The organism is Rhodococcus sp. P4_E4 (assembly GCF_056401575.1).
The window spans coordinates 1-115,343 of record NZ_JBFUJB010000015.1 but is presented as its reverse complement, the minus strand read 5'-3'; the positions used below and the strand labels follow the sequence as shown (position 1 = coordinate 115,343).

Below are 115,343 nucleotides of genomic sequence, written 5' to 3'. Positions count from 1 at the left end.
GGCCACACCGCAACCGTGCATTGATCAGCCTCTCCCGCGGCGGGGCAGACGCGGCGGTCGTTCGCGAGTTCGACATCGACAAGCGCGAGTTCCTCGCTCCCGAGGGCGAGAATCCCGGCTTCTACCTTCCCGAGGCCAAGACCGACATCGACTGGATCGACATCGATACCGTCTACGTCGGAACGGATATCGGACCAGGGTCGCTCACCGATTCCGGATATCCCCGTCTGGCCCAGCGGTGGAAGCGCGGCACTCCCCTCTCCAGCGCCGAGACCGTCTACGAGGGCCAGGCCACGGACGTGGCCATCTCGGCTTCGCACGATCCGACGCCCGGGTTCGAACGAGACTTCGTCACTCGCTCGGTCGATTTCTACAACTCTCAGCATTTCGAAGTTCGCCCCGACGGTGAATTGGTGCTCGTGGACGTCCCCGAGGACGCCGGGATCTCGATTCACCACGAGTGGTTGTTGATCCGCACCAAGTCCGTGTGGGCCGTCGAGGACACCGAATATCCGACCGGCGCACTGCTTGCCATCCGTTACGACGATTTCCTTGTCGGCTCACGAGCACTGACATCGATCTTCGAACCCGACGCGCATTCGTCGCTCGAGCACTACACCTGGACACGCGATCATCTGATTCTGGTGGTCCTGACCGACGTGCGCACGACGCTGCGAATCCTGACGCCGGGCGAAAACGGCTGGGAGGACCGGCCTTTCGAAGGGCTCCCAGAACTGACCAGTATCGAAATTCTCGACACCGACCCCGATGTCAGCAATGAATACTTCGTCAACTCGAGTGGATACACCTCCCCTGCAACTCTTTTGCACGGCGTGATCGGCGAAACCGAACCCACTGCCCTCAAGCAGGCTCCCTCGTTCTTCGATGCCGAGGGCATCACCACAGAGCAGTTCTTCGCCACCTCTGCCGACGGCACCCAAGTTCCGTACTTCGTGGTGCGCAGTCCGCGTAACGAGCCCGGCCCCACCCTGCTCTACGGGTACGGCGGATTCGAGATCTCGCTGACACCGTCGTACAGCGGTTCTCTGGGCCGTGCCTGGCTGACGCAGGGCGGCACCTATGTGGTTGCGAACATTCGTGGTGGCGGCGAGTACGGACCCGGTTGGCACACACAAGTTCTCAAGGCCGGTCGCCACAAGGTGCACGAAGACTTCGCTGCCGTCGCGAGAGACCTCGTCGATCGCGGAATCACGACCCCGGATCTTCTGGCAGCTCAGGGCGGAAGCAACGGCGGCCTGCTGATGGGCATCATGCTGACCAAGTACCCCGAACTCTTCGGCGCCATCGTCTGCCAGGTCCCGCTGCTGGACATGCGCCGATTCCATCTCCTCCTGGCCGGCGCTTCGTGGATGGCCGAATACGGTGACCCCGATGTCCCGGAGGAGTGGGCATTCATCTCGGAGTACTCGCCGTATCAGAACATCGACGCCGCCGCGTCGTACCCACCGATCCTGATCGCGACGTCCACCCGCGACGACCGCGTCCACCCCGCGCATGCCCGCAAGATGGCCGCACGGCTGGAAGAGCTGGGCAAGCCGGTGCTGTATTTCGAGAACATCGAGGGTGGCCACGGCGGCGCCGCGGACAATGCTCAGCTGGCCTTCAAAACTGCGCTGACCTACGAGTTCCTCTGGCAGAAACTCGGCTGATCTTTCAGCGGTCGCGCAACCACGCGACGACGCGCTCGCTCACAGCGGTGGGATTGCGTATCCAACCGTTGTGACCGAGTGGTTCGCCGATGTGCGTCATCGTCACTTGGGCCCCGGAGAGCTTGTCCACCAGGTTCTTTGCCGACCGGCGTGGAGCGAGATCGTCCCCTTCGATCGTGATCGACAGAACCGGCAAGGTCAGGCGAGCGATCCGCTCCTCGTAGTCGATATCCGCACCGACGGGTTCCATGCGACCGGTCCTGGCGAACCGGGCCCAATCGGTGATCAGTACTTTCGACTGTCGACCGAAGCCGCCGACGTTGACCCGGTCTCCAGGCCAGAAGCCGGCGATGTTGGCTGTCACCGACATCGCGGACGAACCCAGATAGAGTCCGGGCGCACGGATTCCGGGGAATCCGCGGTGATACGGCGATCCGGAGGCAACCAGGATCAGTCCGCCGAGCCGGCCCCGAATCCTGGACGCGTACATGACCCCGATCTGGCCGCCCATGCTGTGCCCCATCAGAAATGGTGTGCTGGCCGGAAACCGCTCACGCACCACCTCGAACGTCGCCGGACAATCGATCGAGACCAGTTCCTGATATCCGAAAACACTCGACGCGCTCGGGCGCGGTTTGCTGTCACCTTGGCCACGCAGTTCACCGATGGCCGCATTGAAGCCGGCTTCGACCAGGGCCTGCGCCACCGGATCGTAGAACCCGGCGGGAACTCCGAGCCCGGGCAACATCACCACCACGGGTGCGTCGTCGTTCGGTCCGGGAAACAGACGGATCGGGGTCACGGTGCCGTCGGGGAGTTGGATCGGTACGGTCTCCATTCAACTCACACTAACCACCCACGCCGCGGATGGGCAGAGCCCACGCGCCGACTATTCGAGGCTTCCCACGATCAGCGGATCCGGAGTACCCACGATCTCGTAATCCTTGTTGTCGTAATCGAACTGACTGAGCACGTGACGCATCGCGTTTATCCGCGCGCGTTTCTTGTCATTGCTCTTGATGACGGTCCACGGAGCGGTGTCGGTATCGGTGAACCGAATCATCTCTTCCTTCGCCGCCGTGTACGCATCCCACTTGTCCAGAGAAGCGATGTCCATCGGCGAAAGCTTCCACTGCCGAACGGGATCGACCTGTCTGATCGCGAACCGCGTGCGCTGCTCCAGCGGTGAAACCGAGAACCAGAACTTGATCAAGCTGATGCCGTCGTCGACGAGCATCTGCTCGAACAACGGCACCTGGCGCAGAAAACGCTCGTGCTCCTCGTCGGTGCAGAAGCCCATGACCCGCTCGACCCCGGCCCGGTTGTACCAAGACCGATCGAACATCACCAGTTCCCCGGCTGCGGGAAGGTGCTGCACGTAGCGCTGGAAGTACCACTGCGTCGACTCGCGAGCCGACGGCTTCTCCAATGCGACGACCCGTGCGCCGCGAGGATTGAGGTGCTCCATGAATCGTTTGATCGTTCCGCCCTTGCCGGCGGCGTCGCGTCCTTCGAACACTATGGCGTGCCGTGCGCCGGTTTCTTTCGACCAGTTCTGCAGCTTGAGGAGTTCGATCTGCAGCAGACGCTTGGACATTTCGTACTCGTCCCGAGGCATCCGTGCGTCGTACGGGTAGCCCTCCCGCCAGGTGTCGACCTCGAAACCGTCCGGCGACGTCAGCAGCACCGGATCGTCGTCGTCATTGTCGTCGACGGTGAAGGCGGCGGTGTCGGCCAGATCGACGGCGGTCGAGAGATCCGCGAAGGCGCTGAGAAACGGTCGGCGTTCTGCTAAATCGGTCACCGCCGACAAGTTAGTCTCCCGCAGCAACTGTTCGGTGAAGCTGGGATGAACTACCGGGGTATGACACGGCGGCCTCAAAAGATCAGGGTGCAGATGGGGGTCGTCCCCGATGGTGCGCGGCGCCATCTCGCTTCAGAATTGAAGCATGACATTCGAAAGCAACACACCTCGCCCCTTCACCCGTTCCAACGACAAGAAAATGTTCGCCGGAGTGTGCGGCGGAATTGCAGATTACTTCGGCGCCGACGTAAATCTTGTCCGTCTACTCGCGGTTATCGCCGCTATTTGCACGGGTGGAACCGCGGCTTTGGTATATCTCGCCGCCTGGATGCTCATGCCGTTAGGTTGAGATTTCCGGCAATTTACATGGCGAGAATTACGCGGCGACAAAAGGTATTTCGGGGCCTACGCGCCAACACGAGCAGGCCCGAAATCAACAATCTACTTGGCGGCCTTCAACTCTCCACCGCTGAGCGCAGCGAGGGCCTCGAGACCCTTGACGGCCAGGCCACTGACGCTGCCCAACCAAGATGTTCAGAAAACTCGGGGACGACGGGCGGCGTAAAGCTGAGGGTGTCGAGAGATTATCGTTCGACGAACTCACGATTTTGGTCGGAAACTGCCTGCAGAAGCGCCGTGAACCCAACCCTCAATAGTTCGACGTAGTGCTCGATATCCGGCATCGTCTCTCGCGAGACGATGACATTGAGCGTCAGAGAACCTCCACGCGCGGCAATGAGGAAGTGGCGCAGAATGTCTCCGTCGACCGGCGCCTGCCCGCCGAGAACTGCCACCGCCGGCGCACCTTCGAAGACATTGCCGTCGACCGATACCGGGACATTGCTGATCGTCGTGTTCTGAATGACCTTGTGCGAAGGGTCCAGCTTGTTGAGCCGACGCGAGAGACCGGTGAGTCTGAGCAGAGCCGCAGGCGAGGTTTCGATGCGCGTGCCGTAACGACGGACGGCTGGGTGTGAACTCCGCCCTTTGGCCCTCAGCGCCGAATCTCTGATTCGTGTCAGCCGCTCGACCGGATCTTCGACGTCTGTGTGCAGATCGACCGTCAACAGCGCCAGTTGGTTGGCCGACTCCCATTCGGCTATCTTCCGCATCGATCGGGGAACCATCGCCGCCAACCCACTGGCCGATTTCTCGCCCTTCTCCGACAGGTATGCGTCGAGAGCACCGGCGACGACGGTCAGGAAGATGTCGTTGACCGTCACGCCCGGAACGGCCGCTCGGATCGCCTTGATGTCTAGGCCGTCCAGCGTCAGGAAATCGATCGTGATGTCTCCGCCCAACACGCCGTTGAATCGGGTCGGTAGGCGGTCGGCCGAGTACGTAGGTAGCTCTCCGGCCTCTTCCGCCTCCCGAACCGTCTCGGCCGCAACCTTTGTCACGGACAGACCCCGGCCGAAGCGGATCGCCTGGCCGGGCAAACCGACGACCGTGCGCCCGATCAAATCCAGCGACGAAAGCCCCGAACCGGCACGCTTCGTCTCCGGCTTCGGCGGACCGGAGAACAGAAGGTTGGTCAGATCGCGGATCGCCAGACCGTCACCGGCTCCGTGGTGGGTCTTGAGCATGATCAGCGTCAGATTGCCCGGCAGCTCGTCGATCCCGTGCACTCCGGTCATGACGTGCAACTCCCAGGGCGGCCGGGACAGGTCCATCGGCTCCCCGAGCGAGCGCCCGAGCAATTCACGAACCGGCGCCCACCCGGCAACAGGGGCACGATGGACGTGCACGTGATCATCGACGTCGAAATCGGCCGGGACCCAATATGGATAGTCCAGATCCAGCGGAACTCGCTGGAGGCGACTCGTGAACAGTGGCCAGTACCCGAATCTTTCGGTGATCCACCGAACCGCGTCGTCGTGCGTCATCTCTGCGAGCGGATGGCCCGTAGTGTCGAAGAAGTAGGCGCAGACCATGTGGCTCAGATGTCCGCCGGACTCGTTGTAGACGAACTCCGCGTCTCGCGGTCCCATCTGAGATACCGCGGCTGGCAACGAGTTCCGAAAGATCATGCATGCCCCTCAATTCCGACGCTGAACGAATGTCCGAATTGTAGCGAGCTGACATGCAGATCCTCTGGGTTCTGCTCGGAATCGTTGGGTATCACCAAATCCAGCAATCGGAAAAGGTGCCTGCGATTCCGATCGATCAGGAGGCAACCTCTTGGTCAGGTGAATCCGCAGTCTGCATCGCGGCTGCCGCCGCCAAATCATCGAAACTTGCTCGCAGTAGTTCGATGTAATGGTGGAGATCGGGCATGGTCGCGGTATCCGCGATGACGTTGAGGGTCAGTCCCCCACCTGCTGCGGCGACCATGAAATGCCGTAGCCCGTCCCCGTCGATAGGCGCTTGCACTGCAAGCACAGCCGCGCCCGGGGCGCCGGCAAGCGTCAACCCTTCGACCGAGAGAGGAATGTTACTCACCATGGTGTGCTGGTAACGCGGTCGATCGAGGCTGTGATCGTTCTGCTTGCGCGCATACGCCATCAATCTCATCAACGGCGCCGGCGTGGTCTCGACTGCGGCCCCGGCACGCCTGACCGCGGGATGGGACGTGCGCGCCTTCTCCGACCGTGCCGAACTCGAAATGAGCGCCAACCTCTCCAACGGGGACTTGACCTGGGTGTGCATATCCACCAGCAGAGCCACCAACTGATTCGCCGACTCCCACGCTTCGACCTTGCGTACCGAGCGAGGAACCATCGCGATCAAGGAATCTCGTGGCCGTTCGTCCTTTTCCGTGAGGTAGCGCGTCAGAGCACCTCCGACGACGGCGAGCAGAACGTCGTTGACAGTGGCACCGGGCACCGAATCCTTGATCGCACGGACCTGCTCCCCGGACATTGTCATCGGTTCCAGAGAGGCCACTCCACTCACCTTGCCGTTGAATCGAACTGCAGGCCTCTCGTTGAGGCTCTCCACCCATTCTCCTGCCCTCTTCGCAGCGTCAGCATCTCTCTGAGCGCGTCGGTTGCCTGGTACCTGCCTTGCGAAGCGATATATTCGGCCGGGAAACCCCAGTAGCGACTTGGTAAATATCCTCGCTCGCACAAACGGCACAGGCGGTTCGGACCCAGCCTGCTGCACCTTGCCCGAAAAGATAGTTTCGCCCAACGTCCTGATGGCGATACCGTCAGCTGCGCTGTGGTGAGACTTGAGCACCACCGCCGTCAGTCGGCCCGGCAATTCTTCAAGTCCCTCCAAACCTACGAAGAAGTGCAGTTCCCACGGCGGACGACGCAGGTCCATCTTCGTCGTCAACAACGCGCTCAACGGCTTTTGCAGTGCTGCCCATCCTGTGTCATCGATCTTGTTGACGTACACGTGCTTTCGCACGTCGAAGTCAGGGTCTGTCACCCAGTAGGGATGGTCCAGTCCCAACGGAGTCCGTTGGACTCGTTGAGTGAACATACGATCACATCCAAGGCGTGCGGTAACCCAGTCCACTGCCTGTTCTGCCGTGAATTCCGCGCTTGGGTGCAACGATGTCTCGAAGAAGTACACAGCGATCAGATGGTTCAGGTGACCAGCGCCCTCGTGATAGATGAATTCGGCATCGCGTGGGTTCAGCTGCGCCATCCTTACGCCTGACGTGTTGGACGCGCCCATTGAACTCCTTGTATCGCGGCTGGTTGCCCGCACATTCGCCTGAGTGCAAAGCTTGTGACTATAAATCCGGTGATTGCAAAACCAATGGTCCCCGAAGCCACAGGGCTACGGGGACCATAGTTTCAAGCAAGTGCAGGTTCGCCTGACTGCTCCGCTACGATGCTGTCCTCGACAACCGAACAATATGATGCAGTCGCTGGAGTGATCACGGCTTTTGTGGAGGATCCTTGATGATCTTGCTTCCAGTGGAAGTTAGACCAAGCATGCTCGATACCCACGTGATCATTCCGGTTAAATAAGTTTGCAGCATGACCGATTCCGTTCTTCTATGGCGTGGGGGAGGACGACAGCGCGTTCAAATACTTCACAAACGTGCCTACGAGATCGATCGATCCGAAATCGACGATCTTGGACAGGTAGTCCAGGAAGAGATCGAACATCTTTTCTCCTTCTCCTTTTACAGGCCGGCTACGGAACCGAGGACCGATTGGACGCTGCCCGCCGCAGCCTCACCGAGCGCACCGCCCATGTTGAGGCTTCCGGTGATCGACAAGAAGATTCCGTCAACGACCTTGACCAAGTAGAACAGTGGATCCACCAGGGATCCGACGTCAACGCTTGCGAGCGCACCTATCAAACTAGCTGTGTCCACCGTATTTCACACTCCTTGAGATTGATTTCGTTCACTGGGTAAAGAAATTCACTTCTCAGTCGACGTTCGGGAACCACCCGAAGTCAACCGAAGCCATAAACGGGGTAAACAAAGCCACCCCGAGAATGTTTTTGATCAACCCCCCGGCCTCGCCTTCGAGAACATCCGCAATCGATCCCAGATCCATCATTCACTCCTGTCATCAAGAAACATTGGAAGAAGAACTTGCAGGTGCCGTCAACTGAGGTCGATTGCCGAAACCAACGATCCGGTGACCCCGTCGATTCCCGGCATGAGCGAACCGGACCAGACGTTACCCAGCAGGTCGGTGAACAATGCCGCCGTTGTCTGCAGGAACATGACGATCATATTGAATCCCACGCTTTCGATTGGCCGCGAATACTCACGGAACATTTACATTGGAATGCTTGATGCAGCCCACAAAGAACCGGTCCAAGTAGCAATTAAAGAATCTCTGTCGAACGATGTAACCGAGATCCTCCGGGGTTGGTGCCCACTTTCCGCGGCTGTGACTGACATCAAGGTAGTGCAATAGGATCCGGTTTGGGTGCCTTTTGCCCAAGAATTTCAGATGGATCTGAAACCTGTTCCATATTCGCAGGTCTAGCGTCCAAGACGCCTGAAAATCGAGAAAAATGGAATAGCAACCGGAATGCACGTCGTCCGAAAGGCTTAGTACTTGAGGGTATTCAGAACAGAATTATCCACCAAAAGAACTAGAGGTATCCGCACTTCACAGGTTAGCGGAGGCGAACAATCGGGACGGAAAATATCAAACATCCTTCAACATTCGGATAGGTGAAGCTTCTCGTTCCCCACCTTCTCGATACACCTGTTACGCCATGAGGTTGTCCACACACACGCGGCCATCCACAAAGTGGCTTCTGAATCCGCGTCGTCAGGCCCTTGCCGCCACAGTGCATACGTGGAAGTTGTCACGAGAAACCAGTTGCTCGAGCAGGGCACCTCGAGCAGTTCGATCTCCCGATCCACGCGGTCAGGGCGACTCCATCGAATCCTGCCGTCGGTGTACTCCACCGAAGAACCTGGATACTTCGAGCGTTGCGTCGCGGTCACACTGTGGAAGCCCGAGGCCGTCCTCAGCCATACCAGCGCGGCCTGGCTGTGGGATCTCCTGCCGGAGGAACCACGCTTCGTCGAGGCCACCGTGGCTCCCAGCGTCCGAGCAGGCAGTCCGCAGTGGGTACGGCTTCACCGACGAACAGGAGTCTCGACGGATGAGTGGATGGGTTTACCGATCGTGCCGATCGAGCAGTGCTTCATCGACGTCGCGACCACTTTGCCACGCCCGGAACTCGAGGCCTTCTTCGACGCGGCGGTATCGACCCGAGTGCCGTGGAAGTCGATAGCCCAACTGTGTGATGCGAGCCGCGGCAGGCACGGGATCCCCGCCGTACGCGAACAACTCCGCACCTGTTGCCCGCTCACTCGTTCGGAACCGGAGCGAGCAGTCGCCCGTGCGCTGACTGCGCGCAACGTCCACCTGGAGATCAACGCTCGGGTCGGACCCTACTTCGGCGACCTGGTCGACACGCGAGCCCGGGTGATCGTGGAGATCGACGGGCGCGAATTCCATACCGACCCCGCAACTTTCAACAACGATCGACGGCGTCAGAACGCACTCGTTCTCGACGGATGGATGGTGTTGCGTTACTCCGCCGCCACCGCGATGGCCCATCTCGACGCTGTGGCGGACGAAATCATCACAGTGGTCCGAAGACGCCGACACAACCGGACGTAAGCGCGGGCGTAAACGCACACAGCATCGAGCGTGCAACGGGAAACCGCGATCGCGTCGCAGTAGTGGACAAAAATGCCCGCATTTATCTCCAGACAAGCAAAAGCCCGGCCCACCGAATGGTGGGCCGGGCTCTAGGAGCTAGGTGGAGATGGACTCAGAAGTCCATGCCGCCCATGCCGCCGGTCGGATCGCCTGCAGGCGCTCCGGCCTTCTCGGGCTTGTCAGCGACAACGGCTTCGGTCGTCAGGAACAGAGCCGCGATGGACGCTGCGTTCTGCAGTGCCGAGCGGGTGACCTTGACCGGGTCGTTGATGCCTGCAGCGAGCAGGTCGCCGTACTCGTTGGTCGCAGCGTTGAGGCCGTGACCTGCGGGCAGGTTGGAGACCTTGTCCGCAACAACGCCGGGCTCGAGGCCTGCGTTGAATGCGATCTGCTTGAGCGGAGCGGACAGTGCAACGCGAACGATGTTCGCGCCGGTTGCCTCGTCACCTTCGAGCTTGAGGTCGTCCAGTGCGGGAGCTGCCTGGAGAAGTGCAACGCCACCGCCGGCGACGATGCCCTCTTCGACGGCTGCCTTTGCGTTACGCACTGCATCTTCGATGCGGTGCTTGCGCTCCTTGAGCTCGACCTCGGTAGCAGCGCCGGCCTTGATGACTGCAACGCCGCCGGCCAGCTTGGCCAGACGTTCCTGCAGCTTCTCACGGTCGTAATCCGAGTCGCTGTTCTCGATCTCGGCGCGGATCTGGCTGACACGACCGGCGATTGCGTCGGCGTCGCCGGCACCCTCGACGATGGTGGTCTCGTCCTTGGTGATGACGACCTTGCGTGCCTGGCCGAGGAGCTCGAGGCCTGCGGTCTCCAAGGAGAGTCCGACCTCTTCGCTGATGACCTCGCCACCGGTGAGGATGGCGATGTCGGCGAGCTGAGCCTTACGACGGTCACCGAAGCCGGGAGCCTTGACGGCAACAGACTTGAAGGTGCCACGGATCTTGTTGACCACGAGGGTGGAGAGAGCTTCGCCCTCGACGTCCTCGGCGATGATCAGGAGCGGCTTGCCGGACTGGATGACCTTCTCCAGCAGGGGCAGCAGGTCCTTGACCGTGGAGATCTTGGAGCTGACGAGCAGGATGTACGCGTCTTCGAGGACGGCTTCCTGACGCTCTGCATCGGTGGCGAAGTACGCCGAGATGTAGCCCTTGTCGAAGCGCATGCCCTCGGTGAGCTCGAGCTGCAGGCCGAAGGTGTTGGACTCCTCGACCGTGATGACGCCTTCCTTGCCGACCTTGTCCATAGCCTCGGCGATGAGCTCACCGATGGACGGGTCGCCGGCGGAAATACCGGCGGTAGCAGCGATCTGCTCCTTGGTGTCGATCTCCTTGGCGGTCTCGAGCAGGCGAGCTGTGACAGCCTCGACAGCCTTCTCGATGCCGCGCTTGAGGCCGAGCGGGTTCGCGCCGGCTGCGACGTTGCGCAGGCCTTCACGGACCAGAGCCTGTGCGAGAACGGTAGCGGTGGTGGTGCCGTCGCCAGCGACGTCGTCAGTCTTCTTGGCGACCTCCTTGACGAGCTCGGCGCCGATCTTCTCGTACGGGTCGTCGAGTTCGATCTCCTTGGCGATGGAAACACCATCGTTGGTGATCGTGGGGGCGCCCCACTTCTTTTCGAGAACGACGTTGCGACCCTTGGGGCCCAACGTCACCTTGACAGCGTCGGCGAGGGCGTTGAGGCCTCGCTCGAGGCCACGACGTGCCTCTTCGTCGAACGCGATGATCTTTGCCATTGCGAAGTGATCCTCCGGATAGGGGGTGACACACAAGGTGACCGCTCGTCGGGTCACCTCATCGGCACAAGGCGACCGTTTGACCAGTCACCTCATTACACGGGCGACCGATTTGCCTGGTCACCCATCTACGCCTGTGGTCTAGTCAGTGCCCGCGACGGACGACCGGGGGTGTCTATGGTTCCCGGTCTCACTGCCTCGACCTGGCACTCACGGTTCGCGAGTGCCAACTGCATTTTTAGCACTCGAGCGTGCCGAGTGCAAGGTTGAGCCTCAGCCCGCGATGCAGAACTGTCCGTTACTCAAATTGACCGCAAACGAGAGCACTCCGACGCAGTCGACGCCGTTGGCATCGGCCGTAGCGCCCGCTCCGTAACCGGCGATGGCGAAGGTGACGTTGCCGTCAGCCGCCCCGGCCCGCGCGATACCGCCGCCGAGCGCAAATGCCTGCGCCTGACCGTTACCGCGAGAAGCCCCCAGCGCGGTTCCGAAGCCGTTTGCATATGAATTGGAGTAGCCGTTGTCGGCGGCGACGCTCACAGCGGTACCGCTCTCGGCAGCACCGGCCTGCGAACGGCCGGCTCCGACGGACTGCGCGCCGCAGCTCGCGGTCTCTGAGACCTGGATGTCATTGGCCGACGGCGGCGAGACACACGTGACGGGGGCTGCCGAAGCAGCTCCCGCACCGGTCAGCGCCAGCCCGGCGGCGAGCCCCATACCTACAGTCATCACAGCCCCTGTTCTCGCCAGGCGGCCCCCCAACCGACTACTGGAAATTCCGCTGACTCGAGAGGATGAGCGACGGAACCAGACTGACGAGATCAAGGGCATAGAAAACTCCTTCGTGGAACAGGTTCATTGGATTCGGGCGCGAGAGTACCCGCTCGAGTGAAGTCCGTCACCCCCGCCTGGTCAAGCCTCGAGGACGACCCCGAGAAGGGCCGGAAGATCCGCGACCGAATCGATGACATGATCAGGCTTCTGAACCGACAGGTCGAGCACTGTTTGCCGAAACTTGCCTGTGCGCACCAGAACTCCGGTCAGGCCGACCCGCTGTGAGGAGAGGACGTCCCCGATCAGGTCGTCGCCGACCATCACCGTCGCCTCAGGTTCGACATGCATCAGCTCCGTGGCTGTCAGGAACCCCGTGAGAGACGGTTTACCCACTGCGGCGATATTTACACCTGCCACTTCCTCGAAGCCCGGCAAGTACGTTCCGGTGTCGATCCGAAGGCCGTCTACGGTCTCCCACATCATCCCGCGGTGCATCGCGACGACGGGCACACCGGCGAGCAGAAGTTCGAGCACTCGGCTCAGCGCCTCGTGGCTGAACTCCGGGCCGGCGCCGCCGAGAATCACGACCTCCGGATCGGCGTCGTCGAATTCGATTCCCTCGAGATCGGCAGACACGTCACCGTGATTGAGGACCCACGCCCGCGCGTCCGGATACGTCGCCCGCACGTACTCCCCTGTGAGCCTGGCGGCAGTAACTATCTGGCTCGCCTCGACCTCGATACCGGCGTCGCACAACCCCTGCGCGATGAGCGTCGAACTGCGCGAGGTTGTGTTGGTCAGAAATCCACAGGCCAATCCGCGCCGCCGAACTTCGCGTACCGCTTCCCCTGCTCCCTCGATCGGCTGCCAGGACGTGAGCAGGACTCCGTCGATATCGAACAGAACACCTTCGATGTCGGCCATTGCACCAGCCTATATTCGCCATCGAGGTCCTGCCGAGGCGTCGTAACCCGAAATCCGTCGATCGCTCAGTAGGCTCCCACCCATGGACCTGCGCGACGACGACCTCTTCTCCGTTGCCGGTTCTCTGGCCGAATTGCTCGGCGCTCCCGTCACGATCGAGGACGAGAACTCGACTGTCCTCGCGTACTCCGGCGGCGAGCAGGCCGTGGACGAAGCTCGCATCGGCACGATCCTCGGCCGGCAAGTACCCAGCCGATTCCGCCAATTACTCTCCGATGCAGGAGTATTCGATCGCCTCCACCGAGAGAGCGACCCAATCTACGTCGACCTCGAAGACCCTGCGATCACTCCGCGCCTGGTAATCGCAGTTCGCGAGAACGATCACCCCGTCGGCTCGATCTGGGTTGCACTCGCCGGAACACCGACGCCCACACAGGAATCGATACTTCGATCCGCGGTATCTGTCGTGGCCGAGAGAATCGCCTCGGAGCGTGACCGGGTCGACAGCACACGCCGTCGCCAATCCCAGCGCGTCCAAGCTCTGATCGGCGGTGGCGAACCCGCATTCCGCGCCGCAGACGACTTGCGGTTGGCAGGCCCGCTCACCGTCGTCGCCGTCGGAACCGTTGCGGGACCACTGCCGGCGGGACTGGTCGCCTCTTTGAGCTTGTACCTCGACACTCTGGCCGTCGACGCCGTTGCCGCTCAACTGTCCGAGACCATCTACCTTGTCATCGCGACAGACGAGACCAACGCTCGCCGATTGTCCGCCGACTTCCTCACGCGCGCCCGTGGTCGCGAATTCCTGGCAGTGGCCGTCGGCCGGACCGTGAAGTCTGCAAGCGAATCACATCTTTCGCGCTCGGACACCGACCATGTTCTCGGAGCGCTTCGTCATGGCCGGTCCGGCGGAACCGTCGCGGGAATGAGGGACACGTTGGCCTCCGTTCTCGCCCTGCACGTCGCCGACATCATCGACGGACTCGGCGACTCCACACCACTCGGAAGCCTCGAACGTCACGACTCTCAGCACGGCAGCGATCTGGTCGCGACGGCAAAGGCCTTTCTCGAGCACGGCGGTGACGTGGCGAATTCTTCTGCCGCACTGCATGTTCACCCCAACACGCTCCGCAACCGTCTGCGTCGAGGCAAGGAGATGTGCGGCGTCGACCTGACCGACGCCGACACCCGCTTGATTCTGATGCTGCAGTTCAAACTCGGTCGCTGATCAGGCGCGGCGGTGCGTTGTGCGAATCCACAACGAGGTAGCTCCGACGATGGCCGAACGGCCAGTCCTTTTGCCGCCCCCGCGATTCATGCTTGAGAGAAGAGCCGGATGTGACCGGCGTCTCGGTTCGAGCAGAGTCTGTAGAAGGAGTGCGTCATGGGAACTCGTCAGAGCCCCGATCGTGTGGTCGTGGTCGGTGCGGGTGTTGTCGGATTGTCGACGGCCTGGTTCTTGCAGGAACGTGGAGTCGAGGTCACCGTCGTCGATCGCGACGGCGTCGCAGCCGACGCGAGCTGGGGCAACGCCGGTTGGCTTGCCCCCGCATTGACGCTTCCGCTGCCCGAACCCGCAGTGCTCCAATACGGCTTGCGCGCGATGCTCAGCCCGTCGTCCCCGGTGTACGTGCCACTGACCACCGATCTGAAGCTGATTCGGTTCCTGGTCGGGTTCGCGCGCCACTGCACGCCGTCGAAGTGGCAGGAAGCGATGTCGGTCTACACCGAGGTCAACCGAACAGCCTTGGGCGCGTACGACGAACTCGCCGACGGTGGCGTCAAAGAGCTGACCCGTCTGGCCGATCCTTTCCTCGCCGCGTTTGCGTCCGAGAAGGACCGACAGACTTTGGTGGACGAGTTCCATCACGTCGAAGCCGCGGGCGGCGAGGTCGACTTCGACCTCCTCGACTACGACGCGATTCACTCGCTCGAGCCTTCACTCGGCCAGGGTGTGAAAGCCGGTTTGCGCCTGCGCAATCAGCGTTTCATCGATCCCCCGTTGTTCGTGAACTCGTTGGCGGACGCGGTTCGTGAACGCGGTGGAGAAATCGTCAGCGGTTTCGACGTCACGCAGATCGACGATCGGGTCGGCGGAGTCACTGTTCGAAGTGCACACGGTGATTCACGCGACGGCGACGCCGTGGTCATCTCGAGCGGTGCCCGCTTGAACAAGCTCGCAGCACCGTTCGGTGTGCGCAAACTGGTGCAGGCCGGACGCGGATACAGCTTCAGTGTCAAGCCCGAGCACCTCCCCAAGAACCCTGTGTATTTCCCCACCCAGCGCGTCGCATGCACTCCGTTGCACGATCGCTTCCGAGTGGCCGGAATGATGGAATTCCGCAGCCCTGACGCGCCGCTGGATCCACGCCGCGTGCAGGCGATCATCGATGCGGCCAAGCCGATGCTCAGCGGCATCGACTGGACTGCGCGGGAAGAGGAATGGGTGGGATCACGACCGTGCACTACCGACGGCTTGCCGTTGATCGGAGCCACGAAGTCGCCGCGGGTGCACGTCGCCGGTGGTCACGGGATGTGGGGAATCGCCCTGGGTCCGTTGACCGGAAAGATGGTGGCCGACTCGATGACCGGCGCTCAGACGCCGACCGTCATGCGCCACTTCGATCCGCTGCGCTGACAGCCGGTTTCACCCACTTGTAGTACGCGCCCGTCAGCAGAACCAGCCATCCGGCACCGACGAGCAGCGCAACTCGGGTATCGGCGATGACGCCGAGCAACACGATGACAAAAGCCAGGAACACGATCGCGAAGATCTGACCGTACGGCCACAGCGGCACTGGAAACTTCAGTGCCGCTGTTTCGTCTGCACTCATCTGAGCGCGGGAACGGAACTGCGAGAGCAGGATCATGATCCAGACGAAAATGGTGGCGAAGGTCGCCAGCGAGGCGATAACGAGGAACACCTGGTCCGGGATCAGGTAGTTGAGCAGTACTCCCACCAACAGGGCACCGGTCATGATGACAACAGTCATCCACGGAACACCGTTGGCGGAGACTCTCTTCATCACCTGCGGGGCCTGACCGGCATGCGACATTCCGAACATCATGCGACCCGCACCGAAAACGTCGCTGTTGATCGCGGACAGGGCCGCGGTGATGACAACGATGTTGAGGATCGATGCGGCCGTTCCCAATCCGAGGTTCTCGAAGATCTGGACGAACGGGCTGTTGTCGGAGTTGATGGTCTGCCACGGAATGATCGCCATGATGACGGCGAGGGTGCAGATGTAGAAGAGAATGATGCGCACCGGGACCGTGTTGACGGCTTTCCTGATGGTCTGCGCCGGATCCTCGGCTTCGCCCGCGGTGATACCGATGATCTCGGTGCCGCCGAACGCGAACATGACGATCGCGAAACACGCGACGAATCCGCCGAAGCCCGTCGCGAAGAACCCGCCGTCCGACCAGAGGTGGCTGATTCCGGCATCGGTGTCGTGAACGCCGAATCCGAACACGATGATCGCGATGCCGCCGGCGATCATCGCGATGATGGCGGTGATCTTCACGAGCGTGAACCAGAATTCCAGTTCGCCGAACACCTTGACGCTCAACAGGTTTATCGCGCCGATGAAGAAGACGACAGCCAGAACCCAGATCCATCTCGGTACGTCCGGGAACCAGAACTGCATGTACAGGCCGAAGGCAGTGACGTCGGCAAGGCACACGATCACCATCTCGAACGTGTACGTCCACCCGGTCATGAAACCGGCGAGTGGTCCGAGGTGCTTGTTCGCGTACTCGCTGAACGAACCGGAAACCGGGTTACGGACCGCCATCTCGCCGAGCGCTCGCAACACCAGGTAGACCGCGATACCGCCGATCAGGTAGGCCAGGAGCACCGACGGGCCGGCTCGTTTGATGGCCTCGGCGCTGCCGTAGAACAGTCCGGTTCCGATGGCTGATCCGAGGGCGATGAAGCGGATATGGCGCGCTGTCAGCCCTCGCTTGAGGCCATCCTGCGTCGCGGCGTCGCTGTTCACTTCTCGGTACTCCAGTCGGATGGATCGTCATACGTGCGCGAACCATTGTCCGCTACCACCGCGCGTGTTCCCGCACGACCCTGTTGGACGGCCGTACAGTGACCTGACACACATGGTCCATTGACGGATCGCTTACGATCGACAAAAGTGTTTGTAACTTTACGTAGCATCAACTCGACTGGAGAGACTGTGTCCAACACCCTCGAAGCAAGCATCGACATCGACGCATCACCGCAGGACGTGTGGGCAATCGTCGCCGACCTGCAGCGCATGGGCGAATGGAGCCCCCAGTGCAAGGTGATGAAGGTAATCGGCGGGACCGTGCGTGAGGGCGCCAAGACGATCAACGTCAACCGCAAGGGCCTGCTGGTCTGGCCGACGTCGTCGAAGGTCGTTCGCTTCGAGCCCAACAAGTCGGTGGCGTTCCGCATCGCGGAGAACCGCACGATCTGGTCCTACGAACTCGAGCCGACCGCTACCGGCACCAAAGTGACCGAGCGTCGCGAGGCTCCCACCGGAACGTCGAAGGTCTCGCAGTTCCTCGTCAAGACCGTCCTGGGCGGAAACGCCGACTTCGAGGTCGAGCTCGTCGAAGGCATGAATGCCACATTGAAGCGTGTGAAGAGCGAGGCCGAGGCGGCTGCACGCACCTCTGCTTGACCCTCGACCTGGTCGAGGCATCAGGATCCGTTCCATGGATCCGGTGATGACACAGATAGCGCAGGCACAAGAATTGGCGAGCTCCGGCGATCGAGCCGGGGCTCGCTCTGCGTTCGAGAAGATGTGGGAAGAGATCAGCGCCGCCCCCGATGCGCTCCACATCGTCTCCCTCGCGCACTACATGGCCGACGTTCAAGACGATCCGGCTCAGGAGCTCTGCTGGGACCTGCGCGCCCTCGACGCTGCCGATTCGTTGACCGACGCGCGAGCCCAGGAACACCACGCATCGCTGCAGGTCGCCGGTTTCTATCCATCGCTGCACCTCAACCTGGCTGCCGACTACCGCAAACTCGGACGCGACACCGAGGCCGTCGAACATCTGACGAAGGCCGAGGCGTCGGTCGGCACACTCGCCGACGACGGTTACGGCCGGATGATCAGGGGCGCCATCGAGCGACTGCGGGCAGAATTGATCCGTGACCACTAGTTCCGCCCTCTTGACGATCGGCGAGATGTCCCGGGCGTCAGCGCTCCCGATCAGCGCTCTGCGGTTCTACGACAAGGAAGGCGTGCTCGTCCCGCATTCCGTCGATCCGCACACCGGTTACCGCTGGTACACCGACGATCAGCTCCGCGACGCCCGCATGATCGCCGGTATGCGACGCGTCGGTGTTCCGATCCGCGACATGATGGCCGTCCTGACCGGGCCGGAACCGCATTCGTGCCTGGACGCCCATCTGCGCAACCTCGAGGACGGTCTCGCCGACGCCCGCGCCGAACTGGGGCGAATTCACCGGCTGATCGATTCGCTACCTGCCTCCGGCGGCGTGGACATCGACTCGTGGGATCTACGACGCGCACTCGACGCCGTGCTGTTCGCCGTGAACGAGGAATCGGAGTTCCCGATACTTCGCGGCGTCCACCTCGACATTCACGACGGCGTCGCTGCGTTTGTCACCACTGATCAGTTCCGGCTCGCGGTCGCAGAGGTGAAAGTTCACTCTGCTCTGACGGTGTCCGCTGTCGTTCCCGTGGCCTTCGCGCGATTGTTGCGCGATGTCGCCGGCGTCGTGACGCTGACTTTCTCCCCGCGCACGGTGACTGCGTCGTATCCGGGGGGTGAGGTGTCCAGCCCGCTGATCGAGGACGGAGAGTTCCCTGATCACCGAATCCTGCGCGAGCACAACGACGCCGTCGAACTGAGCGGCGACCACCTTGCCGCCCTGCTCAACGGCACCGAGGACAGTGCCGTCGTCAGCGTCGGCGAAGACGGTGGTGCCCGGGTGGATCCGGGCGGAACAGATCCCCGTGAGAGGTTCCGAGTACTGGTCGACCGGCAGCGACTGCGCGACGCCGCCGCAGCCCAACCGGGGCGGCAACTGGTGATCCGAGTAAGCGGTGCGACGCTCCCGCTGGCGATACGCACGGGCGACTGTGTCGGGTACTACTCGTACTTGATGCCACTACAGCCCGTAGGAGAGAAGGCATTCACGTAATCTATGGATGCTCTACCACCCCGTACTGTCAGTGCGACCAGCAGAAGACCTACCGAGTAGTTAGAGGAGCCTGTGGCACGCCGACCCACACCCCCCGGAACCCCGCAACCCACCGGGATCGGACATATCGTCGATCTGGTTCGCCATGCGATTCCGCCACTTCATCCCGCCGGCCTGCCGTTCGTGCTGGCCCCGCTGGGAGTTGCAGCTCTGGGCCGCAACCGTAAGTGGGTGCGCCGAGCCGGTCTGACCACCGCCGCCGCATGCGCCACGTTCTTCCGTCACCCGCACCGGGTGCCGCCCAACCGCATCGGCGTCGTCGTCGCACCCGCCGACGGCGAGGTGGCGCTGGTCGACAACGCCGTTCCGCCCGCCGAGCTCAATCTCGGAAGCGAGCCGCGCCCGCGCGTCAGCATCTTCCTCTCGGTTCTCGACGTGCATGTCCAGCGCAGCCCTGTCGGTGGAACGGTCAAAGAGGTCGTTCACCAGGCAGGCAAGTTCCTCTCCGCAGATCTCGCCGACGCCAGCGAGGTCAACGAGCGCAACAGCATGCTGATCGAAACCGCCGATGGTCACGACGTTGCGGTTGTCCAGATCGCGGGACTGCTCGCGCGCCGCATCGTCTGCTACGCCGGTGTCGGTGACGTCCTGCCGATCGGCGACACGTACGGACTGATCCGTTTCGGCTCACGCGTCGACACGTATTTCCCCGCCGGAACCACACTCCTGGTCGAGCCGGGACAACGCACGATCGGTGCTGAAACAGTTATCGCGCAACTGCCGTGAAGACGCCGAAGATGAAGTCAGCCGTGAAGAAGCCGGGAGCAGCCCAACCCGGCGCGAAGATGCCCAAACGCACCCAGGCGGTGCGGTTGCTGCCGTCCGTCATCACCATCCTGGCGCTGTGCGCCGGGCTGTCCGCCGTCAAATTCGCTCTCGATGGACAACCCGGCACCTCGCTCGCGATGATCGGCGCCGCTGCCGTCCTCGATTCACTCGACGGCCGCATCGCGCGACTGCTCGACGCCACCAGCAAGATCGGCGCCGAACTCGACTCACTGGCCGACTCCATCTCCTTCGGCGTCGCCCCGGCCCTGGTCCTGTACGTGACCTTGCTGGACGGCACCAGCATCGGCTGGATCATCGCGTTGATCTACGCGGTCAGCATCGTGTTGCGACTCGCACGTTTCAACACTCTGCTCGACGACGACGACGTCCCCGCGTATGCACGTGAGTACTTCGTCGGCGTTCCGGCTCCGGCCGGCGCACTCATCGCCCTCACTCCCCTGGCCGCGACGGCTCAGTGGGGTGACGGCTGGTGGTCTTCGCACTTCGTCGTCATCGTGTGGACGCTCTTCTCGGCTGCACTGATCGTCAGCCGCATCCCGACGCTGGCGATGAAGTCGGTATCCGTGCCGCCGCACATGGCGGCCGGCCTGCTCGTCCTGGTGACGTTGGCTGCGGCCGCACTCATCACCTACCCGTACATCCTGCTGATCGTTCTCATCGCGATCTACCTGGTGCACATCCCGTTTGCCGTGCACTCGAAGCGGTGGGTGGCAGCACGTCCCGAAACCTGGGACATCAAGCCTTCCGAACGCCGCGCGATCCGACGCCAACCCAACGTCGGTGGCCGCCGCTCGGCCGCTCGTCTCGGATTGCGGCGACCCCGCTAGTCCACGACGTACTCTCGAGAGGTGACTTCGCCGGAACTCGCCCTCACCGTTCGACTCAACACCTCTGCCGCCGACCTACGCCGCGGGGTAGTGCGCTTGCACCCCGAAGCGTTGGCGGCGTTGGGCATCCGCGAATGGGATGCCATCGCACTCATGGGAGCCCGCGGCACCGCGACCGTCGCGGGCCGTGCGCCCACCGGAACCCCGGCAGGCACGATCCTTCTCGACGACGTCACCATGTCGAACGTCGGCCTGACCGAGAACTCTTCCGTCGTGGTCGGTCCGGTGACGGTGTACGGAGCGCGATCCGTCTCCGTCACCGGCTCGTCCATGGCGACAAATTCGATCAGCTCGACGGTTCTGCGACAAGCCCTTCTGGGCAAGGTCGTCAGCGTCGGCGACACGGTCTCGCTCCTCCCCCGCGATCTCGGTCCGGGTACGAGCACTTCCGAAGCCACCCAAGCGCTTTCCCGTACCTTCGGCGTCGCGTGGACATCCGAACTGCTCACCGTCACGGCCGTCGAACCTGCCGGTGGTCCGGTCAGCGTCCAGCCGAATTCGGCGGTCAACTGGGGTTCCGGCTCGGCGGGTGCGCTGACACCGAGTGCGCTTGTCTCCAGTCCCGCTGCCGTCGCGATCGAGCCTGCACCGTCGGTTCCGCTGGATCACCTCGTCGGCGCGCAAGCGCAGGCAGCCAAGCTGACCGAGTGGCTCGGCCTGGCACTCGACGAACCAGAACTGCTCCGTACGCTCGGCGCCTCACCGCACCTCGGCGTCCTCATCACGGGCCCCGCCGGCGTGGGCAAAGCCACGTTGGCCCGCTCGGTCCTGTCCTCACGCAAACTTGTCGAACTCGACGGCCCGGGAGTCGGTGCCACCGAGGCAAATACCCGCCTGCAGCGAATCGTCGACGCCGTTGCTGCCGTGCGCGGCGGTGGTGTACTGCTGATCAGTGACATCGACGCTCTGCTTCCAGCCACCGCGGAACCGGTGTCCGCACTGATCCTCGAACAACTGCGCAGCGCCGTCGCAACCCCGGGCGTGGCATTCGTCGCGACCTCCGCCCATCCGGAGACCGTCGACGCGCGCCTTCGCGGCCAGGATCTCTGCGATCGAGAACTCGCACTTACCCTGCCGGACGGCGCAACTCGCAAGGCGTTGCTCGAACTCCTGCTCCGCCGCGTGCCCACCGGAACCCTCGAACTCGACGCCATCGCCTCGCGCGCACCCGGATTCGTGGTCGCCGACCTCGCGGCGCTCTGCCGTGAAGCTGCCTTGCGAGCGGCGACGCGGGCGTCCAAATCCGGTGATTCTCCGGAGATCACGCAGGAAGATCTTGTCGGTGCCCTCGAAGTGATTCGGCCACTGTCCCGTTCGAGTACCGAAGAACTGTCGATCGGCAGCGTCACCCTCGACGACGTCGGCGACATGGTCGAAACCAAACAGGCCCTCACCGAAGCGGTGCTGTGGCCGCTGCAGCACCCCGACTCCTTCGCGCGCCTCGGTGTCGACCCGCCCCGCGGCGTGCTCCTCTACGGCCCTCCTGGCTGCGGCAAGACGTATCTCGTTCGCGCCCTTGCCAGCTCGGGGCACCTCAGCGTTCATGCCGTGAAAGGCGCAGAGCTGATGGACAAGTGGGTCGGCGCCTCCGAAAAGGCCGTAAGAGAGTTGTTCCAGCGCGCACGCGATTCGGCGCCCTCGTTGATCTTCCTCGACGAAATCGACGCCCTTGCCCCGCGTCGTGGTCAAAGTTCCGACTCCGGGGTGTCAGATCGCGTCGTAGCCGCGTTGTTGACCGAACTCGACGGCGTCGAACCGCTACGCGACGTCGTGGTGTTGGGCGCCACCAATCGACCGGATCTGATCGACCCGGCTCTCCTGCGCCCCGGCAGACTCGAACGTCTCGTATTCGTACCGCCGCCGGATGCGGAGGCTCGCAAAGCGATTCTGCGTGCTTCCGGCAAGTCGGTACCGCTCGCCGAAGATGTCGATTTGGACATTCTGGCCGTCGATCTCGAGGGATACTCGGCAGCAGACTGCTCGGCTCTCCTGCGTGAGGCTGCACTCGCCGCCATGCGTCGGAGCATGGACGCGGCCGACGTGACGGCCGCGGACGTGGCAACCGCCCGTGAGAAGGTACGTCCCTCACTCGATCCCGAGCAGGTGGCACACCTACAGGCGTACGCGGACAACCGATAAGGACTGACCATGGCTGCTGATCTGGTTCTGTACGGCGACATCGTGACCATGCACGAGGACTCACCACGCGCCCAGGCGCTCGCCGTGACGGGAGGCCGGATCACGGCCGTCGGCGCGCGCACGGACGTCGAGGAACTGGTGGGGCCGGATACCCGCGTCGTCGACGTCGGAGGTGCCGCTGTTCTGCCGGGGTTCATCGAGCCGCACGGTCACCCCCTGGAAGAAGCCATCGTTCTCGGGCCTGACGTCGTCGACATCCGGCCTGTCACGATCGCCGAGGCGGATGCCGTAGTCGCTGCCGTCGTCGACACTGTTCGTTCGCGAGGTGCTGCCGGTGCTTCTCTGAACGGTTGGGACCCGTTGCTGCAGAAGGGCCTACCCGATCCGACCATCGCCTGGCTGGACTCCGTAGCGCCGGAGTACCCGCTCGTGATCATGCACAACTCGGGTCACGTCGCGTATTTCAACACGGCGGCAGCAGTACAGGCCGGCATCACCCGCGATACCCCCGATCCGATCGGCGGATCGTACGGCCACGACGCGACGGGCGCACTCGACGGAGCCGCGTACGAAATGCCTGCGGTGTTCGCAGTCGCGGGCCACGCAGTCACCATCGGTGACGACTTCCCCGCACTGGTGGCGGCCGAATGCGCCCGGCTGAACGCCGCGGGAATCACCACCATCGCCGAATTGTCGTTCGACCCCAAGATGCGGCCCGCCCTGGCCGCGATAGCCGACGCCGGACTGCTCACCACCCGCCTGCGGCTCTACGAGATGTCCAACGACGGACGCACTACCGAGGCGTCACCGGGCGACGGAAACGACCTGGTGCGCCAGATCGGCATCAAGGTCTGGTCCGACGGTTCACCGTGGGTCGGCAACATCGCCACCAGCTTCCCGTATCTCGATACCGAAGCCACCCGCGCGCTCGGGATCGCCTGCACGCACGGGCACGCCAACTACACCGGCGAACAGATCCACGACATCAGTTCCGCCTACTTCGCCAAAGGGTGGCAGATGGCGTGCCACGCGCACGGCGACGACGCGATCACCATGGTTCTCGACGCGTGGGAACAGCTACTGAAAGAGCATCCCCGGCCCGATCACCGGTTGCGCCTCGAACATGTCGGCGCGATGCGTCCGGATCAGTTCGTCCGCGCAGCGGAACTGGGCGTCACGGTCAGCATCTTCATCGACCACTTGCACTACTGGGGTGACGTTCTGGTGGATGACCTGTTCGGCCCCGAATACGGATCCGTCTGGGCCGCAGCAGGATCTGCACTCGCGGCCGGGCAACGGTTCACCTTCCACAACGACGGTCCCGTCACCCCCGCCAATCCGCTACGGAACATGCAGGACGCTGTCACCAGGCTTTCGCCCAGCGGCCGCGTCGTGGCACCCCAGGAACGGATCCCCGTGGACGCCGCCGTGCGCGCCCATACGGTCAACGCCGCGTGGCAGCTGTTCAGCGAAGATCACATCGGGTCCATCTATCCCAGTGCCTACGCGGATCTTGTTGTGCTGTCGGCGAATCCCCTCGACGTCGAGCCGACCAGGCTGGCCGACATCACGGTGCTCGCCACCATCCTGGAGGGTCGGACGGTGTACGGAGACCTGAGCGCGATCGGCTGATCTCGAACTCAAAGTAGTCCGTTTTGTCCCTGGCTCTCGAAAGTATGTTCGATTAAACTTTCGGTATGAACAGTCGGGAAGCATGGCAGCTGGATGGCGAGGACCTCAAGAGTGAGGTTCTGGATCTGGTGCGTGTCCGACACGAGTTGCAGTCGCGGATGGTGTTGTTGATCGTGGAAATGTTTTCCCGTGAGGTTCTCGGCGGGAAGGGTTTTCGGGCGATCGCACAGTGGTTGCATGGTTCGACGAATTTGGAGATCGGTGAGTGCAGTCTGCTGGTCGGGTTGGCGCGGTTGTTGATGCTCGAACCTGTTGTGGCGGATGCGTTTCATCGTGGTGATGTGGATGCGTTGAAGGCGCGTCAGGTGGCGTCGTTTTGTCAGCATCCGCCGAAGAACATGACCCTGGCGGATGTGGACAAGGCCCGGGGGATTCTGCTCGGGTTGGCGTCGAAGAATATTGCGGATTGTGATGCGGTGCGGGCGGCGATTCGGCGGATCGAGAAGCAGTACGGCAAGCGCGAGGATGGCGTCCCTGTCGGCGAGGATTCCGAACGTAACGAGTTCTACGCCTCGAAAGGCCTGTACGGCAGAGTAACTGTGAAGGGTGATCTGGATGCGGTCAACGGGGCCCGTCTGATCACGTTGTTGTCGAGTTTGTCGGCTCCGACGCCGGAGAAGGACGGTGTCAAGGACACCCGCACGCCTGCTTTACGACGGGCGGACGGGTTCTGCGAACTCCTGCGCCGGTATGAGCGGGCGGGGTTGGGTCCGATCGAAGGCGGAGTGAAACCACACATCACGGTCACCGCGTCCGCGAAAGACATGACGGACCTTAAAGTTCTGAAAGACCTCCTGCCGTCGACCGATGAACTGGGGTTCGCGTGGACGGATTGGGTGGGCCCGATCAGCATCGACACTGCCCGGATGCTGGCCTGCGACTGCACCGTGACGCGGATCTTGTTGGATGAGAATGGTGTTCCGCTCGACTGCGGTAAGGAAGTAAGAACAGCGACGGTGCCGCAGCGGCGGGCGTTAGCGGTTCGTGATGGTGGGTGTGCGTTCCCGGGGTGCGGGACACCGTCGGGGTGGTGCGATGCTCACCATATTGTTCACTGGAACGATGGYGGCCCAACAGATCTCGACAAYCTGATCTTGTTGTGCGGTCACCATCATCGGACRCTGCACCACACGGAGTGGCGGGTGGAGATCGGCCCGGATCGAAAGACGGTGTTCTATCCACCGATGTCGATCGATCCATATCAACAGCCGATCGGCGGGAACAGCCCACCGACAGCAGCCTGAACGGGCACAAATTGAAAACGCGAGCACCGGGGCACGATCATGCCCCGGTGCCCATGCTGCGTTCCGTCATCTTCGCGGAGATGTACGGCCTACCAGCGGTTCCGAACCTCCTCGGCAAATCCGAGGAGATCTCGAACGACCACGGAGGTACCGTCGTCGAGGATCACTGTGCCGGAGAACTTTCCGAACACCTGATGCTGAATCGAACGCAGTACCCCGACGTCGAAAGTCGCGGCACGGTCGATGATCGGCTCGAAAGTCATCTCGAAGCGACCATCGTTGCTCGAGAAGTTCCACGGAGCGCCGTCGTACGTTCCCTGCGGGATGCCGAAGTCGATCCTGTCCAGTTTGTGTGCCCGACCACCGACAAACACGATGTTCTCGCTGGCCGCCGTAGTGTCGCCGAAGCCGTAACCGATGTTGAATCCGAACCGCTCGCCGTTCACCAGTCCGGATGCAGAACCCCAGTACCAGGTGTTGTCGTAAGTCCAGACTCCCCTGCCCCAATCGAGAACGCCGAACGAGTCTTCCGAGCGAAATGTGAAGTCGTCGCTCCCGATTCGCACGGTCCCGGCAGCGGGCAGGCAGTTGATCTTCTGGTTGTAGTAAAACGAACGGGACGCCTTCGGAAACGGTGTGGCGATCACCATCCGGTCATCGGCAGGACTCGCCAGGAACAGATCGGCATGAAGACCTCGTCCACCGTCGAAAGCCGGGTAGTCGACAATCAAGTGGCGCCCACCGTCCACATGGCGAAACTCGAAGCGAGCTTTACCTTTCGACACCACCACATCACCGTCGTCCGCGCTTTCGGGCAGACCGAGTCTTCCCATCGGGAACGGCAGCATCACGTTTTCGGTGATCTCGTGTGGTGTTCGGAAATCGAGCCAGGAGACTCCGAGCAAGCCCATGTACCCGTTGTCGGCGACGGTCAACGCGATGCCGTAATCCGCAGTAAGAACGCAGTAGTAGTCCCACTCCTTGATCCGGAACTTGGGAGCGGTGATCGCAGAGCGTCGATACTTGCGAATTTCCGATGGGGCCCAACCCGTCTCGACCAAATGTCCACGATCGTCGAGAAGCGGGCCGGGCGACATCAGTGTCTGCATTCTTACTTCCAGCGTCCCAAGATCTCGTTCGCACGGTTGGCCAATGCCATCTGGAAGAACGGACCGAAGCTCACACGTGCCACTCCGAGCGGACCGAAACTTGCCGGATCGTCCTGGTCCGGGATTCCGATCGCATTGATCGGAAGTGGAAGTTCGGACGTCAGGCGGCGCTGGGTCGCGTCGTCATGCCGCCCGACGGGGTAAAGAACGTCGGCGCCGGCGTCGGCCGCCAGCTTGAGGCGTGCGATGGCGCGATCGACACGATCGGACTCGTCACCGACCTGCTTCACGAACAGGTCGGTGCGCGCGTTGACGACAACGTGAACTCCGGCTGCGTCGGCGGCCTGACGAAGCCCACCCACAAAGTCGGCGTGCTCCTGCGCCTCACGCAAGCGTCCGCCTTCACTGTGGACGGTGTCCTCGATGTTGAGTCCGACAGCGCCGGCATCGATCAACCCGTCGATGAGAACTGCCGGCTCGAGCCCGTAACCACCCTCGATGTCCACCGAGATCGGGGCGTCGACCGCACCGGTGATCTGCTTGATCCGGTGCAGAAGTTCGTCGAAGGTGATGCCCTCGTTGTCCGGCTTGCCGATGGAATCGGAAACCGGGTGGCTGCCCACCGTCAGGGCTGCAAAACCGGCAGCCACCGCAAGATTCGCCGACCACGCGTCCCAGACCGTCGGGAGAATGACCGGGTTACCTGGCTGGTGCAACGCCAATAGAGCAGTTGCCTTGTCGTTGATCGAAGTCATGCGGTGGCTCCTCGAGATCGTGGGGTGTACCTCTCACCTACCGACTCTAGTGAGCGACCGGGCAGCCTGTGCTCTTGTAATCGACCTGGAACTCCTTGATGCCGTTGATCCAACCCGAGCGCAGACGGCGCGGATCACCGATCTTGGTGATGTCCGGGACGTTGTCGGCAATCGCGTTGAACATCAAGTCGATCTCCATGCGAGCGAGGTTTGCACCGATGCAGAAGTGCGCGCCCGTTCCGCCGAAGCCCAAGTGCGGATTGGGGTTACGAGTGATGTCGAACGTCATCGGGTTATCGAACACGTCCTCGTCGAAGTTCGCGGAGCTGTACAGCATCACCACGCGCTGCCCCTTCTTGATCGACACTCCTGCCAGCTCGGTGTCCTCGAGCGCGGTGCGCTGGAAGGCGGTGACGGGTGTCGCCCACCGGACGATCTCGTCCGCCGTCGTCTTGGGACGTTCCTTCTTGTACAGCTCCCACTGCTCGGGGTTGTCCAGGAACGCGATCATTCCGTGCGTGATGGCGTTGCGGGTGGTCTCGTTCCCTGCGACCGCCAGGATGAGCACGAAGAACCCGAACTCCTCCGGGCTCAAAGCGTCGCCGTCGATGTCGGCCTGGACCAGAGTCGTGACGATGTCATCTGCCGGGCAGGTACGACGCGCGTCTGCCATTTGGTACGCGTATCCGAGGACCTCGGTGGACGCGACTGCCGGATCACCCTGGTATTCCGGGTCGTCGTAGCCCATCATCTCGTTGGACCACTTGAACAGCTTGTCCCGATCGTCCTGCGGTACACCGATCAGATCCGCGATCGCCTGGAGCGGCAGCTCGCTGGCAACCTGCTTCACGAAGTCGCCCGGGCCTTCGCTCACAGCGGTGTCGACGATGCTGCGCGCACGACGATCCAATTCGTCGCGCATGCCGTTGATCGCGCGCGGCGTGAACAGCTTCGAAATCAGCTTGCGGAGCTTGGTGTGCTCCGGCGCATCCTTGTTGAGCAGAAGATGCCGGAGCATCTCGACGGCCTCACGTGGCATGTCGTCGGCGAAACGCGCGATCGCGGTGTTCTCCCAGCTCGAGAACACATCGCTGCGCTGGCTGACCTCTTTGACGTCAGCGTGACGCGAGACCACCCAGTAGCCCTCGTCCTGGAATCCACCAACGGTCGGCGGCTGCTCACACCACCACACGGGCGCGCTTCGACGCAGTTCGGCGAATTCCTCGAAAGGGATCCGCTCCCCGAGGACAGCAGGATCGGTGACGTCGAATCCGGCCGGTAGGTCAGGCGTGCGAGTTGTGTCCGAGATGGTCATGGCGTCCTCTGATCGGTCGATTGTGCGCTACACCACAGAGTAGCTTTCACTAACAGACTGTCAAGTGAAAGACGGAGAGTCTCGTGCAACTGACCCGTGAGAGCCCCCGCGGCACTAGGATCCCGGTAATGACAGATACCTCCGGCAGACTGACGCTGCGAGAGAAGCAGAAGCAGCGAACCCGCGCAGACCTCGTGGATGCCGCCGGCGCGCTCTTCACCGAACGCGGATACGCAGCTGTCACCGTCGAGGACATCGCCGGCCGGGTCGGTTGCAGCCGCGCCACCTTCTACCTGCACTTCCCCGGCAAGATCGACATACTCAAGGCCCTCGGCTCGAACACGGTCGTATCCAGCACGCTCGCGATATTCCAGGATCTCGACCACGTACTCGATTCCGGTTCGCGCGAAGAATTCGCCGGCTGGATCAACCGCGCTCTCGACTGGTGCCGCGATCACCACCACATGATGCGGGCGTGGGACGAGGCCATGGTCCTCGAACCCGAATTCCGAACACTGGCACGCGAAGGCATCTCCGCACTGCCCAACGCGATGCCGTCGTACCTGGCACGCTGGCCGCAGAGCCGACACGACGAGGCGAAACTCCGGGTCGAGCTCCTGCTGACACAGATCGAGCGCTTCTTCATTCGGTGGGCGGAACAGGGCGCGATCACCGCGGGTGCGGACGTCGCAGCAGACGTTCTCACCGACATCTGGTTTCCGGCACTCACGCCGCCCACGACCGATGTTGCGGCGCCGCGATAGGTTGGCCCGATGCCACTCGACCTTCGAGCGATCCTCACCACCGTCGCTGCACTCCTGTCCGGGATACTCGCGGCGCTGGCCCTGACCAATCCCGTTCTTCGCGACTGGGCCATCGTGGCCTCCCCGTCGGAAGTAGATCGCTGGATCAGCAGCGGACCGACTGCTGTCGGCCTCGGCGCCGTGATCGCCGTGCTTGCCTGCGCCATCTCACAGCGTCGCGGGTCCCGTCGGGCGGCGTGGATCGCGATCGCCGCCGGCGTCGCCGTCATCGCGATCGTTCGGGCAGTCGTACCCGAAGTTGCGTCACTGGACCTGCTGATCGCATTGATCATCGTCAAAAGTGTTGCAGCCGGCACCATTCTGGGCTGCGTGGTTGCCGTCAGTTGGGACCGCACTGCCACGAAGAACGCGACACTCCTCGGCGTGCTCGCCACCTTCCTCGCGATCCGCACGTTCGCCGGTGGGACAGCCAGGATGACGACTTCTTCGGTGGGTGAGCCGTCGTGGTGGCTGATCGGCGCCACGGCCGCAGCAGCAATCGCCTGTGCAGTGACCGCGCAAGCCGGCTTCCGGATTCGCAAGCCGGACTCGGGTGAAATCCGCATCGCTCTCGTGGTGATCACCGCGCTGGCGATCGGGCATCGAGTGCTCGGCGCCGTGATCGACCGCCAGCAATACGCGTCCGAGGCGACCGCCTGGATCGTCATGGTTTTGGCGGCAGGCGCTGCGCTCGCCTTGACGTGGATCGCCGCTTACCGCCTCGGCGACGCCTCCGGTGCTGGTGGCAAGTTCCTCTGGGCGGCAACCGCACTGGCCGCTGCGTCGGCCCCGCTCTTCGTCGACATCGCGAAGGGTTCCGGCCACTGGGGAGACCTGAAGTCCCCTTGGGTACTGGTGCTTTTCGCGGCCCTGCCGGTTGCCGTCGGATTGAGACTGCACAAGCAGGTGCCAAACTTCGTGCCCATCGCCGTTCTCGTTGCGGTTCCACTGTCAGAACTACTGCCCTTCGACTCCGCGCACGGCGTCTGGTCAATCGCGCTGAAGATCGCCGCGCTGGGCCTCGCCGCCGGTTTGCTGTTCGGTTCCCTTGCTCCCGGCAGCCTGGTCGACGCCACACTCGGACTCGCCATTCCCTTTGCCGCGATGACCTTCTCGTCGATCGCCATTCTCACCGATCAGCTCACCGCGCCGCCAGAGTTGACAGCGGCAGACATTCAGCGATTGATGGAACTTCCCATCCCGGCGCACGTCAGCGCCAACGGAGGACTATTCGGACGCGGAATAGGCATCACCATCGACTACGTCACCCCTCAGACCGTCGGCACTGCAATCCTCTTCGCCCTGATCATCGGCTTCTGTGGTGCGGCGATCCTTCGACGATCCCACCCACCCGTCGAGGTATCGGAACCCACCGAGACCGCCTGATCGGGACAGACCGATGACCATCGACCTCCGGTCATGCACCGGCGCCCTCGCGGCCTTTCTCTCGGGAATCCTTGCCGCCCTGGCGCTGACGAACCCAGCGCGAATGAGATGGCCTGTTACCGAACCGCAGTCGAAGATCGACCAATGGATCAGCAGCCAATCCACCAGCGTCGTGGTGGGTGCCATCGTCGCCGTAGGGGCCTGCGCGTATCTCCAGCACCGCCGTTCTCGCAGGCGTGCGTGGGCGTTTGTGTACACGGGCGTCGTCGTGCTGATTCTGATCAGATTCCTCGTCGCCGAAGAAGTCGGTCTTGATCTGCTGAGCGTTCTGGGTTTCGCCAAAACCATTGCAGCCGGACTCATCCTGGGCGGCGCTGTCGCCGTATCGTGGGACAGCCGCCTCGGACGCAACCTGCTGATCATTGGCGTGGTGTCGACGTGGTTGGCCGCGCAATCGTCCACCGGCGATTTGGTACCCGTCAGCACGTCGTCCATCGGCGAACCTGCCTGGGCACTTCTGTTGCTGACCCTGATCTGCGCAGTGGCGTGCGCAGTGACAGACGACTCCGAATTGCGGATCAGCGAAAGCGAACCGGGCGTCGCCGCAGCCGCTCTGGCAGTTGTCACCGGCCTCGCCATCACCCAACGGATTCTGAGTTCGGTCGTCGACCGGCAAGAGAACCCACCGACGTTTTCGGGTTGGCTGGTCATGGTCGCGTCCACCGTCGCCGTCCTCACCCTGACCTGGTTCTGTGTGAGGAGACTGGACACAACTTCAGGCAGTGGCGGATTCCTTTGGGCTGCAACCGCTGTTGGAGCCGCCGCCACGACGGTGTTCGCGGATCTGACCGACCGCTTCTTTCTCGACGGTGACCGAACCTCGCCGTTGGTGATCGCTGCCCTCGCGATCATCGCGGTCGTCTTCGGCTTGTCGCGTTCCCGACACCGGGATCGCACGATCGCAGGTCTGGCTCTGCTGGCTGCGATCCCGTTGTCGGAGTGGATCTTCGACGGCGAACACGAACTGGCTCTGCTGCTCCGCATCGTCGCGCTGGGCGTCGGGTCGGGATTGCTGCTCGGATCCGTTCTGCCGTCGAATCCCGTCATCGGGGCGCTGGGGTTGACGGTTCCTTTCACTGCCCTGGTCTTCATGTCGATCGGGCAGCACGAGATCGAAACAGTGTCGTCAACGTACGTCAAGCACGATCCGTCATCGACGTACTTGCAGGACGAGTCCGGACTGCGAGCCTACGTCGACGCAACCGAGCCCGACGCAGCCTTCCGAGCCGACGCCGCGTTCGTTATCGTCGATGCAACTGAAGATCCGCCACGCTCCGACGGCGCGGCACTCCTGATGTGTGTAGTCGTCGTCGCCACCGGGATCGCGCTCCGCCGCCGCAGCCCCGTTGACACACCGTCACCGGACTGAGACCTCCTATTGCGGTGCAACTGGTACCGGATTGACTATTTTGGAGCAGTGCCCATCGCCCGCAGGACGCTGCTCGTCGCACTGAGTGGTGTGACGGCATTCGTCGTCACCGTCGTCGCTTTGGCACCGTTCGTGAACAGCCAGTCGACGTCGATTTCGACGGGCGACCGATTCTGGTCCATCTCGACCATCGGCGCAGGCGTCTTGGCTGTGGTCGCGGTCGGGACAGCCGCGATGATGGCCCGTTGCCGATTGCGGACCGCGGCCATGACGGTCTTCGGTGGGCTCCTCCTCGAACTGCCCGGGCTCTACGATCACAACTTCGAGGCACTCTCGCCCGTCGGTGCGGGAGTCGCTGTCGGCGCGGTGACGGTTGCTGCCGCTCCCCGGGTTCGAGCTGCCTCGGTCGCGGGAACGATTGTGGCTGTGCATGTCTCGGATTCACTCCTGGACGAAGACGCAATTCCTCGGCGGTACGCGGACTACATCGCCGACAACACCAACCAGTTTCAACCACCAGTGTTGGGGGCAACACTTCTCGCGCTCGCTTTGGCCGCCGCCTGCGTCGCCGCGTTCTGGTTCCACGATTTCGACAAGGACCACCCCAAGGAACGGATGGCCGTTCGGCCGGTGACTATCGCGGCGGTGCTCACTCTCTTCGGGGTCGCGGCGAATTGGTGGTTCGAGATCACCACCGTCACGGCGGCCGTACCCCTTCTACTCGTCGCGCTCGTAATCACGGTGATCTGCGCGCGGGTGCTGGGCGACGGCGGTCGAATCCTGCTGATGTGTACCGCCGCCGTCGCAACTCTGGCGGCGGTTTCGGCGAACCGTCCCGCAACCGAAGCTATGGAATGGTCGAAAACCCCCGCCTCGACCGCCGTCGTGATCGGCGTCGTCATCGTCGCTGCGGCAGCAATCGGCGCGATCGCTCCCTCGCGGGTCGTCGGCTACGGATTGCTCCTGACGGTGACGGTCGCCGGGATCGTCAGCTACGCCACGTCGCCGTCGCCGAAGATCGGTGACGTTCTCACGATCAGCGATCTTCTTGTCGCCTTCACCTCTGCGGTCGTCACGTACGCGATCGCCAGCGCGATGTACCGAGAGCCACCGCGGACCGGAGCGTCACGAGCCCTCGTCGGACTCGGTGTCATCTTCGGCCCGACGGCGCTGGCCCTGCTCGTCTATCCGCAGTTCGACTACGGATGGACCGCGTACACGCCGCTCGACGAGAACAAGCCGTTCAACGGCATCACGACGGTCGGCCCGTTCGAAATCTCGACCGACATCCTGATACTCGACGCCGTGGCACTGATCATCGTGGCCGTCTGCGCCTATGCAAGTCTGCGCTTGGGGCGAGTCAATCGATCCGTTCCTCCGCCGATCAGTCGATCAGATCCATCGACGCCAGGCGATGGAACACTTTGAGTGATCCCGGCGCCACCTCGTCCATCGCTGCGTACTCGGCGAGCGTGAAGTAGCGGAACTCGGCGATCTCGCTGGTCGGGCGCGGGTCTCCGGCCATCTCCGCCAGATAACAACTCAGGTGCAGGCCCGTGTCCGCGGAATGTCCGAAAGCGTGAGCCTCGAAGACGTCGAGGAACGTGACCGTCCCGTCGACCAGATCGACGTCGAGTTCCTCCCGAATTTCGCGGTGCAGTGCCTGCTCGGGCGTCTCACCCGGGTCGATCTTTCCGCCGGCCATGTAGAACGCGGTCTTGCCCACGGAGCGGGTCTGGATCAGCTTGCGGTCACGAATGTGCGCAAGGGCGGCGGTACGGATGATCGTGGTGGGAGTCGACGAATTCACGTCGCCCAACCTACGTGTATCAGCGAGTGCCGATGATGTCCGAATCGACTCGCTGCACATCGAAACTGCCACGCCCGGTAATATGTACGCAAAGACAACCTCTCCGACTAGGTGAATTGTCTCGTTAATCCGATAGGTTCGATTTTGTTCGGACACCCCGCCGCCCGCTGACAACACGACGGAGTGCCTTTTGCTCGCTATCTTGCTTGCCCATGCCGTTGCCGCCCTCTTGGCTCCGCTTGTGGTGCGCAGGTTAGGGCGAAACGGCTTCTTCCCCCTCGCGATAGTCCCCCTCGCCAGCCTCGGCTGGGTCATCGACAAATGGGGCACCGTCGAGACGCTGCACATCACCTGGGTTCCCGGCCTGTCGATGGACATCGACTTCAGATTCGACGCGCTTTCCGCCATCATGGCCGTGCTCGTCCTGGGCGTCGGCACGCTGATCCTGATCTACTGCGCCCGCTACTTCAACGACGACGAACCTCGACTCGGCATCTTCGCCGCCGAGATGGTCGCCTTCGCGGGTGCCATGTTCGGACTCGTGACCAGCGACAACATGCTGCTTCTCTACGTGTTCTGGGAACTGACGACCGTCTTGTCGTTCCTGCTCGTGGGTCACTACGCCGAACGCGCCACCAGTCGCCGCGCCGCGACCCAGGCACTGCTGGTCACCACCGCCGGTGGTCTGGCGATGTTGGTCGGCATGATCATCCTCGGCCAGGTCGGCGGCAGCTACAACCTGTCCGAACTGGTCGCGAACCCGCCGACGGGGTGGCTCCCGTCCGTCGCGATCGTCTTGATCCTGATCGGTGCGCTCTCCAAATCGGCAATCGTGCCCCTGCACTTCTGGCTGCCAGGTGCGATGGCCGCACCCACCCCTGTCAGCGGTTATCTTCACGCGGCAGCAATGGTCAAGGCCGGTATCTACCTCGTCGCACGCCTGGCTCCCGGGTACGCCGATTCGCCGCCGTGGCGCATCACCATCATCAGTTTGGGTCTGCTGTCGATGATCCTCGCCGGTTGGCGAGCCATGCGCGCGTACGACCTCAAACTCGTCCTCGCCTTCGGAACCGTCAGCCAACTCGGCTTCATGATGGTCCTGGTCGGCATCGGCACGCGTGACGCCGCCCTGGCCGGCATGACGATGGTCGTGGCGCACGCGATGTTCAAGGCCGCACTCTTCATGGTCGTTGGCATCATCGATCACACCACCGGCACCCGTGACCTGCGCAAACTTGCTCACCTGGGTAAAGCGGCACCCGCTCTCGCGATCATCGCGAGCCTCGCTGCCGCCAGCATGGCCGGTCTACCACCGCTACTCGGATTCGTCGGCAAGGAAGCCGCACTCGAATCAGTTCTCGAAACGAACGCGCTCGGCCACTGGTCGTCGATCGCCGTCGTCACGGTGATCGTGTTGGGCTCGATCCTGACCGTCGGCTACAGCGTCCGGTTCATCTGGGGAGCCTTCGGACGCAAGACCTTGAGCAAGCCGAGTCCGGCCGTGAGCAAGATGCACAAGCCGGGTTGGCTGTTCCTGTTCGCGCCCGGCCTACTCGCGGTTCTCGGTCTGGCCGCCGGCATTCTCTCGCCCCAACTCGAGAAGTTGCTGACGCCGTACTCGACCACACTGGCCCCCGGACCGCACGCCGACTACCACCTCGCACTGTGGCACGGATTCAACACTCCGCTGCTGCTCACCTGCATCGTCATCGCCGGCGGCATCGCGCTCTACATCGCGCAGCGTCAGATCAGCCGCCTGCATTTCGAGCACCCGCCGCTCGGCAACGCCGACCGTATCTACGACGCGACCCTGCGCGGCATGGACACCATCTCGATGCGCCTGACCGGTGCCACTCAGCGTGGTTCGCTCCCCCGCACGCAGTCGACGATTCTTGCGACGCTGGTCGTGGTGCCACTGTTCCTGCTGATCATCGACACCGATGGCGGCGGAGTCGACCTTCGGATGTGGGATTCACCCATCCAGTTCACTATCGCGCTGATGATGATTTCGGCCGCCATCGCCGCGACGCTGATGCGCAACCGACTCGCCAGTGTCATCCTCGTCGGACTCACCGGCTACGGCTGCGGCGTGTTGTTCGCGCTGCACGGCGCACCCGACCTCGCGCTGACCCAGTTCCTCGTCGAAACCTTGACCCTCGTGATCTTCGTGCTGGTACTGCGGAAGTTCCCCGCAGAGGTCGACGAGAGCAAGGCAATCGGCTTCAAGTGGCCGCGTGCCGCACTCGCCGTCGCCGTCGGTATCACCGTCACCACCATCGCGGCCTTCGCCACCAATGCGAGAAACACTCGTCCGATCTACGAACTGCTTCCCGACGCGGCCTACGACCTGGGCAACGGCAAGAACGTCGTCAACGTCCTACTCGTCGACATCCGCGCATGGGACACGCTCGGTGAGATCTCGGTGCTGCTGGTCGCGGCAACCGGCGTCGCCAGCCTCGTGTTCCGCAACCGCCGCTTCGGTATCGCGCCGCGAGTCGCGGACGCCCCCTCCGTCATCGTCGACAAGGCAGCCGCCAACTCGGACACGACGTGGTTGCGCGGCGGAGACCTCATCGATCCTCGACACCGTTCGCTGGTTCTCGAGGTCACCACGAGGTTGATCTTCCCGACCATCATGGTGTTGTCGATCTACTTCTTCTTCTCCGGTCACAATGCCCCCGGCGGCGGTTTCGCCGGAGGCCTGACGGCGGGCCTCGCCCTCGTGCTGCGTTACCTCGCTGGTGGCCGCTACGAACTCGGTGAAGCCGTACCCATCGACGCGGGCAAGATTCTCGGCCTCGGTTTGGCGCTGGCCGCGGGCACCGCCCTGGTGTCGCTGTTCCTCGGCGCTCCGGCGCTCTCGTCGGCTGTCTTCGAGTTCACGCTCCCACTCATCGGCCACGTCAAACTGGTCACCGCACTGTTCTTCGACCTGGGCGTCTACCTCATCGTGGTCGGCCTGGTCCTGGACGTACTCCGAAGTCTCGGCGCCCGCCTCGACGCAGAAATCGAGGTGAAAGCACCATGAGCGCAAATATCGGAATGCTGATCCTGATCGGCGTCCTCACGTCGGCCGGTGTCTACCTGCTGATCGAACGAAGCATCACCCGGATGCTCCTCGGTCTACTTCTATTCGGTAACGCCATCAACCTCTTGATCCTGACCGTAGGTGGATCGGACGGGAATCCGCCCATCGTCGGTCGAGATTCGGTCCACGAGGAGATAGCGGATCCGCTCGCCCAGGGCATGATCCTGACGGCCATCGTGATCACGATGGGTATCGCCGGCTTCGTTCTGGCACTGGCGTACCGGTCTTACAAGATCAACACCGCCGACGCCGTCGAGGACGATCCCGAGGACACCAAGATCCTCAAGCGTCGCCTGCCTGCCGACGCTCCCGACCACGACCGCTCCGACGACCCGGTCACCGGTGCCCCGAGCATCGGCGGCGACGCATTCGACAAGGACGGCAACCCTATTCCCCTCGAACAACTGGTCAACCTCGAGGACATCGAATGCTACGACGACCTCCACGACGGCGACTTCGAGGACGAACCGGTACCCGACTGGGCCACCGACCTTGCTCGTAAGAAGGAATCCGAGAAGCGGCGCAAAGACGCTCGCCAGACCAAGATCGAGGGAGGTGGCGGCGCATGACCATCTCGGACAACCTGATGGGAGCCCTTGCGCCCCTGCCCGTCCTGATCCCGATGCTGGCCGCAGCTGCGACGCTGGTTGTCGGCCGACGTCCGCGTTTCCAGCGTGTCATCACACTGATCGCGCTCATCGGCGTCGTCGCGGTGTCTGGCTTGCTGCTCTACCTCGCCGACCGCGACGGTACGACGGCCGTTCAGGTCGGCGGCTGGGACTCCCCCATCGGCATCACACTCGTCGTCGACCGTCTCTCGGCGATGATGCTCGTGGTCTCGTCGGTGGTGTTGCTCGCCGTCATGATCTACGCGATCGGTCAGGGTATTCGCGACGGCAGCGAGGCCCAGCCGGTCTCGATCTTCCTGCCGACCTATCTCGCATTGACCGCCGGTATCTCGAACGCGTTCCTCGCCGGTGACCTCTTCAACCTGTACGTCGGATTCGAGGTTCTGCTCGCCGCGAGTTTCGTGCTCCTGACGCTCGGTGCCAGCGCCGACCGCGTTCGGGCCGGTGTCTCGTACGTGATGGTCTCGATGGTGTCTTCGCTGATCTTCCTGGCGGGCATCGCCTTCGCCTACGCGGCGACCGGCACCCTCAACATGGCCGACATGGCCCTGCGCTTCGACAACATTCCGCCGGGCACACGAACCGCCATCTTCGCTGTCCTGCTCGTGGCGTTCGGCATCAAGGCTGCGGTCTTCCCGCTGTCGGCGTGGCTACCGGACTCGTATCCGACCGCGCCCGCACCGATCACCGCCGTCTTCGCCGGGTTGCTCACCAAGGTCGGTGTGTACGCGATCATCCGCGCGCACTCGTTGCTGTTCCCGCAAGGAGAACTCGACAACGTACTGATGGTGTGCGGTCTGCTCACGATGGTGGTCGGCATCATGGGTGCCATCGCGCAGAGCGACATCAAACGTCTGCTCTCGTTCACACTGGTCAGCCATATCGGCTACATGATCTTCGGTATCGCACTGTCCACGACGTCCGGGCTGTCCGGCGCGATCTACTACGTCGCCCACCACATCATCGTGCAGACGACGCTCTTCCTCGTCGTGGGTCTGATCGAACGACAAGCCGGGTCGTCGTCGCTGCGCCGACTCGGCGGTCTGGCTGCGGCCAGCCCGATCCTCGCGATCGTCTTCCTGATCCCGGCACTGAATCTCGGTGGTATCCCGCCGTTCTCGGGCTTCATCGGCAAGGTCGCGCTCCTGCAGGCCGGTGCGGCCGACGCCAGCGCGCTGGCCTGGATCCTCGTCGCCGGCGGCACGATCACCAGCTTGCTGACGCTCTACGCGGTCGCCCGCGTGTGGACCAAGGCCTTCTGGCGAGCCCGCGCCGACGCGCCCGAAGGTGACCTCGCCGACGTCAGCCCGTCAGCACTGATCGACGAGTCCGAAGAGGACATCGCGTTCGTCGACCGCGAGGACGTCGGCAAGATCCCGGTCTTCATGCTGATTCCGACGGTCGGGCTCGTCATCGTCGGTCTGGCACTGACGGTGTTCGCAGGCCGGATCATCGACATCAGCGACAGAGCGGCGAAGGATCTGCAAGACCGGTCCATCTACATCGACGCGGTTCTCGGCAACCACCGACCCGTGCCGGTCGACGAAGCTCCCGTCGCTGCAGACGACCCTGCTGTAGCTCCCAGTACCGACGCCCCGAACACCGAGGAGGCTCCGCGATGAAACGCGAACAGGTACTCCGCGTCGGGATCCTGCTGTGGCTGATGGTCGTATGGATCCTGTTGTGGGGCAACATCAGTTTCGGCAACATCTTCGGCGGACTCGCCGTCGGCCTGATCATCATGGTCCTGCTTCCCCTCCCTCGCGTACCGGTCGAGGGTCGGGTACATCTGTTGTCGATTCTGCGCCTGCTGTGGATGATCGTGTACTACGCGATCCAGTCGAGTATCCAGGTCGCGTGGCTGGCGATCCGTCCGTCGCCGCCGCCGGTCACCGGAGTTCTGCGTTACCAACTCGGGATCAAGTCCGACCTGGTTCTCACGCTGTGCATCGACGTACTGAACCTGATCCCGGGCACCATGGTTCTCGAGATCGACCAGAACCGGCGCATCGTCTACGTCCACGTGCTCGACGTCGGCTCGCAGAAAGCCGTCAGCGCGTTCTACCGCTCAGTGGAGGATCTCGAACGGTTGTTCATCGCGTCGTTCGAACGTGATTCGGACTGGCAACCCAGCCCGTGGCACCAGCGCGACTACGAATTCGATGCACCCCGGCAGGAGGACCAACCATGAACGGGTTCATCACCACCATCTTGATCATTTCCGGAGTGATTCTGCTGATCGCCGCCGTACTGACCACGTTCCGATTGCTCGACGGTCCGAGCTCACTCGACCGCCTCGTCGCTCTGGACACGATCATCGCGGTCTCGATGTGTGGACTCGCCGTCTGGGCCGCGTACAGCAAAGACACCACTATCGTTCCCGCGATCGTGGCGCTGGCACTGGTCGGCTTCATCGGTTCCGTGTCAGTCGCGCGCTTCCGGGTGAGTGACCAGTGATCGGCAACATCCTCGACACGATCGGGGCCATCTCCATCTTCCTCGGCGCGCTGCTCGCGCTGACCGCCGCGGTGGGAATCGTTCGCTTCCCCGACACCCTGCGTCGTATGCACGCGGCCACGAAACCTCAGGTGGTCGGACTTATCCTGGTTCTGATGGGCGCCGTGTTCCTGCTTCGTGGGAGCGTCGACATCTGGATGTTGGTCCTGGTGGGCATCTTCACGCTGCTGACCGCGCCCGTGATCGCGCACAGTGTCGGCCGAGTCGCCTACCGCGAACAGCGCGAAGAGGACGACCTCATGAAGATCAACGAGCTGGAAGACCCGGACTCTCTCCTGTAGCGGCATCCCACTCGCCGTCGCGCTCGCCCCACACCGCAAGAGCAGTGCCGGGGCGGGCGAAGAAGGTTGCGAAGTACGCCACCGACATGAGAACCAGGACAGCCATCAGCAGCGGCCCGAAGATCGCCGGGTACTCGGCCATCTGCACCGCAGCGAACCGGTACGAGAGCAACAACCCCGCAAGTAGTGCCGAGCCACCGATCAACAGACGCACTCGGAACCACCCCCAGCCTCGCTCCGGATCCCGTAGCGCCGCATCGAGGGTCAAGCACAGGACGGCACCGGCAATGAGGTCGACGCCGTAGTGGAATCCGAAACCGAGCGTCGCGGTCAGGGTCGCAACGAGCCAGAACGATCCCAGGCTGCGAATCCACCACGGCCCGCTGCGCGAGTGGATGAACAATGCGACCGCCCACGCGGTGTGCAGGCTCGGCATGCAGTTTCGCGGTGCGGCGTCGTCGAACGGCAGCGACGACGGTGATGCGAAGTCGAAGTTGGGCACGATGTTCGGCCAGTAGTCACCGATCTGGAATCCGAACCCACGCGGACCGAAGGCGAACACCGGGCCGACCACCGGGAACAGGACGTAGAAGATCGGGCCGATCAGCCCGATGAGCAGGAACGTGCGCAGCAGGTGATGCGACGGCCATCCCTTACGTGCTTGGTAGAGGGCAACCACGATCACTGCGACGGGCAGTTCGACGTAGATCCAGTCGAGGGCTGCTGCACCGACGGGGCCCATGGCGTCGACGATCTGGCCCATAACCCACGACGGATTCCCGAGAGCCTGGTCGGCGAGGAACACGTACTCGTCCCACACGTCGGTACCGACGAGAATGGTGATCTCCAGCCACGTCTCGGCAACCTTGGCGGCGATGATGAGCAACGCGCCGAGAGCGACGCCGTGCAGAACGCTGAGTCGACGCTCGCCGGACAACTTCCACACCGCGTACACCGCGATGGCTGTCAGTACCCAGGTGCCGCCGGTGCCCATAGTCAGCGGCCCACCCGAGAACCAGCGAATAGCGCCGACGACCACGTCGATGACAACGGCCGCGGATACCGCGTAGATGCGTTCTTTGTTGTTCAGTCCAACCAGCGCGAGAGCGAGACCCACCCAGGGCATGGTCGCCGAGCGAGGAACGAGGAAGTAGTCACCGAACAGGCTTTCCACCGGACCGAGATAGCCCTTGTACGACGCGAACGCCTGCACACCCAGGACCAGCACGGTCAATGCTGCTGTGCCGATCAGAAGGAGTCGATGAGAACTCGACCACGAACGATCCGACTGTCCGGGTACGCCCCCTCGTTGGGACCAACTGTCTATCAACACCGGACAATAGTAAACGCCGTGTGAACCGAATATGGACGCAGACTGGACAATCGGTCTGTATGCCCGTATTTCGACCCTACGAAACCATCGGCAACACGGAGTGCTCTAAGTACCCAACTCCGCGACCAATGCGTCGACTACCGCAACCAGATCGCCGCCCGTCGCTTCCGCGACACGGCGTTGACGCTGGTAGGAGGCACCGCGACGGGGAATGTCCGCCACCGACGCCAACTCGTCCGTGCAGCCGAGTGAGACCGCAATCGGCGCCAAGTCGTCGAGCAGGCGATCCAGATCGTCAGTGACGAGGCACTCGTTTGCGTCGGAGTCGAGGATGATCTCGGCGTCCAGTCCGTATCTCGCTGCGCGCCACTTGTTTTCCTTGACGTGCCACGGCTGCATGTTCGGCAGAGTCTCACCGGCACTCAGTCTGCGGTCCAGATCGACGATGAGGCAGTGGACCAGAGCAACGAGAGCACCCAGTTCGGCGCGTGTCGAGACGCCGTCGAAGACCCGGACCTCGATGGTTCCCCACTTCGGCGCGGGACGGATGTCCCAGTGCATGCCGCCGATCTTGGTGATCACACCGGTCTTCATCTGGTCGTCGATGAACGACTCGTATTCGGCCCAGTTCTCGAACTGGTACGGAAGGCCGGCGGTGGGCAGCTGCTGGAACATCAACGCGCGATTGGACGCATAGCCGGTGTCCACACCGGCCCACATCGGCGAGGACGCCGACAGCGCCAACAGGTGCGGATAGCGCTGCAGCAGTGCGTTGATGATCGGGAAAACGCGATCCGCGGACGAGACACCCACGTGAACGTGCACGCCCCAGATCAGCATCTGCCGACCCCACCACTGCGTGCGTTCGATGAGTTCGTCGTAGTCGGGTGTCCGGGTGACCAGCTGCGTCGACCATTGCGCGAACGGGTGCGTGCCCGCGCTGATGAGATCGACGCCGAGCGGATTCGCAGCGCGGCGAAGCAGATCCAGTGACCTGTCGAGATCACTCATCGCCTCGCCGACCGTCGAGTGAATACCCGTGACGAGTTCGACGGTATTTCGCAGTAGTTCCTTGGTGATGTGCGGGGTTTCCGAGCCGGCAAGCTCTTCGACCGCCGAAAACACCTCGGCTGCTGTGTTGGAGAGATCTCTGGTCTTGCGATCGACCAGCGCGATCTCCCACTCCACGCCCAGCGTCGGGCGCGGCGAACCTGGAAATGGAACTACCACGCAGAGAATCCAATCACAGTGTCGGTAAAAACACCGTGCTGGCTACTGCGTGGTAGTCGCCGGAAGTGATGCAAAACTCAGGTGAGTTTGTCAGCTCTTGGTGATGACACCGCAAGCGACGCGTCCGCCGGCGTCACCGGTGTCGAGCGTCTGCTGATCCGGTGTCGGCGCGTAACGCGTCGGGATGTTGCCGAAGTTGTCCGCACCGGCATGGATCATGACGGATGTTCCACCGTTTGCGACCAGTTCGTCGACGGTGAACGCGTCGGTCGTGGTGACCAGCGTGGCGGTGCCGTCTTCGAGGACCTGAACCGAAGTGAGGTCACCGCTCGCCGGGTGGCCCGAGTGCCCCTCGGCCTGGAAGTGTCCGCCTGCCGAGAGGAAGTTACCCGGCTCTCCGCCGCTGGGAGCTACGGAATTGGTCTCGCACTTGGCGACCTGGTGAACGTGGAATCCGTGGAAGCCGGGGGTCAGGCCCTTGGCGTCGAGGGTGACCTTGACGTCGCTACCTTCCTGCGCGAACGTGACCGTTCCGACCTTGGCGCCGTCGGTGCCGTTCAGCGTTGCGGTGACAGTCTCGGCAGAAGCGCCGGCGTGAGCCGTCTCGGAACCGTGGCCGCCCGCGCTTTCGTGCGCGCTGGGATCGGCTGCACCGGTCCACACCGGAGGAGTCGTGCCGGGGACGCTGCTGGGCTCTTCGCTGTTACTGCAAGCGGTCAAGCCGAAAGCGGCAATCGCGACTACAGGGGCAACGACGCGCCAGGACAAACGCCGGGTGCTGCTGGGGGCCATCGAACCGCTCCTTTGAGGTGGCGAGAAAGTGCTTCTGATCATAACGGCGCGTGTAGTAGCTGGAACCGACGGGTCAGTTCCACCTTCACGACCGGTCAGTTGGAGGTCACGATCACGATCACGCCAGGTGACGCGTTCGCGATGCCGGCGAATCGAGGTTCTGCGGTGACTCCGAGTTCAGCTGCGATCTTCTGCGCCGCTGCCTTCTCCGCCGCGGACGATCCGTAGTACACCGTCGTCGTACTGACGGTGCCCTCGCTGTAGTTACCCGTCTCCTCGACGTTCCAACCTGCAGCCGTCAATTCCTCGGCAGTGCCTGCTGCCAGACCCGAGACGGTGCTGTTGTTGAGAACTCGAACGCTGATATTCGACGTGTCGACGCCGCTCGCGGAGCTGGAAGTCGTGGTCGTCGCAGTTCCCGAGGGACGCGACGTAGTGGTGGTATCGCCCGAAGCGGGTTGCGTCGTCGCTGCCGGCTTGGAAGTGGCAGATGCCGGTGCGGGGGCGCTCGTCGTGGCAGACGCCGAGGATTCGGTCTGCTCTGCTGCGGTGTTCTCGTCGCCCGATCCACCGTCGCTCGATCCACCCAGTGAGGCTGCTCCGAGACCGATGAACACGATCGCCAACGCGATCAACACCATGGCGATTGCGCGAAGCGGAGGTCCGGACGGCTGCTCTTTCGGGGTACTCACGATGTCGACCTTATCGCCAGTGTGTGGACAGCCCGATCATATGTACGCGTGATTCAGGTGACCTCGAAGCCGAGGCGACGGGCGGCCCTGGCCTTCTGACGGCTGGCACGCAGACGACGCAGGCGCTTGACCAGCATGGGATCAGCCGCCAAGGATTCGGGGCGATCGACCAAGGCATTGAGAACCTGGTAGTAGCGGGTTGCCGACATGTCGAACAACTCCTTGATGGCTTCTTCCTTCGCACCGGCGTACTTCCACCACTGGCGCTCGAAGGAGAGGATGTCGTGCTCGCGGCGGGTGAGGCCGTCTTCGCCCACCTCGTGCATGCCTGCTGTATCTGCTACCGAATCGTCGGCGCCAGTGCCTTCGGACTGGTTCCGACTACGCGCGGTTGCGCCGTCCATGTCACTCCTCGACTGCTGTGCTCGGCGTCAGCGAGACTCGTATGCCCGGTGTTCTTTTCCGACCGATATTCTCGCGGCCGTGAGTTTCCCGGTCCCCTGGCCCGAAGGTAACTCACAATTTCCCCCGCGGCCCACGTTCCGACCGAGCAACGAATTACATCGCTGTTCTTCAGCAACCATTGAACCATGATCGAGTGTGCGGGCCGTGATAACTACGCGGGCGCGCCGCACTATCCTTGTCCGCATGGCTATCCTCCCCATCCGAATCGTCGGCGACCCGGTACTGCACAAGGCGACAGAGCCGGTCACTCAGTCTCCGGCCGAGATCGCCGAACTGATCGCAGACATGTACGAGACGATGGACGCCGCCAACGGCGTCGGTCTGGCGGCCAATCAGGTCGGCGTTTCACTCCGAGTCTTCGTCTACGACTGCCCCGGTGACGACCGCAGCAGCGAGCGTCGTCGCGGCGTCGTCGTGAACCCGGTACTCGAGACGTCCGAAATCCCCCAGACGATGCCCGACCCGGAAGAAGACTTCGAGGGTTGCCTTTCCGTTCCCGGCGAGCAGTTCCCGACGGGCCGCGCCGATTGGGCGAAGGTCACCGGCACCGACGCCGACGGCAACCCGATCGAGGTCGAGGGCACCGGATTCTTCGCACGGATGCTCCAGCACGAGACCGGGCATCTCGACGGTTTCCTCTACACGGACGTGCTGATCGGCCGCAACGCGCGCGCCGCCAAGAAGATCATCAAGCGTTCCGGTTGGGGCAAGCCCGGTCTGACCTGGACGCCGGGCACCGTCGACGATCCGTTCGGTCACGACGACGACGATTACGAAGACTGAGAATTCCGCTCTGAACGGCAACATTTCGATCGGTAGCCGGGTGGTTTTGCGATACAAGCTCCCACCCGGCTATTCGCATCCCATGACCGACGTCATCGGCATCCTCGAGGGCGCCGATCCCATCGCCGTCCGCAGCGGCGACGGTCGGCTGGTCCAGGTCTCCGCCGATCAGGTGATTGCACTCAAGACTCTCTCGGCCCGCCCGATTCGCATCGGCGAGATTCGAAACCTCGAAACGGCTGCTGCTGCGGCGTGGCCGGGGGTCGAGCAGGCGTGGATCGACGGTTGGTTGCTGCGCGCCGGTCACGGCTTCACCGGCCGCGCCAATTCGGCTTTGCCGCTCGGTGGTGCGGGGACGGTTGCCGGCTTCGACGCGAGCACCATCGAGCGGATACGCCAGTGGTTCGGTGACCGCGGCCTGCCGACCCTGCTGCTCCTCCCCGATCGACTCGGCACCGCTCCGGACGGGTGGACCAGCGAGAAGGAAACCATCGTGATGGCCGCCGATCTGGGCAGTGTCACGCTGCCGCTCGGTCCTCCGGTCACCTCGTTCGCCGACCGCCCCGACCACAACTGGCTGTCGACGTACGACGCCCACGGAGATCCGGCGTACGTCGAGGCGGTCCTCACGGCTGTCGTGGGCAGTGCAACTTTCGGCGCGATCGGAAACACCGACACGACGCTTGCCATCGGGCGCGCTGCGCTCACCGAGGCACCCGATGGCAAGCGCTGGGTAGGACTGACCGGCATTCACGTCGCCCCTGAACACCGTCGTCACGGAATCGGGTCGCTGATCTGCGGAGATCTACTCTCTCGGGGTCGTCAGAACGGTGCGACGCACGCGTACCTCCAGGTTTCGGCGGAGAACTCCGCGGCGATCGCGCTCTACGAGCGGCTCGGATTCGTCGAACACCACCGCTACCGATACGCCACCGATCCTGTCGGCGGCTGACGCTAGGCTTGCCCTCGTGCGCATCGCTACTTGGAACGTCAACTCCGTCCGTGCCCGTACCGACAGGATCATCGACTGGCTCGGTCGATCCGACGTCGACGTCCTGGCAATGCAGGAAACCAAGTGCAAGGACGAGCAGTTTCCGTACGAACGCTTCAAGGAAATCGGCTACGAGGTCGCCCACGTCGGGTTGAGCCAGTGGAACGGTGTCGCCATCGCTTCCCGCGTCGGCTTGGACGACGTGCAGATCGGATTCGAGGATCAGCCAGGGTTCGACAAGGATCCCGAGGCAGACCCGGTCCGTGAGGCCCGTGCGATCGGTGCCACCTGCGGTGGTGTGCGGGTGTGGAGCCTGTACGTCCCCAACGGCCGTGAGCTGGAAGACCCGCATTACGCCTACAAGCTGGATTGGCTGGCCAAACTGCGCGACGACGCGGAGGGCTGGCTCAAGCAGGATCCCGACGCGCAGATCGCCCTGGTCGGTGACTGGAACGTCGCTCCTACGGACGACGACGTGTGGGATCCCGCTTTCTTCGAGGGCAAGACCCACACGTCGGAGCCGGAACGAGCTGCGTTCACCGCCTTCGCCGAGTCCGGGTTCGCGGACGTCGTTCGCCCGTACACCCCCGGCCCCGGTGTGTACACGTACTGGGACTACACGCAGCTTCGCTTCCCGAAGAAGCAGGGCATGCGAATCGACTTCATCCTCGGCTCTCCGGCATTCGCAGCGCGCGTCGAGGCGGCCGAGATCGATCGAAACGAGCGAAAAGGCAAGGGCGCCAGCGATCACGCTCCGGTGATCGTGAATCTCGGGTAGTTGTAAAGCTCGGAGCCTGATCGTCTGTTTGCAACCTCCGGCGGCTAGTCCTCGACGAGCAGTTCCAGATACTCGGGATGCTCGCCGAGGTACCGCTGAACATAGGTGCACACAGGCCGCACCGACCATTCACGTTCACGGGCGCAGTCCATCGCGAACTGCACGAGTACGGCTGCCAGTCCCTGCCCGCCGTACTCCTCCTTGACGACGGTATGCATGTACGCAACCACGTCGCCCGCTTCGGCTCCGCTCCCCGAAATCTCGTCCTCGTCGCGGTATCCGAGGATGCCGACCAACTCGTCGTCGGAGAGCAGTTCGAATCGTTCGTGCGACGGATTGTCCACGAGCGTGACTTCCGGTGAGGTTCCGGTTCTCGAGTTTTCGATGTCGTTCATTGCGGCGACCTCCACGGCACGATCTGCAACTGCGCGATCTGCGACTGCTGCGTTCGCACGCTCTCCATAACTGTGATCCATGCCACTCATAGAATCAGCTACCGACGACGCTGTCCCGGGTTCGACCAATTTTTGCACCGCGAACGACTCCACCGCAATCGCAGTGAAACGCTTTTTCGGGGTTGAGATAGAGTCGCCCGGTGCCGCTGTGACAGCGGGCACAAATTTCATACAACCACCACGGGGGCTCGCACCAGCGGGCTGAGAGGACGGCTAGGGCCGTCGACCGGATGAACCTGACCGGATAATGCCGGCGTAGGGAGCGCACCATGCAGGAGAAGTCTGTCCGTACGGCTGTTCACGCGACTGTCCACACCGCTGTGACAACCGGCCCGATCGAGGGCAGTAGCAAGCATTACGTCGAATCGGATTCTCTCCGGATCCCACTTCGACGCGTCACTCTCACCAATGGTGAGCATCTGGACCTGTACGACACGTCAGGTCCTTACACCGACACGGACGCCGACATCGACCTCGATGCAGGGCTCCCGACGACCAGGGACACCTGGGAACGCCCGGAAAGCAATCGGACGCAACTGGAATGCGCCCGAGACGGTGTGATCACCCCGGAGATGCGCTATTGCGCTGCACGCGAGGGCGTTTCAGCCGAACTGGTGCGTTCCGAGGTGGCTCGCGGGCGGGCGGTAATTCCCGCGAACCATCGCCACGGCGAGCTGGAGCCGATGATCATCGGCAAGAAGTTCGCCGTCAAGATCAACGCGAATATCGGGAACTCGGCCGTAACCTCCTCTGTTGCAGAGGAAGTCGAAAAGATGGTGTGGGCGATCCGCTGGGGCGCCGACACCATCATGGACCTGTCCACCGGCAAGGACATCCACCTGACCCGTGAATGGATTCTGCGCAACTCACCCGTACCGGTCGGCACGGTACCGATCTACCAGGCACTCGAGAAAGTCAACGGAGATGCCACTGCTCTGACATGGGAAATCTACCGCGACACGGTAATCGAGCAGTGCGAGCAGGGCGTCGACTACATGACCGTGCATGCCGGTGTACGAATCGGTTACATCGCTCTGACTGCTGGTCGCGTCACGGGAATCGTCTCGCGCGGCGGCGCGATCATGGCCGCGTGGTGCATGCACCACAGGCAGGAATCGTTCCTCTACACCCACTTCGACGAACTGTGCGAGATCTTGCGCCGATACGACGTCACGTTCTCCCTCGGTGACGGGCTTCGACCGGGATCGATCGCCGACGCCAACGACGCCGCCCAATTCGCGGAGCTTCGCACTCTGGGAGAACTCACGCAGATTGCGAAATCCGCAGGAGTCCAGGTCATGATCGAGGGCCCCGGACACGTTCCCATGGACAAGATCGAGGAAAACGTCCGTCTGGAAGAAGAGCTCTGCGACGAGGCACCGTTCTACACCCTCGGACCGCTCGCTACCGATATCGCGCCGGCGTACGACCACATCACCTCCGCCATCGGTGCGGCGATGATCGCACGGGCGGGAACGGCGATGCTCTGTTACGTCACGCCCAAGGAACACCTCGGCCTGCCCAACCGAGACGACGTGAAAACCGGTGTGATCACCTACAAGATCGCTGCCCATGCAGCAGACCTGGCAAAAGGACACCCGAATGCACAGGCCCGCGACGACGCACTGTCCAAGGCGCGCTTCGAATTTCGCTGGTTGGACCAGTTCGCTTTGTCACTCGACCCGGACACCGCCAGGGAGTTCCACGACGAGACACTGCCGGCCGAGCCCGCCAAGACCGCACATTTCTGCTCGATGTGCGGGCCGAAGTTCTGCTCGATGCGGATCTCGGCGGACGTACGTCAGTACGCGGAAATCCTGGAAGCGGAAATTCCGGAAACCGAGTCCATCCGGACCGAGCTGCCGTTTCCCCAGGTCCGGTCGGTAGGCTCGTCGTCGTGAAGCTGCTGCCCCTGACCCCCGCCGGACAGACCCCGATTCGGGCATTGACCATCGCCGGAACCGACTCCGGCGGCGGAGCCGGCATTCAAGCCGATTCCCGCACGATGGCGATGTGCGGAGTACACGCCTGTGTGGCCGTCGCCGCTGTGACGGTCCAGAATTCGGTGGGCGTCAGCGGATTCCACGAGATTCCGCCGGAGATCGTCGCCGACCAGGTGCGCGTCGTGGTCTCGGACATCGGCGTCGGCGCAGCGAAGACGGGAATGCTGGCCTCGACGACGATCATAGAAGCGGTAGCCGCAGTTTCCGCCGAGGTGGGGATCGGCCGCGACCGACCGATCCCGCTGGTGGTCGACCCCGTGTGCGCGTCGATGCATGGCGATCCGCTGTTGCACGAAGAAGCTCTCGACGCGGTCCGCAACACCTTGATTCCGGCTGCCACGGTGGTCACTCCGAACCTCGACGAGGTTCGGTTGATCACCGGCATCGAGGTCGTCGACGACAAGAGCGCCCGCCAAGCGGCAGAAGCGTTGCATGCGCTCGGCGCTCAATGGTCCATCGTCAAGGGCGGCCACCTTCGTACTTCGGAGTTGTCCACCGATCTGTTGTTCGACGGCGACCGTTTCCTCGAATTCAGCAGTGCCCGGATCGACACCGGCAACGATCACGGCGGCGGAGACACGCTGGCCGCTGCGATCACTTGCGCTCTCGCACATGGCTATTCCGTTCCGGACGCGGTGGCGTTCGGCAAAGAGTGGGTGACCAAGTGTCTCGAGGCGTCGTACGACCTCGGCGCAGGACATGGTCCGGTGTCCCCGCTTTGGCGGCTCCAGGTCTAGTGCGCTAGTTCCGGCGTACGCGCCAGATTCCCAGGTCGACGGGAACTCCGTTGGGAGTGGTCGCGAAGAACCCTCGTCGCCATGGCCGGATCGTGAGATCGAGATCCTCCAGGGTGCCGGCTTCGAGTTCCTCGAGAGTTGTCGCCGACATCATGACGTTGCCGTCGCCGCCCAAGCCCATCATCCGGGCGGCGATGGTCACGTCGACGCCGAGCCAGTCGTCGCCGATCTGGCGCGGAGTACCCGTGTGGAGGCCGACGCGCATTCGTGGGGTGTATCCGTCGAGGTCGACTTCCGCGAGTGCGTCCTGCGCGGTGAACACCGCCTTCAAAGCCGCATCCGGGCGAATGAACACGGCCATCAGACCGTCGCCCATCCGTTTGACGACGTGTCCGCCGTTGTCGGTGATCGGGGTTTCCACGGCCTGCGCCACGGCACGCAGGAGCGTCAGCGTGGCGCCGTCACCGGCTTCGAGTGACCAGGTGGAGAAGCCAACCAGATCGGTGAAGACGATGGTCAGTTCTTGATCACCGCGGCCGCGGCCCATCTTTTCCAGCGCCGCCTGCCACACCTGCAGTGCTCCGAGGCTCACTTCGCGAGTGGCTGCCGGCTTCTGATCGAGCAATCTGTCAGCGACGCGGGCCACGGCACGAGCACCGCCAGGACCTGCCAGCGAGAGCGGGTCTCCGAACCCGGGATCACCGGGTAGTGCCCGCCTCAGCCGTCGTAGCGCGTCGATGAGCTGCTGCCGACGGTTCAGTTCTGCCGCAGAGTTCAAGACGACGTCGACGACGCCTCGAACCGAGGAGGAAGGAGCACCTGTCGTGTCGGTGCCCTCCGGGGACAGATCAGCCATAACTCAAGCGTAACTCAGAGTTACAGACAGTGTGCTGCCGCCGTTCTCGCACAGTGGCCTCCTGGTCGCTCGCACAGTCGATCATTCGGTCATTCGGTCAGTCGATCATTCGGTCAGTCGATCATTCGGTCAGTCGATCATTCGGTTCTGGCCTGCGTTCGAGCATCGCCGACGGGAACGCCGTTCGGCCCGCTCAAATCCTGGGCATACGTCGCAACTCCGAAGGCTACTGCAGAGGCGTTGGCCGCGAGCGCTTCGCGATCGATGTTCGCGAGGTTGTCCTGTGCACTGTGGTAGTTCGGGTCGAAGGTCTCGTCCGCTTCGCCGCCCCACTTCTCGGCCTGAGCCGGCGTCTTGCGTTCGTCCGCGCCGCTGAACACTCCGCCCGCCGGGATTCCGATCTCGATGAACGGGCCGTAGTCGGAACGCCCGTCGAAGTCAGTTCCGTCCGCCGCAATCCCTCGCCCGCCGAGAAAATCGACGAAGGTGCGCTCGATGCCCGCCGACCCCTCGGGCCCTGGCCCCTCCCCGACGGCATCCGAGTTGTCACCGTCGTAAGCCAGGTATCCGGCATTGGGCGAACCGAGCATGTCGAAATTCAGATACAGGGCGATGTCGGCCCGTTCCTGATCGCTCAGACCTTCCACGTAACGGGTGGAGCCGACCAATCCCACTTCTTCCGCTCCCCAGAAAGCGAAACGCACGGCATTCTCGATGCTCGGTGAGCTTCCCATCTGCAGCGCGGTTTCCAGCACGGCTGCGGTGCCGCTTCCGTTGTCGTTGATTCCGGGACCTTCCGGCACACTGTCCAGGTGGGCGCCCACGACAACCACGTTGTCGGTCGCGCCGGTCTTGGTCTGTGCAATCACGTTGCGCGACTTCGTCGTTTCCGTCGACGTGTCGAGAATCAGCGTGAGGTCTCCGGGCGCTACGGCAAGAGCCTCGCCCGACGCCTTGCTCACCCCGCCGGTCGGGATGCGGGCGTCTTCGGGTTCACCCAAGGTTGCCCCGCCCAGCATCGCGTCCTCGTTGTTGGCAACCAACAACGCTGCCGCGCCGCGGTCAGCGGCGATCTTCTGCTTGTCGCCGAACGGGCACACTCCGCGGGTGACCAGCACGATTGCACCATTCACGTCACGGCCGTCGTAGTCGGTGGCCTCGCAACCTGGTGTCTCGTCGGCGGGAATCACCACCAGGCGTGCCGTGATTCCGGTCGGTCCCGTGGAGGGGGAATATGTCAACGCCCGCACCGGAACATCGGAGCCGTCAGTAGCTTTCAGGGATTCGGTGCCGGGATCGAAGGAGCTGAAGTCGAATTCCGGGGTACTGACGTCGAAGCCCTTGTCTTCGAGCAGGTTTGCCACGTAGTCGACACTGGCGTCGTAGCCGGGGGTTCCGGCCGATCGATTGCCGTCGTTGTTACCGGCGATCTTCTCGAGTTGCTCCAGATGCCCGGTCACGGCGTCGACCGTAACGGTCTCGGAGAATGCCACCGGATCTGCCGGGACGGCTGCTTCACTTCCTGACGACGAGCATCCACTCACCACGAGTGCTCCAGCCATTCCGACCACAACCACACCGAAGAGTCTCATCTTCGGAGGATATCGGCCGGAGCACAGGAAAGGGACCCAGTACGAATGGTTTTTCGTACTGGGTCCCTACTCTGCTGTCACTCCGCGTTCTCGGTAGGTCTCCCGACAACACCTACCGAGGGAGCGACAAGATCAGGCGTCGCGACGATTCACGATGACAATACTTGCTCCGAAAATCACCAGAACGAAGGCCGCGAAGTAGATCAGGCTGCCCCAGGGTCCCCAGTGGAAATCAAGGCTTCCGCCGCCAGGGCTGAGGAAGTGGTTTGCATTCGCGAACGGCAGGAACGGGGTGATCTTCTCGCCGACACTGCCGAACAGTCCGAACAGGCTCTCGATGAGCAGCGGCCAGAGCAGGAGCAACGCAATAGCGCCCGCCGACTGGCGGATGATCGATCCGACGCCGACAGCAAGAATCACGCAGAGGAAGGCGTACACCGGGATGCCGTAAATCGCACGCCAGTCATCGCCGGTCGACAGCGTCAGGCCCGTGCTGGCCTCGGTACCGGCCATGGCTTTGGCCACCGCGTAGGACCCGAAGGCGAGGACAAACGTCAGCACCGCGCCGAAGGCGCCGATGAGGCCGGCTTTGGCGATGAGAACCGAGGCACGGTTCGGAACTGCCTGGAAGGTGGTGCGGATGGTCCCGAAGCGGTACTCACTGGTGACCGCGAGGGCCGCCATGATCATGAGAACCATGATTCCGAAACCCGAGATGCCGGCCGTGGCAACGGCGGTGTCGAGGTCAGGTGCTCCCTGGACGTCGGAGGACGTCAGAGCCGACTTGGCAACCGCGCCCATGATGGCCGCGAAGCCGAGAGCGAGCACGACGATGATGACCGAGCACCAGAGCGGCGACTTGGTCGTGGTGATCTTGATACGTTCAGCACTGAGAACAGCCATTACAGTGCACCTCCCATAGCCTGCTGTGTGTTTGCCTGCTGCGTATTTGCATGGTGTGCACCAGCACCCGGATCGATACCTGATGCGTGGTACTGGACATCGTCTCCGGTCAACTTCATGAACGCATCCTCGAGCGAACCCTGCTGGGACGCCAACTCGTACAACACGATTCCCTGCGAACCAGCCAGACCGCCGATCACATCAGTCGTCGAATCCACGACCACCAACGCCGGCGCAACACCGGAACCGTCCTCACGCACCGTCAACCCCTGCGAGAGCAACACACTGCGCAACGCATCGAGCTGAGGACTGCGCACCCGCACCGTCGACTCCGACGAACGATCCACGAACTCCGCGACCGTCGAATCCGAAATCAACCGACCCCGACCGATCACCACCAACTGCTCCGCCGTCAACGCCATCTCCGAGAGAAGGTGACTCGACACCARCACCGTGCGGCCCTCGGCSGCCAACCGCTGCATGAACTTACGAATCCAGACGATGCCCTCCGGATCGAGACCGTTGACCGGCTCGTCGAACAACAACACCTTCGGATCACCCAACAACGCACCCGCCAACCCGAGACGCTGCGACATACCGAGCGAGAACCCGCCGGCCTTCTTGCCCGCCACCTCGGACAACCCGACCAACCCGAGCACCTCGTCGACGCGGGACTTCGGGATCCCGTTCGAAGCGGCCATCCACTGCAGATGCGCCCGCGCACTGCGATTGGGATGCACCCACTTCGCATCCAACAACGCGCCCACCGTCCGCAACGGCGTCTTCAACTCCCGGTACGGCTTGCCGTCGATCAACGCCGCACCCGACGTCGGCTGATCCAAACCCAGAATCATCCGCATCGTCGTCGACTTACCCGCACCGTTGGGGCCCAGGAAGCCCGTCACGATGCCCGGCTTGACCGTGAACGACAAATCGTCCACCGCTTTCGTCGGTCCGTAAACCTTGGTCAATCCCCTCAGTTCAATCATGAGGAGAACTCTGCCCTACCGGCAATGACCAGCACATCGGCCACAGGTCTAGTTCCGAGTGGTACTCAGGTAGGACATGAGTCCGGGCAATTCGGGCAGAACCCCGAGAAATCACCCGGATCTCGTCCCTCAGGACGACGCTTGAGCCCAGAATCGCTTGGGGATCCGGCCGGCGTGCCGCGCCTCGAAACCTGCCACGACAGCGTGACGCATCGCCGACGCCATCAGCGCGGGATTCTTGGCCCGCGTCACCGCTGTCGCAAGTAGGACCGCGTCGCAGCCCAACTCCATGGCAAGGGTGGCGTCGCTGGCCGTTCCGATCCCGGCGTCGAGGATGACGGGTACGCCGGCGCGCTCGACGATCATCTCGATGTTGTGCGGATTCGCGATACCAAGCCCGGTGCCGATGGGTGAACCGAGCGGCATGACCGCGGCGCAACCAACCTCTTCGAGGCGAAGCGCCAGCACCGGATCGTCCGTCGTGTACGGCAGAACGGTGAATCCGTCGTCCACCAATTGTTCTGCGGCGGAGACGAGTTCGATTGCGTCGGGCAGCAGTGTCCGCTCGTCGGCTATGACTTCGAGTTTGACCCAGTTCGTCTCGAGCGCTTCGCGTGCCAACTGCGCCGTCAGCACTGCTTCGGCGGCGCCCCGACACCCGGCGGTGTTCGGCAACGGTTCGATTCCGAGGCGACGAAGCAGGTCCAGAACGCCGGTGCCGCCGGCCGCGTCGACTCGCCGCATCGCGACGGTGGTCAGTTCGGTGCCGGAGGCGACGAGCGCTTCCTCGAGCACCGCAAGGTTGGCGGCGCCGCCTGTTCCGGTGATGAGCCGGGAACCGAAGCTGCGGCCAGCGATAGTGAGAAGGTCCTGCTCAGCCACCCTGCACCGCCGTGAGGATCTCGATTTCCCAACCACGTCCGACGGATTCGTCCCAACGCCCGCGAGGAAAGAGCGCACCGTCGACGGCGACGGCGATACCCTTGCTCGGCAACTCGAGGTGCGTCAGTAGCTCGGTCACCGTGACTGCTCGATCGAACTCGAGATCTTCGCCGTTGACGGTGATCCCGATCGGGACCTGCTCACTCATGAATTTTCCTTAACTACTGCGAACCGCTCGGGTTCGGTTCCTTTTACCTCGACCAAAGATGTGCCGTTCAGCAACGCGACCGTCGCATCGGCGGTGACGGGCGTCAGCAGGACACCGTTGCGTCCGTGTCCGGTGGAGACGACAACACGATCGGACACGCGCCCGATCAAGGGCAGGTTGTCCGGCGTCATGGGACGCAGGCCTGCCGCGCATTCGTACAGTTCGTATTCGCCGATCGCCGGCATCAGTGCCTCGGCGTCGTTGATCAGGTCGCGTACTCCGGCCATCGTGACCTGTGTGTCCTCACCGGACTCGTATTGTGTTGCGCCGACGACGATTCCGTCACCGCGCGGGACGAGGTAGGCGGGCCGCCCGTGGACGCTTCCGCGGATGGTGCGGCTGGGCGCCGGGGTGACTCCAGGCCTACTCCGCAGGCGAAGGATTTCGCCCTTGACCGGGCGTACCGGTAACCCGGGCCACAGCTTGGGTGACGCGATACCGGCGGTGAGCACTATCTGGTCGGTATCGAGTTCGGCGAGGTCGTTGACGGCACGCGCGATCAATTCGACACCGGATTCCGCACAGGCCTTCTGCAACGCCTCCAGCAGAAGTCTGTTGTCGACGGCGGACTCACCGACAGCCATCAGTCCCGACCGGATGCCCCGGCCGAGCATCGGTTCGAGTTCGCGGATGCGGGCGCGACCGAGAACTTCGAGTTCATGGCCCTGCGCGGTCACCCACTCGGCGATGGTCTGCAGGTCCTGCGCGTCGGCCGCATCGAGTGCAACCGTCAGCGAACTGTCCGCGGTGAAGACCGATGGCCCGAACTTTCCGAGCTCCTCACCGAACGTCGGCCACCGTTCCAGGGACGCCGCACCAACCGTCAACGCTGTCTCTTCACCCGGCCAGCCTTCGGAAAGCGGGGCGAGCATTCCGCCCGCCACCCACGAAGCACCTGATCCAATGGACGGGTCGTACAACCGAACGGACCACCCGTCGCGGGCGGCTCGCCACGCAATGGCGAGACCGATGACACCGCCGCCGACAACCGACACCGTACGAGCGTGTGTACTCACGAAACTCCACCTCCACTTCCTGCGCCGGCATGATCCGGGTCAGGTCTGACGGTCGGGATCTGGTCGCGATCCCCTCTCAGCCCCACGAACCTCGCAGTCACGACAAAAAGTGACAACGACGTTTCAGGACTCCCGTGTCGAACCTTGCTCCCTAGAGGCTACCGTTTGCTCCGTGCACCCCACACATCCCAGTAACGTCATCGACCGGCGCGAGCGCCTGGCAGCAGCACGGCTGTACCTGTGCACCGACGCGCGCCGCGAGAAAGGCGACCTCGCGCAGTTCGCCGAGGCAGCATTGTCCGGCGGAGTCGACATCATCCAATTGCGTGACAAGGGCTCTGCCGGTGAGCGCGAGTTCGGCCCGCTCGAGGCCAAGGACGAATTGGTAGCGCTGGGCATTCTCGCGGTCGCAGCGCGACGCCACGGCGCATTGTTGGCCGTGAACGATCGCGCGGATCTCGCGATGGCTTCCGGTGCCGACATCCTCCACCTTGGCCAGAACGACATTCCCGTCCCCTACGCGCGAACCGTTGTCGGTGAAGACGTCGTCATCGGGCGTTCGACGAGTAGTCGCGCGCAGGCGAGTCTGGCCGCAATCGAAGAGGGCGTCGACTACTTCTGCACCGGGCCGGTCTGGGCGACACCGACCAAACCGAATCGAAGTGCGTCCGGTCTGGAACTGGTTCGATCGACCGCCGACGCCGCACCGCCGCGCCCCTGGTTCGCAATCGGCGGCATCGACGAGGAACGCCTGCCGGAGCTGCTCGATGCCGGTGCCACGCGCATAGTCGTCGTGCGTGCAATCACGCACGCGTCGGATCCCCAGGCGGCTGCGCAGCGCCTCGCCGCGGCCGTCACTGGACGCTGAAAACCGGTAACTGGCGACCGTCAACTGTTTGCCGGGCGATTTCTGCACAGTTACGGGTCAGCACGCCTGACTCGAAACATGAACGGAAGTTGTCCGATCAGACAACAAACCCCCAGTTCCTAGGTGCGATTGGATGTCCGAAAAGTCGGATTAGGTGATCTTGATCACAGTTATTTCGATTGCGTGTCGCATCCCATTCGGTTTGTTGTAGTTTACTCCCAGTTACTAACTGAAACCTAGGAGCACTAAATGGGATCCCTCGACACCGGCTCGCTCAGCACCGAATCGCTCGAAGACCTGAACCTCGGCAAGATCAGCCTCCTGAGGAGTCCGGCCCTTCTGCTGTATATGCCCTGTTAAGACTGCGTACTCGACGCCTCGGACAGGTTCTGGTCACTGCCTGACTGCTCACTGCCTTGGTGGGAACTGCCTTGGTGGGAACTGCCTTGGTGCGAGCTGCCCGACAACCATCCGAAGCCACCGTCTTCGAGTACGACGGTGTGTGGGTCGCCGCCCTGTAGGTCTTCGGTCTCGGCTGGTACAGGCGCAGTTCGGAGCTCGGGCCACGAGGAACCGAATCCCGGATGCAATGGCAGCGAATCGACGTCGGCTTCACGCACCCACCGCAACTCGGTGCTCTCACCGTTGGCAACCGTAGACAGTGGATGTGCCGCATCAGCCACAACGGTGGTGTAGGTCCACCCGCTCTCAGCATGCATCGTCACTACCTCACCGCGGACGCGAACGGCGTCTTCGGCGATTCCGGCTTCTTCGTGTGCCTCCCGGACAGCGGCGTGCGTCGTGCTTTCGTGTGAGTCCCGTGCTCCACCGGGCAATGCCCAGGTACCACCTTGATGGCTCCACGCCGCACGATGCTGCAGCAAGACCAGGGGCGATCCGTCCGAATCGGGGGCGCGCAGAAGCAGTCCAGCGGCTCCGTGTTTACCCCAATGCCGAGTACCGTCCGGTCCGATCGACCAACCGTCACCGTCACCACGCATCGACTACCTCGCTCCGCCTGCTCTCGCCGTTGTCCCACACTAACCGTTTCAAACTGCTCCAGGTGTAGGTGATGCTTATATGCTCGCGAAGATGCCCTGAATCATTTCTCGGCGGCGTCATTTCTCGGTAGCCCGCCTACAGCGAAGTGAGGTGCTCGATGGTCGACCGTGTCGTCCCGTCCATCGAACCCCGGTCGCTGCCGCCCGCCGAGGGCACTTCGGTATCGGCGGAGGACGAGCGAGCACTTCTGCGGCGCGAACTCCAGGCATTCATGTCCTCGACGCCTGGCCGGTTGACCGTCGTCGGAGTGATCTTGATTGCGATCACCTTGATCGCCGGACTCCTCGCCACCGCAGCGATCGAGAACCGACAGGCGAACCTCGACCTCCTCCTCGTCGAAACCGAACCTCTCGCCAACTCGGCCCAGAACCTCTACAGCGCGTTGTCTTTGGCAGACGCCGCCGCGGCCACCGCCTTCATCTCCGGCGGCCTCGAACCCGCCGAAGTACGCGACCGATACACGCAGTCGATCGGTGAGGCGTCGGCGGAGATCGTCCAGGCATCGGCCGGTCTCGACTCGACTGATCTTGCCGGGCACAGCGCGTTGACCACCATCTCGACCGACCTCTCCGTCTACACCGGGCTGGTCGAAACTGCACGGGCGAACAATCGCGTCGGAAACCCGGTCGGGGCAGCATATTTGAGCGAGGCCTCGCAGTTGATGCAGACCTCGCTGCTGCCGATGGCTCAGCAACTGCACGCCTCGCAGGAGACCCTGGTCTCGCAGGTACAGCGCGATTTCGAGACTCCACCGTGGTGGCCGATCGTGGCATTCGTCCTCGTGTTGTGCGCGCTGGTGGCAACACAGGTGTACTTCTCCCGCAAGAGTCGCCGACGCTTCAATCTCGGGTTGATCCTTGCCTCGCTCGCCGTCGCGGCTGCGCTGCTGTGGCTGCTCACCGTCGGACTGGTGTCCGCACTTGCCACCGGACGTGCACTCGACGCGGGCGCCGAGCCACTGCACGAACTGACCGAGGCCCGGATCATGGCACAGCAGGCACGTACCGTCGAAACCCTCACGTTGGCGAGACGGGATTCAACTGCCGAGGACAACGTGACGTTCACTCGCAAGGTCGACGCCCTGCGCGACATCCTCGAGGGCCTACGCAGCGACGAACGCGCCCGAGTGAACAACGAGGTGCTGACCGCCGCACTGGATTCGCGCGAGCAATGGGTGGCTGCGCACACGCGCATGTACGACCGTCTCGGGACCGGCGACTTCACTTCCGCTGCCGCCATCACCATCGGCTCCGGAGAACAGGATTCGGCCGCGGAATACGGAAAGCTCGATCACGAACTCTGGCAAGGAATCGTGGATTCGCGCACAAATCTTCGGTCCGACGTCTCGTACGCCTCACGTGTGTTGGCTGCCTCTGCACCGGGCATGACTGTATTGGCAGTTCTCGGAGTTGCCGGAATCTTCATCGGGTTCTGGCCCCGACTGCGGGAGTATCAGTGACGGGAGTACCGGAGATGCGGAGGAAGCTCCCGGCCGTGTGCGTCGCGGTTCTGGCAGCGTCCGTGCTGGCGCTCGCCGGTTGCGGTGCAGATCGAGCCGAAGACCTGAACAACGCGGCCGCCACGTCGTACACGGAACCGCCGCTGCCGGCCGAGGCCACCATCGCGCCCAGTCCGACACCGACGACCACCGCGTCGTGCACCAACCTCACTGCGAGCCTGCGCCCCACACCCGCAGACGCATCTCCGCAGCCACCCACGCCGAGCCTCGACGCCATCCGCGCCCGCGGGCGGCTGATCGTGGGCCTGGACACCGGTTCCAACCTCATGAGCTTTCGCGATCCGGCGACCGGACGCCTCGAAGGCTTCGACGTGGACATCGCCCGCGAGATCGCCCGCGATCTGCTCGGCGACCCGGAGAAGATCGAGTACCGAATCCTGACCTCGGACGATCGGATCGCCGCACTCCAGGAATCCATGGTCGACGTGGTCGTCAAAACCATGACCATCACGTGCGAGCGGCGCGAGAAGGTCGACTTCTCGACGCAGTACTTCTCCGCCGAGCAACGAATTCAGGTCCTGCAGGGTTCACCGGTACGCGGCATCGCCGATCTCGCAGGCAAGCGAGTCTGCGCTGCCCGGGGAACGACGTCGGCCACGCGAATCCAGGAGCTCCAACCCGAAGCCACCGTCGTGACCGTCCCGATGTGGTCCGACTGCCTCGTCGTCCTCCAGCAGGGGCAGGTGGACGCGATCAGCACCGACGACACGATCCTCGCCGGACTCGCCTCGCAAGACCCGTATCTCATGATGGTCGGTGGTTCGTTGGGCGTCGAACCCTACGGAATCGGAGTGAACAAGGACAACCCCGACTTGGTCCGATTCGTCAACGGAACCCTCGAGCGGATCCGGGGTGACGGGACCTGGAACCGTATCTACGACCGTTGGCTCAGCGTCCTCGGTCCGTCACCCGGTCCCCCGCCGGCCGTCTACCGGGATTGAGGCTGACATGACCGAAGAAACCGGCCCCGAGCCCGACGCCACGCAAGCCTCCGTACGCCCCGAGCCTGACTCCACGCAGGCGGTTCACCGCGAGCCTGACTCCACGCAGGCAGTTCACCGCGAGCCTGACTCCACGCAGGCATCCCTACGCTCCGAACCCGAAGCCACCGGTGCCTACGAGCGCCTCGAACCGACCTCGGCCCAGATACGAGGAACCACGCCGTCCGCATCCTCCTCCCCTACCGGCCGCTCCACTCGATCCCGCCGCAGCCGGTCGGGACGAAAGCTGCGCCTCGGCGGCGGCCTGGTCGAAGTTCCCCCCGTCCCACAGATCGACCCCGCATCTGCGGTGATGAGTGACCCGACGGTCCCCGAGCGCAAACGGTTCTGTTGGAAATGCAACGAACCGGTCGGCCGTAAGAGCGCAAGCACCAAGGCAACTCAGCACGGCACCTGCCCCAAGTGCGGTTCCACTTTCGACTTCCGCCCACTCCTCGAAGAGGGCGAATTGGTATCAGGTCAGTACGAGGTTCAAGGGCCCATCGCGCACGGCGGCCTCGGATGGATCTACCTCGCGATCGATCGTAATGTCAGCGACAGGTGGGTAGTTCTCAAGGGACTCCTGCATTTCGGTGATTCCGAAGCGCAAGCCGTTGCGGTGGCCGAGCGTCAGTTCCTCGCCGAGGTCGCCAACCCCAGCATCGTCAAGATCTTCAACTTCGTCGAGCATCCGCGCCCGGACGGGACACCCATGGGGTACATCGTCATGGAGTACGTGGGCGGACGATCATTGCGCGAGGTGCTGGCCGAATTCCCGGACGGCAAGCACATGCCGATCGAGCAGGCAATCGGCTACGTACTGGAAATCCTTCCGGCGCTGAGCTATCTGCATTCCACCGGCCTGGCGTACAACGACCTCAAACCCGAGAACGTGATGGTCACCGAGGACCAACTGAAGCTGATCGACCTCGGCGCCGTGTCCGGGATCGAAGACTACGGATACCTGTACGGCACTGCCGGCTATCAAGCGCCGGAGATCATCGAGACCGGCCCGACCATCGCCTCCGACATCTTCACCGTCGGAAGAACACTCGCGGTTCTCACCCTCGACATGCCCTCGAAGCACGGACGGTACCTCGACGGCCTTCCCGAACCCGAGGACGAGCCACTACTGCGCGACAACGAGTTCTTCCACCGCCTGCTGCTGCGCGCCACCGACCCGGATCCGAAGAAGCGTTTCCAGTCGGCCGAGGAGATCGCGGGCCAACTCACCGGCGTTCTGCGAGAAATCCTCGCGGAGCAGACCGGGCAGGAGAATCCCGGGCTCTCGCTCGTGTTCAGCAGGCAGCGAACGTCTTTCGGCACCGATGAATTGGTCGGGCAAACCGATGTGTACGTCGACGGTGTCAGCCACGACGCTGCTCTCGATCCGCGCGAAGTTGCGCACGCACTTCCCATCCCGTTGGTCGACCCCACCGATCCCAGCGCGCCGTTGCTGGCGGCAGCGGTGCACAGCGAACCGTCTCAGACTCTCGATGCGTTGAAACACGCCCGCGAGAACGGAATCGACCGAACGTCAGGCACACCGGCGGCCGCCATCTCCGGCGAGGTCCGACTGGCCGAGGCCAAGGCTCATGTCGATCTCGGCGATCCGGAGACCGCGCTGAGTGTTCTGGACGAACTCCAGCAGAGCATCGGTGATCACTGGAAGATCGAGTGGTATCGAGGGCTTGCAGCGTTGCAACTGGACCGATTCGAGCCCGCCTTCAGTCATTTCGAGACCGTCCTGACGGCTCTGCCGGGCGAGGCTGCACCCAAACTCGCGTTGGCGGCGACAGCAGAACTGATCCTCCAGCATTGGGAGAGCGACGACCCGGACCAATGGTGCCGCTTCTCGGAGAAGTACTACCGCACCGTCTGGCGGACCGAACGGAACTACGTCAGCGCAGCATTCGGGCTCGCCAGGCAACTCGCCGATCACGGCAACAAGAAGGCAGCCATCGCCGCCCTCGACGAAGTTCCCACGTCTTCCCGGCACTACAACGTCGCACGGATGTCGAGCGCTCTGACGATGCTGTCCGGCGTTCCGATCGCCGAACTCGACGAATCGACTCTGAGGGAAGCCGCCCGTCGCGTTCGCGCGCTACCGGCCGAGGAGAGCCGAAGTCTGCAGATGCGAACCCTGGTGTTGGGTACGGCACTCGATTGGATTCGCTACGGAAACCGCTCGCACACCGAACTCGAACCCATCCTCGACCTGCCATTCACCGAGCAGGGTCTGCGCACCGGAGCCGAAGCCTGCCTTCGCGCCCTCGCCCGCGCCACGACCTCCCGCACGCACCGCTACGCCCTCGTGGACCGGGCGAACGCGGTGCGTCCGCGCAGCAATTTCTGACGCGCTCCCCGAGATTTACAGCGCGGCCACCAAAGCCTTCGCCGCGCGGGCGATCGCCAACTCCTCGTTGGTGGGGACCACCAGCACCTCGACGGCCGACGTGGATGCGGAGATACGACGCTCGTCGCGGCTCTTCGCCTCGTTGAGAGCCGGGTCGACCTCGATTCCGAGACGGGAGAGGCCGGCCAGGCTGTCGCGTCGTACGTCGATGTTGTTCTCGCCAACACCGCCGGTGAAGGTGATGACGTCGACGCCACCGAGTTGAACGATGAAGGCGCCGATGTACTTACGGAGCATGTGTACGTAGACGTCGTAGGCAAGTTGTGCGTCTTCGTCGCCGCCCTCGATCAGTGCGAGCAGGGCACGGAAATCGTTGACTCCCGACAGTCCCTTCAAACCGGAACGACGGTTGAGGAGGTCGTCGATCTCGTCGACCTTCATTCCCGAGTTGCGATTGAGGTGCAAGATGATGCCTGGGTCGATGTCGCCGCTGCGGGTGCCCATGACAAGACCCTCGAGCGGGGTGAGGCCCATCGTGGTGTCGATAGCCTTGCCGCCCTTGATTGCCGAGGCCGAAGCGCCGTTTCCGAGGTGCAGAACAATCTGATTCAGCTCGGCCGGATCCTTGCCGAGGAAGTCCGCGACTCGTCCCGACACGTATTCGTGTGAGGTCCCGTGGAAGCCGTATCGACGAATCTGGTTGGCCTTGGCCACATCCCGATCGATCGCGTAGGTCGACGCTGCGGCGGGCAGCGTGTGAAAGAAGGCAGTGTCGAATACTGCTACGTGCGGAACGTCTGGCAGTTCTTCGCGCGCCACCTCGATACCGATCACGTTGGCCGGATTGTGCAGCGGCGCAAGGTTCGACAAATCCTCGATGGCTTTCACGACGCCGTCGTCGATGAGCGTCGGCGAATAGAAGATGTCACCACCGTGCACGACTCGGTGACCGACGGCGATGATTCCTGCCTCGCTCAGCGGCCGTCCGACCTCGGCGACGATGTCGAGCACCATCTTCAGTCCCGCACGGTGATCGGCGATGGGGAGGCTGCGGTCTTCGACTCCGGTGCGGTGGTTGTAGACGATGTGGCCGTCGGGTTCACCGATCCGCTCGATGAGGCCGTGCGCTACCGATTCCGCTGTATCCGGATGCACGAGTTGAAATTTGATCGATGACGAGCCGGAATTGATGACCAGTACGGTGCCGTCGCTCACGCTTACGCTCCCTGTGCCTGTATTGCCGTGATAGCCACGGTGTTGACGATGTCCTGGACCAACGCTCCACGCGAGAGATCGTTGACCGGCTTGTTCAGTCCCTGCAGAACCGGGCCGACGGCGATAGCGCCGGCGCTACGCTGCACTGCCTTGTAGGTGTTGTTGCCGGTGTTCAAGTCCGGGAACACGAACACCGTGGCCTTGCCCGCCACCAGAGAATCCGGCATCTTCTTGTCAGCGACACTCTGCTCGACGGCCGCGTCGTACTGAATGGGCCCTTCCACCAACAGGTCCGGTCGGCGCTCGCGCACCAAAGCGGTCGCGGTGCGAACCTTGTCGACGTCGGCTCCACTGCCCGAATCGCCGGTGGAGTACGAGAGCATCGCAATGCGCGGATCGATACCGAACTGCGACGCCGTCTGTGCGGACGAGATCGCGATGTCCGCCAACTGCTCCGACGTCGGGTCCGGAACCACGGCGCAGTCACCGTAGGAGAGAACGCGGTCGGCCAGGCACATCAGGAAGATGCTCGAAACCGTCGAAACTCCGGGGGCCGTCTTGATGATCTCGAACGAGGGCCGGATCGTGTGAGCGGTGGTGTGGGCGGCACCGGAGACCATGCCGTCGGCAATACCCAAGTGCACCATCATCGTTCCGAAGTACGAGATGTCGGCGATCACCTCGCGTGCCCGCTCGATGGTCATGCCCTTGTGCGCCCGCAGCGCGGTGTATTCCTGTGCGAAGCGCTCGGTGTACTCGGACTGCGCGGGCGCGAGTACCTGCGCGCCGCTGATGTCCACGCCGAGTTCCGCTGCGCGTCGACGCACACTGGGTTCGTCGCCGAGGATCGTCAGGTCGGCAACCTGGCGCTGCAGCAGCCGGCCGGCCGCGCGCAGGATCCGGTCGTCGTCACCCTCCGGGAGGACGATGTGCTTGCGATCGCGCCGAGCGCGGTCGATGAGCTTGTACTCGAACATCTGTGGGGTCACGACCGACGGAATCGGCAGTGCCAGTCGGTCCATCAGGACGTCGGCGTCGACGCGCTGTTCCATCAAGCTCAGCGCAGTGTCGACCTTTCGCTGCGAACCGACTGCCACGCGTCCGCGGGTTTGGGCTGCAGCGCTTGCGGTGTCGAAAGTGCCGAGGGTTGTCGTGAGGATCGGAAGACGCTGTTTGAGGCCGGCCATCAACGCCGCGATGGCCGGGTGCGGCGTGATCCCGCCATTCATGATGATGCCCGCGAGCGACGGAAATCCTTCCGCCTCATGCGCATTGAGCAACGCGAGCAGCACGTCCGAGCGGTCACCCGGGGCGATGACGACCATGCCCTCGACCAGACGCTCGAGGATGTGCTCGGCGGTCATGCCTCCCACCATCACCTTCAGTGCCTCGCGGTGCAGCAGTTCCGGGTCACCCGAGTACAACTCGCCGCCGGTGGCCTCCATCAACTCGGCCATCGTGGGTGAGACGAGCAACGGAATCTCCGGCAGGCTCCACGTCGGAACTCCGATGTCGGACAGGGCTGCGGTGACCTCGTCGAGCTTGTCGGGATCGCAGCGATTGGCGACGACCGCGAGCAGGTGAGCGTGGTTGGCGGCCAACTCGGCGGCGCACAGGTGCGCGAGCTGAGCAACCTCCTCGACGCTGCGCCGAGCGCCTCGAACCGCCAACAGGACCGGCGCTCCCAGGTTCACGGCGATGCGGGCGTTGAAGCTCAATTCGCTGGGGCTTGCGACGTCGGTGTAATCACTTCCGATGATCACGACGGCGTCGCACTGCTCGGCCACGGTGTGGTACTTCGCGACGATGTCGGCCAGTGCGGCTTCCGGATCGGCGTGAACTTGCTCGTAGGTGACGCCGAGTGCGTCGGCGTAGGAGAGATCGGCAGTGGTGTGCTCTAGCAGCAGTTCGAGGATGTAGTCGGTTTCCTCGGTCGAGCGGGCGATCGGGCGGAAGACACCGACCCGGGCGACAGTCGCGCACAACATCTGCAGCACGCCAAGCGCGATGGTGGATTTTCCGGTGTCACCTTCAGGGGAGGCGACGTAGACACTCGACACGGCAGCGGGCGCTTCTGGCATGCCCAACAGCCTAGTGTGGGCCGCCGCCCACCTTGCCACTGATCGTGGTCACGCTCACGGTGCAGCCGACAACCGGCCGCTACGAGAAAGACGAACGGTGCCTGCCACACGTCGAGTGGCAGACACCGTTCAGTTGATCTCGAGGATCAGCCAAGAGCACGCAGGCGGGGCGCGAGGTCACGCTCGAACAGTTCGAGGAAGCGGCGCTGATCGTGGCCCGGTGCGTGGAACACCAGGTGATTGAGACCGGCGTCGACGTAGGCCTTGACCTGCTCGACGGCGTCGTCGGGATCGGAAGCGACGATCCAGCGCTTGGCCACCTGCTCGATGGGCAGAGCGTCGGCAGCTGCTTCCATTTCGATCGGATCCTCGATGCTGTGCTTCTGCTCCGGTGTCAGGGAAAGCGGCGCCCAGAAACGCGTGTTCTCGAGTGCAGCCTCCGGGTCGGTGTCGTAGCTGATCTTGATCTCGATCATCTTGTCGATGTCGGCGACGTCGCGCTCGGCCTTGGCTGCGCCCTCGGCAACCGCCGGAAGCAACTTCTCGGTATAGAGCTCCATGCCCTTGCCGGAGGTGCAGATGAAGCCGTCACCGGCACGTCCCGCGTACCGGGCGACAACGGGTCCACCGGCCGCGATGTACACGGGAATCCCACCCTCGGGGACGTCGTAGATCGACGCGCCACGAGTGGTGAAGTACTCGCCTTCGAAGTCGACACGATCGCCCAGCCACAGCTCACGCATCAGCCGCACCGACTCACGCAGGCGCGCGAAGCGTTCCTTGAACTCGGGCCACTCACCCTGGAAGCCGGTGGCGATCTCGTTGAGAGCCTCACCGCTGCCGACGCCGAGCATGATGCGCCCCGGGTAGAGACATCCCATCGTCGCGAACGCCTGAGCGATGACCGCCGGGTTGTAGCGGAACGTCGGCGTCATCACGGACGTGCCGATCTGCACGCGCTCGGTGCGCTCACCGACGGCCGTCATCCAGGCGAGCGAGAACGGCGCGTGTCCACCGTTGTGGCGCCACGGCTGGAAATGATCGCTCACCGCAACGGAATCCATGCCGTGCTGCTCTGCCAGAACTGCCAGCTCTACCAGTTCGCGAGGGCCGAATTGCTCAGCCGATGCCTTGTATCCGAGCTTGAGTTCCTGCGCCACCGTGCACTCCCTTGTCGTCTGATTCGTTTACTTCTCTGACTTGCTTCTCGTTCTTTGCAGACTATCCAGACACCGCTCGGACTTCTCTGCGTATCTCACGAGGTATCTCAGCGAGCGAGGCTGGTAACCACCGTTGCCACGCCGGCCGCGACGGCAACCCCGGCCAATGCCAGTGCGAACAGCCACAGCGCATGCGGTTCCGGCATCGCCGCTCCGTCCTCGAGCGCCTTCTTCACCTGTAGCCAGCGTCGCATACCGACGAGGGCGGCTGCTGCCGAGAGTGCGATCAACGTCAGACCGAGCGCCGTACGAACCCACCCTGTACTCCACTCGGGGACCAACTGGACGACGGCAATGCCGCCCGCCAGCAGGGCAAGCGAGCTACGCATCCACGCGAGGAAGGTGCGCTCGCTGGCAAGGGTGAATCGCTCGTCCGGGCGGTTCGGTTCACTCATGCGTGCTCGCCTCCGTGGGGTGCCACCAGATCCGGGTCCTGACGCCAGTCGTAGACGACCTCGGTGCGCAGAACAATGTCCTGCAACGATCGTCGCCGCCGATCGACCGCCGACCACAGCAATCCGAAGGCGAAGAGCACACAGAGCACCGCACGGATGAAGGCGAGCGGCCAACGGACCAACCGGTGACCCGACGTGATCACCCGCAACCCCATCACGAGGGAACCGACAGTTCGGCCGGTGGTCGCCCAGCAGGCAGTCAGGTAGGCCACCGAGACGCCGAGAAATGCCGTCGTGGACAGGAAGATTCCCGGTTCCGAGAACGTGAAACTCTGCGGCGAGAAGAGCAATCGAACAAAGGCCAAGGCCACGTACACGGAACCCATCAGGATCAGCACGACGCCCAGGTCGATCAGTCCGGCGAGGCCGCGGGTGACGATTCCGGCCGGGCCGGAATTCTCCTGGGCCACTAGCGTTCACCTGCGTTCGTGTCCGGATGCGGCTCGTGTGAGGGTGGTGCGTTGTCGCGGCCGAACAATCGTCCGACGAACCCGGCGACAGCGTCGTCCGCCTGCATCCCCTGCACGCGCGCCCCGTGCACGGCTTCGGTGGAGAGTGAACCGGTCGATTCACGAATCATCTGTGGGAGGTCGACACCCTCGATGACCTGGTCGGCGATCTTGAGGAGGTCGACGCGGTCGATCTGGCGCTCGAGGTCGACACTGTCGACGATGCCGTCGAGGTCGAGGCGATCGATCACTGCTTTGACGTCGAGTCGGCTTGCGATCGCATCGACGTCGACGCGATCGATGATCGGTTCGAGCGAGACCCGTTCGGCAATCTTGTCCACGTCGATGTTCTCGGCGATCTTGTCGATGTCCACGTGGTCCACGACGATCTTCGTGATGTCGACTTCGGCAAGAGCAGCGTCGACGACAGCTTTGATCACCGTTCTCAACGTGGAATCGGCAAATTCCGCTGTCGAGCGAATCGCTTCCGTGCCGCGGGTGGCGACCTGGGTGATCGCGTCGTCGAGTGCGTCACCGACAACGGGGATCCGCTGCACCGAATCAATGGCGAGACCAGCGGTTCTGCGCGCCGCACCAGCCGTGATCGCGGCCAGCCCGAAGGCCAACCGAATCACGTCGGATTCGGGGTGATGCGACTGCGATCCCACGCAATTGTCTCCATCTTCTTACCGGACTGTTATCCGGACATTCGTCACTCTCCTTCGCATTGTGCCACTGTTGGTAGGCACAAATACGCTGTCCGGCTTGCGCCAGGGGGAAATAATGAAGGCACGTCGATTCACGGTCCGATTGACGATGGCGGTGGCCATGGCTGCCGGCTTTCTCGGCCTCAGTGCGCCGACCGCGAGCGCGGATTCAGTGGTCAGCCGCATCGATGTCTACTCCCCCTCCATGGACCGCTGGATCGCCAACGACGTGATTTCCCCGGCCGGCGGTGGCCCCGCCCCGACCTTCTACCTTTTGACCGGCGTCGGCGGCGGTGAGGACGGGATCTCTTGGTTCAACAACACCGGAGTTCGTGACTTCTTCGACGACAAGCACGTCAACGTGGTCATGCCGGTCGGCGGCAAGTTCAGCATGTACACCGACTGGAACGCCGACGATCCGGTGCTCGGCCGCAACAAATGGCAGACGTACCTCACCAAGGAACTACCGGCAGCGGTCAACGCTCGATACAACACGACCGGCGTCAACGCACTCGGCGGCGTGTCGATGGCCGGTGGACCGGTTCTGGACCTCGCGATCCAGTCGCCGGGCACCTACCGCGCCGTCGGCTCGTACAGCGGCTGCCCGCGCGCCGGCGACCCGCTCGGCCAGGCTGCGGTGCGCTCGATGGTCGAGATACTCGGCGGAGGAAACGCGGCCAACATGTGGGGGCCGTGGGGTAGCCCGCAGTGGGCTGCTCACGACCCGCTGATCAATGCCGAGAAACTGCGCGGCACAGCGCTGTTCATCTCCACCGGCAACGGCCTTCCCGGTCCGGTGGACGGAATCAACTCACTGGCGATGGCTGCCGGCGTCGTTCCCGGCGCGGTCCTCGAAGGCATCACCAACATGTGCACCGCTGCCCTACAGGGTCGATTCGGTCAGCTCGGCATTCCCGCGACGTTCAGCTTCCGGCCTGAAGGCACCCACACCTGGGGACTCTTCGAAGCCGACATGCGTGCGTCGTGGCCGATGATCGCGGGCGCAATCGGTGCGTAAGCCTCACGGACCTCCTTCAAGCCATGGCGTCAGGTGAGACTGCGCGCCCAGTCCCGCATCCCGGCGGGGCCAGTGCCAGTGGCGTATTCAGCGAACCACACCCGGGTCACACCGAGTGTGATCGCGGCACCCATGCACATCAGGCATGGTTCGAGATTGACCGCCAATGTCAATTCTCCTGACGCTCGAGTGAACCCGAGAGCCTCGTCGGCCTGCAAGAGCGCTTGAAGGTCCGCATGGACTACCCGTCGGCCGAGTGCCCGTTCTTGCGTATACGCCCGCCCGAGCACACGGTCGTCGTCGAACACGACTGCGCCGATCGGCATCTCCCCGAGTTCCATGCCCTCACGCGCTACGTCAAGAGCAAGCGAAAGCGCATCTCGGGGCGAAAACATCACTCGACACTAATGGACAAAGGCAAGCTCATGCTGCCAGTAGTGCGGGTAGTCCCCATTCCTTGGCAAGCAGCTCGTACGAGCGCAGGCGATCCTCGTGCCGATGGGTCACCCCGGTTATCACCAATTCGTCCGCTCCAGTGAGCTTCTGCAAACTGTCGAGCCTGTCGGCGACGGTGGTGGGTGAACCGACGAACTGCGTGATCAGCCGATCCTCCACTACTGCTTTGTCGGCATCGGAAAGTGGGAGCGCTGTGGCCGGATCGGGGTACGGGATGGCGCCGTGTCCGCTGCGAATGCTGTGCGTCCAGTGCGCGAAGGTCGACGCCAACTCCCTCGCCGTCGCATCGTCTTCCGCAGCAACAACATCCGCGGACACGACCACGTACGGCTCCGACAGAACTGCCGACGGTCGGAATGCTGCTCGGTATGCCTCGACGGCATCGAGCGTACTCGAGGGCGCCACATGGTAATTCGCGCCGAACGGCAATCCGAGTCGTCCGGCGAGTTCGGCACTGGGGCCTGCGCTGCTTCCGAACACCCACAATTCGACGTCGGCGTCCTCGCCGGGACTGGCGTGCAAGTCGATGCCGTCGCGGGTGCGGTGGGTGCCGTTCAGGAGCGAGAGTATGTCGTCGACCTGCTGCTCGAAATCCGGCGCCTGCGCGCCCGGAAACGCCAATGCCTCGAACGACGCCTGCAATCTCGGTGACGTGAGAAGACCGGTTGGATCGAAGGGCGCCGGGATCACGACGCCGTCGCGTACGACGGTCTCCCGCTTCGATTCTGCCGGGGCAGGCGTTCCGGCAGCGACGGCACGAAGTGCCTCCACCCGACGCTGCCCACTGCGCCCGATACCGAGATCGATACGACCCGGATACAACGCTTCGACGGTACCGAAGGCCTCGACCACCTGAGCTGCCGTGTTGTTGCCCAGCAGCACTGCGGCCGAGCCGACGCGAATGGTGTTGGTCGCGGCCGCAATCAGTCCGACCAGAACGGCCGGTGACGAGCTGGCTACGCCGACGAAGTGGTGTTCGGCGACCCAGTACCTCTTGTATCCCCACGCTTCGGCAGAACGAGCGAGGTCCAGCGAGTTCCGCAAGGCCTGGCGGGCCGTTTCACCCTCACTGATCGGCGAGAGGTCGAGTACGGACAGCGGCGCGCTCACCTCGGTGCGCTTCCGTCGCGGGTATTCGGTGTCTTCTCGCCGGCTTCCACCGCGAACGGCAAACGATTCTCGGCGGGGGCGACGGGGCACGTCGCGTAATCGGTGAAGGCGCAGGGCAGGTTCGACGCCCGATTGAAATCGAGGACTACCGCGCCACCGGGCTCCGGTGCACTCACGTGCAGCGAGCGTGCGGCCGGGTAGGTGGACACACCACTGGTCGCGTCGGTGAACAGGATTTGAAAGCCGTTGTCCTTGCCCGCGAACGCAATCAGAGTCCGGGTTTCTCCGTCGTGTTCGAAGCTGATGGTTCCGCGGGCGTCGTGATGATGCTCGAGGCGCTCGACGACCGCACCTGTCGTCACCGTGCGAGCCTCCTCGAAAGCTGTGAAGACACCCTCGATGCGCCACTGCGGGTTCGGCTCGAAGGTCGGGATACCACTGAACTGCGCCAATGTCGGGGCCGACGAATCGTGGATCCGCAGAGCCACCTCGCCGGTGCGGCGGATGACCTCGACCAACCGCGCGCCCTGCTTGACGATCAGTCCCGGCGCACCCTCGATCGGATTCAGAGTGACTGAACCGTCCACTGCGACGCCGTCGATCGAGAGGTCGTCGGCCGGCGTCGCGGTGACGACAACGGCATTCGCGTCGGCGCGCCACGCACCGGGCAGGTCCGCGAAGGTGGAATCGGTGTCAACCAGCCAATGCAACGCAGTCAGGCTCAGCCAGCCGAGTGGTTCACTGAAGGTGGCGTCGCGCGAGGCATGCCAAGCATTCCACTCGCCGGTGAAGGTGCTGGTGGAAGTGTCGGTAACGGTCATGATGCGCGGACTCCTTCAGCCTGCTCGTACGGGTGGCGCAGCCCGAGATGGCTGCGCAGGGTGGTTCCTGAGTACTCGGTCCGGAAACTGCCGCGGTCCTGTAGTTCTGGTACGACGGTGTCGATGAACTCGTCGAGGCCCGCGGGGGTGATGTGCGGAACGAGGATGAATCCGTCGCTCGCGTCGCCCTGGACGTAGGTGTCGATCTCGGCAGCCACTTCCGCTGCACTACCCACGAACTGTTGGCGGGCAGTCACTTCGATGATGAGTTCACGGATGCTGAGGTTTTCGGCCTCGGCCTTGGCACGCCACTGATCTGCGACCGCTCGCGGATCCTTGACGTGGCGGACGCGTCCGCGGGTGATGTTGACGTCGTCCGACGGATCTTCCTTCGGCAACGGGCCGTCGGCGTCGTACTGGGAAAGGTCTCTGCCCCAGACTTGTTCGAGAAAAGCGATGGCAGTCTGGGGTCCGACCTGCTGCCGCCGGATGTGATACGCCTTCTCCTGTGCGTCCGCGGCGTTGTCACCGAGCACGAAGGTGGCGGCGGGGAGAATCTTGAGGTCTGCGTGCGTGCGTCCGTACTTGGCCAAGCGTCCCTTTACGTCGGCGTAGAACGTCTTGCCTGCTTCGAGCGTTCCGTGCCCGGTGAAGATGGCGTCTGCCTTGGCGGCGCCGAACTCGCGTCCTTCGTCAGAGTCACCTGCCTGCAGCAGGACTGGGTGTCCTTGGGGACTCCGAGGTACTTCGAAGCGTCCGGTGATATCGAACTGCTTACCGGAGTGTTGGAACTGACCGACCTGCTGGTCGGTGGCAAAAACGCCGCGCTCACGGTCGACGATCGGACGATCGATGCTCCAACTGTCCCACAGCGTCCGTACTGCGTCGACCAACTCGTTTGCGCGTGCGTACCGCTCGGAATGCTCCAGATACCCACCGCGGCGAAAGTTCTCACCGGTAAAGGCATCCGAAGAGGTGACCAGATTCCACGCGGCGCGGCCGTCGGAGAGATGATCGAGCGTCGAGAACTGCTTGGCCAACTCGTACGGCTCGTTGAACGTGGTGTTGATCGTCCCGGCCAGGCCGAGATGCGTTGTCACACCGGCAACCGCGTTGAGAATACTGAACGTATCCGGGCGACCGACCACGTCGAGGTCGTGAATCTTGCCCTGATGCTCGCGCAGGCGCAAACCCTCTGCGAGGAAGAAGAAGTCGAACAATCCGCGTTCGGCACTGCGGGCGAGATGCTCGAACGAGCTGAACTCGATCTGGCTCTTGGACGCCGGATCGGTCCACACCGTGGTGTTGTTCACGCCGGGGAAGTGAGCACCCAGGTGAACTTGCTTGCGAATCCTGTTCTGTGTCATCGGTGTTCCTGTTCTCTGTTCGCGCTACGCGAACTGATTGACGGGCAACTCGAAACCCAACCGCTCGCGCAGCGTCGGGCCGGTAGTCGGTCGCGGATTGAGAGTCGGCACCACGTCCGCCGCGATCTTCTCCACTGCGGCAGCCAAAGCCAAGGGACGCAGGACAACACCGTCGACCCCGGCCAGCCCACCGATCTCGCGAAGGAGGACAGTCAGGCCGGCGCTGTCCCCGCGATAGAACAGCGAGTGCGGGGCGTACGGTGCTCCCGCCCATTCCTCGAGTTCCGCCAGAGCGTCGTCGGCGGCTCCGCGATCAGCGCCGAGAAGCACGTCGACGTCGAGGAGAACCCTGACGCTGCGCCCGAGGGCAGCGGCATTCGCGTGGACCAACTTGGCCGTGGCGTTGGCCTCGCCGAGGTCGGTTGCCGAGATCCGAATCAGATCTCCGCGCGCAACAGCGAGCTCGCGTGCCTCCGGCCTGCTCGCGTCGACGGCGATCAGCGGCTGCCCCTGCGGGGAGCGCGGCGTGATGGACGGCCCCTTGACGGAAAAGTTCTTTCCCTCGAAGTCGATGTAGTGCAGCTTGTCTCGATCGATGAATCGTCCGCTCGCAGCGTCCCGTATCTCGGCGTCGTCCTCCCAGCTGTCCCACAGCCGACTGACCACCTCGACAGCCTCGGACGCTTCCTCCCACGCGGACTCGGGGCCCTGCACTGCCTTTCGGCCGAACAACGACGCCTGCTCAGCGGTGTCGGACACCGCGACCTGCCAGCCGGCCCGCCCCGCTGAGGAGTAGTCGATACTCGCGACGGCCTTGGAGATGTGGAACGGCTCGGTGTGCGTGACTGTCGCAGTGGGGATCAGGCCGATACGCGAGGTCACAGCACTCAGCCGCGCCGCAGTTGCAACCGCCTCCAATCTGCCCCGCACTGCGTGCTGGCCCTCGGATTGCAGTCCGAACGAGTCAGGGAGGAACGCCAGATCCACCCCACCCCGATCCGCGGCGGTCACCAGGTCCACCCAGTACGACGGCGTGAACAGATCTTCGGCGCGCGAATCCTCGCGTCGCCAGGAGTACGGATGAGCTCCGGTTCCCTCGAATTCGAGGCCGACCAGGAATGCTCCGGAACTACGCTCGGACATGTTCGGCCTTTCGTGTCGAATGATCCCGCCCGGGGATCGCGTCGAGAAGTGTGCGTGTGTACTCGTTTCGGGGATTGTCGAAAATCTCGGTGGTAGTGCCGATTTCGAGCAATCGCCCGGCCTGCATGACGCCGACGACGTCGCTGATCTGGCGAACAACCGCAAGATCGTGGGAGATGAAGAGATAGGTCAGGCCCAGTTCGCGCTGCAACTCGTCGAGTAGCGCCAGAATCTGCGCTTGCACCGAGACGTCGAGAGCGGACACAGGTTCGTCGAGAACGAGCAGGTCCGGCTTCAACGCAAGCGCACGAGCGATCGCCACCCGTTGACGCTGGCCGCCCGAGAGTTCGGCCGGTTTGCGGCTCAGGAACTGCTCGGGAAGTGCAACCTGATCGAGCAACTCTGCTGCACGACTCTGCTGCTGGCTGCGTCCACCAACCTTGAAGGCCCGCAGCGGCTCCGCAACGATGTCCTGGACGGACAATTTCGGGTCAAGTGATGCATAGGGGTTCTGGTACACGAGCTGGATCTTTCGGCGCAGCTCGCGCAGATCGCTGCCCTTGACCTTCGTGATGTCGTGTCCGTCGAAGGAGATGGTGCCGGCATCCGCCTGCTCCAACCGCACGGCGATGCGCGCCGTGGTCGACTTGCCGGAGCCAGACTCCCCCACCAACGACACCGTCTGACCACGCGGAACAGTCAGCGATACCTCGTTCACCGCGGTGATCGAACTCCCGCGTCCGACGTTGAAACGCTTGGTGATTCCGGTCAACGTCAGCAGCGGGCTCGTATCCTGACGGACCGGCCGATCGACCGGTCCCGAGGACAGGCTCGGAGCCGAGTCGAGCAGCTTCTTCGTGTACTCGTGTCGCGGGTTGTCCAGAATATCTGCGGTGCGGCCGGATTCGACGATCCTGCCGCCCTGCATCACCAGGATCCGGTCCGCGCGGTCTGCGGCCACACCCAGGTCGTGCGTGATCAGGAGCACGGCGGCACCGGATTCGGCGATTCGCTCGTCCAAGTGGTCGAGGATGCGTCGTTGAACCGTGACGTCCAGAGCGCTGGTCGGCTCGTCGGCGATGATGAGGGCGGGGTTCGCGACGAGCGCGATACCGATCAGAACGCGTTGCCGCATACCGCCGGAGAGCTCGTGCGGGTACTGGCGTGCTCGGATTTCCGGCCGGTCGATACCCGCGCGCTCGAGCACCTCGACGGCGTCCAACCGGGCTTTGCGACGGTCTGCGAGGCCGTGGATCCGGAGGACTTCTGCAACCTGGTCGCCGATCCTCGTCACCGGGTTGAGCGAGGTCGTCGGATCCTGCGGCACCAAACCGATACGCGCGCCGCGGATTCGCTGCCACGCACGGTCGGAATACGAGTCGATCTGTTCACCCTCGAACTCGACGGTCCCGCCGGTGACGTGGCCACTGCCGGCGAGCAGACCCAATATCGCGTGTGCCGTGGTCGACTTACCGGAACCCGATTCCCCGACCACCGCAACTACTTCGCCCCGACCGACGGAGAAGCTCACGCCGGATACCGCGGGTTCGGCGCCGTAGGCGATCTGTAAGTCGGTGACGGAAAGCAACTGGTCCTCAGTCGTGCTCATCGCCGGTTGTTCCTTTCGATCTCGTGGCCGATACGGTGTGCCGAGATGACCACGGCGACAATCGCGAGACCGGGAAGTGTTGTCATCCACCAGGCATTGGCGAGGAAATTGCGTCCCTCGGATACCAGCGATCCCCATTCCGGGGTAGGCGGAACGGCGCCGAATCCCAAGAAGCTCAGAGCCGACACGGCCAGTACTGCCTGCCCGAACTCGACAGCGGACAGCGCGACCACCGGCGCGTAGGAGTTGGGAAGCACGTGCCGACGCAGGACACCGAGCCACTGCACACCTGAACTGAACGCAGCCTCGACGTACTGAGCTCCGCGCACCCGCATCACTTCGGCACGCATCACTCGCGCGAAATTGGCGACCATACTGACGCCGACCGCGATGGCGACGTTGATGGTGCCGAAGCCGAGTGCGGTGACAAGGGCCAACGAGAGCAGCAGTGCCGGAATGGACAGCAGCACGTCGACGATGCGCATCAGCACGGCGTCGACGACGCCACCGACAAAGCCCGCGAGCAAACCGATTATCGATCCCGCCACCAATGCGATTCCGACCGCCACCAAGGTTGCGGTCAGGGACAGCGCGGCGCCGTGCACGAACCGTGTGTACAGGTCACGTCCGAGATTGTCGGTTCCGAACCAGTGAGCCAGGCTCGGGCCCTGCAGTTTGTCCGCCGGGACACCGGACAACGGATCGCCGCTGGCGAAAAATCCGGGTGCGACGGCAAAGCCGATGGCAAGCAACACGATCAACACCGGAATCACCAAGCCGGGCTTTCGGATCCAGCCGATGGCCGTGGACTTTCGGCGCGAAACAACAGGTGTCTTCGCCTCGACGCTCGGATCGAGGAGTAGGGGTTCGATCAATGTGTCAGACATGAGCCGGCTCCAGATCGGTCGAGCTTTCGGTATTCGACTTTTCGGTGTGACTCTTCTTCGTCTGGATGATCCGTGGATCTATCAAGGGGTAGAAGAGGTCGACCGCGAGGTTGACGAGCACGAACACGAGAGAGGCGAACACAACGACTCCCTGCACCACCGGGATGTCCTGCGCCATCACCGACGTCTGTGTCAGACGGCCGACGCCCGCGCGAGAGAACACCGTTTCCACAACCACCGAGCCGGCGAGCAGCGTGCCGACCAGCACACCGGCAATGGTGAATGCCGGAATGCTCGCCAGTCGCAACGCGTGACGGGTCTGCACGCGCCAACGGCTTGCGCCCTTGGCGTACGCAGTCTCCACATGCGGCGAACGTAGCGTCGACTGCAGGCTGGTCGTGAGCACCTGCGCGATCACCGCGCCGGTCGGGATCGCCAAGGTGATCGCCGGAAGAATCACCGTTGCGAATCCCTTGTCTCCGAATGCCGGGAAGATGTGCAGACGGAACGAGAAGAGTTGCAGAAGAATCAGGCCCACCCAGAAAGTAGGCACTGCCACACCCAGCGGCGGCAGCGAGAACAACAGGTTCGCGAGCCACCGCTTGCGGGTGTAGGTAGCGAAGAACGCGATCGCCACTCCGAACAACACGGCCAGAACCAAAGCGGTGGTTGCCAGCACCAGAGTGCTGGGCAGCGCCGAGAAGATGGCATCCGTCACCGGCTGACCGGTGGAGATCGATGTACCGAAATCGCCGCGAAGAGCATTTGTCAGCGACGTCCAGTACTGCACCCACACCGACTGGTCCAAGCCGTACCGCGCCCGAAGCTGATCGAGCGCAGCCTGATCCACTGCGACACCCTGACCGGACGAGTCGGCAGCCATGCTGACGGGATCACTCGGCAGGAGGAACAGAATCACGAACGAGATGGTGAAGGCGGCCCACAGGACCACTGCGGCCTGACCCAGTCGGGTGAGTACGTATCGAGTCATGATTACTTACCCGACAACCATGCGTCGTAGAACTGCAGGCGTGAAGAGGCTTCGAAGTTCAGGTCCTGCACACTCGATCCGGCACCGATGGCCTGTGAGAGCTCGATGGTGGGGATGGAGAGTCCACGGTCGAGGATCAATTCCTGTGCAGTGGATACCAGTTCGCCGCGTTGGCCGTTGTCCGTGGCTGCAAGCTGGTCTGTGAGAACCTTGTCGAGCTCCGGATCTGCGCCGCGACGGTTCAGGTTGCGGCCCTCTGTGCTGAACGATGCCCGCAGGATGTCGGCGTCCGCGCGAGTGCTGTTGTAATACAGCGAATCGTAATCACCCGATACTCCCTTCTCGGTCCATTCACCGTTCGAGACCAGGTTGAGCTGCAAGTCGACGCCGACCTTCTTGAGCTGCTGCTGTACGAGCTCGAGGATGGCCTGGTTACCCGAGAACACCGGACTGAAGGTGACGCTGAAAGTGAGCTTCTGCCCGTCCTTCTCGCGGATACCGTCGCTGCCGGTCTTCCAACCAGCCGCGTCGAGAAGCTTCGCCGACTTGTCGGCGTCGTACGTCACGACACTCGATTCGTCGCTGTAGAGCGGAGTGGTGTGAGCCAACGGGCTCGTGGCCGGGAAGAACGACGGATCCAGAACGGTGTCGACGAGTTCTTGGCGGTTGATCGCGGGAATGATGGCCTGGCGAACAGCCTGATCGGCGAGAACGCCGCGACTGACGTTTGGCTGGAAGAAGAAGCTCACACCCGGGTTCGGCCTTGTGAGGATTCGTCCGCCTGCGCCCTCGATCTGCGGCGCATCCTGCGGAAGCGCATCGCTGACCGCATCGAGCTGGCCGGAGGCCACGCTGCCTGCCCGCACACCGGATTCGGGGACCACCGTGAAGTCGACGCCGTCGAGGTAGGCCTCACCCTGATGCGCGACCGCGTCCGACGCCCAGTTGTATCCCGCACGCTTGGCGATCTTGACGCTCTTGTCCTGCTGCCAGTCGGTGTACACGAACGGTCCGGAGGCGATCACCGCTGCACCGGGGCAGCGCTGCTCGGATGCCAGCGCGGTGGTGGAATCGGCGAGGATTCCGAGCTGTGGCGTCGAAGTTGCCTGCAGGAACTGAACATTGGGTCCGGAGAAATTGATCTTCGCCGTGTGAGCATCTACGACGTCGGTACCGGTGTACGAGGACAGGTAACTCTTCGCCAACGACGCGTTCGGTCCGAGATTCTTGACCGAGTCGAAGGTCTTCTTCACCGAATCCGCCGTCACCGGGGTGCCGTCACTGAAGGTGGCGTCGTCGCGAAGGACGAACGTGAAGCTAGCGGCGTCGGGGCTGATCTCCCAGCTCTTGGCGAGCCACGGGGTGATCTCTCCGGAGTCGGGATTTTGATCGGTCAGCGAATCCACCACGGTCCGAGTGACATACACGGTCTGGTTACTGCCGGCCTGGGCCGGATCGGCACACGTCGGCGCCTGCGACAGACCGTAGCGAAGGGTTCCGCCGGACTGGGCGGGGCCTGCGTCGGCAGCACTGTCACTCCCGCTGCTGCAGCCGGCGAGGACGGTGCCGAGAACCGAGACAGCACCGATACCGGCGATTACGGTCGCGCGTTTGCGGGCACCGAATGAGGGCGAAGACACCAAGAACTCCTAAAGAGGCATGCCGAAGAGCGCACCCGTCGCCTGAGACGAGAAAGGCGATCGAGCACGAATCACTTGTGAGAGAAGAGAAAACAGACTTGTCGACGACTCGCCTGAGTGTGAATGACTGACCGAGGTCAGTTGGTACAGAAAGATCCCGCGGTGCGGCACAGGTCTACGTGACGACGCGACCAGGCGGTATCGAAACCGCCTTCGACTGCCTTCATTTCGTGTTCCTCCATCGGTCCTGGCGGTAGCACCCGCACCCGATCACTCGGGGGGTTGCTGCGACTTCAATGAGCCAGGTCTCTCGGTCGCTCTGGATGGTCGTTCGCAAGTGTACGAGGTTAAACCCGGGTGTTGTCAACCCGGTCGGTAGGAATTGCTGCTCGAGTCACATTTTCGAGGACCCGAAGTTGTTTCTCGAACGGGTGGATGCCCACCTCTTCGGGCGAGAGTGACGCGTCGTAAAGCGGTGTGTATCCACTGGACAGATACAGCGCGACGGCCTCGGGTTGCCGAGGACCCGTCGTGAGAAACACCCGGTTGTATCCACGAAGTTCGATCTCTCGTTCCAACTCGCGAACGACGGCCTTGCCGAGGCCGCGCTTCCGATAGTCGACCGATGTCCAGATTCTCTTCAGTTCGGCAGTGGTGGAATCGAATTGACGAAACGCACCACCGGCGATCGGCAGACCGTCGTGGGTGAGCACCAGAAGCGCACCCTGCGGATAGGCAAATTCTTCTGCCGGATACGTCGTGAGATCCTCGAGCATCGCTTCGCGAGTCCCGCCGTAACGCGAACTGTATTCGAGTGCCAACTCCGCGATCAGTGGAGCTGCCAAGGGATCGTCCTGCGATACCGAATAGACCTCTACCGCTCCGACACCCTCGAGCTGTCGAGTTCCGAGCTCCAGTGCCACAACACTTTCCTCCATGAATCTGGTCAACGCTCCCCCAGCCTGAAAACTTCCGGAGCGAGGGTGGTTCCGTCGACGAGGTCCGCCACAAGTTCACCCAAGGCCGGACCGAACTTGAACCCATGCCCCGAGAACCCCGCCGCCACCGTGACGGCTCCGACTCGGTCGATGACGAAGTTACTGTCCGGCGTGCTCGTGTACAGGCAGGTGAGCGACTCGACACGGGTGGAATCGACACCGGGCAACCACGACTCGGCGTACTCCACCAATCGCTGCTCTCCGTCGACACCAGGGGTGTAGTCACGGGTCTGCGGAGTCACCACCGGCCCGGTCGCGTGTTCGCCGATCTTGATCCCGTCCTCGGAACCAAGCCCGTAGATCCCCGCGGTCTCCAATTCTGCGCCGGTGTGGTGAACGAAACTCGGCCACTCGACTCCGGGATCGAGCGGTGCGAAGTGTGCCGGTTGTTCCTGTGTCGTGCGCAGTGTCGGCAGTACGATCTCGGAGCCGAGACCGCTGTCTTCGATCAGATCCGCAGTCCACGCACCGGCCGCGATCACTACCTGACGAGCTGCGAGCGTTCCACTGTCCGTCACCACGTCCACGCCGTAGGACGCCCGCGCGAGTGCCAACACCCGAACATCGTGACGGACCTCGGCGCCGGCAAACACCGCTCCCGCCTTCAGAGCGGTCACGGCGCGGTCCGCGTGCAACCGGCCTGCATCGGGATGATGGAGCACCGTGGTGTCGAATCGCAGCCCCGGCCAACGGGCGGACGCCTCGGCAGGGGTGAGGATCTCGCCCTTGATGCCCGCCTCGAGAAGTATCTTCGCCTTGGACTGCACTGCCTGCGGCAGGCCGTGATCAACGGCACCGGTGAGTTCCAGGAACCCGATGTCCGTCGTGGTCTCCAACTCCCGCCACAGCGGCAGCGCGTCGGCCGCCAACCCGGTGTACAGGTGATTGTCGTACGCCTGACGGTAGATGCGCGAAGTACCGTGCGACGCACCGTGCTTGTGCCCCGGCCCGAACTGTTCCAGCTGAACGACGCTACGTCCGCGCGCCGCGAGCCGCCAGGCGGTGGAGGACCCGACGAGTCCTCCACCGATGACGATCGCATCGAGAATCTCACTCATGGACGAGAGCTCACTTGGTCTTCGGAAGGCCGGGCGGGTTGATCAGGGACGTGTCGACGGCTTCATTCGTGATGTTCCAGCGCTCGAGGATCTGCTGGTACGTGCCGTTCTCGATCGTGTGGTTGATCGCGTCGTTGATTGCCTTGATCAACCCGTTGTCCTTCTTCACCAGAACCGCGATCTGGCCTTGCAGCGTGTCGCCTGCACCGGAGAACTCACCGACAACTTCGGTTTCACCCGACTGCTTGGCATGGAACTGCGACGACGGGTTCGGTCCGAAGTAGGCGTCGATCCGGCCGGACTGCAGCGGCAGGTAGTAGTCGGTGGTGTTCTGGTAGTAGGAGATGTCGGTGGGGGCCAGGCCGGCCGCGACGTTCTGCTCACTCCATTTGACCAGCAGCGCTTCCTGATTGGTACCGGAACCTACCGCGATCTTCTTGCCTGCGACATCCTTGGGTTCCTTGATGGAGATCCCGGAGCCCTTCTTGGCTTCGAAGGCCAGGGTGTCGAGTCGGTAGGTGGCGAAGTCGTACTTCTCTTTACGCTCTTCCGTCACAGTCACATTGGACAGGAATGCATCAGCCTCGCCGGAATCGATGCGGACGAAGTTCTGTGCCCAGTCTGCGGTCTGCAGGTCGACCTTCAAACCGAGAACATCACCGATCAGGTAGGCGAAGTCGGTCTCGGAACCGATGAGAGTGGTGTCGTCGTCGGCGTAGAAGCGGAGCGGCGGAGCGGCACCGGCACTACCGGTGACGCGCAGCGTGCCACGATCGCGAATGTCCTGAGGTAGCTCGGCGGCAATGGAATCGACTTTGTCGGTGGTGATGCGGTTCTGATCGGCAGTGAGGTTGTAACCCGCAGCAGCGGTGACCTGGGCGCCGTCGGACTCCGCGTCCGCGCTGCTGCACGCAGCGCTGAGCAGTCCGACTGTGGCAAGAGCCGAGATCAGAAAAGTCGCGCGACGGGATGGGGAGAACATCAATATTTCCTTCCGGGAATGAGTCTGGGTCGCGTCAGAGGACGCGGGAGAGAAAAGCTTTGGTCCGTTCGTGGACCGGATTGTCGATCACCTGCGAAGGTGGGCCCTGTTCGACGATGACGCCGCCGTCCATGAAGACCGCAGTGTCCGCCACTTCCCGAGCAAATCCGACCTCGTGTGTGACGATCACCAAGGTGGCGCCGTCACGGGCCAACTGAGCGAGGACCTCGAGAACCTCGCCGACCAGTTCCGGGTCGAGCGCCGACGTCGGCTCGTCGAAGAGAATGACCGCCGGCCGCAGTGCCAGCGCTCGCGCTATCGCGACGCGCTGTTGCTGGCCACCGGAGAGTTGGCGGGGATACTCGTCCGCCTTGTCCCCCACTCCCACTCGCTCGAGCAGTGCGCGGGCCTCGCGGTACACCTCGTCACGATCACGCTTCTGGGCCGAGAGCGGCGCTTCCACCACGTTTTCCAGCGCGGTCAGGTGCGGAAACAGGTTGAAGTTCTGGAACACGAATCCGATGTGCGAACGCTGTTTCAGGATCTCGCGGTCACGCAGTTCGTGGAGCCGGTTTCCCTTGCGCCGGTACCCGATCAGTTCTCCGTCGATCCGCACGGTCCCGCGGTCGACCTTCTCGAGGTGATTGAGGGTGCGCAGCAAGGTGGACTTACCGGAACCAGACGGACCGAGAATGACGGTCACTTCGCCCTTGCGGACCAGGAGATCAACGCCGGCAAGTACTTCCAGCGTGCCGAACGACTTGTGAATTCCGCGCGCTTCGACGGCATACACCGTCTCTTCGGCCAGTTCTGCGGTCATCGGGTCGCACCTCTCGGAATATCGAGACGCGCATCTCGAATCTCTTCGAACTTCTTGCGCGCCTTCTGTACCGGAGTCAACGGAAGCGCACGGGCGGATCCTCGTGCATAGTGGCGCTCCACGTAGTACTGACCGATCGAGAGCAACGTCGTGAGGATGATGTACCAGATCGTGGCGACCATCAGCAGGGGCACGACTCGTCCGTTGCGGCCGAAGATGACCTGCACCTGGTAGAACAGTTCGGCGATTGCCATGGTGGAGACGATCGACGTTCCCTTGAAGAGTCCGATGACCTCGTTGGCGGCATTGGGGAGGATCGCTCGCATTGCCTGCGGGAGAACGATCTTGAAGAACTGGCGACTGCGCGGAATACCGAGCGAGTGAGCAGCTTCGATCTGGCCGTGATCCACCGAAATGATTCCGGAGCGGATGATCTCGGCCGAGTATGCAGCCTGGTGCAGCGCCAAACCGATGACCGCCGCGGTGAATCCGCCGATCACACCGCTGACCTGGAAGGTGAAGAACTCGGGCCCGAAAGGTATTCCGAGAGAAAGCGTCTGGTACAGGTATGTGATGTTGAACCAGAAGAGCAGCTGCACGATGAGTGGAATCGAGCGGAAGGCCCAGATGTAGGTCCAAGCGATCACCTGCAGGACCGGGTTTTTCGACAACCGACCGAGTGCCAGGAAAACACCGAGACCGAATCCGAGGATCGTCCCCCACAGCGTCAGTTTGATCGTCATCCACAGCGCGGCGAGCACTGATTTCGCGGTGAAGTATTGCGCGAAGGTCGGCCAGTCCCAGCCGGGGTTGACGACGAGTCCGTGGATGAACTGAGCAAGCAGTACCAGCACGACCGCACTGATCACCCAGCGCAGCGGGTGCCAGGTGCGAGCAACGACAAGCTCCGAGTCCGGAAGTTGCGGCTCGGACACCGACTTTTCGGGGCGGACATCGGTGGGCGCGCTCACGGCGCGCTACCTGACGGAGTGGACATGACGAATAGACCTTTCGGGGAATGGGAACGCAGCTGTGGTCTCGAGTTGGTGAGCTCGAGTTGCGAAGACGACGGTTCGGTCAGCGACAGTGACACGAAGCGGTGCGGCACAGATCGATGTGGCGGCGCCTGTGCGGAGCGTGCGAAGTGGAACCCATGTGATGCCTTCCATCGGTCCTGGCGGTAGCACCCGCTCCCGATCGCTCGGGGGGTTGCTGCGACGTCGACGAGCCAGGTCTCTCGGTCGCTCTGGATGGTGAGCAAAGACTAGACCCGAAATGTCTAGTCGTCAAATGTTGTATTTCCCTGCACTGCAAGGGAAATGAAAGATCAACCAGGTTGGAATCGCACTGATTTCAACGGTGTCAGAAGCCGCGTTCGACGTGTTCAATAGAGTGTTCGAACGAAGACCGGGACCGCCGTCTGGACCGACTTTCCCTCTGCCGTACCGTCTGCGGAGTGAGTGGACTCGACGCTTTCTTCATATTGCTGGCCGGCATCGGTGCGGGCGCGATCAACGCCGTGGTCGGCAGTGGAACGCTGATCACGTTCCCGACGCTGGTCGCCTTCGGCATGCCGCCCGTGACCGCGACCATGTCCAACGCGGTCGGGCTCGTCGCCGGCGGAGTTTCCGGCACCTGGGGCTACCGACGCGAGCTGTCCGGACAGTGGGATCGACTGAAGTGGCAGATTCCGGCGTCACTCGCCGGGGCACTACTCGGTTCCTGGTTGCTCATGCATCTACCCGAGAAACTGTTCGAAACCATCGTTCCGGTGCTGTTGGTCCTCGCCCTCGCGCTCGTCCTCCTCCAACCACGCATCCAGGCGTGGGCCAAGAAGCGTTCCACCGAAGAAACGACGCTGTCCACCAAGAGGCTGATGCTCCTGACCGCCGGCACCTTTGCGGTCGGCATCTACGGCGGATACTTCACTGCCGCGCAGGGCATCCTTCTCATCGGTGTGATGGGTGCCATCCTCCCTGAAACCCTCCAACGCATGAACGGCGCGAAGAACCTGCTCTCACTGCTCGTCAACATCGTTGCAGCGGGGATGTACATCACTCTGGCGTTCGATCAGATCAATTGGGCAGCAGCCGGTTTGATCGCTGTCGGCTCGCTCGGCGGTGGCGTCCTGGGCGCCCGCTACGGACGACGCCTGTCCCCCACTGCATTGCGCTACACGATTGTCGTCGTCGGCCTGATCGGGCTGTGGCGCCTTCTCGCTTGATCGCCCACATCGGGCGGCACCCGCACATACTGGAGTCATGACCAGTACAGAAGATCAGACCGGTTGGACCTACCTCATGGACATGGACGGGGTTCTCGTCCACGAGGAGCACTTGATACCTGGAGCGGACACGTTCCTGGCAGAGCTGGCGTCGAACGACATCCCGTACATGGTGCTCACCAACAACTCCATCCGAACCCCGCGTGACCTGCGAGCACGCTTGCTCAATTCGGGACTCGACATCCCGGAGAAGTCGATCTGGACGTCAGCGCTCGCTACCGCGACGTTCCTGGCCAACCAGCGGCCAGGCGGCAGCGCCTACGTGGTCGGCGAATCGGGCCTGACCACTGCCCTGCACGACATCGGTTACGTCCTGACGGACAGTGACCCCGACTACGTCGTACTCGGCGAGACGCGCACGTACTCGTTCGAGGCGATCACCACCGCGATTCGACTGGTCGAGCGTGGTTCGCGGTTCATCGCCACCAACCCCGACGCCACTGGGCCGTCGCGTGACGGCTCGCTGCCGGCCACCGGCTCGGTCGCGGCTCTCATCACCAAGGCAACCGGACGCGATCCCTACTACGTCGGCAAGCCCAACGCCTTGATGATGCGCTCTGCCCTGCGGTCCATCGGCGCCCATTCGGCCAACACGTTGATGATCGGCGACCGGATGGACACCGACATCGTCTGTGGCCTCGAAGCCGGACTGCAGACGATTCTGGTGATGACCGGGATCTCGACCCGCGCGTCGGTGGAGCTCTTCCCGTACCGACCCACAGTCGTTCTCGAGTCGGTCGCCGATCTTGTAGGAATGACAACCGATCCATTCCGTAGCACCGCAAACAATTGATTCAATTGCAAAACAAAACCGCGAGTCGGTAATTAACTGGTAAAAAACACTAGATTTGCCAGGATCCGACTCGTCCACTTTGTCCAGCTGGACAAACAAGCGGTTTCTTTCGAAGGAAGATTGCGTACTGATAGTTATTCGCAGGTCAGAGGCGAATACACCCCCGACAATAGGTGGATCGCAGTCCAAAAAGAAATTTGAGAAAAAGTAGTAACGAATCGTTTGCCGTGGCTGATACTCATGTCTGAACGACCCATTTCGGGTCCCAGACATGAAATGAGATTTTCATGAAGAAGCAGACCAAGGGCGCGATCGCTGCTGCGGCGGCCGGCGCCCTCCTCCTCGGCGGTGCGGGCTCGCTCGCTGTGTGGAGCGACTCGGCCGACGTCAGTGGCGGCGGACCCGTCACTTCCGGTGCACTCGACCTGAGCGCCTGCGCACCGGTCGGCGGCGGTTGGAACTCCCTCAATCCGACGAAGACCGCGATCACCAACATCTCGGCTTACCGCATCGTCACCACCGAGAGCATCGAATACACCTGCGACGTCACAGTGACCGCAGTGGGCGATCGTCTCGCGGCTGTTCTGACCGCTGATACGGCCGGCATCGTTCCAGGTGCCAACAGCGCCGAACTTGCCGCCGCTGTACAGCCGGTTACGACCATCAAGGACGCTGGTGGCAACCCGATTTCACAGATCACCAAGGTACAGAACGGCACGATCGTGCACGTCGGAGTCCGTCTGAACTTCACCGAGGTGGCCAACCAGGTCGCGCAGAATCAGTCGCTGAACTTGGCGGCGATGAAGCTGGTCGTCACTCAGACAGCGCTGACTCCGGCTCCGTAATTTCATGAGGAAAAAGGTCTGGGGAGCGATCGCAGTCGCGGTGGCTGCTGTAGCGGTGTTCGCATCGTCACAGCAGTCGCTCGCGCTGTGGTCCGATTCGGCGAGCGCGAGTGGTGGGACCGCAACCGCTGCAAGCGTCAACCTCACCGTTGGTACATCGGCCGGAACCAGTGCGGCGTACACCCTGGCGAATTTGACGACGGCCACGACGCCTGTGGTCCCGGGAAACACGGTGCAAGCTCCGCTCACCGTCAAGAATTCGGGGTCTGATCCTCTGCAGTGGCGAATGCAGTCGACGAGCGCACTTCCGGGATTCACGTTGACCACGTACGGAGTCGCCAACGAAGGCGCCTGCCCGGCCGGCGTCAACACCGCGGCTCCGGCAGTAACCCCAGTGACGTCCGGATCGATGAATGCATCGCTGCAGTACCCGGTTTCCCCCGCGTACATGCCGACTCCGCTCGCAGCCGGTGGCACCTACATCCTGTGTCTGCGGCTCACGGTGGGTGTTGGTGCGGTTTCCGGTCAGACGACCAACGCCACCTTCACGTTCCAGGCAGGGGCGGCATGACGAAACACTCGACCAAACGCGGTGAACGTACCGGCCCTCTGTGGTGGGTCACCTCTATCGTCAGTTGGACACTGCTGCTGGCGATTTCGGCAGTCATCGTCGCAACCATTGTCATCCCCTTCTTCGCGGGAGCGCAGCGCTTCACGATTCTGACCGGTTCGATGCGCCCGACGTACAACCCTGGATCACTGGTCGTCGTCAAACCTGTCGATCCGTCCGAACTGGGGATCGGTACACCTATTACGTACCAGCTGGAATCGGGTCAGCCGACCGTCGTCACGCACCGGATCATCGCCACAAGTGAAAACCAAAAGGGTGAACGAACTTTCATCACCCAGGGCGACGCGAACGGTGAACGCGACGAGAAAGAAGTACGGCCAGTACAGATCCGGGGAAAGGTCTGGTACAGCCTTCCGTATCTCGGCTACGTCAACACTTGGCTCACCGGAGAGCAGCGCACCGTGATCGTGGTGATAGTCGTGACGACACTACTGCTGTACGCGGCCTACATGATGATCAGCGGCATCCGTGACGGCCGGAAGGAGCGAGCTCGAGCCCGATTGGCGCCTGACCCTGCAGCTTCCAACCTCACCAACTCCGACCAGATCGAGAAAGGCCAGCACGATGCCCTCGCGCCCTGACCGTCCGGCCCACCGGATTCGTCACCTGTTGACCAGCACGCGTTTTCGCGCGCTGCTCGCGCTGGGGATGGTGCTTGGTGTCGGCGGTGTAACCACGCTCGCGGCCTGGACGTCTTCGGCGATGGCGACTTCGGGAAATATCACGACCGGGTCGATCAATCTGCAGTTGAATACCACAATCCAACCCACGCTGACCACGACACTGAACTTCAGCCAACTCGGCAAAACCGGGATGATTCCCGGCGACTCGAACTCCGCCATCGTCAAAGTCAACAACGTGGGGGCAGGCGTGAATCTTCCTCTGAAATACACGATTACTTCCACCAGCGGCGGCGCGCTGACGACCTACTTGCGGATGACTGTGTCGTTGAACGGAACTGTGGCCAACAAATGCACAGATGGCAGCAATGTGGTGTTGTCCTTACCGCTGACACTCACCACAAATCAGGCGGTCGGTGCACCCGACCGTTCGCTGGCTATCGGGGCAACCGACAATCTTTGTGTCTCGGTGACGCTTCCGACGAGTCCGACCCCACCGACGAGCAGCTCGTCGAGCATCGTCCTGAACTTCTCGGCAAAGGTGTGAGCGCCGTGTCACGACACACGAAGATGTCACCGAAAGCCTCGACGCCACGTCGGATTCACGAACTTCTGCTCACCCTCGGTGCCCTCGCCGGTCTGGCATCCATCGGATTGTTCATTGCCGGCTTCGCTTTCGGTATCACTCCGCTGATCTTCAAGAGCGGATCGATGTCTCCCACGATCGAGACCGGTGCTCTGGCATTCGCGCGCACCGTGCCTGCTTCGGAAGTTCAGGTCGGTGACATCGTCAGTGTCTACGACAACCAAGGCGTTCGAATCACCCATCGTGTCGAGACGGTCGAGCAGCAAGGCAACAATCTTGCAATTGCACAGCTGCGCGGCGACGCGAATCCCGTCACAGACCCAGATCCTTACGTCATCACCGAAGCGGATCGAGTTTTCTTCAGCATCAACCGCCTCGGCTACGTGGCCGTCTGGCTGTCCGGACCGAGTGGGCTTGTGCTTGGTGCGATTGCTGTCGGAGGACTGCTGTACATCGCATTTCGCCCACGGAAAAGACCGGATGAAGGGGAACCCAGGCTGGATCGTCAGGACGCGCACGGCGATTCCCACGCCTTCAAGGCAATCATCGCATTGACAACGGTCGGTCTCAGCGTGGCGGGCATTGCGAACATCGGCGGAACACAGGCCGCCTTCACGGGCATGGCGACAGCGGGAAGCATTTCGTTCACCACTGCTGCGAGCTTTCCGAAACCTCCCGCGTCAATGACCTGCTCGGACAAGGGAACTTCCGTCGTGCTCGCTTGGCCTGGCGTTGCCACGGATACATTTCGAATCATCGTCCGAAACGCAACCAACACCACCCAACCTCCGCTGATCAGAGACGTGACCGGCCTCTCGACGACCCTGACGTTGTCCGATCTGCCAAGCGGCGGGATTCTCCTGTCGAACACAAACTACGACGTCGAATTACACGGACTCGTTGGAACTTACGTGACACCGGAATACACCGGGTACCGCATCAGCAGTTCGACACTGCTCATCATCCTCAATGACATGGCGTGTGCATCCGGACCCACGAGCGGAACCACGGCAGCCTCAGCTCCGGCCGCTCGTTCGGCGCTGGTTGCACAAGCTCCGAGTGCGACGACTACCACCTCCACCGCAGCGGTCAGTTCGACCACACCTTCACCCACGACTACTCCGAGCGCATCAACAACCTCGCAGGCCACGACAACCACCAGCACAACTACACCTTCGACAACCACCTCGTCACCGGCTACAACTACTCCGTCCACAACGACAACAACAACGACCATGACAACGACACCCACAACAACTACGCCCACCCCGAGCGAGGTTCCCATCGACGCCCCGGCGACCACGACCGGTCTCAGCGCCCAGAAGCTCTCGACTGCCAGTGGACCCGTTGTATCCGTGTCGAATTCATCGGGCACTGAGGTATATCGAGGTCCCGTTGACAGCGACGCTGTACTGCATTGGCTCACCGGAACCGATCAGTTGTATGTGATCACCACTGGCGGCGTCACCGTCATCGACACGTCAGCGGGAGTCTGGGCCGAATCTCCTGCCCCGAGCGAACTTCCGGACGAGATCAAGGCCCTGGTGCCGTGATGAAAAAGACGACGAAAGCCGCCATGGCAGTCGCCGCGGCCGGAGCTGTATTGCTCGGCGGCTCGGGCACATTGGCGAAATGGACGGACAGTACGACCCTGACGAGCGCCGCTGTCCAGTCCGGGACCCTGGATCTGGGAGCATGCGTGACCACGAGCGGCGGGGGGTGGTATTCGCAGGTCTACGTCAACGCGCCCACCAATCCGAATCCACTCGTATATATCCCGGACATCACTACCTACCGACTCAAGCCCGGATTCAACTACACGTATTTCTGCGATTCGAAGGTCTTGGCCACCGGTCCCCGGTTGAGAGCCAATGTGACGGTCGACAAGACCAAGTTGAGTGGCGGGCTCGCGACCGCCAGTGTCGATCTCCGCACTTACGTCACGGATCAGAGCAACAATCTTCTGTACGACAGCACGTCACCGACGCCGAACCTCATCCCGGTCACATCGGCGTTGAACAACACCAACCTGACCGCGCAGGTGCTGTTCACGATCTACCCCGCCGACACGACAAGCTCAGGTCTCACACTGAATACGACGGCGTTGACGATCGACGTCAAACAACTGGGTCTGACACCTGCGCCGTAGAACGCCTCGCCAAACGAAGTTCGAGGGCAAGGCGTTCTACCGGATCAGCCGAGGGCTCGCTTCAGATCAGCCAAGAGATCGGCGGTATCTTCCAGCCCCACCGACAAACGCACAACGCCGTCTGTAAGACCCACTGCTGCACGGCCTTCCGGACCCATGGCCCGGTGCGTTGTGGTTGCGGGGTGGGTGATCAACGACTTGGAATCTCCCAAGTTGTTGGAGATGTCGATGACGCGCAGGCCGTTGAGAACCTCGAACGCCCGCTTCTTGCCCTCCCCGTCAGGCGCATTGAGCTCGAACGTAACAACAGTTCCGCCGCCGCTCATCTGAGACTTCGCGAGCTCGTGCTGCGGGTGCGAAGTCAGGTACGGATACTTGACCCACTTGACGCCGGAGTGTCCTTCGAGGAATTCGGCGATCTCGAGTGCCGAAGCCACGGAATGCCGAATACGGACCGGCATGGTTTCGAGACCCTTGAGCAGAGTCCACGCATTGAACGGGCTGAGCGCAGGACCTGTGTGCCGCATCAGTTCTCGGACGGGACCGCTGATGTATTCCTCGGTGCCGAGGATCGCGCCGCCGAGCACGCGGCCTTGACCGTCGATGTGCTTGGTACCGGAGTACACCACGACGTCGGCGCCCAGATCGAGGCTGCGCTGCAGAAGCGGCGTCGCGAAGACGTTGTCCAGCACTACCTTTGCACCGGCAGCATGAGCAAGCTCCGACACCCGCCGAACGTCGACGAGGGACTGCATCGGGTTGGACGGCGTCTCGAAGAACACCGCAGTGGTCGGCACCGACAGCGCTTCTTCCCACTGCGCGTTGTCTTCACCGTCGACGAAGACGACCTCGACTCCCCAGCGCGGAAGGATCTCGTTGCACACGACAAAGCAGGATCCGAACAGGCTGCGCGCAGCCACCAATCGGTCGCCGTTGCCCAACAGCGCGCCCAACGCGGTGAAGACAGCCGACATTCCGCTGGCAGTCGCAAAGCAGGCTTCCGCGCCTTCGATGAGACGCAGACGCTCTTCGAACATCTTGACCGTCGGATTGCCGTAGCGGGAGTAGACAAAATGATCCACCTCGCCGGTGAAGGCTTGTTCGGCGGCTTCTGCACTCTCGTAGACGAATCCGGAGTTGAGGAACAACGCTTCGGAAGTCTCCTCGAACCCGGTACGCATCAGTCCACCGCGAACACCGAGAGTGCCGAGACCGACGTCGTCCGGCAGCGCTCGTTGAAATGCGCCACCCTGGGGAATTCCGCTCACTGCTGCCTCCATGGCAAGCCGATGGCCCGCCAACCTACAAGTCCGCGATGTCCGTCGGCACCCAATGCGCCTTCGAACCCGTCGAGCACGTTGTACGACGGGCCGATGCCCGCCGCAGTCGCAGCTTCCGCCGCACCGATGGAACGTTGTCCGGATCGACACAGGAAGATCACCGGACGCTCCGACCCGGAGGAATCGGCGGTGATGCCGGCTTCCTTCAACTGGTCGACGAAGTTGTCATTGCGCGCGCCGGTCGGGTGGCTCACCCATTCGATCAGTGCGGCCTGCTTGCCGAGGGAGGAAACATCGGGGACACCGACGTACTTCCACTCCGCATCGGTCCGCACGTCGACCAGCACGGCGTCGGGGTTTTCGCGGAGCAGCTCCCAGGCTTGCTCCGGCGTCAGATCGCCTGCGTAACTCACGTAGTCCATGTTTTCACAAGACTGCCGTGAGCGCCTGAGCGGGCCGTCAGTTACAGACGACCCAACGGTTGCCGTCGCGGGTCAGGGCCCAGGTCGAGACCCGCTCGCCCGCTCCGCCGCCGGTGATCGTCACGTCGGCCCGGGCGCGATCGCCGTTGACCACGACCCCGTCCACACCCTTCAGTTCGACCGTTCCGTCGACGCCGGCCATCGGACCAGTGCTCGAATTGAAGCTCGCGCAGGTCAGGGTCTTGACCGTCTCCGCGTCATTTCGATTCTCGGCATCGACGTAGTCGGTGACGGAGCGGCTCACGCGGTCCGACTCGGTGACGTTCTCCTCGGCCGGCGAGATCCACGATGCGACGAAGATTCCACCCAGAATCAAGGCGACGATGGCGACAGCCAAGAGGAACGGCCCCGCAGACGCCTTCTTGCCATCGATGTTGTCGGATTCGCGAAGCTCGTCACTCATAACGCCAATACTCCCCCACAACTTGAAATTGTGGCCCGTCAAGGACCAGGCCCCTACCCCGAATACCCGAGACAACGGGAGAATGGGAAGAAAGAATAGGTTTACCCACAACCGATCGAGTGAGAGTGTGGATCCGTTCGGCCGCAACCGAGGCACTGTGCTTAGGTTCGGCTAAATTGGATACTTGTCGATATGTTGTCCGAACTTCGAAGAAGGTAGCTGTCCTCACGATGACTGACTCCAACCGCCCACTCCGGGTCGCGATCGTCGGCGCCGGCCCCGCCGGCATCTACGCCGCCGACGCCCTCATGAAATCCGACACCGCAGTCTCCGGCCGCGGCGTCAGCATCGACCTCTTCGAGCGCATGCCCGCGCCCTTCGGCCTGATTCGTTACGGCGTCGCGCCTGATCATCCGCGCATCAAGGGCATCATCACCGCTCTGCACAAGGTGCTCGACAAGCCTCAGGTCCGCCTGCTCGGCAACATCGACTACGGCACCGACATCACCCTCGACGACCTGCAGTCGTTCTACGACGCGGTCATCTTCTCGACCGGCGCCAACGCCGACCGCGCGCTCGGCATCCCGGGTATCGAACTCGACGGCAGCTATGGCGCGGCCGACTTCGTCTCCTGGTACGACGGCCACCCCGACGTACCGCGTACGTGGCCGCTCGAAGCCGAGAAGGTCGCCGTCCTCGGCGTGGGCAACGTTGCGCTCGACATCGCCCGCGTCCTCGCCAAGACCGGCGACGAACTGCTGCCGACCGAGATCCCCGCCAACGTCTACGAGGGCCTCAAGAACAACAAGGCCGTCGAGGTTCACGTCTTCGGACGCCGTGGCCCGGCCCAGGCCAAGTTCACGCCTCTCGAACTGCGTGAGCTCGACCATTCCCCGACCATCGAGGTCATCGTCGACCCCGAGGACATCGACTACGACGAGGGCTCCGAGCAGGCTCGCCGCAACTCCAAGCAGGTCGACATGGTCGCGAACACGCTGCAGGACTGGGCAATCCGCGACGTCGGAGCCCGCCCCCACAAGCTGTTCCTGCACTTCTTCGAATCTCCCACGGAGATCCTCGGTGAAGACGGCAAGGTCGTCGGCCTGCGCACCGAGCGCACTCAGCTCGACGGCACCGGCAACGTCAAGGGCACCGGCACGTACAAGGACTGGGATGTCCAGGCCGTGTACCGCGCCGTCGGTTACCTCTCGCAGAACGTCACGCAGCTGCCGTTCGACGACCAGGCGGGCACCGTCCCCAACGACGCCGGACGCGTCGTCGCCGACGACAACGCCGAGGGCGCAGCCCGGTTCATGCCGGCCACCTACGTCACCGGCTGGATCAAGCGCGGCCCCGTCGGCCTCATCGGCCACACGAAGGGTGACGCCAACGAAACCGTCGCGAATCTTCTCGAGGATTCCGTCGGCTTCGCCGGCGCCGCGAACCCCGACGAGAACGCCGTCATCGAGTTCCTCGAAGGCAAGCAGGTGCCGTACACGACCTGGCAGGGCTGGTACCGCCTCGACGCGCACGAGCGCAGCCTGGGCGAGCCCGAAGGCCGTGAGCGCATCAAGGTCGTCGAGCGTCACGACATGCTGAAGGCATCCGAGCCCGACCGCGCGAACTGAGTGCGCAGAAGTAACTGAACAGAAGCCCTCCACCGGCCCGACGCGACCCAGGTCACATCGGGCCGGTGGTGTGTGCGGGGACCCAAGGCAACAGGGCAAAATAGACCCCGTGTTTGACGCCCACGTGCATATCATCGACCCGCGCTTCCCGCTGGTCGAGAATCACGGGTACCTGCCTGAGCCCTTCACCGTGGCCGATTACCGGGCCCGGCTTGCCTCACTGAAGGGCCTGAGTGTTGACGGCGGCGCGGTGGTGACCGCGTCGTACCAGGGCAATGACCAGGAATACCTGAAAGCCGCCTTGTCCGAGCTCGGCGAAGGCTGGGTGGGCGTCACTGCTTTGCCGCTCGATGCGACGGATGAAGACATCGTTGCGCTGGACGCGCTGGGAGTGCGCGCCGTCCGATTCAATCTGCGCCGAGGCGCCACCGACCTGCGTCTACTCGCCGATCTCGCCAACCGGGCATTCGATCTGGTCGGCTGGCACGCCGAGTTCTACGTCGATGCCACGCTGTTGCTGTCGCTGGAACCCGTCTTCGCCAAATTGCCGGCGGTGAGCATCGACCACTTGGGAATGTCCACCCGCGGACTGCCGTATCTCCTGAACCTCGTCGACCGCGGGGTACGCGTCAAAGCCACCGGGTTCGGACGCACCACCATCTCCGACGTCGGCGACGTGCTTCGCCAGATCCACGCGGTCAACCCCGCTGCGCTGATGTTCGGCACCGATCTACCCGGCACACGGGCACGTCGAGCGTTCGAGGTCCACGACCTGGACGTGATCGCCGAAGCTGTCGGCGACGACCTGTCCGCGGTCATGTGCGACAACGCCCGCTCCTGGTACCGCTGCGCTCAAGTGAACGCGACGGCTCCCAGCCACAGCCCCGCCGCGATCAGCGCTCCGAACAGTTCCACCAGCATGGACAATCCGACTGCCTTCACCGCGTGAAGCGTCGACGACCAGGCGATGTCGTAACGGCGCAGCCGCGCTAGTTCGGCGAAATACGTTCCGACGATGAATCCGAGGAACAAGCCCACGACCGGGATCACGAAGAACCCGATGATGCCGACGACGCCGCCGACCACCACCGACAGGTTGGGCACTCCCCCGGACTTCATCCGCTTGCCTGGCCAGGTGTACTTCACGATCCCGGTGACCACCAGTGCCAGCGTCGACAGCGCGAACACCGTCCACGCCGTCGCGCCACCGGTCATGATCGCCCACACCAGAATTGCACCGAAAACGAGAAGTGTCCCCGGGAGAATCGGAACGACGACACCGATCAGACCGACGAGGATGACCAGCCCGACGAGGACCTCGGCCACAGGACTCATCCGACGGGACGCACCTTCGACGCGGCCTCGCGAGCACGGGCGCGTGCAGTCGGCACATCGGCGGCCGTCGACACTGCAACACCCATGCGACGACGCGTGAAGCTCTCGGGCTTGCCGAAGAGCCGCAGGTCCGTCTCGGGAACCGAGAGTGCCTCGGCGACGCCGTCGAATCCGATCCCCTTGGCCTCCATTCCGCCGTAGATCACCGCCGATGCTCCCGGAACCGTGAGCGTCGTGTCGACCGGCAATCCCAGGATCGCGCGGGCATGCAGCTCGAACTCCGAAAGTCGCTGCGTCCGCAGAGTCACCAATCCGGTGTCGTGCGGCCGTGGGCTCACTTCGGAGAAGAAGACGTCGTCACCCTTCACGAATAGCTCGACGCCGAAGATGCCTCGCCCGCCCAGAGCCGTGGTCACCTTCTCGGCGACGTCTCGGGCCGAGGCGAGGGCAACTGCGGACATCTGCTGCGGCTGCCACGATTCGATGTAGTCACCGGCTTCCTGCAGGTGCCCGATCGGCTCGCAGAACGACGTCTCGACCTGACCGCTCTCACCGACGGCGCGAACCGTCAATTGTGTTATCTCGTAATCGAAATCGACAAAACCCTCGACAATCACCCGGCCGTGATTCACACGACCTCCGGCCATCGCGTAATCCCATGCGGCGTCGAGATCTTCGGCGGATCGAACCGTCGACTGTCCCTTCCCCGACGAGGACATGACGGGCTTGATGACGCACGGGAAACCGATTCGGTCTGTCGCTGCCTGCACTTCGGCAAGCGAGTCCGCGAAAGCGTACGGCGAAGTGGGCAGGCCCAACTCCTCGGCCGCGAGCCGACGGATCCCCTCACGGTTCATCGTGAGCTGGGTGGCGCGGGCGGTGGGAATGACCACCGCGGCCCCGCGTTCTTCAACGAGTGCAAGCGCATCCGTCGCAATGGCCTCGATCTCGGGAACCACGAAGTGAGGCTTTTCCAACTCGATGACGGCAAGCAGCGCTTCCGGATCGGTCATGTCGACGGTATGCGCACGATGAGCCACCTGGTGTCCAGGGGCATCGGGATACCGATCCACCGCAATCACTTCGACGCCAAGACGCTGCAACGCGATGACAACTTCCTTACCCAACTCGCCTGATCCCAACATCATCACGCGGATGGAGTTCTCGGTCAGGGGACTTCCGAATCGGAGCGGAAGCGTCGGCAGGGGCGAAGGCGTCGAATCAAGCTGCATGGGTGCGACTATATGCCAATCCCGATGCAGGTCAGCGCAGTTATCGGCCGTCCACCACACCTTCGCGGCCAAATCCTCGCCTGATCGTTCGTGGTATGTCAGGTTTGCGATAGGTGCGGGTGGCCATATCCGGCTCGGAATTCCGTTGCGGCAATGCATCGTTGCCGAGCCGGCGCACTTTCACGAGGTTGCGCCCGGCGCGCTTGGCTTCGTACAGAGCCTCGTCCGCGACGCTCATGAGGGTGGTCAACGTCGGCGTCGCATGATCGACCCACGCGACGCCGACACTGACGGTGCTCGTCACTTCTGATTCGGCCGAGTACTCGACTTGCGCGCCGCGGACCGCCTCGGCCACATCGACTGCTCGCGCGTAGCTGCAGTCCGGAAGCAGAATGGCGAACTCCTCGCCGCCGAGCCTTCCGATCAAATCGCCGTCCGACAATCGGTCAGCGGCCCGTTCGGCGAAGTTCGCGAGAACGCTGTCACCGGTCATATGTCCATGCGTGTCGTTGATGCTCTTGAAGTGGTCCAGGTCGAGCATCAGCAGGCCGACCGGGGATTGTGTGCGGGCCGCGGCGGCAAGCTCCGATTCCGCATGCCCGAGAAACGCACCACGCGAGAGGACCCCGGTCAGATGGTCGAATTCGACAGCAAGGAAGAGCTCACGCTCGGCAGCGCGACGTTCCTCGGTCGCACAGGCAACCGCGATCGGCCCCAACGCGATCAGCGTGACGGCAATGGACGTGATGACGTCCTCGTTCCACGTCGAGGCGGCTTGATCTCCGATATCGAGTCGACCGCTACCCGCCATCATGAGCGACCACACCGACCAGACCACGGAAACGAAGGCAGTGCTCGGAACCGAGATGCGAGTGGCGCACCAGAGGAGAGCCGGAATCGGAAGGACCAGCGCGATCGGCCCTTCGATACTCAGGGCGATCGGCACGCAGGCTGCAGTGGCGAGTAGCGGAACGCTCATAGCGGCGACAGTTTTGGCAGTCAGTTTGCTGCGGAACTCGGCAAGGCTCGACGGGATGGTGAGAGTGAGAATGAGAGGAAGGACGAGCAGGTACGCCATGACCTCGGTGGCACCCCAGTGGAAAAACGTGTCGGTAAATGACTGACCGCGTAAGAGCCGGTCCAAGGCGCCGGCAGTGGCCGCGGTACCAGTCGCCGCGACGAACGAGACGAAGACCATCCACACCAGCGACTGCGAATCGACCAATCGGAACGGTGTGCGCTTCAAGTAGTACAGAACAAGAACACCGACTGTGACTCCGGCGAGGTTCGCCCCGTTCAACTGCACCGCAAGCGAGAGCGAGTTGCCGGTGATCAGGTCAGCGCAGACGTATCCGACAGCCGCAGCGATCCACGTCGGCCACTCGATCAGGACCGGCCATCTGACCATCATTCCCAGCAGAATGGCGTTGGCACACCAGAATGTCGCGAGCAAACCTGGTGGGCGCGTGAGGATGCCGATCAACGAAGCCGCAAGTACAACGGCCAGCACTAGGAGAAGGCGCAGAAAGCGACTCGTCCCTACCATGCGTCACCTCGCGGTCGGCTACCTCTGAATTCGGGAGCACCGGACGTCGCGGTGACCGTATGCCGATGTCGTCGAACCATCGTACGCAGGTGCTGCCACTCACAGTTCTGTGTTCACTTGCCAAAACGGCAACTACGAAAATCTCCGCAAACGCGGGTGCCCTCCGGCCACGACAGTGGACAGAGGGCACCTGCATGCAATCCGATTGGCAGAGCCGAATGGACCTGCCGGAAGGGATGACTACTCGGCGGATCCGCTGGACAGACCCGAGAGTGAACCGGTGGACGAGCCCTCGCCCTCGCCGGACAGCGATTCGGTGGGAACGGACTTGAGGAAAGCTCCGAGCGCGGTGAGCAGGGGTCCGAGGGTGCTGAGTGATCCGAACATAGGAGGTTCTCCTGTTTGTGAGGTGGTGTGATGTTCCAGCGCCATTCCGGCCGCAGGCGGTGGCCGAGATGGTTCGGGAACTTCTGCCGCGCGGATGGCTGAACCGCCCCCCGAACAACATCCCGAGCTGTGATGTAGCGCACTGCCTTGGCGCTGCCTGCATTTATAGACCGACTGCTCACACTTGTCTAGCTACCGAATAGCTACCAACGTGAACTGTCGGTAACACCTTCTGGCATAATTGCAGTTCAGAGCCCAAATAGACGGTTCGAAATATCCGATAATGTGATTTAGCTCACAATTGAAAGGCAGAAAGTGTGGCCCGCAGACAACCGCGAGCCACACTTTCGGACAAACGGGACTTACTTGTCAGCCGCCGATCCGGTACCCGGGGTGAGCGAGCCACCACCGAGTGCCGTGAACAGGTCCTTGAGTACCGGAATGAACGTCTTGACGACGCCGCTGAAGTCTTCGAACGAACCCATGTCGGGTCTCCTTATGTCGGGATGCAGTTGAAATGAAGTGGGGACCGAGAACTACTCGGCAGTGGAACCGGCCGAACCCGAGCCGTCTGCCGATCCCGCGTTCAACTTGGTCACGAATGCGAGAACGCTCTTGAGGAAGGCGTCGAGATTCTGAATCGAGGTCATGCGACTACTCCTGTGTTGTTTCGGAAGAATTGTTGTGGTCGAACGTCAGGAGTTCGAGCTCGCGGTGTCCAGCCCCTGAAGGGTCTTGAGCATGTTGACCAGGGGAAGAAGCTGGAGAATGCCCCAGCCCATGCCGTTGGCCTTGAGAAGGTTTCCGAGGGATCCCATGTGTGACTCCTTGCATGAATATCTATGACGCGGCGCACGTTTTGTTCGCTCCGCCCCTTTGTAGCCAAGCTAAATACGTACGTCCAGTTTGTTTCGATCCAAGTAAAACCGTGACATATTGGAGCAATGTGTAAACCAGCAGTTCAGGCCCTGTGACCTGAAACCAATATCGAATTCAAGTGTGTTGGACATCACATTCGATTTGGACAAATGGTTGCAATCGTCAGAGTCGGTGCCAACCTCGACCACGATCTGTCATACCGTGTGCTTGTGATCAATCGCGAACGAGCGGCAACCGAAGCAACTCACCGGGAACCGTCGTGCTAGCAAAACTCCTCAAGGCGTACCTGCCGCCGTACCGCTGGTTGCTTGCCGGGGTCCTCGCACTTCAACTCTTCGGGGCCATCGCGTCGTTAGTCCTCCCCACGCTCAACGCTCGGATCATCGACGACGGTGTCGCCCGAGGCGACACCGGATTCATCATGTCCACCGGCGGGATCATGCTGCTGGTCTCGCTTGCGTCGATCATCGCGTCGGTCGCGTCGACCTATCTGGCGGCAAAATCGTCGATGGGCTTCGGCCACGACGTTCGAGGCGCCTTTTACAAGGCCGTCGGCAGCTTCTCTGATCGCGAATTCAACAGTTTCGGTGCGCCGACGCTGATCACACGGAACACCAACGACGTCCTGCAGATCCAGGCCCTGGTCATGCTGACGTCCTCGATGCTCGTCAGCGCCCCACTGATGTGTATCGGCGGCATCATCATGGCGCTGCGCGAGAACCTGCAGATGTCCTGGCTCCTGACGATTTCGGTACCACTGCTCGGCATCACCGTCTCGGTCGTGGTGGCCAAGCTGATCCCGCATTTCCGGACGATGCAGACGCGGATCGACAACATCAATCGATCACTGCGCGAACAGCTCACCGGTATGCGTGTCATTCGCGCCTTCGTTCGAGAACCCGACGAGACGATCCGCTTCGACAAAGCCAACAAGGAACTGACCGACACCTCGCTCCTCATCGGTCGCTACCAGGCGGTTCTGCTGCCCACCGTCATGTTGATCGCCAACCTGTCGAGCGTCGCGGTGCTGTGGTTCGGCGCGCATCTGGTCGATACCGGAGACATGCAGATCGGCCAGATCAGCGCCTTCCTCGCCTACGTCATGCAGATCCTGATGTCCGTGGTCATGGCGACCATGTTGGCCGTCGTGATCCCCCGCGCGGCCGTGTGTGCCGACCGCATCACCGAGGTACTCGACACCGAGCCGACCGTGCCCGCACCGGCCCAGCCCCTTCGCCCGACCAGCCCCTACGGCGTTGTCGAGTTCGGTGGAGCCGGATTCACGTATCCGGGAGCTGAAACGCCGGTCCTGTCGAATGTCTCGATGCGATGCATGCCAGGAACGGTCACCGCGATCGTTGGCAGTACCGGTAGTGGCAAATCGACCCTCGTCTCACTCATCCCCCGACTCTTCGACGTCACGGCCGGCGCCGTCTTGGTCGACGGCTTGGACGTGCGTGGCTGGGATCAGGACGAACTCTTCGCCAACTTCGGATACGTGCCCCAGAAGGCCTACCTGTTCGCCGGCACGATCGCGAGCAATATCCGCTACGGAAACCCGACCGCCACCGACGACGACATCTGGGCAGCCCTCACCATCGCCCAGGCAGACGACTTCGTCCGTGAACTCTCCGACGGTCTCGAGTCTCCGATCGCCCAGGGCGGCGGCAATCTCTCGGGCGGACAGAAACAACGTCTCGCCATCGCCAGAGCTGTGGTCCGCAGACCCCGGATCTTCGTCTTCGACGATTCGTTCTCCGCACTCGACATGCACACCGACGCCGCAGTCCGACGCGAACTCCGCACGGTCTCGACTCATTCGACGGTCATCATCGTCGCGCAGCGCGTCGCGTCCATCATCGATGCCGACCAGATCATGGTCCTCGAAGACGGCGCTCCGGTCGGTCTCGGCGACCATCAGTTCCTTCTGGCCAACTGTCCGACGTACCAAGAGATCGTGGCTTCCCAGATTCCCGCGGAGATGAGCGCATGACCAGCCCGCAGGACCCGACGTGGGGCAGCCCCAACAGCCAGTACTTCGACGATGCCCCGACGGTGGTGTTCGCCAAGATCCCGAGCGAACCTGAATCCGCGGACGGGGATGCGAAGTCGAGTAACCCCGAGAACCCCGACAAAGAGCCGAAGCCCGCGCTGACCGCGACGGACACCAAACCTCGCCACTTCAAGGCGACGATGAAGCGGCTTCTCTCGCTTCTGCAGCCACACAAGTTTGCGGTCGTCTGTGTCGTCGTTGCGACGATCGCCAGCATCGCGCTCTCCGTCGCGGTGCCGAAGATCCTCGGTCACGCGACAGACCTCATCTTCGCCGGGTTCATCGGCAAGAGCCTGCCCGCCGGACTGACCCGCGATCAGGCAGCAGAGGCGATCCGCGCATCAGGAAATTCGACGTTCGCCGACCTCGTCGCCAACTCGACCGACGTCGTTCCCGGTGTAGGTCTGAACTTCGACGCCATCGGCAAAGTCGTCATGCTCGCGATCGTCGTGTACTTGCTCTCGTCGCTACTTGCCTGGTTGGAAGCATTCCTCCTCAACATCATCGTCCAGAAGACCATCTACAACCTGCGTGCATCGGTCGAGGCGAAGCTTCACCGTCTCCCCCTTCCATACTTCGACAAGACGCCGCGCGGCGAGATCCTCAGCCGCGTCACCAACGACATCGACAACATCTCGTCGACGTTGTCGTCGACGTTGACGTCGCTCCTGACGTCGGTGCTCACCGTCCTCGGCGTCCTGACGATGATGTTCGTCATCTCTCCGATGCTCGCCCTGATCGCACTGATCGCGGTGCCGGTATCGGTGCTCCTCGTTGCCAGGGTCGCCAAGCGTGCACAGGTGTTGTACAAGGCTCAGTGGACCGAGACGGGCAAGATCAACGCACAGATCGAAGAGAACTACAGCGGTCGCGACCTGGTACGCGTGTACGGGCATCAGGCCGAAGCCGAGCGTGAATTCGCCGAGCAGAACAAGAAACTCCTCGACGCGTCCTTCGGCGCACAGTTCCTCTCCAGCCTGATCATGCCGGTCATGAACTTCGTCGGAAACATCACCTACGTGCTGCTCGCTGTGGTCGGCGCACTCAAGGTCGCCAGCGGCAACATGTCACTCGGTGACGTTCAGGCGTTCATCGTCTATTCGCGCCAGTTCAGCCAACCACTCACGCAGATCGCGTCCATGTCGACGAGCCTGCAGTCCGGAGCAGCGTCGGCCGAGCGGGTCTTCGAGCTTCTCGACGAACCCGAGCAGTCGCCCGACATCGACGTGCCACTAATGCCCGAGCCTGCCGGACGCCATCGCAACGTCGGACACATCGAGTTCGAGAACGTCTCGTTCCGCTACGAGCCGGACAAGCCGTTGATCGAGAACGTGTACCTGACGGCTCGGCCCGGGCAGATGGTCGCCATCGTCGGACCCACCGGTGCCGGCAAGACCACCTTGGTCAACCTGCTCATGCGCTTCTACGAAGTCGACTCGGGCCGAATCACTCTCGACGACGTCGACATCTCGCAGATGCGCCGCTCCGACTTGCGCAAGCACGTCGGCATGGTCCTGCAGGACACCTGGCTCTTCGGCGGAACGATCCGCGACAACATCGCGTACGGCCGGCTCGACGCCAGTGAATACGAGATCCACGAAGCCGCACGCGCTGCCTTCGTCGACCGCTTCATCCACACGCTCCCGGACGGGTACGACACCGTGCTGGACGAGGAGGCATCGAACATCAGCTCCGGCGAGAAGCAGCTCATCACGATTGCCCGAGCATTCCTGTCGGAGCCGTCGCTGCTGATTCTCGACGAGGCGACCAGCTCGGTCGACACACGTACGGAACAGCTTGTGCAGCAAGCAATGTCCGCGTTGCGCGTCGGGCGCACCAGCTTCATCATCGCGCACCGGCTCTCCACCATCCGTAACGCCGATCTGATCGTCGTGATGGAGGCGGGCAAGATCGTCGAGCAGGGCACACACGACGAACTCATCGCAGCGGCGGGCGCGTACTTCCGTCTCTACAACGCTCAGTTCGAGGGTGCCGCCGTCTAGTGATCGGCGCCTCCCTCGGCGGACACAGTGCCCCGGAGCACACCTGACCGATTCGACACGTTACCGTCGAGTCAGGAGTGTTGTCACCGTCTGAATTGGGAGTGCGTGTGTCTGCAGAAGCTGTGGAGAAGAAGGGCCCGCTCGCGGGCATTCGGATCGTGGAATTCGCTGGATTGGGACCGGGCCCGCACGCCGCGACGCTTTTGGCGGACATGGGCGCCGACATCGTCATCGTGCAGCGCGCAGGGCAGATTCCGCAGGACTCGAACGCAACCGACCAGATCAAGCGCGGCCGCCGCATCGTCGAGGCCAACCTGAAGGATCCGGCCGACGTCGCCAAGGTTCTCGATCTCCTGGGCCGCGCCGACGTCCTCATCGAGGGCTTCCGCCCCGGCGTCATGGAACGCATGGGACTCGGACCCGACGTGGTGTCGGAGCGCAATCCGCGCCTCGTTTACGCCCGTATGACGGGCTGGGGACAGGAAGGACCGCTCGCCAACGCCGCCGGTCACGACATCAACTACATCTCACTGACCGGTGTCCTCAACGCCATCGGACGCAAGGGTGAACGCCCCGTCCCGCCGCTCAACATGGTCGGCGATTTCGGCGGCGGTTCCATGTTCCTGATCTTCGGCATTCTGTCGGCTCTCGTCGAGCGCTCGACGTCCGGTAAGGGCCAGGTCGTCGACGCGGCGATGGTCGACGGAACCCTCGCGCTCTCGCACATGATGTGGGCATTCCGCGGTCGCGGCGTCTGGTCCGACGAGCGCGGCGTCAACCTCCTCGACACCGGCGCTCCGTTCTACGACACCTACGAGACCTCCGACGGCAAGTACATGGCCGTCGGATCCATCGAACCGCAGTTCTACGCATTGTTGCTCGAGGGCCTCGAACTCGATCCCGCGACGCTCCCTCACCAGATGGACACGTCCAAGTGGGACGACATGAAGACGCTCTTCACCGAAAAGTTCTTGTCCAAGACTCGCGACGAGTGGGCCAAGATCTTCCTCGGCACCGACGCCTGTGTCTCCCCTGTCCTGACTTTCGCCGAGGCTCCGTCCAACGAACACATCGCGGCCCGCGGTTCGCTCATCGAACTCGACGGCGTCACTCAGCATGCTCCCGCACCGCGCTTCTCGCGCACGCCCACCAAGACGCCCGCAGCGCCGGCGCGTGAGGCGACGGATATCGACACGGTCTGGACCTAGGGCCTTCGGCCCCGTGCGCGGTTAAGGAGCCTCAGGACTCTCTAACCACGCACGGGGCGTCAGCCCAACCTGTAGAACCTGAACATCTCGTGCTCGATCGGCAGCACGTCAACCCGCTCGAAACCGGCCGCCTTGGCATAGCTTTCGAGTGTCGAGTGCCTCATCACCGTCCCGGTGGCAACGCTCCCCGGATGCGACAGGCTGTCCGGTAAGCAGCAGGTCAGCGAAAATCCGTACAGCAATTGCTCGATCGGACCCGCCTCGGGATCGAACACATCTGCCGTTCGTTCGTCCATGACGATCACCGGAGCGCCCGGCTGGGCAATCGCCCGAGCCGTGGACAGAAATCCCACCGGATCCGGAACGTCGTGAAGGCACTCGAAAGCGAAGACGGCATCGTAGGTCCCGGCATCGACTCGCCCGGCCTCAGGAGCCTGTCCGGCGACGTCGACCAACGAGAAATGTACTCGGTCGACCACCCCACGATCGTGGGCGTTACGACGGGCAGCGTTCACCGATGCCGCGTCGACGTCGAAGCCGTGCACTTCGATCTTCGGGTATCCGAGGGCGAGCGCGATCGACGACCAGCCCTCCCCCATCCCGAGATCAGCGACCTGCCCGCCGCCGACAAGTATGGCGTGCAGGTCGGTGACTACCGGCAGGAACTGCTGACAGAGCTGCTGGAGATACATCGGCCGGTTCAGCAGCGCCTGGCCCTCGCGAGCATCGGGGCCCATCGATTCCCACGTGACTCCCCCGCCGTGACGATAAGCGTCGAGTAGACGCGGCATCGACGACGTCGTCGCGACGAACAGCCTCGCCAACGGCGCCAGGAAAAGCAGGTTCTCGTCGTGAACCAGAACATCGGCGTGGGCCTGCGGCAGGCTGTACCGGCGATCGGCATCCGAATTGACGTCCACATAACCGGCGACGGCCTGCTGCTCGAGCCACTCCCGCGCATACCTTTCGACGGTCCCGGTCCGATCCGCCAGCTCCGTCGACGTGAGCGGGCCGTGATCGCTCAGCGCGCGGTACCAGCCCAGCCGGTCGCCCAGATACACAGCCTGCAGCTCCGACGCCCCGAGCGTGGCCGCGAACAATCGTTCTGCGAGCGCGTCCGCCGCACTTGTTCCCGCTGCGCCTGTACCGTCTACCGCCGTCATGCCCTACCTCCTGGTTTCACACCACTTTCAGGGTGTGTACCCAGTTCTCAGACGACGACCATTCGTTGGTCTGCCGTGTCGCGATCCGTCGCGAGGGTGTCGTACGCAGCGGCGATGGACGCGACGCCGCGAATGAGGTCCTCGGGAGAACGTGCGTACGGCACGCGGATGAATCGTTCGAACGCACCTTCGACGCCGAAACGGGGGCCGGCGGCAAGGAGTACGCCGAAGTTGGGTGCCACCGCCGCCAACGCCGTCGAGACTGGCGCGGACATTCGCATCCACACCGACATTCCACCGGAGCCGATGGTGGGACGCCAGTCCGGCAGATGCTCTGCCACTGCACCGAGGAGTACCGCACGCTGTTCTCGCAGAACTTCGCGACGCTGTTCGAGCAACGAGCGGTCGTCGGCGAGCAAGTAAGCGGCTGCCAACTGATCCATGACGGGAGTACCGAGGTCGACCGCGGCACGCGCCCCCACCAACTGGGTGATGAGCGCGGCATCGGCGCGAATCCAACCGACACGTAGCCCGCCCCACAGCGACTTCGCGGTCGAACCGAGCGTCACCACTTCGGTTTTCGCCGCGCCTCGCCCATGTGAGGCGACCGGCGCCGGCGGCGGTGCGTCGAGCCACAGGTCCACCATCGTCTCGTCGACGACCAGAGTCATTCGCGTTTCGTGCGCAATCTTCGCAAGCTCGGCGCGGCCGGAAGAGTCCATGCAGAGGCCGGTCGGGTTGTGAAAGTCGGGAATCAGGTACGCCATTCTGGCAGCGGTTTGCCTTGCTGCACTTCGAATCCCGTCGAGATCCCAGGCTCCGGCCGCCGCGAACTCCGGTCGGACCGGAACCGGTACGGGCCGAGCGCCGTTTCGCCGAATCGCTTCCAGCGCATTGGGGTACGTCGGATGATCGACCAGCACTCGCTCGCCGGGTGAGGTGAGCACCGACAGCAACAATCGAAGCGCGTGCTGCGCACCCGAGGTCACCATGATCTGTTCGGCGGTGGTGGGAAGACCCCGCGCCGTGTAGCGCTGCGCGATCACGTCACGCAAGTCGGCGATCCCGACCGGTTCCATCCCGTGCGTGGACAGGAAGTTCGGAAGTTCCTGCAGCGCAGACGCATACGCCAGTTCGACCTGAGCGGCGGGAGCTGCCATCGCCGCGTAACTGAGGTCGACGACGGGCCCACTCGGCCCCGGTTGATGGGAGCGGAACATCAACCCGTTCGGCCGCGCGCCGGCGGGCAAAGCCACGGTGCTTCGCGAACCCTGCCGGCTGATCAGATACCCCTCGTCTCGCAGCACCGAGTACGACGACGTGATCGTGGTCCGACTGAGTTCGAGCACCGCCGCAAGTTCACGCTCACTCGGCAGTGCGACCCCCAGCGGAACGCGACCGTCGTGCACGAGCAGGCGGATACCGTCGGCAAGCGCACGGTACGCGGGCCTGCGTCCGGACTCTTCCTGCCAGGACCCCAGATCGCGCGCAAGCGAACGGGCACCGAGAACTCGAGTCATCATGCAGTCCAGTATCGACAACTTGGCTATGTAACTCAATACCAGTCGAGTTGATCATATGTCCATGACTACCTTCGCAACCCTGATCGGCATCGGACTCTTCGTGGCGCTCGTCTACTTCTTCGCGCCCGCCGAAGGTGAAGGTACTTACATACGTTTGGAGCAGTTTCGCCTGGCAGCACCCCTCGGCGGCATCTTCCACGACAAGACTTCAGACCGCGAGATCAACTCTGTCAGACCTCCGTGCGATTGTGATCAAGGGGAAGAATTCACTGATCTCAGTCCAGTTGCGTAAAACTGGACTCTTTTCGCACTCAGAAAGTCTCCAGAGAGGGATTGCATGCCGGCTTCCAAAAAGATCCTCTACATCGATCTCGACAACACCTTGGTCAACTTCCAGTCGGGCATCGATCGCCTGACCGACGGCGTCCGGGAGAAGTACAAGAACGACCTCGACGAAGCGCCGCACATCTTCTCTCGCATGGATCCTCTCGACGGTGCTATCGACGCCTACCACCAACTGGCGCAGCAGTTCGACACCTACATCCTCTCGACAGCGCCGTGGAAGAACGCCACAGCCTGGCACGACAAGGTTCTGTGGGTCCAAGAGCACCTCGGCATGGAGGAGGGCAGCGTCGCGTACAAACGTCTGATCCTCTCGCACCACAAGCACCTCAATCGAGGCGATTACCTCGTCGACGACCGCGGAGCAAACGGCGCAGATCGATTCGAGGGCGAGTGGATCAAGTTCGGCAGCACCGAGTTTCCCGACTGGAAGACCGTCACCGCACACTTGTCGAAGCTGGCTTGAAACACGAATCCCCGCTCCTGCTTGCAGGAGCGGGGATTTCGAGGGAACGAACTAGCGGACGATCTCGCGCCGGACGATCGTCTCGTCGCGGCCGGGACCGACACCGATGCAGGAGATGAACGCACCCGAAAGCTCTTCGAGCCGAAGCACGTAGTTCTGCGCATTCTGCGGCAGTTCCTCGAAGGTGCGAGCCTCCGAGATGTCCTCCCACCAGCCAGGCATCTCTTCGTAGATGGGCTTGGCGTGGTGAATGTCGCTCTGCGACATCGGCATTTCGTCGTGGCGGACACCGTCCACCTCGTACGCGACACAGATCGGCACGGTGTCGAGGCTGCTCAGCACGTCCAGCTTGGTGAGGAAGTAGTCGGTGATGCCGTTGACGCGCGTCGCGTAACGCGCGATGACAGCGTCGAACCATCCTGTACGACGAGCACGTCCGGTGGTGACACCGACCTCGCCGCCCTGCTTCGCCAGGTATGCGCCGTGATCGTCGAACAGCTCCGTCGGGAACGGACCGGAACCGACACGCGTCGTGTACGCCTTGAGGATTCCGAGCACCGTGGTGATCTTGGTGGGACCGATGCCCGAACCGACCGCCGCACCACCCGAGGTGGGGTTGGACGATGTCACGTACGGGTACGTGCCGTGGTCGACGTCCAGCAGAGTGCCCTGCGAACCTTCGAGCAAGACGGTCTCGCCGCGCTCGAGGGCGAGGTTGAGCTCCAGGCGCGTGTCCGAGATGCGGTGCTTGAAACCCTCGGCCTGCGTCAGTACCTCTTCGACGACCTGCTGCGGGTCGAGTGCCTTGCGGTTGTAGATCTTGACCAGCACCTGGTTCTTGAATTCGAGTGCCGCTTCGACCTTCTGGGTCAGGATCTTCTCGTCCAGGACGTCCGCAGCACGGACACCGACACGGGCGATCTTGTCCTGGTAGCACGGGCCGATACCGCGGCCGGTCGTGCCGATCTTCTTCGCTCCCAGGAAGCGTTCGGTGACCTTGTCGATGGCCACGTGGTACGGCATGATCAAGTGCGCATCAGCAGAAAGCAGCAGGCGGGACGTGTCCACACCGCGCTCTTCCAAGCCTGCCAATTCGGTCAGCAACACACCCGGGTCGACGACGACACCGTTACCGATGACGTTGTTGACGGCGGGGGTGAGGATTCCGGACGGGATGAGGTGCAGTGCGAACTTGTCACCGTTCGGCAGAACCACGGTGTGTCCGGCGTTGTTACCGCCCTGGTATCGCACGACCCACTGAAGCTGCTCGCCCAGTAGATCTGTAGCTTTGCCCTTACCTTCGTCGCCCCACTGGGCGCCGATCAGGACGATTGCCGGCATGACGTTGTCTCCTACGGTCGACGTGCAGCAGTTGTCCCGCCGCATTGGTACTGCCTGGCTTCCGCGCACATGATGCAGCGCCGAACTGTTGCAGTGACCGAAGGAGCAGTCTAGCCCAGAGCACCAGACCAGACCTCACGGTCCAGAATTTGGCCGGTGACCATCACGATTGCGAGTCGACACAGAGACTCGCACTAAGATCGTCGGCAGTGATTCGGACGGCCATTTCGGGGAAGGGTGGCGAGGTCCCACTACCCGAGAAGAAGTCTTGATCGAGCTAGGAGTGGCTTTGACCCCTGTGGTGCTCAAATGTGGCGATTCGCCGGTTCCACTCCCCCTGGGTGAACTCACGTCGTTCACTGTCCCTGAACTTCCGGAGAAGCAGGACTTCGACGAGGCCCTGTCCCAACTGCAGGTCGTCACGGAGCCTCGCTTGATCGTCGTGGGTAACGACGGCGCGTTTGCCGCGGCATTGACACGGTTGATGCGACTGGAGCGACTCAACGTCGAACTCGCCTACGTCACCGAGAACAGGTCCGACGCAACCGACGCGTACAAACTCGCAACCGGTGCCCGGGCTGCGCGCACGGCGTTGAAGGGCACAGTCCACACCGTGCCGCTCATTCGCGACGACGCCGGAATCGCGCTGGTCGGTGCGGCAACTGTCACGGGTCCGGCCGATGCCGCCGAATTGATCGGCGAGGCGTACGTCGACGACAACAAGCTGTTCTCCGGCACAGTCCCCGGTATCCGGATTGTGCCGAGCCCCAAGCTCCCCGGGATCAAGGCATCGGTCGACCGCAAGAGTCGCTGGAGCGGGCGACGCTGGCTGGAAGGCCGAGCCATTCAGCTGGGCTCGCCGGCAGCGCGTCTGGTTCGCGACGGGGTGGCCAACCCACGCGATCTCAAGCGTTCGACCTTCTACCGGCACGACAAGACTTGGTTGTTGGTCAGGTGAGAACCGGAGCAGCACGGTCGGCGGTTCGGCCGAGCCCCGTCTTCCTGGGCGTAGTTGCGGTCACCGTCATCGCTGGAATCGTCGCTTGGAACTCGACGTGGGGTTCCATCGCGGGCCGGGCAGGTGTTTTTGTCCTCGTGGTCGCCGGCTGGGTGGTCACGCTGTGCTTGCACGAGTTCGCGCATGCGTATCTGGCGTGGCGTCACGGAGACACCGACGTCGAGGCTCGTGGTTATCTGACGCTCAACCCGCTCAAGTACAGCCATCCGATGCTCTCGATCGGTCTGCCGGTGCTGTTCATCGCCTTGGGCGGCATCGGGCTTCCCGGCGGCGCCGTGTACCTGCGCACCGGGATGTTCCCGCCCAAGGTACAGGCGCGAATATCGCTCGCCGGTCCGTTCACGAACGCCGTCGCCGCGGTAATTCTCCTCGTCGTCATACGTACGTACGGCTCATCGGCCGAGCATCTGGCGTTCTGGGCCGGCCTCAGTTTCCTGGCCTTCTTGCAGGTCATGGCAACAGTTTTGAACTTACTTCCAGTCCCCGGTCTGGACGGTTACAACGCGCTGGAGCCCTACCTCGCGCCCAACACACGACACCAGCTCGACCAGTTCAAGCCGTACGGACTGCTCTTGCTGGTTGCGCTCCTGTTCGTCCCGCAGATCAATGTCGTCTTCTTCGATGCGATCTACTGGATCTTCGAACTGAGCGGTGTGTCCGACTACTACGCCATGCTCGGTAACGCCCTCATGCGTTTTTGGACGTGATCGAGTGCACTGGAGGAGACTCGTGAGAGTCTGACATTTCAGACATTCATTCTTCTTCAGGAGAGCATCGATGATTGCGACGTCATTTCAGTCCGGCGGAGTGGAGTACACCCTCACGCGGGCCGAGATTCGACACGTGGAAGCACTGATCGACTTGCTCGCCGACGACCCGATCGGGAGCACCCGGGAGACGACCAACCCCGAGGCCCGAACGATCTACGAGGACGCATTCAAGCGAATCGACGAGGATCCGGCGCAACTGCTCGTCACCGTTCTCGTCGGCGACGCGGTAATCGGCACCATGCAATTGACCTTCATTCCGGGTATGAGCCGAATGGGGGCGACACGACTGCAGATCGAAGCTGTTCGCGTCCACGAGGATTACCGGAGCAAGGGCATCGGCAGTTCGATGATCCGTTGGGCCTGCGAAGAAGGTGCCCGGCGCGGCGCGTTCCTGGCGCAGCTCACCTCGGATCAAACTCGCAAGGAAGCCCACGACTTCTACGAGCGACTCGGATTTGTCGCCTCCCACATCGGGTTCAAGAAGTCGCTGAGCTGACACACAGCCACCCAGCCAACCACCCAGACTCCCAAACGCGGGCTCGAGCGCCGGGGCATGGTTGTGCCCCGGTGCTCGCGTCTCGAGTTGTTTCACTTCAGGCTGCTGTCGGTGGGCTGTTCCCACCGATCGGATGCTGATACGGATCAACCGACATCGGCGGGTAGAACACCGTCTTCCGATCCTGGCCGATCTCCAC

At 62.9% G+C, this 115,343-nt stretch carries 112 protein-coding genes and 3 riboswitches (1 of these 115 running past the window's edge); of the genes, 51 read left to right on the top strand and 61 right to left on the bottom strand.

Annotated features, from left to right (window positions below; translation table 11 throughout):
• Positions 1-1,670, top strand: partial view of a prolyl oligopeptidase family serine peptidase gene (locus AC1DVN_RS17255; RefSeq protein ID WP_477847256.1) — the 3' portion only. The gene continues 382 nt to the left of window position 1, outside the view; only the last 1,670 of its 2,052 coding nucleotides appear in the window; its start codon lies beyond the left edge, outside the window; it ends in the stop codon at positions 1,668-1,670.
• Positions 1,671-1,674: 4 nt separating this feature from the next.
• Here the strand turns inward: AC1DVN_RS17255 and AC1DVN_RS17250 are convergent, their stop codons facing one another.
• Positions 1,675-2,508: an alpha/beta hydrolase family protein gene (locus tag AC1DVN_RS17250; protein WP_142006113.1), complete on the bottom strand. Its 834-nt coding sequence runs from the start codon at positions 2,506-2,508 to the stop codon at positions 1,675-1,677.
• 51 nt (positions 2,509-2,559) lie between these two features.
• On the bottom strand, positions 2,560-3,474 hold the full coding sequence (gene ppk2, locus AC1DVN_RS17245) for a polyphosphate kinase 2 (RefSeq protein WP_024487730.1): 915 nt from the start codon (positions 3,472-3,474) through the stop codon (positions 2,560-2,562).
• Between the two features lie 145 nt (positions 3,475-3,619).
• On the opposite strand from ppk2, the gene AC1DVN_RS17240 reads away from it, so the two are divergent.
• The gene (locus AC1DVN_RS17240; RefSeq protein WP_003941534.1) at positions 3,620-3,823 is read left to right on the top strand and encodes a PspC domain-containing protein; all 204 of its coding nucleotides are present in this window, start codon (positions 3,620-3,622) and stop codon (positions 3,821-3,823) included.
• A gap of 235 nt (positions 3,824-4,058) precedes the next feature.
• Here AC1DVN_RS17240 and AC1DVN_RS17235 read toward each other — a convergent pair whose 3' ends face one another.
• From AC1DVN_RS17235 to AC1DVN_RS17220, 4 genes are all read right to left on the bottom strand, one after another.
• Complete coding sequence (locus AC1DVN_RS17235; protein ID WP_031333030.1) at positions 4,059-5,504, bottom strand: wax ester/triacylglycerol synthase domain-containing protein; 1,446 nt, start codon at positions 5,502-5,504, stop codon at positions 4,059-4,061.
• 136 nt (positions 5,505-5,640) lie between these two features.
• Positions 5,641-7,101: a wax ester/triacylglycerol synthase domain-containing protein gene (locus AC1DVN_RS17230; RefSeq protein WP_031331810.1), complete on the bottom strand. Its 1,461-nt coding sequence runs from the start codon at positions 7,099-7,101 to the stop codon at positions 5,641-5,643.
• Positions 7,102-7,558: 457 nt separating this feature from the next.
• On the bottom strand, positions 7,559-7,753 hold the full coding sequence (locus AC1DVN_RS17225; protein ID WP_054825594.1) for a hypothetical protein: 195 nt from the start codon (positions 7,751-7,753) through the stop codon (positions 7,559-7,561).
• A 237-nt stretch (positions 7,754-7,990) separates the two neighbouring features.
• Positions 7,991-8,134, bottom strand: a complete 144-nt coding sequence (locus AC1DVN_RS17220; protein WP_153212751.1) for a hypothetical protein — start codon at positions 8,132-8,134, stop codon at positions 7,991-7,993.
• Positions 8,135-8,699: 565 nt separating this feature from the next.
• Here AC1DVN_RS17220 and AC1DVN_RS17215 point away from each other — a divergent pair.
• The gene (locus AC1DVN_RS17215; protein WP_290284484.1) at positions 8,700-9,536 is read left to right on the top strand and encodes a DUF559 domain-containing protein; all 837 of its coding nucleotides are present in this window, start codon (positions 8,700-8,702) and stop codon (positions 9,534-9,536) included.
• A gap of 154 nt (positions 9,537-9,690) precedes the next feature.
• Here AC1DVN_RS17215 and groL read toward each other — a convergent pair whose 3' ends face one another.
• The 3 genes from groL to AC1DVN_RS17200 form a co-directional block, all read right to left on the bottom strand.
• A complete protein-coding gene (gene groL, locus AC1DVN_RS17210) occupies positions 9,691-11,316 on the bottom strand; it encodes a chaperonin GroEL (protein ID WP_003941476.1) in 1,626 nt (541 codons plus the stop codon).
• Between the two features lie 273 nt (positions 11,317-11,589).
• Positions 11,590-12,147, bottom strand: coding sequence for a DUF6764 family protein (locus tag AC1DVN_RS17205; protein ID WP_019744475.1), 558 nt, complete (start codon positions 12,145-12,147; stop codon positions 11,590-11,592).
• An 81-nt stretch (positions 12,148-12,228) separates the two neighbouring features.
• Positions 12,229-13,014 carry an HAD-IIA family hydrolase gene (locus AC1DVN_RS17200; protein ID WP_019744476.1) on the bottom strand — a complete coding sequence of 262 codons (786 nt, stop codon included), beginning with the start codon at positions 13,012-13,014 and terminating at the stop codon, positions 12,229-12,231.
• A gap of 82 nt (positions 13,015-13,096) precedes the next feature.
• Between AC1DVN_RS17200 and AC1DVN_RS17195 the strand changes: the two genes are divergently transcribed.
• Together AC1DVN_RS17195 and AC1DVN_RS17190 are read left to right on the top strand one after the other, a co-directional pair.
• On the top strand, positions 13,097-14,242 hold the full coding sequence (locus AC1DVN_RS17195) for a PucR family transcriptional regulator (RefSeq protein ID WP_020906710.1): 1,146 nt from the start codon (positions 13,097-13,099) through the stop codon (positions 14,240-14,242).
• A 156-nt stretch (positions 14,243-14,398) separates the two neighbouring features.
• A complete protein-coding gene (locus tag AC1DVN_RS17190) occupies positions 14,399-15,652 on the top strand; it encodes an NAD(P)/FAD-dependent oxidoreductase (protein ID WP_007733715.1) in 1,254 nt (417 codons plus the stop codon).
• Here AC1DVN_RS17190 and AC1DVN_RS17185 read toward each other — a convergent pair.
• The gene (locus AC1DVN_RS17185) at positions 15,624-17,015 is read right to left on the bottom strand and encodes an amino acid permease (RefSeq protein WP_019744479.1); all 1,392 of its coding nucleotides are present in this window, start codon (positions 17,013-17,015) and stop codon (positions 15,624-15,626) included. The two genes, AC1DVN_RS17190 and AC1DVN_RS17185, sit on opposite strands and share 29 nt — an antisense overlap.
• A gap of 189 nt (positions 17,016-17,204) precedes the next feature.
• Here AC1DVN_RS17185 and AC1DVN_RS17180 point away from each other — a divergent pair, with 189 nt between their 5' ends.
• From AC1DVN_RS17180 to AC1DVN_RS17145, 8 genes are all read left to right on the top strand, one after another.
• Positions 17,205-17,675: an SRPBCC family protein gene (locus AC1DVN_RS17180; protein ID WP_003941500.1), complete on the top strand. Its 471-nt coding sequence runs from the start codon at positions 17,205-17,207 to the stop codon at positions 17,673-17,675.
• A gap of 34 nt (positions 17,676-17,709) precedes the next feature.
• Entirely contained in the window at positions 17,710-18,162 is a 453-nt protein-coding gene (locus AC1DVN_RS17175) for a hypothetical protein (RefSeq protein ID WP_019744481.1), read from the top strand.
• A complete protein-coding gene (locus tag AC1DVN_RS17170; protein WP_041814771.1) occupies positions 18,152-19,171 on the top strand; it encodes a DNA polymerase III subunit beta family protein in 1,020 nt (339 codons plus the stop codon). The genes AC1DVN_RS17175 and AC1DVN_RS17170 overlap by 11 nt, the downstream gene beginning before the upstream one ends.
• Before the next feature lie 72 nt (positions 19,172-19,243).
• On the top strand, positions 19,244-19,957 hold the full coding sequence (locus AC1DVN_RS17165) for a phosphatidylserine decarboxylase (protein ID WP_003941540.1): 714 nt from the start codon (positions 19,244-19,246) through the stop codon (positions 19,955-19,957).
• 59 nt (positions 19,958-20,016) lie between these two features.
• Positions 20,017-20,847: a CDP-alcohol phosphatidyltransferase family protein gene (locus AC1DVN_RS17160; protein ID WP_029254795.1), complete on the top strand. Its 831-nt coding sequence runs from the start codon at positions 20,017-20,019 to the stop codon at positions 20,845-20,847.
• Positions 20,848-20,868: 21 nt separating this feature from the next.
• A complete protein-coding gene (locus AC1DVN_RS17155; protein ID WP_387390686.1) occupies positions 20,869-23,046 on the top strand; it encodes an AAA family ATPase in 2,178 nt (725 codons plus the stop codon).
• A gap of 9 nt (positions 23,047-23,055) precedes the next feature.
• The gene (locus AC1DVN_RS17150; protein ID WP_477994069.1) at positions 23,056-24,678 is read left to right on the top strand and encodes an amidohydrolase; all 1,623 of its coding nucleotides are present in this window, start codon (positions 23,056-23,058) and stop codon (positions 24,676-24,678) included.
• A 65-nt stretch (positions 24,679-24,743) separates the two neighbouring features.
• A complete protein-coding gene (locus tag AC1DVN_RS17145) occupies positions 24,744-25,982 on the top strand; it encodes an HNH endonuclease signature motif containing protein (RefSeq protein WP_477994068.1) in 1,239 nt (412 codons plus the stop codon).
• A gap of 89 nt (positions 25,983-26,071) precedes the next feature.
• Here AC1DVN_RS17145 and AC1DVN_RS17140 read toward each other — a convergent pair whose 3' ends face one another.
• The 3 genes from AC1DVN_RS17140 to AC1DVN_RS17130 are packed head-to-tail and all read right to left on the bottom strand — an operon-like array spanning position 26,072 to position 29,161.
• Complete coding sequence (locus AC1DVN_RS17140; RefSeq protein ID WP_029254792.1) at positions 26,072-27,091, bottom strand: DUF2804 domain-containing protein; 1,020 nt, start codon at positions 27,089-27,091, stop codon at positions 26,072-26,074.
• Between the two features lie 2 nt (positions 27,092-27,093).
• Positions 27,094-27,846 (bottom strand): isocitrate lyase/PEP mutase family protein, encoded by a 753-nt coding sequence (locus AC1DVN_RS17135; protein WP_007730096.1) that lies wholly within the window; start codon positions 27,844-27,846, stop codon positions 27,094-27,096.
• 46 nt (positions 27,847-27,892) lie between these two features.
• Complete coding sequence (locus AC1DVN_RS17130; protein ID WP_020968863.1) at positions 27,893-29,161, bottom strand: cytochrome P450; 1,269 nt, start codon at positions 29,159-29,161, stop codon at positions 27,893-27,895.
• A 128-nt stretch (positions 29,162-29,289) separates the two neighbouring features.
• Between AC1DVN_RS17130 and AC1DVN_RS17125 the strand changes: the two genes are divergently transcribed.
• Genes AC1DVN_RS17125 through AC1DVN_RS17110 form a run of 4 tightly spaced genes read left to right on the top strand, consistent with a single transcriptional unit; the run spans position 29,290 to position 34,207 of the window.
• Positions 29,290-29,925: a TetR/AcrR family transcriptional regulator gene (locus tag AC1DVN_RS17125; RefSeq protein WP_020968862.1), complete on the top strand. Its 636-nt coding sequence runs from the start codon at positions 29,290-29,292 to the stop codon at positions 29,923-29,925.
• Positions 29,926-29,934: 9 nt separating this feature from the next.
• A complete protein-coding gene (locus AC1DVN_RS17120; protein ID WP_259119916.1) occupies positions 29,935-31,350 on the top strand; it encodes a hypothetical protein in 1,416 nt (471 codons plus the stop codon).
• A 13-nt stretch (positions 31,351-31,363) separates the two neighbouring features.
• On the top strand, positions 31,364-32,779 hold the full coding sequence (locus AC1DVN_RS17115) for a hypothetical protein (protein ID WP_477994067.1): 1,416 nt from the start codon (positions 31,364-31,366) through the stop codon (positions 32,777-32,779).
• A gap of 48 nt (positions 32,780-32,827) precedes the next feature.
• Positions 32,828-34,207, top strand: a complete 1,380-nt coding sequence (locus tag AC1DVN_RS17110) for a hypothetical protein (protein ID WP_020906696.1) — start codon at positions 32,828-32,830, stop codon at positions 34,205-34,207.
• On the opposite strand, the gene AC1DVN_RS17105 is transcribed toward AC1DVN_RS17110, so the two are convergent.
• The gene (locus tag AC1DVN_RS17105; protein ID WP_477994066.1) at positions 34,164-34,589 is read right to left on the bottom strand and encodes an NUDIX hydrolase; all 426 of its coding nucleotides are present in this window, start codon (positions 34,587-34,589) and stop codon (positions 34,164-34,166) included. The two genes, AC1DVN_RS17110 and AC1DVN_RS17105, sit on opposite strands and share 44 nt — an antisense overlap.
• A 190-nt stretch (positions 34,590-34,779) precedes the next feature.
• On the opposite strand from AC1DVN_RS17105, the gene AC1DVN_RS17100 reads away from it, so the two are divergent.
• The 6 genes from AC1DVN_RS17100 to mnhG are packed head-to-tail and all read left to right on the top strand — an operon-like array spanning position 34,780 to position 41,104.
• On the top strand, positions 34,780-37,617 hold the full coding sequence (locus AC1DVN_RS17100) for a Na+/H+ antiporter subunit A (RefSeq protein WP_019744494.1): 2,838 nt from the start codon (positions 34,780-34,782) through the stop codon (positions 37,615-37,617).
• The gene (locus AC1DVN_RS17095) at positions 37,614-38,246 is read left to right on the top strand and encodes a Na(+)/H(+) antiporter subunit C (protein ID WP_019744495.1); all 633 of its coding nucleotides are present in this window, start codon (positions 37,614-37,616) and stop codon (positions 38,244-38,246) included. The genes AC1DVN_RS17100 and AC1DVN_RS17095 overlap by 4 nt, the downstream gene beginning before the upstream one ends.
• Positions 38,243-39,928 (top strand): Na+/H+ antiporter subunit D, encoded by a 1,686-nt coding sequence (locus AC1DVN_RS17090; protein ID WP_021343340.1) that lies wholly within the window; start codon positions 38,243-38,245, stop codon positions 39,926-39,928. Before AC1DVN_RS17095 ends, AC1DVN_RS17090 begins: the two co-directional genes overlap by 4 nt.
• Positions 39,925-40,497, top strand: coding sequence for a Na+/H+ antiporter subunit E (locus tag AC1DVN_RS17085; protein WP_003945063.1), 573 nt, complete (start codon positions 39,925-39,927; stop codon positions 40,495-40,497). Before AC1DVN_RS17090 ends, AC1DVN_RS17085 begins: the two co-directional genes overlap by 4 nt.
• A complete protein-coding gene (locus AC1DVN_RS17080) occupies positions 40,494-40,763 on the top strand; it encodes a monovalent cation/H+ antiporter complex subunit F (RefSeq protein ID WP_003945061.1) in 270 nt (89 codons plus the stop codon). The genes AC1DVN_RS17085 and AC1DVN_RS17080 overlap by 4 nt, the downstream gene beginning before the upstream one ends.
• Entirely contained in the window at positions 40,760-41,104 is a 345-nt protein-coding gene (mnhG, locus tag AC1DVN_RS17075) for a monovalent cation/H(+) antiporter subunit G (RefSeq protein WP_003945045.1), read from the top strand. The genes AC1DVN_RS17080 and mnhG overlap by 4 nt, the downstream gene beginning before the upstream one ends.
• Here mnhG and AC1DVN_RS17070 read toward each other — a convergent pair.
• From AC1DVN_RS17070 to AC1DVN_RS17050, 5 genes are all read right to left on the bottom strand, one after another.
• Positions 41,070-42,437, bottom strand: a complete 1,368-nt coding sequence (locus AC1DVN_RS17070) for a phosphatase PAP2 family protein (protein ID WP_019744497.1) — start codon at positions 42,435-42,437, stop codon at positions 41,070-41,072. The two genes, mnhG and AC1DVN_RS17070, sit on opposite strands and share 35 nt — an antisense overlap.
• A 105-nt stretch (positions 42,438-42,542) precedes the next feature.
• On the bottom strand, positions 42,543-43,667 hold the full coding sequence (locus tag AC1DVN_RS17065; protein WP_477994065.1) for a glutamate--cysteine ligase: 1,125 nt from the start codon (positions 43,665-43,667) through the stop codon (positions 42,543-42,545).
• A gap of 90 nt (positions 43,668-43,757) precedes the next feature.
• The gene (gene sodC / locus AC1DVN_RS17060; protein WP_477994064.1) at positions 43,758-44,459 is read right to left on the bottom strand and encodes a superoxide dismutase[Cu-Zn]; all 702 of its coding nucleotides are present in this window, start codon (positions 44,457-44,459) and stop codon (positions 43,758-43,760) included.
• Positions 44,460-44,554: 95 nt separating this feature from the next.
• Positions 44,555-45,151, bottom strand: a complete 597-nt coding sequence (locus AC1DVN_RS17055; RefSeq protein WP_020968855.1) for a LytR C-terminal domain-containing protein — start codon at positions 45,149-45,151, stop codon at positions 44,555-44,557.
• Between the two features lie 53 nt (positions 45,152-45,204).
• Positions 45,205-45,555, bottom strand: a complete 351-nt coding sequence (locus AC1DVN_RS17050) for a DUF3263 domain-containing protein (protein WP_019744500.1) — start codon at positions 45,553-45,555, stop codon at positions 45,205-45,207.
• A 244-nt stretch (positions 45,556-45,799) separates the two neighbouring features.
• Between AC1DVN_RS17050 and AC1DVN_RS17045 the strand changes: the two genes are divergently transcribed.
• From AC1DVN_RS17045 to AC1DVN_RS17035, 3 genes are read left to right on the top strand one after another with little or no spacing between them, the layout of a single operon-like run.
• Positions 45,800-46,399: a peptide deformylase gene (locus tag AC1DVN_RS17045; protein WP_019744501.1), complete on the top strand. Its 600-nt coding sequence runs from the start codon at positions 45,800-45,802 to the stop codon at positions 46,397-46,399.
• 10 nt (positions 46,400-46,409) lie between these two features.
• Positions 46,410-47,351, top strand: coding sequence for an N-acetylglutamate synthase, CG3035 family (locus tag AC1DVN_RS17040; RefSeq protein WP_419789798.1), 942 nt, complete (start codon positions 46,410-46,412; stop codon positions 47,349-47,351).
• Between the two features lie 16 nt (positions 47,352-47,367).
• Positions 47,368-48,168: an exodeoxyribonuclease III gene (locus AC1DVN_RS17035; protein WP_019744503.1), complete on the top strand. Its 801-nt coding sequence runs from the start codon at positions 47,368-47,370 to the stop codon at positions 48,166-48,168.
• Between the two features lie 44 nt (positions 48,169-48,212).
• Here the strand turns inward: AC1DVN_RS17035 and AC1DVN_RS17030 are convergent, their stop codons facing one another.
• The gene (locus AC1DVN_RS17030) at positions 48,213-48,644 is read right to left on the bottom strand and encodes a GNAT family N-acetyltransferase (protein WP_223257849.1); all 432 of its coding nucleotides are present in this window, start codon (positions 48,642-48,644) and stop codon (positions 48,213-48,215) included.
• A 248-nt stretch (positions 48,645-48,892) separates the two neighbouring features.
• Here AC1DVN_RS17030 and thiC point away from each other — a divergent pair, with 248 nt between their 5' ends.
• Both thiC and thiD read left to right on the top strand, forming a co-directional pair.
• A complete protein-coding gene (thiC, locus tag AC1DVN_RS17025) occupies positions 48,893-50,524 on the top strand; it encodes a phosphomethylpyrimidine synthase ThiC (protein ID WP_229757257.1) in 1,632 nt (543 codons plus the stop codon).
• A complete protein-coding gene (thiD, locus tag AC1DVN_RS17020) occupies positions 50,521-51,363 on the top strand; it encodes a bifunctional hydroxymethylpyrimidine kinase/phosphomethylpyrimidine kinase (RefSeq protein WP_141487603.1) in 843 nt (280 codons plus the stop codon). Before thiC ends, thiD begins: the two co-directional genes overlap by 4 nt.
• Positions 51,364-51,367: 4 nt before the next feature.
• Here thiD and AC1DVN_RS17015 read toward each other — a convergent pair whose 3' ends face one another.
• The 7 genes from AC1DVN_RS17015 to thiO all read right to left on the bottom strand — a co-directional run bounded on the left by AC1DVN_RS17015 (position 51,368) and on the right by thiO (position 57,869).
• Positions 51,368-52,219 (bottom strand): adenylate/guanylate cyclase domain-containing protein, encoded by an 852-nt coding sequence (locus AC1DVN_RS17015; RefSeq protein ID WP_019744506.1) that lies wholly within the window; start codon positions 52,217-52,219, stop codon positions 51,368-51,370.
• 137 nt (positions 52,220-52,356) lie between these two features.
• Positions 52,357-53,811 carry a M20/M25/M40 family metallo-hydrolase gene (locus tag AC1DVN_RS17010; RefSeq protein ID WP_198586311.1) on the bottom strand — a complete coding sequence of 485 codons (1,455 nt, stop codon included), beginning with the start codon at positions 53,809-53,811 and terminating at the stop codon, positions 52,357-52,359.
• A gap of 132 nt (positions 53,812-53,943) precedes the next feature.
• Positions 53,944-54,714, bottom strand: a complete 771-nt coding sequence (locus AC1DVN_RS17005; RefSeq protein ID WP_019744508.1) for an ABC transporter permease — start codon at positions 54,712-54,714, stop codon at positions 53,944-53,946.
• Entirely contained in the window at positions 54,714-55,703 is a 990-nt protein-coding gene (locus AC1DVN_RS17000; protein ID WP_020968852.1) for an ABC transporter ATP-binding protein, read from the bottom strand. Before AC1DVN_RS17000 ends, AC1DVN_RS17005 begins: the two co-directional genes overlap by 1 nt.
• A 129-nt stretch (positions 55,704-55,832) precedes the next feature.
• Positions 55,833-56,585: a thiazole synthase gene (thiG, locus tag AC1DVN_RS16995; RefSeq protein ID WP_007726857.1), complete on the bottom strand. Its 753-nt coding sequence runs from the start codon at positions 56,583-56,585 to the stop codon at positions 55,833-55,835.
• Positions 56,578-56,793: a sulfur carrier protein ThiS gene (gene thiS, locus AC1DVN_RS16990; RefSeq protein ID WP_003944402.1), complete on the bottom strand. Its 216-nt coding sequence runs from the start codon at positions 56,791-56,793 to the stop codon at positions 56,578-56,580. The genes thiG and thiS overlap by 8 nt, the downstream gene beginning before the upstream one ends.
• A complete protein-coding gene (thiO, locus tag AC1DVN_RS16985) occupies positions 56,790-57,869 on the bottom strand; it encodes a glycine oxidase ThiO (protein WP_080910214.1) in 1,080 nt (359 codons plus the stop codon). Before thiO ends, thiS begins: the two co-directional genes overlap by 4 nt.
• Positions 57,869-58,015: riboswitch (TPP riboswitch) on the bottom strand. It overlaps the preceding gene by 1 nt.
• Positions 58,016-58,041: 26 nt before the next feature.
• Here thiO and thiE point away from each other — a divergent pair.
• Complete coding sequence (gene thiE, locus AC1DVN_RS16980; RefSeq protein ID WP_279218890.1) at positions 58,042-58,737, top strand: thiamine phosphate synthase; 696 nt, start codon at positions 58,042-58,044, stop codon at positions 58,735-58,737.
• A 356-nt stretch (positions 58,738-59,093) separates the two neighbouring features.
• Here the strand turns inward: thiE and AC1DVN_RS16975 are convergent, their stop codons facing one another.
• On the bottom strand, positions 59,094-59,738 hold the full coding sequence (locus tag AC1DVN_RS16975) for an NUDIX hydrolase (RefSeq protein WP_477994063.1): 645 nt from the start codon (positions 59,736-59,738) through the stop codon (positions 59,094-59,096).
• A gap of 158 nt (positions 59,739-59,896) precedes the next feature.
• On the opposite strand from AC1DVN_RS16975, the gene AC1DVN_RS16970 reads away from it, so the two are divergent.
• From AC1DVN_RS16970 to AC1DVN_RS16960, 3 genes are read left to right on the top strand one after another with little or no spacing between them, the layout of a single operon-like run.
• A complete protein-coding gene (locus tag AC1DVN_RS16970; RefSeq protein WP_020968848.1) occupies positions 59,897-61,258 on the top strand; it encodes a hypothetical protein in 1,362 nt (453 codons plus the stop codon).
• 14 nt (positions 61,259-61,272) lie between these two features.
• On the top strand, positions 61,273-62,259 hold the full coding sequence (locus tag AC1DVN_RS16965; RefSeq protein ID WP_020968847.1) for a glutamate ABC transporter substrate-binding protein: 987 nt from the start codon (positions 61,273-61,275) through the stop codon (positions 62,257-62,259).
• A gap of 7 nt (positions 62,260-62,266) precedes the next feature.
• On the top strand, positions 62,267-64,654 hold the full coding sequence (locus AC1DVN_RS16960) for a serine/threonine-protein kinase (protein ID WP_019749512.1): 2,388 nt from the start codon (positions 62,267-62,269) through the stop codon (positions 64,652-64,654).
• 15 nt (positions 64,655-64,669) lie between these two features.
• Here AC1DVN_RS16960 and AC1DVN_RS16955 read toward each other — a convergent pair whose 3' ends face one another.
• The 6 genes from AC1DVN_RS16955 to AC1DVN_RS16930 form a co-directional block, all read right to left on the bottom strand.
• Positions 64,670-65,869 (bottom strand): acetate kinase, encoded by a 1,200-nt coding sequence (locus AC1DVN_RS16955; protein ID WP_019749511.1) that lies wholly within the window; start codon positions 65,867-65,869, stop codon positions 64,670-64,672.
• A gap of 2 nt (positions 65,870-65,871) precedes the next feature.
• Complete coding sequence (gene pta / locus AC1DVN_RS16950; RefSeq protein WP_003944313.1) at positions 65,872-67,950, bottom strand: phosphate acetyltransferase; 2,079 nt, start codon at positions 67,948-67,950, stop codon at positions 65,872-65,874.
• Between the two features lie 146 nt (positions 67,951-68,096).
• Positions 68,097-69,110 (bottom strand): glucose-6-phosphate dehydrogenase (coenzyme-F420), encoded by a 1,014-nt coding sequence (fgd, locus tag AC1DVN_RS16945; RefSeq protein ID WP_003944371.1) that lies wholly within the window; start codon positions 69,108-69,110, stop codon positions 68,097-68,099.
• Positions 69,111-69,217: 107 nt separating this feature from the next.
• On the bottom strand, positions 69,218-69,565 hold the full coding sequence (locus AC1DVN_RS16940; protein WP_019749510.1) for a YidH family protein: 348 nt from the start codon (positions 69,563-69,565) through the stop codon (positions 69,218-69,220).
• Positions 69,562-70,035, bottom strand: coding sequence for an RDD family protein (locus AC1DVN_RS16935; RefSeq protein ID WP_019749509.1), 474 nt, complete (start codon positions 70,033-70,035; stop codon positions 69,562-69,564). Before AC1DVN_RS16935 ends, AC1DVN_RS16940 begins: the two co-directional genes overlap by 4 nt.
• A complete protein-coding gene (locus tag AC1DVN_RS16930; RefSeq protein WP_019749508.1) occupies positions 70,035-70,742 on the bottom strand; it encodes a hypothetical protein in 708 nt (235 codons plus the stop codon). The genes AC1DVN_RS16935 and AC1DVN_RS16930 overlap by 1 nt, the downstream gene beginning before the upstream one ends.
• Positions 70,743-70,857: 115 nt before the next feature.
• On the opposite strand from AC1DVN_RS16930, the gene AC1DVN_RS16925 reads away from it, so the two are divergent.
• Positions 70,858-71,799 carry an alpha/beta hydrolase gene (locus AC1DVN_RS16925; protein WP_029538606.1) on the top strand — a complete coding sequence of 314 codons (942 nt, stop codon included), beginning with the start codon at positions 70,858-70,860 and terminating at the stop codon, positions 71,797-71,799.
• A 29-nt stretch (positions 71,800-71,828) separates the two neighbouring features.
• Here AC1DVN_RS16925 and AC1DVN_RS16920 read toward each other — a convergent pair whose 3' ends face one another.
• From AC1DVN_RS16920 to AC1DVN_RS16850, 15 genes are all read right to left on the bottom strand, one after another.
• On the bottom strand, positions 71,829-72,194 hold the full coding sequence (locus AC1DVN_RS16920) for a nucleoside deaminase (RefSeq protein ID WP_477994062.1): 366 nt from the start codon (positions 72,192-72,194) through the stop codon (positions 71,829-71,831).
• Positions 72,195-72,222: 28 nt separating this feature from the next.
• Entirely contained in the window at positions 72,223-73,365 is a 1,143-nt protein-coding gene (locus tag AC1DVN_RS16915) for an LLM class flavin-dependent oxidoreductase (RefSeq protein WP_477845787.1), read from the bottom strand.
• On the bottom strand, positions 73,362-74,186 hold the full coding sequence (locus AC1DVN_RS16910) for a DUF1684 domain-containing protein (protein WP_477994061.1): 825 nt from the start codon (positions 74,184-74,186) through the stop codon (positions 73,362-73,364). Before AC1DVN_RS16910 ends, AC1DVN_RS16915 begins: the two co-directional genes overlap by 4 nt.
• A complete protein-coding gene (locus tag AC1DVN_RS16905) occupies positions 74,183-75,553 on the bottom strand; it encodes an NtaA/DmoA family FMN-dependent monooxygenase (protein WP_060939867.1) in 1,371 nt (456 codons plus the stop codon). Before AC1DVN_RS16905 ends, AC1DVN_RS16910 begins: the two co-directional genes overlap by 4 nt.
• Positions 75,554-75,577: 24 nt before the next feature.
• Positions 75,578-76,696 carry an LLM class flavin-dependent oxidoreductase gene (locus AC1DVN_RS16900; protein WP_019749502.1) on the bottom strand — a complete coding sequence of 373 codons (1,119 nt, stop codon included), beginning with the start codon at positions 76,694-76,696 and terminating at the stop codon, positions 75,578-75,580.
• Entirely contained in the window at positions 76,683-78,305 is a 1,623-nt protein-coding gene (locus tag AC1DVN_RS16895) for a dipeptide ABC transporter ATP-binding protein (protein ID WP_070797249.1), read from the bottom strand. The genes AC1DVN_RS16900 and AC1DVN_RS16895 overlap by 14 nt, the downstream gene beginning before the upstream one ends.
• Positions 78,302-79,192, bottom strand: a complete 891-nt coding sequence (locus tag AC1DVN_RS16890; RefSeq protein ID WP_070797248.1) for an ABC transporter permease — start codon at positions 79,190-79,192, stop codon at positions 78,302-78,304. Before AC1DVN_RS16890 ends, AC1DVN_RS16895 begins: the two co-directional genes overlap by 4 nt.
• Positions 79,185-80,183 (bottom strand): ABC transporter permease, encoded by a 999-nt coding sequence (locus AC1DVN_RS16885; RefSeq protein ID WP_070386603.1) that lies wholly within the window; start codon positions 80,181-80,183, stop codon positions 79,185-79,187. Before AC1DVN_RS16885 ends, AC1DVN_RS16890 begins: the two co-directional genes overlap by 8 nt.
• A 2-nt stretch (positions 80,184-80,185) precedes the next feature.
• A complete protein-coding gene (locus AC1DVN_RS16880) occupies positions 80,186-81,823 on the bottom strand; it encodes an ABC transporter substrate-binding protein (protein WP_446837353.1) in 1,638 nt (545 codons plus the stop codon).
• Between the two features lie 137 nt (positions 81,824-81,960).
• Positions 81,961-82,050: a putative leader peptide gene (locus AC1DVN_RS16875; protein WP_310504006.1), complete on the bottom strand. Its 90-nt coding sequence runs from the start codon at positions 82,048-82,050 to the stop codon at positions 81,961-81,963.
• Positions 82,051-82,058: 8 nt separating this feature from the next.
• A riboswitch (SAM riboswitch) is annotated at positions 82,059-82,153 on the bottom strand.
• A gap of 17 nt (positions 82,154-82,170) precedes the next feature.
• A complete protein-coding gene (locus AC1DVN_RS16870; RefSeq protein WP_019749497.1) occupies positions 82,171-82,761 on the bottom strand; it encodes a GNAT family N-acetyltransferase in 591 nt (196 codons plus the stop codon).
• A gap of 8 nt (positions 82,762-82,769) precedes the next feature.
• The gene (locus AC1DVN_RS16865) at positions 82,770-83,879 is read right to left on the bottom strand and encodes an FAD-dependent oxidoreductase (RefSeq protein WP_477845784.1); all 1,110 of its coding nucleotides are present in this window, start codon (positions 83,877-83,879) and stop codon (positions 82,770-82,772) included.
• Positions 83,880-83,889: 10 nt separating this feature from the next.
• The gene (locus tag AC1DVN_RS16860) at positions 83,890-84,861 is read right to left on the bottom strand and encodes an ABC transporter substrate-binding protein (protein ID WP_047888726.1); all 972 of its coding nucleotides are present in this window, start codon (positions 84,859-84,861) and stop codon (positions 83,890-83,892) included.
• A gap of 34 nt (positions 84,862-84,895) precedes the next feature.
• Entirely contained in the window at positions 84,896-85,681 is a 786-nt protein-coding gene (locus AC1DVN_RS16855; protein WP_020968833.1) for an amino acid ABC transporter ATP-binding protein, read from the bottom strand.
• A complete protein-coding gene (locus AC1DVN_RS16850) occupies positions 85,678-86,652 on the bottom strand; it encodes an amino acid ABC transporter permease (protein ID WP_020906669.1) in 975 nt (324 codons plus the stop codon). The genes AC1DVN_RS16855 and AC1DVN_RS16850 overlap by 4 nt, the downstream gene beginning before the upstream one ends.
• 191 nt (positions 86,653-86,843) lie before the next feature.
• Positions 86,844-86,938: riboswitch (SAM riboswitch) on the bottom strand.
• A gap of 199 nt (positions 86,939-87,137) precedes the next feature.
• Here AC1DVN_RS16850 and AC1DVN_RS16845 point away from each other — a divergent pair.
• From AC1DVN_RS16845 to AC1DVN_RS16810, 8 genes are all read left to right on the top strand, one after another.
• Positions 87,138-87,905 carry a sulfite exporter TauE/SafE family protein gene (locus AC1DVN_RS16845; protein ID WP_003944404.1) on the top strand — a complete coding sequence of 256 codons (768 nt, stop codon included), beginning with the start codon at positions 87,138-87,140 and terminating at the stop codon, positions 87,903-87,905.
• Between the two features lie 37 nt (positions 87,906-87,942).
• Positions 87,943-88,758 carry an HAD-IIA family hydrolase gene (locus AC1DVN_RS16840; protein ID WP_029254768.1) on the top strand — a complete coding sequence of 272 codons (816 nt, stop codon included), beginning with the start codon at positions 87,943-87,945 and terminating at the stop codon, positions 88,756-88,758.
• A gap of 287 nt (positions 88,759-89,045) precedes the next feature.
• Complete coding sequence (locus AC1DVN_RS16835; protein ID WP_020906667.1) at positions 89,046-89,603, top strand: alternate-type signal peptide domain-containing protein; 558 nt, start codon at positions 89,046-89,048, stop codon at positions 89,601-89,603.
• Between the two features lie 4 nt (positions 89,604-89,607).
• Positions 89,608-90,174 carry a hypothetical protein gene (locus tag AC1DVN_RS16830; RefSeq protein WP_113682315.1) on the top strand — a complete coding sequence of 189 codons (567 nt, stop codon included), beginning with the start codon at positions 89,608-89,610 and terminating at the stop codon, positions 90,172-90,174.
• Entirely contained in the window at positions 90,171-90,815 is a 645-nt protein-coding gene (locus AC1DVN_RS16825; RefSeq protein ID WP_269578101.1) for a signal peptidase I, read from the top strand. Before AC1DVN_RS16830 ends, AC1DVN_RS16825 begins: the two co-directional genes overlap by 4 nt.
• Entirely contained in the window at positions 90,799-91,401 is a 603-nt protein-coding gene (locus tag AC1DVN_RS16820; protein ID WP_070797242.1) for a SipW-dependent-type signal peptide-containing protein, read from the top strand. Before AC1DVN_RS16825 ends, AC1DVN_RS16820 begins: the two co-directional genes overlap by 17 nt.
• Positions 91,402-91,406: 5 nt before the next feature.
• Positions 91,407-92,993, top strand: a complete 1,587-nt coding sequence (locus AC1DVN_RS16815) for a signal peptidase I (protein WP_477994060.1) — start codon at positions 91,407-91,409, stop codon at positions 92,991-92,993.
• Positions 92,993-93,589, top strand: a complete 597-nt coding sequence (locus AC1DVN_RS16810; protein WP_283567082.1) for an alternate-type signal peptide domain-containing protein — start codon at positions 92,993-92,995, stop codon at positions 93,587-93,589. Before AC1DVN_RS16815 ends, AC1DVN_RS16810 begins: the two co-directional genes overlap by 1 nt.
• Positions 93,590-93,633: 44 nt before the next feature.
• On the opposite strand, the gene AC1DVN_RS16805 is transcribed toward AC1DVN_RS16810, so the two are convergent.
• Genes AC1DVN_RS16805 through AC1DVN_RS16795 form a run of 3 tightly spaced genes read right to left on the bottom strand, consistent with a single transcriptional unit; the run spans position 93,634 to position 95,754 of the window.
• The gene (locus AC1DVN_RS16805; RefSeq protein ID WP_029538600.1) at positions 93,634-94,857 is read right to left on the bottom strand and encodes an O-succinylhomoserine sulfhydrylase; all 1,224 of its coding nucleotides are present in this window, start codon (positions 94,855-94,857) and stop codon (positions 93,634-93,636) included.
• Positions 94,854-95,282, bottom strand: coding sequence for a rhodanese-like domain-containing protein (locus tag AC1DVN_RS16800; RefSeq protein ID WP_007726822.1), 429 nt, complete (start codon positions 95,280-95,282; stop codon positions 94,854-94,856). The genes AC1DVN_RS16805 and AC1DVN_RS16800 overlap by 4 nt, the downstream gene beginning before the upstream one ends.
• A gap of 46 nt (positions 95,283-95,328) precedes the next feature.
• Positions 95,329-95,754: an Rv0361 family membrane protein gene (locus tag AC1DVN_RS16795; protein ID WP_019749485.1), complete on the bottom strand. Its 426-nt coding sequence runs from the start codon at positions 95,752-95,754 to the stop codon at positions 95,329-95,331.
• Positions 95,755-95,984: 230 nt separating this feature from the next.
• Between AC1DVN_RS16795 and AC1DVN_RS16790 the strand changes: the two genes are divergently transcribed.
• Both AC1DVN_RS16790 and AC1DVN_RS16785 read left to right on the top strand, forming a co-directional pair.
• A complete protein-coding gene (locus tag AC1DVN_RS16790; RefSeq protein WP_019749484.1) occupies positions 95,985-97,382 on the top strand; it encodes an FAD-dependent oxidoreductase in 1,398 nt (465 codons plus the stop codon).
• A gap of 109 nt (positions 97,383-97,491) precedes the next feature.
• Positions 97,492-98,331 carry an amidohydrolase family protein gene (locus AC1DVN_RS16785; RefSeq protein WP_024487914.1) on the top strand — a complete coding sequence of 280 codons (840 nt, stop codon included), beginning with the start codon at positions 97,492-97,494 and terminating at the stop codon, positions 98,329-98,331.
• On the opposite strand, the gene AC1DVN_RS16780 is transcribed toward AC1DVN_RS16785, so the two are convergent.
• The 6 genes from AC1DVN_RS16780 to AC1DVN_RS16755 form a co-directional block, all read right to left on the bottom strand.
• Positions 98,235-98,717: a DUF456 domain-containing protein gene (locus tag AC1DVN_RS16780; protein ID WP_019749482.1), complete on the bottom strand. Its 483-nt coding sequence runs from the start codon at positions 98,715-98,717 to the stop codon at positions 98,235-98,237. The two genes, AC1DVN_RS16785 and AC1DVN_RS16780, sit on opposite strands and share 97 nt — an antisense overlap.
• Complete coding sequence (gene purT / locus AC1DVN_RS16775; RefSeq protein ID WP_477994059.1) at positions 98,714-99,949, bottom strand: formate-dependent phosphoribosylglycinamide formyltransferase; 1,236 nt, start codon at positions 99,947-99,949, stop codon at positions 98,714-98,716. Before purT ends, AC1DVN_RS16780 begins: the two co-directional genes overlap by 4 nt.
• Before the next feature lie 40 nt (positions 99,950-99,989).
• Positions 99,990-101,495 (bottom strand): GGDEF domain-containing protein, encoded by a 1,506-nt coding sequence (locus AC1DVN_RS16770; RefSeq protein ID WP_020906657.1) that lies wholly within the window; start codon positions 101,493-101,495, stop codon positions 99,990-99,992.
• 240 nt (positions 101,496-101,735) lie between these two features.
• Positions 101,736-101,882 (bottom strand): hypothetical protein, encoded by a 147-nt coding sequence (locus AC1DVN_RS16765; RefSeq protein WP_003944356.1) that lies wholly within the window; start codon positions 101,880-101,882, stop codon positions 101,736-101,738.
• 362 nt (positions 101,883-102,244) lie between these two features.
• Complete coding sequence (locus AC1DVN_RS16760; RefSeq protein WP_019749478.1) at positions 102,245-102,367, bottom strand: hypothetical protein; 123 nt, start codon at positions 102,365-102,367, stop codon at positions 102,245-102,247.
• Between the two features lie 210 nt (positions 102,368-102,577).
• Positions 102,578-102,700 (bottom strand): hypothetical protein, encoded by a 123-nt coding sequence (locus tag AC1DVN_RS16755; protein WP_003944443.1) that lies wholly within the window; start codon positions 102,698-102,700, stop codon positions 102,578-102,580.
• A 320-nt stretch (positions 102,701-103,020) separates the two neighbouring features.
• Between AC1DVN_RS16755 and AC1DVN_RS16750 the strand changes: the two genes are divergently transcribed.
• From AC1DVN_RS16750 to AC1DVN_RS16740, 3 genes are all read left to right on the top strand, one after another.
• Positions 103,021-104,754 (top strand): ABC transporter ATP-binding protein, encoded by a 1,734-nt coding sequence (locus AC1DVN_RS16750; RefSeq protein ID WP_019749475.1) that lies wholly within the window; start codon positions 103,021-103,023, stop codon positions 104,752-104,754.
• Positions 104,751-106,817: an ABC transporter ATP-binding protein gene (locus AC1DVN_RS16745; RefSeq protein WP_019749474.1), complete on the top strand. Its 2,067-nt coding sequence runs from the start codon at positions 104,751-104,753 to the stop codon at positions 106,815-106,817. The genes AC1DVN_RS16750 and AC1DVN_RS16745 overlap by 4 nt, the downstream gene beginning before the upstream one ends.
• 107 nt (positions 106,818-106,924) lie before the next feature.
• On the top strand, positions 106,925-108,025 hold the full coding sequence (locus AC1DVN_RS16740) for a CaiB/BaiF CoA transferase family protein (protein WP_477845779.1): 1,101 nt from the start codon (positions 106,925-106,927) through the stop codon (positions 108,023-108,025).
• Positions 108,026-108,084: 59 nt separating this feature from the next.
• On the opposite strand, the gene AC1DVN_RS16735 is transcribed toward AC1DVN_RS16740, so the two are convergent.
• Positions 108,085-109,188: a class I SAM-dependent methyltransferase gene (locus tag AC1DVN_RS16735; RefSeq protein ID WP_477994058.1), complete on the bottom strand. Its 1,104-nt coding sequence runs from the start codon at positions 109,186-109,188 to the stop codon at positions 108,085-108,087.
• A gap of 47 nt (positions 109,189-109,235) precedes the next feature.
• Positions 109,236-110,711 carry a MocR-like transcription factor YczR gene (gene yczR, locus AC1DVN_RS16730; RefSeq protein WP_477994057.1) on the bottom strand — a complete coding sequence of 492 codons (1,476 nt, stop codon included), beginning with the start codon at positions 110,709-110,711 and terminating at the stop codon, positions 109,236-109,238.
• Positions 110,712-110,772: 61 nt separating this feature from the next.
• On the opposite strand from yczR, the gene AC1DVN_RS16725 reads away from it, so the two are divergent.
• Positions 110,773-111,003 carry a hypothetical protein gene (locus AC1DVN_RS16725; RefSeq protein ID WP_021343262.1) on the top strand — a complete coding sequence of 77 codons (231 nt, stop codon included), beginning with the start codon at positions 110,773-110,775 and terminating at the stop codon, positions 111,001-111,003.
• 45 nt (positions 111,004-111,048) lie between these two features.
• The gene (locus tag AC1DVN_RS16720; RefSeq protein ID WP_019749470.1) at positions 111,049-111,519 is read left to right on the top strand and encodes a 5' nucleotidase, NT5C type; all 471 of its coding nucleotides are present in this window, start codon (positions 111,049-111,051) and stop codon (positions 111,517-111,519) included.
• A gap of 51 nt (positions 111,520-111,570) precedes the next feature.
• Here AC1DVN_RS16720 and AC1DVN_RS16715 read toward each other — a convergent pair whose 3' ends face one another.
• Positions 111,571-112,860 carry an adenylosuccinate synthase gene (locus AC1DVN_RS16715; RefSeq protein ID WP_003944351.1) on the bottom strand — a complete coding sequence of 430 codons (1,290 nt, stop codon included), beginning with the start codon at positions 112,858-112,860 and terminating at the stop codon, positions 111,571-111,573.
• A 283-nt stretch (positions 112,861-113,143) separates the two neighbouring features.
• Between AC1DVN_RS16715 and AC1DVN_RS16710 the strand changes: the two genes are divergently transcribed.
• From AC1DVN_RS16710 to AC1DVN_RS16700, 3 genes are all read left to right on the top strand, one after another.
• On the top strand, positions 113,144-113,818 hold the full coding sequence (locus tag AC1DVN_RS16710; protein WP_019749469.1) for a hypothetical protein: 675 nt from the start codon (positions 113,144-113,146) through the stop codon (positions 113,816-113,818).
• The gene (locus AC1DVN_RS16705) at positions 113,815-114,585 is read left to right on the top strand and encodes a site-2 protease family protein (protein WP_477994056.1); all 771 of its coding nucleotides are present in this window, start codon (positions 113,815-113,817) and stop codon (positions 114,583-114,585) included. Before AC1DVN_RS16710 ends, AC1DVN_RS16705 begins: the two co-directional genes overlap by 4 nt.
• Positions 114,586-114,655: 70 nt before the next feature.
• Complete coding sequence (locus tag AC1DVN_RS16700; protein WP_020968817.1) at positions 114,656-115,144, top strand: GNAT family N-acetyltransferase; 489 nt, start codon at positions 114,656-114,658, stop codon at positions 115,142-115,144.
• The last annotated feature ends 199 nt before the right edge of the window (positions 115,145-115,343 follow it).

Excerpts from the sequence above, each read along its gene's own strand:
- AC1DVN_RS17250 (WP_142006113.1), bottom strand. The coding sequence starts at position 2,508 with ATGGAGACCGTACCGATCCAACTCCCCGACGGCACCGTGACCCCGATC.
- AC1DVN_RS17240 (WP_003941534.1), top strand. The coding sequence starts at position 3,620 with ATGACATTCGAAAGCAACACACCTCGCCCCTTCACCCGTTCCAACGAC.
- AC1DVN_RS17235 (WP_031333030.1), bottom strand. The coding sequence starts at position 5,504 with ATGATCTTTCGGAACTCGTTGCCAGCCGCGGTATCTCAGATGGGACCG.
- AC1DVN_RS17230 (WP_031331810.1), bottom strand. The coding sequence starts at position 7,101 with ATGGGCGCGTCCAACACGTCAGGCGTAAGGATGGCGCAGCTGAACCCA.
- groL (WP_003941476.1), bottom strand. The coding sequence starts at position 11,316 with ATGGCAAAGATCATCGCGTTCGACGAAGAGGCACGTCGTGGCCTCGAG.
- AC1DVN_RS17205 (WP_019744475.1), bottom strand. The coding sequence starts at position 12,147 with ATGCCCTTGATCTCGTCAGTCTGGTTCCGTCGCTCATCCTCTCGAGTC.
- AC1DVN_RS17200 (WP_019744476.1), bottom strand. The coding sequence starts at position 13,014 with ATGGCCGACATCGAAGGTGTTCTGTTCGATATCGACGGAGTCCTGCTC.
- AC1DVN_RS17195 (WP_020906710.1), top strand. The coding sequence starts at position 13,097 with ATGGACCTGCGCGACGACGACCTCTTCTCCGTTGCCGGTTCTCTGGCC.
- AC1DVN_RS17190 (WP_007733715.1), top strand. The coding sequence starts at position 14,399 with ATGGGAACTCGTCAGAGCCCCGATCGTGTGGTCGTGGTCGGTGCGGGT.
- AC1DVN_RS17175 (WP_019744481.1), top strand. The coding sequence starts at position 17,710 with ATGGATCCGGTGATGACACAGATAGCGCAGGCACAAGAATTGGCGAGC.
- AC1DVN_RS17160 (WP_029254795.1), top strand. The coding sequence starts at position 20,017 with ATGCCCAAACGCACCCAGGCGGTGCGGTTGCTGCCGTCCGTCATCACC.
- AC1DVN_RS17150 (WP_477994069.1), top strand. The coding sequence starts at position 23,056 with ATGGCTGCTGATCTGGTTCTGTACGGCGACATCGTGACCATGCACGAG.
- AC1DVN_RS17140 (WP_029254792.1), bottom strand. The coding sequence starts at position 27,091 with ATGCAGACACTGATGTCGCCCGGCCCGCTTCTCGACGATCGTGGACAT.
- AC1DVN_RS17135 (WP_007730096.1), bottom strand. The coding sequence starts at position 27,846 with ATGACTTCGATCAACGACAAGGCAACTGCTCTATTGGCGTTGCACCAG.
- AC1DVN_RS17130 (WP_020968863.1), bottom strand. The coding sequence starts at position 29,161 with ATGACCATCTCGGACACAACTCGCACGCCTGACCTACCGGCCGGATTC.
- AC1DVN_RS17125 (WP_020968862.1), top strand. The coding sequence starts at position 29,290 with ATGACAGATACCTCCGGCAGACTGACGCTGCGAGAGAAGCAGAAGCAG.
- AC1DVN_RS17120 (WP_259119916.1), top strand. The coding sequence starts at position 29,935 with ATGCCACTCGACCTTCGAGCGATCCTCACCACCGTCGCTGCACTCCTG.
- AC1DVN_RS17115 (WP_477994067.1), top strand. The coding sequence starts at position 31,364 with ATGACCATCGACCTCCGGTCATGCACCGGCGCCCTCGCGGCCTTTCTC.
- AC1DVN_RS17095 (WP_019744495.1), top strand. The coding sequence starts at position 37,614 with ATGAGCGCAAATATCGGAATGCTGATCCTGATCGGCGTCCTCACGTCG.
- AC1DVN_RS17090 (WP_021343340.1), top strand. The coding sequence starts at position 38,243 with ATGACCATCTCGGACAACCTGATGGGAGCCCTTGCGCCCCTGCCCGTC.
- AC1DVN_RS17085 (WP_003945063.1), top strand. The coding sequence starts at position 39,925 with ATGAAACGCGAACAGGTACTCCGCGTCGGGATCCTGCTGTGGCTGATG.
- AC1DVN_RS17080 (WP_003945061.1), top strand. The coding sequence starts at position 40,494 with ATGAACGGGTTCATCACCACCATCTTGATCATTTCCGGAGTGATTCTG.
- sodC (WP_477994064.1), bottom strand. The coding sequence starts at position 44,459 with ATGGCCCCCAGCAGCACCCGGCGTTTGTCCTGGCGCGTCGTTGCCCCT.
- AC1DVN_RS17050 (WP_019744500.1), bottom strand. The coding sequence starts at position 45,555 with ATGGACGGCGCAACCGCGCGTAGTCGGAACCAGTCCGAAGGCACTGGC.
- AC1DVN_RS17045 (WP_019744501.1), top strand. The coding sequence starts at position 45,800 with ATGGCTATCCTCCCCATCCGAATCGTCGGCGACCCGGTACTGCACAAG.
- AC1DVN_RS17030 (WP_223257849.1), bottom strand. The coding sequence starts at position 48,644 with ATGGATCACAGTTATGGAGAGCGTGCGAACGCAGCAGTCGCAGATCGC.
- thiC (WP_229757257.1), top strand. The coding sequence starts at position 48,893 with ATGCAGGAGAAGTCTGTCCGTACGGCTGTTCACGCGACTGTCCACACC.
- AC1DVN_RS17015 (WP_019744506.1), bottom strand. The coding sequence starts at position 52,219 with ATGGCTGATCTGTCCCCGGAGGGCACCGACACGACAGGTGCTCCTTCC.
- AC1DVN_RS17010 (WP_198586311.1), bottom strand. The coding sequence starts at position 53,811 with ATGAGACTCTTCGGTGTGGTTGTGGTCGGAATGGCTGGAGCACTCGTG.
- AC1DVN_RS17005 (WP_019744508.1), bottom strand. The coding sequence starts at position 54,714 with ATGGCTGTTCTCAGTGCTGAACGTATCAAGATCACCACGACCAAGTCG.
- thiS (WP_003944402.1), bottom strand. The coding sequence starts at position 56,793 with ATGAGTGAGCAGGTCCCGATCGGGATCACCGTCAACGGCGAAGATCTC.
- AC1DVN_RS16975 (WP_477994063.1), bottom strand. The coding sequence starts at position 59,738 with ATGCGTGGTGACGGTGACGGTTGGTCGATCGGACCGGACGGTACTCGG.
- AC1DVN_RS16970 (WP_020968848.1), top strand. The coding sequence starts at position 59,897 with ATGGTCGACCGTGTCGTCCCGTCCATCGAACCCCGGTCGCTGCCGCCC.
- AC1DVN_RS16965 (WP_020968847.1), top strand. The coding sequence starts at position 61,273 with ATGCGGAGGAAGCTCCCGGCCGTGTGCGTCGCGGTTCTGGCAGCGTCC.
- AC1DVN_RS16960 (WP_019749512.1), top strand. The coding sequence starts at position 62,267 with ATGACCGAAGAAACCGGCCCCGAGCCCGACGCCACGCAAGCCTCCGTA.
- pta (WP_003944313.1), bottom strand. The coding sequence starts at position 67,950 with ATGCCAGAAGCGCCCGCTGCCGTGTCGAGTGTCTACGTCGCCTCCCCT.
- AC1DVN_RS16940 (WP_019749510.1), bottom strand. The coding sequence starts at position 69,565 with ATGAGTGAACCGAACCGCCCGGACGAGCGATTCACCCTTGCCAGCGAG.
- AC1DVN_RS16925 (WP_029538606.1), top strand. The coding sequence starts at position 70,858 with ATGAAGGCACGTCGATTCACGGTCCGATTGACGATGGCGGTGGCCATG.
- AC1DVN_RS16920 (WP_477994062.1), bottom strand. The coding sequence starts at position 72,194 with ATGTTTTCGCCCCGAGATGCGCTTTCGCTTGCTCTTGACGTAGCGCGT.
- AC1DVN_RS16910 (WP_477994061.1), bottom strand. The coding sequence starts at position 74,186 with ATGACCGTTACCGACACTTCCACCAGCACCTTCACCGGCGAGTGGAAT.
- AC1DVN_RS16905 (WP_060939867.1), bottom strand. The coding sequence starts at position 75,553 with ATGACACAGAACAGGATTCGCAAGCAAGTTCACCTGGGTGCTCACTTC.
- AC1DVN_RS16900 (WP_019749502.1), bottom strand. The coding sequence starts at position 76,696 with ATGTCCGAGCGTAGTTCCGGAGCATTCCTGGTCGGCCTCGAATTCGAG.
- AC1DVN_RS16895 (WP_070797249.1), bottom strand. The coding sequence starts at position 78,305 with ATGAGCACGACTGAGGACCAGTTGCTTTCCGTCACCGACTTACAGATC.
- AC1DVN_RS16890 (WP_070797248.1), bottom strand. The coding sequence starts at position 79,192 with ATGTCTGACACATTGATCGAACCCCTACTCCTCGATCCGAGCGTCGAG.
- AC1DVN_RS16885 (WP_070386603.1), bottom strand. The coding sequence starts at position 80,183 with ATGACTCGATACGTACTCACCCGACTGGGTCAGGCCGCAGTGGTCCTG.
- AC1DVN_RS16875 (WP_310504006.1), bottom strand. The coding sequence starts at position 82,050 with ATGAAGGCAGTCGAAGGCGGTTTCGATACCGCCTGGTCGCGTCGTCAC.
- AC1DVN_RS16870 (WP_019749497.1), bottom strand. The coding sequence starts at position 82,761 with ATGGAGGAAAGTGTTGTGGCACTGGAGCTCGGAACTCGACAGCTCGAG.
- AC1DVN_RS16865 (WP_477845784.1), bottom strand. The coding sequence starts at position 83,879 with ATGAGTGAGATTCTCGATGCGATCGTCATCGGTGGAGGACTCGTCGGG.
- AC1DVN_RS16860 (WP_047888726.1), bottom strand. The coding sequence starts at position 84,861 with ATGTTCTCCCCATCCCGTCGCGCGACTTTTCTGATCTCGGCTCTTGCC.
- AC1DVN_RS16855 (WP_020968833.1), bottom strand. The coding sequence starts at position 85,681 with ATGACCGCAGAACTGGCCGAAGAGACGGTGTATGCCGTCGAAGCGCGC.
- AC1DVN_RS16840 (WP_029254768.1), top strand. The coding sequence starts at position 87,943 with ATGACCAGTACAGAAGATCAGACCGGTTGGACCTACCTCATGGACATG.
- AC1DVN_RS16835 (WP_020906667.1), top strand. The coding sequence starts at position 89,046 with ATGAAGAAGCAGACCAAGGGCGCGATCGCTGCTGCGGCGGCCGGCGCC.
- AC1DVN_RS16830 (WP_113682315.1), top strand. The coding sequence starts at position 89,608 with ATGAGGAAAAAGGTCTGGGGAGCGATCGCAGTCGCGGTGGCTGCTGTA.
- AC1DVN_RS16825 (WP_269578101.1), top strand. The coding sequence starts at position 90,171 with ATGACGAAACACTCGACCAAACGCGGTGAACGTACCGGCCCTCTGTGG.
- AC1DVN_RS16820 (WP_070797242.1), top strand. The coding sequence starts at position 90,799 with ATGCCCTCGCGCCCTGACCGTCCGGCCCACCGGATTCGTCACCTGTTG.
- AC1DVN_RS16810 (WP_283567082.1), top strand. The coding sequence starts at position 92,993 with ATGAAAAAGACGACGAAAGCCGCCATGGCAGTCGCCGCGGCCGGAGCT.
- AC1DVN_RS16795 (WP_019749485.1), bottom strand. The coding sequence starts at position 95,754 with ATGAGTGACGAGCTTCGCGAATCCGACAACATCGATGGCAAGAAGGCG.
- AC1DVN_RS16790 (WP_019749484.1), top strand. The coding sequence starts at position 95,985 with ATGACTGACTCCAACCGCCCACTCCGGGTCGCGATCGTCGGCGCCGGC.
- AC1DVN_RS16780 (WP_019749482.1), bottom strand. The coding sequence starts at position 98,717 with ATGAGTCCTGTGGCCGAGGTCCTCGTCGGGCTGGTCATCCTCGTCGGT.
- purT (WP_477994059.1), bottom strand. The coding sequence starts at position 99,949 with ATGCAGCTTGATTCGACGCCTTCGCCCCTGCCGACGCTTCCGCTCCGA.
- AC1DVN_RS16770 (WP_020906657.1), bottom strand. The coding sequence starts at position 101,495 with ATGGTAGGGACGAGTCGCTTTCTGCGCCTTCTCCTAGTGCTGGCCGTT.
- AC1DVN_RS16765 (WP_003944356.1), bottom strand. The coding sequence starts at position 101,882 with ATGTTCGGATCACTCAGCACCCTCGGACCCCTGCTCACCGCGCTCGGA.
- AC1DVN_RS16760 (WP_019749478.1), bottom strand. The coding sequence starts at position 102,367 with ATGGGTTCGTTCGAAGACTTCAGCGGCGTCGTCAAGACGTTCATTCCG.
- AC1DVN_RS16755 (WP_003944443.1), bottom strand. The coding sequence starts at position 102,700 with ATGGGATCCCTCGGAAACCTTCTCAAGGCCAACGGCATGGGCTGGGGC.
- AC1DVN_RS16745 (WP_019749474.1), top strand. The coding sequence starts at position 104,751 with ATGACCAGCCCGCAGGACCCGACGTGGGGCAGCCCCAACAGCCAGTAC.
- AC1DVN_RS16735 (WP_477994058.1), bottom strand. The coding sequence starts at position 109,188 with ATGACGGCGGTAGACGGTACAGGCGCAGCGGGAACAAGTGCGGCGGAC.
- yczR (WP_477994057.1), bottom strand. The coding sequence starts at position 110,711 with ATGATGACTCGAGTTCTCGGTGCCCGTTCGCTTGCGCGCGATCTGGGG.
- AC1DVN_RS16725 (WP_021343262.1), top strand. The coding sequence starts at position 110,773 with ATGACTACCTTCGCAACCCTGATCGGCATCGGACTCTTCGTGGCGCTC.
- AC1DVN_RS16720 (WP_019749470.1), top strand. The coding sequence starts at position 111,049 with ATGCCGGCTTCCAAAAAGATCCTCTACATCGATCTCGACAACACCTTG.
- AC1DVN_RS16715 (WP_003944351.1), bottom strand. The coding sequence starts at position 112,860 with ATGCCGGCAATCGTCCTGATCGGCGCCCAGTGGGGCGACGAAGGTAAG.
- AC1DVN_RS16700 (WP_020968817.1), top strand. The coding sequence starts at position 114,656 with ATGATTGCGACGTCATTTCAGTCCGGCGGAGTGGAGTACACCCTCACG.